The following is a 115343-nucleotide window of genomic DNA, read 5'->3' as shown; positions in this document are numbered from 1 at the left end:
ACGTCGAGCAGCTGTGGGCGCAATTGGGCGATGACTATTTCCTGCGCCACACCGCCGGCGACGTCGCCTGGCACAGCGATGCGATCCTGCAGCAACCGGTCGATGGCGGGCCTCTGGTGCTGATCAAGGAAACCACCCAGCGCGAGTTCGAAGGCGGCACGCAGATCTTCATTTATGCGCCGGACCAGCATGATTTCTTCGCCGTGACCGTGGCGGCGATGGACCAGCTCAACCTGAACATTCACGATGCCCGGGTCATCACCTCGAGCAGCCAGTTCACCCTCGACACCTACATCGTGCTCGACAACGAAGGCGAATCGATCGGCGACAACCCGGCGCGGATCAAGCAGATCCGCGAAGGCCTGACCGAAGCGCTGCGCAACCCGGACGACTACCCAACGATCATCCAGCGCCGTGTGCCGCGCCAGCTCAAACACTTCGCCTTCGCCCCGCAAGTAACGATCCACAACGACGCCCAACGTCCAGTGACCGTGCTGGAGCTGACCGCGCCTGACCGGCCGGGCCTGCTGGCGCGGGTCGGAGGGATTTTCCTCGAGTTCGACCTGTCGCTGCAGAACGCCAAGATTGCGACCCTGGGCGAGCGCGTGGAAGACGTGTTCTTCATCACCGACGCGCACAACCAGCCGCTGTCCGATCCGCTGCTGTGCAGCCGTCTGCAGGATGCGATCGTCGAACAACTGAGCGTCAATCAGGAACCGGATATCAAACTTTCGCGAATCAGTATCTGAATCACCCGTTTATCCCTGTGAATGCAGCCCATGCTTTCCTCCGGTACATACAATCCCCTGTGGCGAGGGGATTTATCCCCGTTCGGCTGCGAAGCAGTCGTAAAACCTGTGTATGCGGACATTCAGTTGAACCGCAGTGATGGTTTTGGGGCCGCTGCGCAGCCCAACGGGGATAAAGCCCCTCGCCGCAGAAAGCTCTTGAGCATTTAAAAGAGGCCCCAATGAACAACGCTCTGAACCAGCTCCAGCCGTACCCGTTCGAAAAGCTCCGCGCCCTGCTCGGCAGCGTTACGCCGAACCCGGACAAACGCCCGATCGCCCTGTCGATCGGCGAGCCGAAACACCGTTCGCCGAGTTTTGTCGCCGAAGCGCTGGCGAACAATCTGGATCAGATGGCGGTGTACCCGACTACCCTCGGCATTCCGGCCCTGCGCGAAGCCATCGCCGGCTGGTGCGAGCGTCGTTTTGGCGTGCCGAACGGCTGGATCGATCCGGCGCGCAACGTGCTGCCGGTCAACGGCACCCGTGAAGCGCTGTTCGCCTTCACCCAGACCGTGGTCAACCGTGGCGACGATGCGCTGGTGGTCAGCCCGAACCCGTTCTATCAGATCTACGAAGGCGCGGCGTTTCTCGCCGGGGCCAAGCCGCATTACCTGCCGTGCCTCGATGAAAACGGCTTCAACCCGGACTTCGACGCCGTTTCGCCAGACATCTGGCAGCGCTGCCAGATCCTGTTCCTGTGCTCGCCGGGCAACCCGACCGGCGCGCTGATTCCGGTTGAGACCCTGAAGAAGCTGATCGCCCTGGCTGATCAGTACGACTTCGTGATTGCCGCCGACGAGTGCTACAGCGAACTGTACTTCGATGAACAGACGCCGCCGCCGGGCCTGCTGAGTGCTTGCGTCGAACTCGGCCGCAATGACTTCAAGCGCTGCGTGGTCTTTCATAGCCTGTCCAAGCGCTCCAACCTGCCGGGCCTGCGTTCAGGCTTCGTTGCCGGCGATGCCGACATCCTCAAAGGCTTCCTGCTCTATCGCACTTACCACGGCTGCGCGATGCCGGTGCAGACTCAACTGGCCAGCGTTGCCGCGTGGAATGACGAAGTGCATGTGCGCGCAAACCGTGCGCTGTATCGCGAGAAGTTCGATGCGGTGCTGAACATCCTCAGCCCGGTGCTGGACGTACAGCGCCCGGACGGCAGCTTCTATCTGTGGCCGAATGTGCAGGGCGATGATGCGGCGTTCTGCCGCGATCTGTTCGAACAGGAACACGTGACCGTGGTGCCGGGCTCGTATCTGTCTCGCGATGTCGATGGCGTCAATCCTGGCGCCGGCCGTGTGCGTATGGCACTGGTTGCGCCACTGGCGGAATGCGTCGAAGCCGCCGAACGGATTCGTGACTTCATCACCCGCCAGAAGTGATCACGGAGCGCTTGCGGCAGTCCCCTGCTGCAAGCGCTCAAGCGGCTATTTGACCTGGCCCAGATTGGCCTCGCTCAAATCCAGTTCGCCGAGCACTTCTCGCAACACGTCATCACCGATCTGGTGCTGACGGCTCAGGCTGTAAAGCTCAAGACGCTGCGCGCGCAGCGCTTTCAAACGCAGGCGACGCTCAAGCAGATCCATCTGGAATGCCAGCGCCTGAGCCTCGGCAGAATCATTGAACACATCAAGTTGATGGCGATATTCGGACATGATCCGCGCCTTGAGCTCTGCCGCCAGCGCTGCTTGAGCGGCATCCTGTGGGACGACTTCTTCGGTTTCCAGCGAGTGAATCGCCGCTTCGGCCGTCTTGCGCCAGGCGTCGCGCACTTCCTGACGACGCTTGTCGTCGGGACTTTTGTCGATGCCGCGCAGCAGCAAGGGCAGCGCGATACAGGCCGAGACCAGCGACAGCAGAATCACCCCGGCTGCAATGAAGATCAGTAAGTCGCGTTCAGGAAAAGCCTCGGCGCCGATCAGCATCGGCACCGACATCACGCCTGCCAGCGTCACCGCCCCGCGCACACCGCCCACCGTCAGCAACCAGCATGAACGCGCCGTCGGCACTTGGGTCAGCTCGCCCTTGCCGCGCAGTCGGCGCAGCAACACCGACAAGCGCCAGATGCTCTGCACCCAGATGAACCGCAGCAGCACCAGCGCGACGAAAATCGCCAATACATCGAGGCAGCGATAGAACAACGTCGGCCACAGCGTCGGCTCATGGCTGACCACGGCCTTGATGATGTCTGGCAATTGCAGGCCAAGCAGCAGGAAGATCAAGCCATTGAACGCAAATTCGAGCAGCGCCCAGACGCTGCGATTAAGCAATCGCGTGCTGGTCTGGCGCGGCAGCAGGTCGAGCCAGCTTTGCATCATCCCCGCCGCCACCGCCGAGAGAATCCCTGAAGCGCCCAAACGTTCGGCCAGTACATAAGCGGCGAACGGCAGCAGCAACATGAACACCACATGAGTGGCCGGATCGTCCCAGCCACGGGCGATCATCCACGCGCGCAGGCGTCCGACCAGCCAGCTCAACGCCACGCCGACCGCCAGACCACCGAGCGCCACCGCGACGAAGGTCAGACTGGCATTGGTCAACGAGAACACGCCCGTGACCGCTGCAGCGAGGGCGAATTTGAAGGTCACCAGGCCTGAGGCGTCATTCATCAGCGCCTCGCCCTGGAGGATGTGCATCAGCGGCGTGGGGAGACGGTTCTGCGAAATCGCTGAAACCGCTACGGCGTCCGTCGGTGACAAAACCGCTGCAAGGGCGAAGGCCACCGGCAGCGGAATCGTCGGCAACAGCCAATGAATGAAATAGCCGGCACCGACCACGGTGAACAGAACAAGGCCGACGGCCAGGGTCAGGATCGGTCCGCGCAATTGCCAGAAGGCGCGTTTGGGCATGCGCCAGCCATCGGAAAACAGCAGCGGCGGCAGGAACAGAAACAGGAACAATTCCGGGTCGAGGGCGACGTGCAGCCCCAGGGTCGGCCAGGCGAGCAAGGCACCGGCGGCGATTTGCACCAGCGGCAATGGCAGCGGGATAACCCGCCCGACCAGTCGCGAGACGCTGACCAGCATCAGCAGGATCAGGACGGTGTAAGCAGTTTGCATAAAACGGAAATCTCAGGCGATCGACAGCGTTGAACTGCCATATTAGCGCCTTAGGCTGTGGCTGACCGTTGCACCTATGTCGCACGACCGCAAGCGACACCCTTGTGGGAGCGAGCCTGCTCGCGAAAGCGGTCGTTCAGCACACAGAGATATTGATTGATGTGGCCTCTTCGCGAGCAGGCTCGCTCCCACAGGTTTTACAGCGTTACGACAACCGTGGCCGACGAAACCGTCCGGTCATGGCATAATCCGTCACCATTTTTTTCCAGCACCTGTAAAGGGGGCGATTCCTTGGCCGTTTCAAGTAAAACGTTGCACCTTTTCGGCATCAAAGCCTGCGACACCATGAAAAAGGCGCGCACCTGGCTCGATGAACACGCTGTCAGTTATGACTTTCACGATTACAAGACCGCCGGCATTGACCGTGAGCACCTGACCCAATGGTGCGACGAGCACGGCTGGCAAACCGTGCTGAACCGCGCCGGCACGACCTTTCGCAAACTCGACGACGAACGCAAAGCCGATCTCGACCAAGCGAAAGCCATCGAACTGATGCTCGCACAACCCTCGATGATCAAGCGCCCGGTGCTCGATCTCGGTGACCGAACCCTGATTGGCTTCAAGCCAGATATCTACGCGGCCGCTCTGAAGTAAGCAGCCCGTCACTCTTTGTAGAGGTATTCACATGTCCAATTCCCTGTTCAGCATCGCCTTTGGTGTCGGCACCCAGAACCGTCAAGGCGCATGGCTGGAAGTGTTCTACGCACAACCACTGCTCAATCCTTCGGCCGAACTGGTCGCAGCGGTCGCGCCGATCCTCGGTTACACCGAAGGCAACCAGGCCATCACCTTCACCACCGCCCAGGCCGCGCAACTGGCTGAAGCCGTCAAAGGCATCGACGCTGTGCAAGGCAAGCTGCTGACTCGCCTGGCTGAAAGCCACAAGCCGTTGGTTGCCACGCTGCTGGCCGAAGACGCGCAACTGACCTCCACGCCTGAGGCCTACCTCAAGCTGCATCTGCTCTCGCACCGTCTGGTCAAGCCGCACGGCGTCAGCCTCGCCGGTATCTTCCCGCTGCTGCCGAACGTGGCGTGGACCAGCCAGGGCGCGATCGACCTGAGCGAACTGGCGGAAATGCAACTCGAAGCGCGTCTGCGCGGCGAACTGCTGGAAGTGTTCTCCGTGGACAAGTTCCCGAAGATGACCGACTACGTGGTACCGGCCGGCGTGCGTATCGCTGATGCCGCACGTCTGCGTCTGGGCGCCTACGTCGGCGAAGGCACCACCGTCATGCACGAAGGTTTCATCAACTTCAACGCCGGCACCGAAGGCCCGGGCATGATCGAAGGCCGCGTTTCCGCTGGCGTATTCGTCGGCAAGGGTTCGGACCTGGGCGGCGGTTGCTCGACCATGGGTACCCTGTCGGGCGGCGGCAACATCGTGATCAAGGTCGGTGAAGGCTGCCTGATCGGCGCCAACGCCGGTATCGGTATTCCGTTGGGCGACCGCAACACTGTGGAGTCGGGCCTGTACGTGACCGCTGGCACCAAGGTTGCGCTGCTCGACGAAAACAACAATCTGGTCAAGGTTGTGAAGGCGCGCGAGCTGGCTGGTCAGACTGATCTGCTGTTCCGTCGTAATTCGGAAACCGGTGCTGTGGAATGCAAGACCCACAAATCGGCGATCGAACTGAACGAAGCGCTGCACGCTCACAACTAAGCAGCACATCGACCTCCTGTGGGAGCGAGCCTGCTCGCGAAGCTTCTGGCGTCCTCAAGGACGCTGTCGCGAGCAGGCTCGCTCCCACAAGGTTTGGCGTACACCCCGCCCAATTTCACAGGGCTGAACCCATGATGATCCCCTCCCCGTGGCGCGCCGATTTCCCGGCCATCGCCGCGCTGCAACGGCAAGACCAGACCTATCTGGACAACGCCGCCACCACGCAAAAACCCCAGGCCCTGCTCGACGCACTGACGCATTACTACGCCAACGGCGCGGCCAATGTGCATCGTGCGCAACACCTTCCGGGTGCTCACGCGACACAAGCGTTCGAAGACAGCCGGCGCAAGGTTGGCCAGTGGCTGAATGCCGGTGACAGCGGGCAGATAATTTTCACGCACGGCGCCACCAGTGCCTTGAATCTGCTGGCTTACGGTCTTGAACATTTGTTCGAGCCGGGCGATGAGATTGTCATCAGCGCTCTGGAGCATCACGCCAACCTGTTGCCGTGGCAGCAACTGGCGCAACGCCGCAACCTGAAACTGGTGATCCTGCCGCTGGATGCCGACGGCCTGATCGACCTCGCCGCTGCCGTGCATCTGATCGGCCCGCGCACGCGCTTGCTGGCAGTCAGTCAGCTGTCCAACGTCCTTGGTGCCTGGCAACCGCTGACCGCTTTGCTCGGCATGGCCAAGGCGCAGAACGCGCTGACGGTAGTCGATGGCGCGCAAGGCGTGGTGCACGGCCGGCATGATGTGCAGGCGCTGGGTTGCGACTTCTATGTGTTTTCCAGCCACAAACTCTACGGCCCTGAGGGACTGGGCGTGCTGTTCGGACGCAACGCTGCGCTGGAGCAATTGCAGCCATGGCAGTTCGGCGGCGAGATGGTGCTGGACGCCAACTATCAGGATTCGCGCTTCCGCCCGGCGCCGTTGGGGTTCGAGGCGGGCACACCGCCAATCGCCAGTGTCATCGGCCTCGGAGCGACCCTCGACTACTTGGCCGGTTTGGATCAGGACGCCGTATCTGCCCATGAAGCGGCGCTGCACGACTATCTGTTGCGCGGCCTCGCCGCCCGCAATGGCATTCACTTGCTCGGCAAGCCGCAACTGGCGCTGGCCAGTTTTGTCGTCGAAGGCGTGCACAACGCTGATCTGGCGCATCTGCTCACCGAACAAGGCATTGCCGTACGCGCGGGGCATCACTGCGCCATGCCGCTGATGAAAAGCTTCGAACTGGCTGGCGCGATTCGCGTGTCGCTGGCGCTGTATAACGACTCGGAAGATCTGGAGCGCTTTTTCGAGGCGCTGGATCAGGCGCTGGAGTTGTTGCGATGAGCCTGCCGGTGGAAGCGGCCGAAGCCCTGCAGACGTTTCACAATGCGGCGGGCTGGGAACAGCGCGCGCGACTGCTGATGCAGTTTGGTGATCGTCTGCCGGCGCTGGATGACGCGCAAAAGTGCGAGGCCAATCGGGTGCACGGCTGTGAAAGTCAGGTGTGGCTGGTCGGGGATTTGCGCGACGGGCACTGGCAGTTCAAGGCGAGCAGCGATGCGCGGATGATTCGCGGGTTGGTGGCGTTGCTGCTGTTGCGGGTCAATGGCTTGTCGGCGGTGGAGTTGCAGCAGGTGGATTTGCCGGAGTGGTTCAATCAGCTGGGACTGTCGCGGCAGTTGTCGCCTTCGCGCAGCAATGGCCTGAATGCGGTGCTCCAGCGGATGAATGAGTTGGCGCGCTAATCGCCTTCGCGAGCAGGCTCGCTCCCACAGTGGAAATGCATTTCCTGTGGGAGCGAGCCTGCTCGCGAAGAGGCCCTCATTAATACCTTCAGGCTTGAGGCTTGACCCGGTCCGCCGGGCGCCGAACACCAGCGACAATCTTGTCCACAGCCTTGGTCGCCGCGACCATGCCAAATGTCGCGGTAACCATCATCACCGCGCCAAACCCGCCGGCGCAGTCGAGCTTCACGCCGTCGCCGACAAAACTTTTCTGCAGACAAATGCTGCCATCCGGTTTCGGGTAGCGCAGCTGTTCGGTGGAAAATACGCACGGCACGCTGTAGTGACGGGTCACGGTGCGGGAGAAGCCGTAGTCCCGGCGCAACGTCGAACGGACTTTCGAGGCCAGCGGATCGTTGAAGGTGCGGTTCAAGTCGCAAACCTGAATCAGCGTCGGGTCGATCTGCCCGCCCGCGCCGCCGGTGGTAATGATCTGGATCTTGCGGCGTTTGCACCAGGCGATCAGCGCCGCTTTGGCGTTCACCGCATCGATGCAGTCGATCACGCAGTCGATGTTCGGCGTGATGTATTCGGCCATGGTGTCGCGGGTGACGAAATCGGCCACGGCGTGCACCGTGCAATCGGGGTTGATCCCGCGCAGGCGCTCGGCCATCACCTCGACCTTGGGTTTGCCGACAGTGCTGTCCAAGGCGTGCAACTGACGGTTGGCATTACTGACGCAGACGTCATCAAGGTCGAACAGCGAGATCTCGCCCACCCCGCAACGGGCCATCGCTTCCGCCGCCCAGGAACCGACGCCACCAACGCCGACGATCGCCACATGGGCGGCGCGCAAGCGTTCCAGGCCCTCGATGCCATACAACCGGGCGATGCCTGCAAACCGCGGATCTTCTGTACTCATGACCATTACCCCAAAAACCGGCGCGCATTATAGGGCTACGCAGCGACAAGTTTTAAGCTGCAAGCGACAAGTGTAAGAACTTAAGTCAGAGACGGCTGCCCAATGTCAGGCATTTTCCCGTCAGTTGTACGACTGGTTAACCGCCGGTGTAGGATGCGCGCCCCTCGGGCGTCTATCCGACCGATCCTTCGTTCCACAGCCTTTGGAACCCGAAACAGCTATGTCATCGCGTAAATTTGGACTCAACCTGGTGGTGGTGCTGGCCATCGCTGCCTTGTTCACCGGTTTCTGGGCGCTGGTCAATCGCCCGGTCACGGCGCCGAACTGGCCGCAGCAAATCTCCGGCTTCTCGTATTCGCCATTCCAGCAAGGCCAATTCCCACAGAAGGATCAGTATCCGTCTGACGATGAAATGCGCCGTGACCTGGAAATCATGAGCAAGCTGACCGACAACATTCGTATCTATTCGGTCGACGGTTCGCTGGGAGACATCCCGAAACTGGCGGAGGAATTCGGCCTGCGTGTCACCCTCGGCATCTGGATCAGCCCGGACCAGGAACGCAACGAACGGGAAATCACCAAAGCCATCGAACTGGCCAACACCTCGCGCAGCGTCGTGCGCGTGGTGGTCGGCAACGAAGCGCTGTTTCGTGAAGAAATCACACCTGAGGCCTTGATCGTTCTGCTGGATCGGGTGCGCGCTGCCGTCAAAGTACCGGTGACTACTTCCGAGCAATGGCACATCTGGGAGAAATACCCGCAACTGGCCAAGCACGTGGATTTGATCGCCGCCCACGTCTTGCCCTACTGGGAATTCATTCCGGTGGACAAGGCCGGCCAGTTCGTCTTCGACCGCGCCCGCGATCTGAAAAAACTCTTTCCGAAAAAACCGCTGCTGCTGTCCGAGGTAGGCTGGCCGAGCAACGGTCGCATGCGCGGTGGCGCCGATGCATCGCCGGCAGATCAGGCAATTTATCTGCGCACGCTGGTCAACAAGCTCAATCGCCAAGGCTTCAACTACTTCGTGATCGAAGCGTTTGACCAACCGTGGAAGGCCAGCGACGAAGGTTCGGTCGGCGCCTACTGGGGCGTGTTCAACGCCGCGCGTCAGCAGAAATTCAATTTCGAAGGCCCGGTGGTGGCGATTCCACAATGGCGCGTACTGGCGATCGGCTCAGTGGTGCTGGCGCTGCTGTCGCTGACCCTGCTGATGATCGACGGCTCGGCCCTGCGCCAGCGCGGTCGCACGTTCCTGACGTTTATCGCGTTCCTCTGCGGTTCGGTGCTGGTGTACATCGGTTACGACTACAGCCAGCAATACAGCACGTGGTTCAGCCTCACGGTCGGATTCCTCCTGGCGCTCGGTGCGCTCGGGGTATTCATCGTCCTGCTCACCGAGGCCCATGAACTGGCCGAAGCGGTGTGGATTCACAAGCGCCGTCGGGAATTCCTGCCGGTGCTGGGCGATTCCGACTACCGGCCGAAAGTGTCGATCCACGTGCCGTGCTACAACGAGCCGCCAGAGATGGTCAAACAGACCCTCGATGCCCTGGCCGCGCTCGACTATCCGGATTTCGAAGTCCTGATCATCGACAACAACACCAAGGATCCGGCGGTGTGGGAACCGGTGCGCGATTACTGCGCAACCCTCGGCCCGCGCTTCAAGTTCTTCCACGTTTCGCCGCTGGCCGGTTTCAAGGGCGGCGCGCTGAATTATCTGATCCCGCACACCGCCAAGGACGCCGAAGTCATTGCCGTGATCGACTCCGATTACTGCGTGCACCCGAACTGGCTCAAGCACATGGTGCCGCACTTCGCCGACCCGAAAATCGCCGTGGTGCAGTCGCCGCAGGATTATCGCGACCAGAACGAAAGCACCTTCAAAAAGCTCTGCTACGCCGAATACAAAGGCTTCTTCCATATCGGCATGGTCACCCGCAACGACCGTGACGCGATCATTCAGCACGGCACCATGACCATGACCCGCCGCTCGGTGCTGGAAGAATTGGGCTGGGCTGACTGGTGCATCTGTGAAGACGCCGAACTCGGCCTGCGCGTATTCGAGAAAGGCCTGTCGGCGGCGTATTACCACGACAGCTACGGCAAGGGCCTGATGCCGGATACCTTCATCGACTTCAAGAAACAGCGTTTCCGCTGGGCCTATGGCGCGATCCAGATCATCAAGCGCCACACCCGCAGCCTGCTGCGCGGCAAGGACACCGAACTGACTCGCGGTCAGCGTTATCACTTCCTCGCCGGTTGGCTGCCGTGGGTTGCCGATGGCATGAACATCTTCTTCACCGTTGGCGCGCTGTTGTGGTCGGCGGCGATGATCATCGTGCCGCAACGGGTCGATCCACCGTTGCTGATTTTCGCAATCCCGCCGCTGGCGCTGTTCGTGTTCAAGGTCGGCAAGATCATCTTCCTCTACCGCCGCGCCGTCGGCGTGAATCTGAAGGATGCGTTCTGCGCGGCACTGGCCGGGCTGGCGTTGTCGCACACCATCGCCAAGGCGGTGCTGTACGGTTTCTTCACCAGCAGCATTCCGTTTTTCCGCACGCCGAAAAACGCTGACAACCACGGTTTCTGGGTGGCGATCAGCGAGGCTCGCGAGGAGCTGTTCATCATGCTGTTGCTGTGGGGTGCGGCGCTGGGGATTTTCCTGGTGCAGGGCATTCCGAGCAATGACATGCGCTTCTGGGTAACCATGTTGCTGGTGCAGTCGCTGCCGTATCTGGCGGCGCTGATCATGGCGTTCCTGTCGTCGCTGCCCAAACCTGTGGCCAAGGCTGAGCCGGCACCGGTCGTCTAAATCCGCAACGCAGCACTAAACGGCGGCCAATGGTCGCCGTTTTGCTTTAAGATAACCGCCATTTTGCGGGGCTTGGCGTGATAACCGGTCTGACTGACCACCCCTGTCCCTTGTGGGAGCGAGCCTGCTCGCGAAGGCGTTGTAACATTCAACCTTTAAGGTGCCTGGTAGACCGCTTTCGCGAGCAGGCTCGCTCCCACATTAGAAGCCCAAGCTCACACCCCATGATCCCGGAGTTTTCCATGACGGCCCACGCCGACCTATCGCCGACCCTTCAACTGGCCATCGACCTGATCCGCCGTCCTTCCGTGACCCCGGTCGATGCCGACTGCCAGAAGCAGATGATGCAGCGCCTGGGCAATGCCGGTTTCGCCCTGGAGCCGATGCGCATCGAAGATGTGGATAACTTCTGGGCCACTCACGGCAACAACGACGGCCCGGTGCTGTGCTTCGCCGGTCACACCGACGTGGTGCCGACCGGTCCGGTTACCGCATGGCAGATCGATCCGTTCAATGCCGTGATCGACGAACATGGCATGCTTTGCGGTCGTGGCGCGGCAGACATGAAAGGCAGCCTGGCATCGATGACCGTCGCCGCTGAACGCTTCGTCGCCGACTATCCGAATCACAAGGGCAAGGTCGCTTTCCTGATCACCAGCGACGAAGAAGGCCCGGCGCATCACGGCACCAAGGCTGTGGTCGAACGTCTGGTCGCGCGCAACGAGCGTCTGGACTGGTGCATCGTTGGCGAGCCGTCGAGCACCACCCTGGTCGGCGATGTGGTGAAAAACGGTCGTCGCGGTTCCCTCGGCGCCAAGCTGACGGTCAAAGGCGTGCAGGGCCACGTGGCCTACCCGCATCTGGCGAAGAACCCTATCCACCTCGCCGCTCCGGCGCTGGCAGAGCTGGCCGCCGAGCACTGGGACCACGGCAACGATTTCTTCCCGCCGACCAGTTTCCAGATTTCCAACCTCAATTCCGGCACCGGCGCGACCAACGTGATCCCGGGTGATCTGGTGGCGGTGTTCAACTTCCGTTTCTCCACCGAATCGACCGTAGAAGGCCTGCAGAAGCGTGTGGCCGATATTCTCGACAAGCATGGTCTGGACTGGCACATCGACTGGGCACTGTCCGGCCTGCCGTTCCTTACCGAACCGGGCGCGCTGCTCGATGCGGTATCGTCGAGCATCAAGGACATCACCGGTCGCGAGACCAAGGCGTCGACCAGCGGCGGCACCTCCGATGGCCGTTTCATCGCGACCATGGGCACACAAGTGGTTGAACTTGGCCCGGTCAACGCGACCATTCACCAGGTCAACGAGCGCGTGCTGGCGGCGGATCTCGATGTGCTGACGGAAATCTATTACCAGACCCTGATCAAGTTGCTCGCCTGATGCTCGCGTGCCCGATCTGCAATGAACCGCTCAACGCGGTCGACAACGGCGTGGTCTGCCCCGCCGGGCATCGGTTTGACCGTGCGCGTCAGGGTTATCTGAACCTGTTGCCGGTGCAGCACAAGAACAGCCGCGACCCCGGCGACAATCAGGCCATGGTCGAGGCGCGGCGTGATTTCCTCAACGCCGGGCATTACGCGCCGGTGGCCAAGCGTCTGGCTGAATTGGCGGCGACTTACGCGCCGGAGCGCTGGGTCGACATCGGTTGTGGCGAGGGTTACTACACCGCGCAAATCGCCGAAGCTTTGCCGAACGCTGATGGCTACGCGCTGGACATCTCCCGCGAAGCGGTCAAACGCGCCTGCAAGCGCAACCCGGCAATTACCTGGTTGATTGCCAGCATGGCCCGCGTGCCATTGGCTTCAGGCAGTTGCCAGTTTCTCGCCAGCGTCTTCAGTCCGCTGGATTGGGAGGAAGCCAAGCGTCTGCTCAGTGTTGGCGGCGGTCTGATGAAAGTCGGCCCGACCAGCGGCCATCTGATGGAATTGCGCGAACGCCTGTACGACGAAGTGCGCGAGTACACCGACGACAAGCACATGGCCCTGGTGCCGGAAGGCATGGCGCTGGCGCACAGCGAAACCCTGGAATTCAAGCTGACCCTGGACAAGCCCGAGGACCGCGCCAACCTGTTGGCGATGACGCCTCACGGCTGGCGTGCCAGTGCCGAGCGTCGTGCGGCGGTGATCGAACAGGCCGAGCCGTTCGAGACCACCGTGTCGATGCGCTACGATTATTTCGTTCTTCAATAACTTTTGGTCTCGGGCACAGGCCCGGGGCCGGCTAAATCCGCGAATGGATTTTTCAGACCCGCAGTGAGGACATCCATGCGCCAACCGGACATCGAGATTTACCTGAAAGACGCCGACGTCGACCACAAGGCCATCGCCGCCTGGCTCGGCCAAGCGCTTGGCCCGTGCAGCGACTGGGTGCAGAAAGGCCAGACGTACAAGTGCAAGGCCGGCAACGTGCCGGTGACCTGGCTGCCGAAAGCCGTGGGCAAGTGGAACAGCCTGTTCCTGGAAAGCGACCAGACCCCTTGGGACGACGACATCGCCTGCGCCCGCGCAGCCTTTGCCGCACTGAACGTCGAAGTGCGTTGTGCACCGGGGACGTGGGTCGAAGAAGAAGGTGAAGAAACCGCCGATCGCTGGATTCGCATCAGCGAAGACGGAGAAGAAGAGATCACCTGGAAGACCGTGTAATCAGGGCAACGTAGAGCCCATGTGGGAGCGAGCCTGCTCGCGAATGCGCAGTGTCAGTCGATATGAATGGTGACTGATACACCGCATTCGCGAGCAGGCTCGCTCCCACAGTGGTTTTGGCGTTCTGGAGGTTTGTGTTACAGACCTACAACATCCTCAGCCTGCAACCCCTTCTCGCCGGTGATCACCGCGTACTCGACCTGTTGACCTTCGGTCAGCGAGCGGTGCCCTTCGCCGCGTATCGCGCGGTAGTGCACGAACACGTCCACGCCGTCGTCGCGCTGGATAAAGCCGTAGCCTTTGGCGTCGTTGAACCACTTCACGTTGCCGGTTTCGCGTGTTGCCATCTGTTCATACTCCTTTTTTATTATTGAACGGGCTTTTCGCAGGAAAGCCTTAGAGGAACGTCAGCCTGCGTCCGACGTCCATGACAGGGCACCGGCAACAGAGCGCCGAGTATATGACAGGTGAAGAAACTCTCAACAGGAGATTACTTCGGCGCTTTTTTGCCGATTTTCGCCTAATACGGCAAACTGTCCGCCCCGAGCGCCTGCTCGGTTTTATTCACTCACGCAGAAGCCGTATGACCCGTTCCCCGTTCCGCCGTCTTGTGTTTGGCACCCTGCGCCGCCTGTTGTATCTCTGGGTTCGCTCCGAGACCATCAATCAGTCGTCGTTCACTCTTAACCTCGACCGCAGTCGTCCGGTGTTCTACGTCCTGCAAAACCCTTCGCTGACCGATCTGGCGGTGGTTGACACCGAGTGCACCAAGGCCGGTCTGCCACGCCCGGTGCTGGCGGTGTCGGTCGGTACGCTGATCGAACCTGCGGCGTTTTTTTATCTGACACCGGACCCGGACTGGCTCGGGCGCCAGGACAAGCGCGGCGCGCCGCCGACTCTCACCCGCCTGGTCAGCGCGCTGACACAGAATGCTGCCGAAGACGCGCAGATCATTCCGGTCAGCGTGTTCTGGGGCCAGTCGCCAGACAGCGAAAACAGTCCGTGGAAACTGTTGTTCGCCGACAGCTGGGCAGTCACCGGCCGTCTGCGCCGGCTGCTGAGCATCATCGTCCTCGGGCGTAAAACCCGCGTGCAATTTTCCGCGCCGATCCACCTGCGCGAACTGATCGATCACAACAAGGGCCACGAGCGCACCGTGCGCATGGCCCAGCGCATCCTGCGCGTGCACTTCCGCAACCTCAAAGCGGCGGTGATCGGCCCGGACATTTCCCACCGGCGCAATCTGGTCAAAGGCCTGCTCAATCAGCCGCTGGTCAAACAGGCGATCCTCGACGAAGCCGAGCGCGAAAAAATCTCGCCGGAAAAGGCCAAGGCCCAGGCCCTGCGCTACGGCAACGAGATTGCTTCGGACTACACCTACACCGCGATCCGTTTTCTCGAAGTGGTGCTGAGCTGGTTCTGGAACAAGATCTACGACGGCATCAAGGTCAATCACATCGAAGGTGTGCAGAACGTCGCGCAGGGTCACGAAGTGATTTACGTGCCGTGCCATCGCAGCCACATCGATTACCTGCTGCTTTCCTATCTGCTGTTCCGCAACGGCCTGACCCCACCGCACATCGCCGCCGGGATCAACCTGAACATGCCGGTGATCGGCAGCCTGCTGCGCCGTGGCGGCGCGTTTTTCATGCGCCGCACGTTCAAGGGTAATCCGATGTACACCTCGGTGTTCAATGAATACCTGCACACGCTGTTCACCAAAGGTTTCCCGGTGGAGTATTTCGTCGAGGGCGGGCGCTCGCGCACCGGGCGCATGCTGCAACCGAAAACCGGCATGCTCGCGATCACCCTGCGCAGTTTCCTGCGTTCGTCGCGGATGCCGATCGTGTTCGTGCCGGTGTACATCGGATACGAGCGCGTGCTCGAAGGCCGCACCTACCTCGGTGAGCTGCGCGGCGCGAGCAAAAAGAAAGAGTCGATCTTCGATATCTTCAAAGTGATCGGCGCGCTCAAGCAGCGCTTCGGTCAGGTCGCGGTCAACTTCGGCGAGCCGATCAAACTGGCGGAATTTCTCGACGCCGAGCAACCGGACTGGCGCCAGCAGGAACTCGGCCCGCAATTCAAACCGGCGTGGCTCAACGAAACCACCAACCGCCTCGGCGAGAAAGTCGCCCGACATCTCAATGAAGCGGCGGCGATCAACCCGGTCAATCTGGTAGCGCTGGCACTGCTGTCGACCACGCGCCTGGCCCTGGATGATCGGGCCATGGCGCGGGTGCTGGACCTGTATCTGGCGCTGCTGCGCAAGGTCCCGTATTCGCCACACACCACCTTGCCGGAAGGCGATGGCCGTGCGCTGATTGAGCATGTGAAAGACATGGATCTGCTCGCCGAGCAGAACGATGCGCTGGGCAAGATTCTGTATCTGGACGAGCAGAACGCGGTCCTGATGACTTACTACCGCAACAACGTCCTGCACATCTTCGCCCTGCCCTCGTTGCTCGCGAGTTTCTTCCAGAGCACCTCGCGCATGAGCCGCGAGCAGATCCTGCGCTACACCCGCGCGCTGTATCCGTACCTGCAATCGGAGTTGTTCATCCGCTGGAGCCTGGAGGAACTCGACGCGGTGATCGATCAGTGGCTGGAAGCGTTCGTCGAGCAGGGTTTGTTGCGGTTCGAAAAAGACCTGTACCTGCGCCCGGCACCGAGTTCGCGGCATTTCGTGCTGCTGACGCTGCTGTCGAAAAGCATCGCGCAGACCCTGCAGCGGTTCTACATGACCGTATCTTTGCTGCTCAACAGCGGCCAGAACAGCATCAGCGCCGAAGAGCTGGAAGACCTCTGCACAGTGATGGCCCAGCGTCTGTCGATCCTCCATGGCCTGAATGCGCCGGAGTTCTTCGACAAGAGTCTGTTCCGCCACTTCATCCAGACCCTGCTCGACCTCGACGTCCTGCGCCGCGACGAAGCCGGCAAGCTCAGCTACCACGAACTGCTCGGCGAGCTGGCCGAAGGCGCGGCCAAGCGCGTGTTGCCGGCGGAGATTCGCCTGTCGATCCGCCAGGTCGCGCTGCACCGCAGTGAAGATGCGGCGGATCAGATCACGCCACAGCCTGAGGCTTGAAGCCTTAGACCTGTGGGAGCGAGCCTTCTCGCGAAGACGGAGTGTCAGTCGCCATTTATTTTGACTGATCCAGCGCTTTCGCGAGCAGGCTCGCTCCCACATTGAAAGGAGATTCACCCATGAAAAAACTGTTGACCCTCGCCGCTGCCACCCTGCTCAGCGCCTGCCAATCAACCACACCCGCCGGCAAGGCCAGCCTCGACGGCGAAGTCTTCTACCTGCAACGCATCGCCCTGCCCCCGAGCGCGACCCTGAGCGTGAGCCTGCAAGACGTGTCGCTGGCCGATGCACCAGCCGTCGTCCTCGACCAACAGAAAGGCCCGATCAAAGGCCAGGTGCCGCTGCCGTTTCATTTGAGCTACGATCCGGCGCAGGTCAAACCCGGCCATCGTTATTCGATCAGCGCACGCATTGAAGTCAACGGCGAGCTGATGTTCATCACCACCGAAAACCACGCCGTGCAACTCGACGGCAACGACCCGCAGCCGCTGAAAATCCGCGTCGACGCCGTTCGTTAATCCACTCGCCAAAGGAAGACGCCATGCGCCGCCCTACCCTTCGCTTCGCCGCCGCCTGCGCCGGCTTGCTGATCTCCGCCAACGCTCTTGCCCTGTCGCTCAGCGACCTGTCCCAGCAAGACGCCACCGGCGGCCTCAAGGACGCCCTGACCCAAGGCGCCCAGATCGCCGTGAAACAACTCGGCACCCCGGGCGGCTTCAGCAACAACCCCGAAGTGAAAATCGAACTGCCGGGCAAACTCGGCAAAGCCGCGAGCAAGATGAAAGCCTTCGGCATGGGTGCCCAGGTCGAAGAACTGGAAAACGCGATGAACAAAGCCGCCGAATCCGCCGTGACCCAGGCCCAGCCAATCCTCGTCGATGCAGTGAAGAAAATGAGCGTGGCCGACGCCAAAGGCATCCTCAGCGGCGGCAATGATTCGGCCACCCAATACCTGAACAAATCCAGCCGCGAACAGATCCGCGCGAAATTCCTGCCCATCGTCAAGCAAGCCACCGACAAGGTCGGCGTCGCGCAGAAGTACAACTCGTTCGCCGGTCAGGCTGCTGCGTTTGGCGTTGTCGATGCGAAGAGCGCCAACGTTGAAAACTACGTCACCGAGCAAGCGCTGAATGGCCTGTTCGAGATGATCGGCAAACAGGAAGAAACCATCCGCCAGAACCCGGCCGCTGCGGCGACGAGTCTGGCGAAGAAGGTGTTTGGTACGCTTTAAGTCGTTACAACATGGGGGCGATTCAATTCGCTCCCATGCTTGCCTCCACGTAAAGAACTACGTAAAAAAAACACCCACTCCCGCCCCATTTTCCTTCTCTCAAAAAGCTGCAATTGGTCCAGCTCTTCCAGAATCGACGCCGCCTCGCTACCCGAGCAGGAAAAATTTTCCGCGACATTGCTCGCCGTAAACTCCTTCGCCTCCCCGCTTTTAGCCACCTGATAAACCGCGCGCTGCCGTTCCGTCAGTTGAGCAATTACGCCAGAGCTCGTCAGCCAGCGCTCAAAGTCCTGAGTGTCTGCCAGACTCTTGCGGTACACAGTTATAAAACCGACCACGGCTCGCAAAATCACCGCGCATTGAAACTCGATGAAATAAGTCAGATCCAGCTCATCTGCCTCGGTGTGCAGGTAGGAGCGTCCGTATTTCACCGGTGCATTGCGCAGCAGCAGACTGATCGCAATGTAGCGAAACGCCGCGAACTCATGTTTGAACATGAACCAGTAAAACAAGGCTCTCGCGACCCGTCCGTTACCGTCGCGAAATGGATGTTCATAACCCATGGCGAAATGCAGCGTCACGGCCTTGATCAGTGGATGCAGATAATTTTTGTCCAGAATCGAGGCAGCGGGCCGGTTGATCCAGGCGGACAGCCTCGCCAACCGCGCAACCAATCCTGCAGCAGGAGGTGGTCGGTGCACGGTGTTGCCTGAACCATCCTGAACAACCACCTCATCATTGGTCCGGAACAATCCTGGGGAATACTGCTCGCCATCGATCCCCTCCACACCCACTCGATGGATCTCTGCAATCAGCTCAATGCTCAGAGGTTCATAACGCTTTTCCCAAGCGAAATTCATCATTCGATAATTACCCATTACCATGCGCTCATCCGGCGTCCGCGGCTGGCGCTGATGCTTGAGCATGTCCTTGGCAACACGAGTAGTGGTCGCCGCGCCCTCCAACTGGCTACTGGCGATGGCTTCGTCTTCGATCAGGTCATTGAGCAGACAGGAGAAATGCGCCCGCTCGCCGATCTGACTGGTCATGTAATCCAGCGCGGCCGTACTGGCGTAACGATCCACCACAGCCAAGGTTTTCTGCGCCGACGGCGTTGGCACGTATTTGCCCCACTGCACCGGCTCGCCCAACGGCAACAAATGAATGTAATGGGCCGCCCGCGCCTTCTTCACCAACGCCCAACAAAGATTCGCGTCCAACCCAGCCGCCCAGCGATAGCGCAACGCCTCGAATGGCAGATAGCGCCCCTGATCATCGAGCGGCTTGAGCAGCGCCAGATAATCCGCAAGTCGTTGCTTGTGGGGAGAGCGGGCCAACAGGTCGAAAGCAGGATCCGTTCTGCCAGCTAATGTCGGTGGTTTCTTCATCAGACAGACTCAAGGACTCGGAAAAGCAGAACCCGGAGTACAGCATTGGACGGCCAGCGCCTCAAGATCGGAGGACTCTGAAAAAGCTGTAGGAAGGCAGCGTGAATTGGCGATTCGAAATGAATTGGCTGTCAGACCGCCTTCGCGAGCAGGCTCGCTCCCACAAAAGCAAAGCAGCGCAGCTGCCCGCGGCGAAGCCGCCCCACTCAACAATGAGCGCAAGCTGGAGTGCTCTTGATCTTGATCCACCGGCGACGTCGGAAGGCTGAGTGGAGGGATTGATCCGGGCGTGGGAGCGCAGCGACCGTTCGACGCAGTCGAACACAGCGGAAGGAGGTGCAGCGAAGCAAACCGGAGCCGCTGCGCCCGGATCGATCCCGCAGCGAAGGAACCCGAGCCTGCGAGGGCCGAACGCAGGAGCAAGCCTTTTGGGTTACCTTTTTGGCGTTTGAAAAAGGTGACCCGCCGTAAGGGCGGAACCCTAAGCAGCCGTTACCGCAGCAACGGATATACACCCAAAACCCCCAAATCATGGTCGGCCCGAAGGCCGCCACGACACAAAAACCTCAAGCCTCCTTACGCACCCGAAACCAGGCCGCATACAACGCCGGCAAAAACAACAGCGTCAGCGCCGTGGCCACAATCAGCCCGCCCATGATCGCCACCGCCATCGGCCCGAAAAACACACTGCGCGACAGCGGAATCATCGCCAGCACCGCCGCCAGCGCCGTCAACACAATCGGCCTGAAGCGCCGAACCGTAGCCTCGATAATCGCCTGCCAGGGCTTGAGCCCCGAAGCAATATCCTGCTCGATCTGATCCACCAGAATCACCGAATTGCGCATGATCATCCCGGACAACGCGATGGTCCCGAGCATCGCCACAAACCCGAACGGTTGCCTGAACACCATGAGAAACAACGTCACCCCGATCAGGCCCAGTGGCGCGGTGAGAAACACCATCGCCGTGCGCGAGAAACTGCGCAACTGCACCATCAGCAAGGTCAGCACCACGACAATGAACATCGGCACCCCGGCATTCACCGACTTCTGCCCGCGCTCGGAATCCTCCACAGTGCCGCCGACATCCAGCAGATAACCATCGGGCAATTCGGCGCGAATCGGGTCCAGCGTCGGCATGATCTGCTTGACCAGCGTCGCCGGCTGCTCCTTGCCATAAATGTCGGCGCGCACGGTCACGTTCGGCAGCCGATTGCGGTGCCAGATGATGCCTTCCTCAAACCCGTATTCCAGCGTGGCAATCTGCGACAACGCCACACTGCGACCGTTATCCGTCGGCACCGCCAGGCTCGGCAACAACGACAATTCAGTGCGCTCGTGCACGGTGCCGCGCAGCAGAATCTCGATCAATTCGTTGTCTTCGCGATACTGGCTGACCGTCGAGCCGACCAGCGAACTCTGCAGGAATTTCGCCAGATTGGCCGTGCTTACGCCGAGGGCGCGGGCGCGATCCTGGTCGATGTTCAGGTAGACGACTTTGCTCGGCTCCTCCCAGTCCAGATGCACGTTGACCACATGCGGATTCTCGCGAACCTTTGCCGCCACTTTGCGCGCCAACGCACGGACTTCTTCGATGTGCTCGCCAGTGACGCGGAACTGCACCGGATAGCCAACCGGCGGGCCGTTTTCCAAACGGGTGACCCGCGAACGCAGGGCCGGGAACTGTTCGTTGAGGGTTTCGATCAACCAGCTGCGCAGCGCTTCACGCTCTTCAATGGTTTTTGCCAACACCACGAACTGGGCAAAACTCGCCGCCGGCAGTTGCTGATCCAGCGGCAGGTAGAAGCGTGGCGAACCGGTGCCGACGTAGGCCACGTAATTGTCGATGCCGGCGTGCTCCTTGAGCAGCGCTTCGAGGCGTTTGACTTCGCTGGTGGTATTGGCCAGCGAAACACCTTCGGCCAGTTTCAGATCGACCATCAACTCCAGCCGGTTCGAAGCCGGGAAGAACTGCTGCGGGACGAAACGGAACAACATTACCGAGGCGATAAACAGGCCCACGGTGAGCACGATCACCGTCTTGCGATGGGCCACGCACCACTCCACCAGACGCCGGACGCGCTGATAAAACGGCGTAGCATACGGATCAGGCTGACCATCGCCAGTACCGTGTTTCGCCGCATGAATTTTCGCCAGATCCGGCAGGAGTTTTTCCCCCAGATACGGCACGAACATGACCGCCGCGACCCATGAGGCGAGCAAGGCAATGGTCACCACCTGGAAAATCGAACGGGTGTATTCGCCGGTGCCGGACTGCGCAGTGGCAATCGGCAGGAAGCCGGCGGCGGTGATCAACGTGCCGGTGAGCATCGGGAATGCGGTGCTGGTCCAGGCATAACTCGCCGCGCGAATGCGGTCGAAACCCTGCTCCATTTTGATCGCCATCATTTCCACAGCAATGATCGCGTCATCCACCAACAAGCCCAGCGCCAGCACCAGCGCACCGAGGGAAATCTTGTGCAGACCGATGCCGAGGTAATACATGCAAGCGAAGGTCATCGCCAGCACCAGCGGAATGGTCAGCGCGACGACCATGCCGGTGCGTACACCGAGAGAGAAGAAGCTCACCAGCAAGACGATCGCCAGTGCCTCGACCAGCACCTGAACGAACTCGCCGACGCCGGTTTTTACCGCTGCCGGCTGATCGGACACCTTGCGCAACTGCATGCCGGCCGGAAGGTTTTTCTGGATCCGCGAGAACTCGCCCTCCAGCGCCTTGCCCAGCACCAGAATGTCGCCGCCGTCCTTCATCGCCACGGCCAGACCGATCGCATCGTCGCCCATGAAACGCATGCGCGGCGCCGGTGGGTCGCTGAAACCGCGACGCACATCGGCGATATCGGAGATACGGAACGTACGATCGGCGACGCGGATCGGAAAGTTCTTTATCTCATCGACTGTCTGAAAATTCCCCGAGACGCGTAGCTGCAAGCGCTCGCTGCCGGTTTCGAAGAACCCCGCAGTGGACACCGCATTCTGTTCCTCCAGTGCCTGCTGCACCGCCGCCAGCGGCAAGCCAAGGGTGGCGAGTTTGACGTTGGACAGCTCGACCCAGATTTTCTCGTCCTGCAACCCAAGCAGTTCGACCTTGCCAACGTCCTTGACCCGTTGCAGTTGAATCTGGATGCGGTCGGCGTAATCCTTGAGCACGGCGTAGTCGAAACCGTCACCGGTCAACGCATAGATATTGCCGAAGGTGGTGCCGAACTCATCGTTGAAGAACGGCCCCTGAATTCCCGGCGGCAAGGTCTGGCGGATATCGCCGACCTTCTTGCGCAACTGATACCAGAGATCGGGGATTTGCTTGGAGTGCATCGAGTCGCGGGCGATGAAGGTCACCTGGGATTCACCGGGGCGGGAGAACGACATGATGCGTTCGTACTCGCCGGTTTCCATCAGTTTCTTTTCGATCCGTTCAGTAACCTGGCGCGAGACTTCCTGCGCGGTCGCACCGGGCCAGCGGGTCTGAATGACCATCGCCTTGAAAGTGAACGGCGGGTCTTCGCTCTGGCCGAGTTTGGTGTAGGACAACGCGCCGACAACGGCGAGCAAAAGCATCAGGAACAGCACGATCTGGCGATTACGCAACGCCCATTCTGAGAGGTTGAAGCGCATTGGGGCTTACTCCTTGTTCGCCAGATTGACCACACGGTTGGAGCGATCCACCGGCCGCACCTGCTGGCCGTCGAGGAGCACATGAACGCCGGCAGCCACTACCCAGTCGCTGGCATTGAGCCCCTCGAGCACCGCCACGCTTTTCTCGCCAAACGGACCGACCCGCACCGGGGTTTTCTTCAACGTGTTGTTGCCGTTGACCACCCAGACGTAGGTCGCGCCGTTTTCAGCGGTCAGCGCGGAAAGCGGTATCGACAGCGAGACACTGTCAGCCGATTGCACGAACACCCGGGCGCTCTGCCCCAGTTCAGCCGGCACTTTGCCGCTGGTGAACGAGATACGCGCGGCAAAAGTGCGCGAGCGCGGATCGGCGGACGGTGACAACTCGCGGATCTGCCCGGCGAAGCGTTGATTTTGCTGTGCCCACAATTCCACGGTAACCGGCTGACCAACCTTGAAGCGGCCGAAGCTTTGCTCCGGCAGGCTGATCAACACTTCGCGCTCACCATCGGTGGCGAGGGTGAACACGGTCTGCCCGGCAGCGACCACCTGACCGACTTCCACCGAACGCTTGGCCACCACGCCATCCTGTGGCGCACGCAGTACCGCGTAACTGGCCTGGTTGGTCGAAACGTTGAATTCAGCTTTGATTTGTTTAAGGCGGGCTTCGCCGGAGCGATATAGATTTTCGGCATTGTCGTAGGCCGAGCGGCTGACCATCTGCCGATCCATCAGGGTTTTATAGCGATCACGTTCCGCGCGGACCAGGTTCAGATTGGCCTCGGCGGCGGCGACCTGCGCGCGGGTAGCTTCCAGTTGCAGGCGCACATCCTGCGGATCGAGTTCGGCCAGAGGCTGATCGGCTTTGACGCGCTGGCCTTCGTCGACCAGTCGTCGGCTGACTTTGCCGCCGATGCGGAACGCCAGATCAGGCTCATAGCGGGCTCGCACCTCGCCCGGATAACTTTCCATCGCCTGCGCCGAAGGCTCGGGTTGCACCACCATGGCCGGGCGCACGGTGACTTTCGTCACCTCCTCCTGACCGCACGCCGATAACAGGAACGCCAGACTGACTGGCACGGCAAAGGACAACGCATGGCGGAACATGGTGACGGACCTTTCGCGAATGAGGCTTTGGAATATTTATACTGGCGGGTATGGTATTAATAGCAAACTCACCAGTCCAGTATTAAAAGCGAAGAATGTCGAACAATCTTTCAGCTCCAAACGGCCCGGGCCGCCCCAAGGATCTGGCCAAACGCCAGGCGATCCTGGATGCGGCGAAAACCCTGTTTCTCTGCCATGGCTACGCCAACACCAGCATGGACGCGGTTGCCAGCGAGGCGGGCGTGTCGAAGCTGACGGTCTACAGCCATTTCAACGACAAGGAGACGCTGTTCTCCGCTGCCGTCGTCGCGAAATGCGAGGAACAATTGCCGCCGCTGTTCTTCGAATTGCCGGACGGCATCGCGGTGGAAAATGTATTGCTGAACATTGCCCGGGGCTTTCACCAACTGATCAACAGCGATGAATCAGTGAACCTGCACCGCCTGATCATGGCGCTGGGCAGTCAGGATCCGAAGCTGTCGCTAATCTTCTTCGAGGCCGGCCCAGAGCGCGTGGTCAACGGCATGGAAGGTCTGCTGGCGAAAGTCCATGCAACCGGCGCGCTGAGCATCGACCAGCCACGCAACGCCGCCGAGCACTTCTTCTGCCTGATCAAAGGGGCGGGGAATTTTCGTTTGTTGTATGGCTGCGGCGAGCCGCTGACTGGAGAAGCAGCGGAGCGGCATGTGCGGGAGGTGGTGGGGTTGTTTATGAGGGCTTACAAACCCTGACAGTTTTGCGGTGCTTGTGCAGACCGCTTCGCGAGCAGGCTCGCTCCCACACTGGAATGCATTTCCTACTGTGGGAGCGAGCCTGCTCGCGAATGTGGCGACGCGGTCTCAGGGCTTCAGCGCTTTCTTCGGATAAATGTCATACCGGCTCGATTTGCCATCCAGCGCATGGCTCGGTTTCGGCCCTTCGATGCACGGCGCCTTGCGCGGGCGTTTGACTACCACCCGATGCGTGGCCAGGGCCAGCGCCGCTTCAAGCAGGGCCGGTGCATCCGGATCATCACCGACCAGCGGGCGGAACAGGCGCATTTCCTTTTTCACCAGCGCGGTTTTCTCGCGATGCGGGAACATCGGGTCGAGATAGATCACCTGCGGCGGCTCCCCTTCCCAACTGCGCATCACTTCGATGGAGTTGCCCTTGAGCAATTTCATCCGCGCCACGATCGGCGCCACGTCGAAATCTTCTGCCGCCCGCGCCAAGCCGTCCTCAAGCAGTGCGCCGATCAGCGGCTGACGCTCGATCAGGCTCATTTCACAACCGAGACTGGCCAGCACAAATGCATCCTTGCCCAAGCCCGCCGTGGCATCCAGCACGCGCGGGCGCACGCCTTGGGCGATGCCGACAGCCTTGGCAATCATCTGGCCGCTGCCGCCGCCATACAAACGACGATGCGCCGCGCCGCCTTCGACGAAGTCGACCCGCACCGGTCCAGGCGCATCCGGGCCAAGCTGCTGCAACTGCAAACCCTGCTCGCCGACCTGCAAGACGAACTCGCCGTCCGCCTCGCCGAGCGGCAGGCCGAGACGTTCGGCCCAGTGTGCGGCTTGTGCTTGAAACGTCGGGGCGAGGGCCTGGACATGGATGCGGCAGGCCGCAGGTGACTCGATCATGAAAAAACGCTCAAAAAAGTTAAGGATTGACAAAAACCGCCGATAAACCATTCAACGCGCATTTTGCCAGAGCTGAGCGTCAACCGAAAAAAATGTCAGGCATTCTTCCCACATCGATTGGCTACGTTTCGCCCCATGGCGACTTTAGCCGTCATAACACTCAAGCACTGAGCGGCGTCAGTCACCTGTGGCAGGATTTCTTTGCCCAGGCCCTGGCCGAACAGACGAGTGAAGTGGTGCCTGCCTGTGGCACGTTTCCACCGGTTGACCTGAACAGCCCGGAAGAACCGACCGTTGGCAGCGAGCTGCACGCGCACATCGTCAGCCAGCGTGAGTGCGACGTGGTTGAAACCCAGGTTCGCCCGCCGGAGCCACTGTTCCTGCCGATCGCCGAGTTCGAAATGGAGCTGCTGGACAAGCCGTTCCCACCGTTCCCGCCGGAAGAGCTCAAAGCCCAGCAAGAGCAACAGGATTTCGACAGCAGCTGGGTACGCCCGATTGTGATCAACAATGGCCAGCCAGTGCCGGAGCCAGGCCCTGCGCCGCAGAAACGTCCGCTGTACCTGCCGATTGCCGAGTTCGATCTGGACTTGCTTCAGAAGCCTTACCCGCCGTTCCCGCCGGAAGAAATCGTCGAGCAGCAGAAAGCTCTGGACTTCGATAACGGCTGGGCTCGCCCGATCGTTCTGCAGAACCTGCGCCTCGCCGCCTGATCCTCAGCGACACACGCTCCAGCGCCCGACATCGAAATGAAAGTGATTGCGATGGGCGGCGTTGTAGTCCGGACTCAACACCACACTGAATGACTCACAGGCGCCGTCGCGCAGTTGGCGGAGAAACTCTGCGTCCTGGTTTTGCTTGGGCCAATCCCTGAGCACGCTGATCGTGCGTCCGCCGGCCAGACGGAAACCGGCAATGTCCAGCGCGTCGGCACTGGCATGTCGACTGAGGGCACCGCTCTCACGGTTGTAGACATTGCGACAGGCAAAGCTGCCGAGGTGATCGACACGCGCAATCTTCTGGCCATAAGCCGATTGCGCGGCCGGTTGCAGGGTGTGGTGTTCGAACATCGCGTAGGCCACCGCCAGCGGGCAACTGGCAATGAAACTGCTGCTCAGCGCCACTCCACCGCCCTGCACCCGCAGAGCACCGACCAGCGGACACTTGGCGCCGGGGCTGTCGGCCTGGGGGCTGACGCGCAGATCCGAGCTGCTCAATGCCTGTGCGCAAAGCTCGGGATCACTGCGCAGGCGCATGAGTTTGTAACCGGTGAGCCAGTTGGGCGCGGCTTTTATGTCCAATGGCGCCCACGGGTTCCACTGCGGCGGCACCTCCAGCCAGCCGCGCCAGACACTCACCGCGCCACCAGCGATCGCGAGCAACACCCCCCAGAACAGCCAACGTCCCATGCTCAGTCCTTGAAGAATTGATTGGCCTTGGCATACGGCATCGACTGTGACGTGAAGCCAAAGGTGCCGGATTGCTGGATTTCCTCAGCCGCGCGGAAGAACTCGCCGAACGCCGCCAGCGCCAGTGCCGACCCGGTGCTGATCCGCCGGACGCCCAGTTCCTCGAGCTGTTGCACGGTCAGTTTCAAACCGCCAGACATCAACACATTGACCGGTTTCGGCGCCACCGCTTGCACCACTGCGCGCACTTCTTCGGCGCTGCGCAAACCCGGCGCATAGAGCACGTCGGCACCCGCTTCGGCGAATGCCTGCAAGCGGCGAATGGTGTCGTCAAGATCGGGGTTGCCGTGCAGGTAATTTTCCGCGCGAGCGGTGAGGACGAAAGGAAACGGCAGGGTGCGCACCGCCGCGACAGCGGCTTCAATCCGTGCAACGGCGTGTTCGAAGCAATAGATCGGCGCGTCCGGACGTCCCGAAGCGTCCTCGATCGACCCGCCCACCGCGCCCGCTTCGGCGGCGCGCAACAGACTCTGCGCAGACTCGACCGGATCATCGGCAAAGCCGTTTTCCAGATCCACCGCCACCGGCAGATCCGTCGCTGCGACAATCGCCCGGACATTGGCCAGGGTCTCGTCGAGATTCAACGCGCCATCAGGCTTGCCTTGGGAAAACGCGTAACCAGCGCTGGTGGTGGCCAAGGCCTGATAACCGAGACTGGCGAGCATCTTCGCCGAGCCGGCATCCCACGGATTAGGGATGACGAAGATCCCCTGGCGATCATGCAGCGCTTTGAAGGCTTGGGCTTTGAGGCGTTGCTGTTGACTGACTTGGACGTTCATCGACGGCCTCCCGGGCAGAAAAAACCCGCCTCAGAGCAAGCCAAGCTGCTCGGCGGCGGGTTCTCTGTATAGCTCAGGCAGCGCGGGCAAGCCAGGCAAACGTTGCATCAGTTGGGAGTGAAAACGCTGCGCCAGTTTCGCTGCCAACAGGTTATCGGCGGTATGCAGAAAGACGTAGGGCGTGCGCCCCTCTTCGATCCATTCAGCAATCTTCGCCACCCACGGCACGAGAAACGCATCGTTGGCCTCAAGCTCGGGATGGCCGATGAAGCGCACCTGCGGAAACTGCGTGAACGCCGCCGGACGGGTGGGCACTCGCGGCTTTTTCGACTGCGCGTGGATCACCGAGGACTCGGTCGACAAGCAGCTGAACAGCGCGCGCGGGTCGAGACAGATGCGCTCGACACCGCGATCCAGCAACAGACGATTGAGCAGACGCTCGCTCTCGCCCTTGGCGAAGAACTGTTCATTGCGCACCTCGACCGCAAGCGGGCAATCCAGTGCATCGATAAACGCCGCGAGCTCCGGCAGACGCTGCGGCGTGAAGCTTTTCGACAGTTGCAGCCACAGCGGCGAAACACGTTCGCCTAACGGCTTGAGTAATTGCAGGAAGGTTTCGGCAGCGGTCAGTTGCTCGCGCAAGTCGCCGCTGTGGCTGATGTCGCCGGGGAATTTGGCAGTGAAGCGAAAGTGCGCCGGCATGATCTCGGCCCAGCGTTGCACAGTGGCTGGCGACGGGCTGGCGTAGAAGGTGGTGTTGCCTTCGACGGCGTTGAACACCTGGCAGTAGAGAGCGAGAAAGTCGGAGGTTTTTGCGTCTACCGGATACAGATACTCGCGCCAGGCATTTTCGCTCCAGGACGGGCAACCGAGGTAGTAAGGCAGATCCATCAGATATACAGATCGAGGCCCAGCACGTCTGCGTCCCAATCGACAAAACCGGCGGTGCTCAGGTAGCTGGCCAGGGCCATGGCTACGCTTTTCTTCATCGCGCGGTGGTAGATCATGTCTTGCTGACGGGCAGGCAGGTTGCTCAGGCGTTGCGCGGTAGCTTGGGCAGCACGGGCGGCCAACTGCTCTTCGCTCGGGAATTCCAGCTCGCCGTCGATGATCTCGACGGACTCATCCAGCGCCGCATTGCCTTTACGCGGCTTGCGCTTGATGGGGTAGGACTGAGTGGAAACGCCGTCTATACGCATAATGTCATGCTCGGTATCAATGATGGCAATTTAGCGGCACTTGACCGACTTAGCAAACCGCCGAGTGATAACTAGAACACATAAAGCGCAAAAGGTTTTAAGCGAGGGGGCAGAAACTGACGATTGGCGATATTTGTATGTGACCGCGAACCTGTGGGAACGAGCCTGCTCGCGAAGGGTTCAGCACATTCAACACATGCATTGACTGACCAGAAGCCTTCGCGAGCAGGCTCGCTCCCACAGGAGAAAGTGTCGTATCAGCGGGCTTTGGGGGTGGCAACTTTATCGCGCAAGTAAACCGGCTGCGCGTCATCTGCCGGGATCGCCTCACCGCGCTCCCAGGCGAAACGCGCCAGGGTCAGCAGGTCTTCGGCGTGGGGCAGCATGCCGGCGTCGGAGCCGCTCAGATTGACCGCGATGCGCTCGCCGTAACCCCAACCGGTACCGGCACCGAACCAATCGCCACTGGCATCAGCGGGCAACGCGGCGACTTCCGGTGGTAACACGGCTTCGGCGCCAACCAGACGCATCTCCCCCGCCGTCTCGCGGTAGCAGCCCCAATACACCTCATCCATCCGCGCATCGATCGCAGCCGCGACCTGGCTTACACCATGCTCACGAAAGGCACGCTGGGCCAGCACGGCAAGGTTGGATACCGGCAACACCGGACGATCCAGAGCAAAGGCCAAACCCTGCACCACACCAATGGCAATGCGCACACCGGTAAACGCGCCCGGGCCACGGCCGAAAGCAATCGCGTCGACCGCTTGCAGCGTGGTGCCGGCATCCGCGAGCAATTGCTGAATCATCGGCAGCAGCTTCTGCGCATGCAGGCGCGGGATCACCTCGTAATGGCTCGTGACCTTGCCGTCATGCAGCAAGGCAACGGAGCAAGCTTCAGTCGCGGTGTCCAGGGCCAGCAAGGTGCTCATCGATGTTTCCAAAACAGGGGTGGGAAAAAGTGCGTCAGTATAAACAACAACGGCCCGCAAGCGGGCCGTGGATGATGCAGCCGATCAGACTTTTCAGCTCAGCGCGGCCAGCACCTTGGTGGTGATTGCATCAACCGAACCCACGCCTTCGATGTGGCTGTACTTTGGCTTGCCGCCGTTCTTGGCGGAAAGGTTCTGGTAGAACTCCACCAGCGGTTTGGTCTGCGAGTGGTAGACCGACAGGCGATGACGCACGGTCTCTTCGGTGTCGTCCTTGCGCTGCACCAGCTCTTCGCCGGTGATGTCGTCCTTGCCAGCCAGTTTCGGCGGGTTGTAGACGATGTGGTAAACGCGGCCGCTGGCTTCGTGAACACGGCGACCGGCGATGCGCTGAACGATTTCTTCGTCTTCTACAGCGATCTCGACCACGGCATCCAGCTCGACACCGGCAGTGACCAGCGCTTCAGCCTGCGGAATGGTGCGCGGGAAGCCGTCGAACAGGAAACCGTTGGCGCAATCAGGTTGAGCGATGCGGTCCTTGACCAGCGCGATGATCAGGTCATCCGACACCAGGCCGCCGGCATCCATGATGCTCTTGGCTTGCACGCCCAGTGGAGTGCCAGCCTTGACCGCAGCACGCAGCATGTCGCCGGTGGAGATTTGCGGAATGCCGAATTTCTCGGTGATGAACTTTGCCTGAGTACCTTTACCGGCCCCGGGAGCTCCCAGCAGAATGACGCGCATCGATGTGCTCCTCAATTTTTTATATAAAAGCTTTACAAAACAAAGGATTCGCTCGTAACCGGCGGATCCTGAAAATACGGGTCGTGGCCGCACAAACGGCCAAAGGCTGATCAAGATACACAGCAGGCTGCGCCCACACAAGACGCCAAAAGTCGGAGAAACCGACGCCCGCCGTGACCTTGCGACGCGGTAACCCAAGTCGCAACCCCATCAATAACTGTCGCCTCGCGGCACTTTCCTACGGCAGGAGAAGCGGCATCCGACCCTTGTCGCAAATGCCGCCAGAGGTGCTCAGCAACCTTAGCCGGTATTGCGCAATCCGGCGGCAATCCCCGCCACAGACACCAGCAGCGCCTGTTCCACCGGGCTGCCCTGCTCGACATCCTGCTGCCGCGAACGCGCCAACAGTTCCGCCTGCAATAGATGCAGCGGGTCGAGGTAGGTGTTGCGCAAGCGGATGAATTCGAGGGTGTCCGGGCTGTGCGCCAGCAGCTGCGACTGCCCGGTCAGACCGAGCACGACGGTGCATGCCTGCGACAATAGGTCGCGTAACTGCGCGCCCAACGGCAGCAGATCAGCTTCAACCAGACGCTCGTCGTAGGACTGCGCAATATCCGCATCAGCCTTGGCCAGAACCATTTCCAGCATATCGATGCGAGTGCGAAAGAACGGCCATTGTTCGCGCATCTGCCCCAGCAACTCACCTTCGCCGCGCTCCAGCGCCTTGCTCAACGCAGTCTCCCAACCCAGCCAGGCCGGCAACATCAATCGGGTTTGGGTCCAGCCGAAAATCCACGGGATCGCCCGCAGGCTTTCGATACCGCCGGCGCGACGCTTGGCCGGGCGACTGCCCAGAGGCAAACGTCCCAATTCCTGCTCCGGGGTCGACTGCCGGAAGTACTCGACGAATTGCGGATTTTCCCGCACCACCTGACGGTAAGCGCTGACACCGTCCGCCGCCAGTTCGTCCATCAGATGGCGCCATTCAGGCGTCGGCGGCGGCGGTGGCAGCAAGGTCGCTTCGAGCACGGCGGCCAGATACAGATTGAGGTTTTGCTCGGCGATGTCCGGCAGGCCGAATTTGAAACGAATCATTTCTCCCTGCTCGGTGGTGCGGAAACGCCCGGCCACCGAACCCGGTGGTTGCGACAGAATCGCCGCGTGCGCCGGACCGCCGCCACGGCCAACGGTGCCGCCGCGACCGTGGAACAGCAGCAGCTCGACTTGCTGCTCACGGCAGATTTCCACCAGTCGTTCCTGCGCCCGATATTGCGCCCACGCCGCAGCGGTGGTGCCGGCGTCCTTGGCCGAGTCGGAATAGCCGATCATCACTTCCTGCGGGCCGTGCAAACGCGCGCGATAGCCCGGCAACAGCAGCAGACGTTCCATCACCGGCCCGGCGTTGTCGAGGTCGGCGAGGGTCTCGAACAGCGGCACCACGCGCATCGGCCGCAGTACGCCGGATTCCTTGAGCAGCAGTTGCACCGCGAGCACATCGGAAGCGGCGCCGGCCATGGAGATCACATAGGAGCCCAGCGAAGCAGCAGGCGCGGCAGCGATTTCCTTGCAGGTGTTGAGCACTTCAGCGGTGTCCGTCGACGGTTTGAAATGCGCGGGCAGCAAAGGGCGACGGTTGCTCAATTCTTCGGTGAGGAAGTTGATGCGCTGTTCTTCGTCCCATTCCTCATAGCGGCCGAGGCCGAGGTAATCGGTGATTTCCGTCATCGCCGAGCTGTGCCGGGTCGAATCCTGACGCACATCGAGGCGCACCAGAAACAGGCCGAACGTCACCGCCCGACGCAGGCAATCGAGCAACGGCCCGTCGGCGATGACGCCCATGCCGCACTCGTGCAGCGAGTTGAAACACAACTGCAAAGGCTCGAGCAGATCGCGATTGTCGTGCAGCACATCGGCGGTTGCCGGGGTCGGCGCGGTCAACGCGGCATGCGCCCAGTTGCGTGTGGCGCGCAGGCGTTCGCGCAATTGCTTGAGCACCGCGCGATAGGGTTCGGCGCTGTCGCCGGCCTTGGCCTTCAGCGCATCGCTGGCCTGCTGCATCGACAGTTCGGCAGCGAGATGATCGACATCGCGCAGGTACAAATCAGCGGCCATCCAGCGCGCCAGCAGCAAGACTTCGCGAGTGACAGCGGCGGTGACATTGGGGTTGCCGTCACGGTCGCCGCCCATCCACGAAGCGAAGCGGATCGGCGCGGCTTCCAGCGGCAAGCGCAGACCCGTCGCGGCGAACAGCGCCTGATCGGCCTTGCGCATATGGTTGGGGATCGCTTGCCACAACGAATGCTCGATCACCGCGAAGCCCCACTTGGCTTCATCGACCGGGGTTGGTCGGGTGCGGCGGATTTCTTCGGTGTGCCAAGCTTCGGCGATCAGCCGTTGCAGTTTGCTCTGGATCTGCTCGCGCTCGGCGCTGGTCAGGTCGCGATGATCCTGAGCGGCCAGTTGCGCGGCGATCGCGTCGTACTTCTGGATCAACGTGCGTCGCGCCACTTCGGTCGGATGCGCGGTCAGCACCAGTTCGATTTCCAGCCGCGCCAGTTGCCGGGCCAGGGACTCGGCGCTGTGGCCTTCGCTGCGCAGGCGCGCGAGCAGTTCCGGCAACACCCTCGACTCGAACGGCGCCGGTTGCGACTCCTCGCGGCGATGGATCAGCTGGTACTGCTCGGCAATGTTCGCCAGGTTGAGAAACTGATTGAAGGCCCGCGCGACCGGGAGCAATTCGTCTTCGCTCAATTGATTGAGGCTGGCGCTCAGTTCAGCGTCCATCGAGCCGCGCCGGTCGGCCTTGGCGCCTTTGCGAATCTGCTCGATCTTGTCGAGGAACGCCTCGCCGTACTGGTCTCGAATGGTGTTGCCCAACAGCTCTCCGAGCAGGTGAACATCTTCGCGCAAGCGTGCATCAATATCGGTCATCAGCAGTTCTCCAGCGGTAATCGGGGACAGCGCAGAAACGAATGCTTTGCCAGAGAGTGCCGCTCTGCGCCGCTTCTTACAAGCAGGCGACGAATTGACTTTAAACCTTGCCGGCGAAAGCTAGTCTCAACAGTAAGCCGTACGACGGCCCGCCGCCGGCGCTGCCGGACACTCACCCAGGCCTGCCATCAGCAGGCGCTAAATGAGGTCATCATGAAAATTCGTGAACTCGCCCAGCATTGGGAAGAAAACGCCAAAGGTCGCCTGACCGACACCGGCTACACGATTCATCTGGACGTCGAAGCCGCCGCAAGGCTGGCGGCGATTGCCGAAATGTACCCCAAGCGTCACCCCGAGGAACTGCTCGGCGAGCTGATCGGCGCCGCGCTTGAGGAGTTCGAAGCGAGCCTGCCGTATGTGAAGGGTTCAACGGTGGTGGCGACCGATGAGGAAGGTGATCCGTTGTATGAAGATGTTGGCCCGACGCCGCGTTTTCTGGCGTTGTCGCGGCGGCATTTGCATGATTTGTCCTCGGCTGAGAACAAACAGAAGCACTGATTCGACACACATCAAAACCGTGGGAGCGAGCCTGCTCGCGAATGCGGATTTTCATTCAGCATTTGCGCTGACTGACACATCTCATTCGCGAGCAGGCTCGCTCCCACATAGGCTGTATTCCAGTTCGCAAATTGGTTTATCAACAGACAAAATACACCCGCGCGTACCGCTCCAAAGCCCCAAAGTTCCCGCCCCAGAGCCTTGTCCAAACGGTCAATTAAATTTTTGGCGATAGGCCATCTTTTCTGAACTTTTCAAAAATGCCGCCGGTCGGAACAGGTAACCACGCCTGGAACGAGCGTTTCAATTCGCGTCTACAAGCGATGCTTTCGCCTCCTCTGCCAGGATGGATTCAGTTGTATTTTCAGGAGATGCCTAATGGAGTTGAAGACCATGAAAACCCAAACCTCGTTTTCCCACCTGCGCGGTCTGAAACTGGCCGCTCTGGCCATCGGCACCAGCTTCGTACTGGCCGGTTGCGCCGGTAACCCACCGACCGAGCAGTACGCCGTGACCCAATCGGCTGTGAACAGCGCCGTCAGCGCTGGCGGTACCGAATTCGCTGCGGTGGAAATGAAGCAGGCTCAGGACAAACTGAAACAAGCTGAAATCGCCATGCACGACAAGAAGTATGACGAAGCCCGTCGCCTGTCCGAACAGGCTGAATGGGACGCTCGCGTCGCTGAACGCAAGGCTCAGGCCGCCAAGGCCGAACAGGCTGTGAAGGATTCCCAGAAAGGTGTTCAGGAACTGCGTCAGGAAAGCCAGCGCACTGTGCAGTAAGCGCGCATCCCGACCGCAAAGCTGAAACTCTTACCGATAGAAAGGACGAAAAATTATGCGTAAGCAACTGATGATTCCCGCTCTTCTGGCCGCAAGCGTTGCACTGGCTGCCTGCTCCACCCCGCCTAACCCGAACCTGGAACAGGCGCGCACCAACTACGCCGGCCTGCAGGCCAACCCACAGGCGAGCAAAGTCGCGGCACTGGAAACCAAAGACGCCAGCGATTACCTGGACAAGGCCGACAAGGCTTATCTGGACAAAGAAGATGCAGCCAAGGTTGACCAACTGGCTTACCTGACCAACCAGCGCGTGGAAGTGGCCAAGCAGACCATCGCTCTGCGCACCGCTGAAAACAACCTGAAAAACGCCGCAGCCCAACGTGCCCAGGCCCGTCTGGATGCCCGTGACCAGCAGATCAAACAGCTGCAGGACAGCCTCAACGCCAAGCAGACCGATCGCGGTACGCTGGTGACTTTCGGTGACGTGCTGTTCGCCACCAACAAGGCTGATCTGAAATCCAGCGGCTTGGTGAACATCAACAAACTGGCGCAATTCCTCCAGGAAAACCCGGATCGCAAAGTGATCGTCGAGGGTTACACCGACAGCACCGGCACCGCGAGCTACAACCAGTCGCTGTCCGAGCGTCGCGCGACTTCCGTGCAGATGGCCCTGATCAAGATGGGCGTCGACCCTTCGCGCATCGTCGCTCAGGGTTATGGCAAGGAATACCCGGTAGCGGATAACGGCAGCGTCTCGGGCCGTGCGATGAACCGTCGTGTGGAAGTGACCATCTCCAACGACAACCAGCCAGTAGCACCGCGTTCTTCGGTGAGCTCGAACTAAGCTCCACCCGGTAACGCAAAAGCCCCGCCTGAGTTGATCAGGCGGGGCTTTTTTGTGGGAGCAGACATCGTAGCCCCTCACCCCAGCCCTCTCCCAAGGGAGAGGGAGCCGATTTGTGTCGCTTTCAAAACTTGTGTTCGGCGCAATGGATCAGGTCGACTTAGCTTAAACAAACACCTCGGTCAGTCCCCTCTCCCTCAGGGAGAGGGTTAGGGTGAGGGCTGAACCTGCAGAATCACTCCTCCAGCTTCTGCGGGGTCTCTTCGCCCATACACCGCACGGCTTTTTTCTGCGCGTTGATCAACACCCCGGTCAGGCCTTTCTGTTCGGTATCGAACAGCACCAGCACGCCATCAATGCACTGCGCCACTTGCGGCGCAGGTGTCAGCGAGACTTTGTAGTCCTCGCCCGGCACGGTCTTGAGCATGGTGAATTCGTTTAGCAGCAACGCATCCTCCGGCTTGGCAAAGTGCAGGTAGCCGTAGTACCACAGCGCCCCGACGGTGCCGAGGATGCTGCAGATACCGGTGATGATCAGCGGGATGGCATTACGTTCTTCACTCATTGCGGGGTCTCATCTTCGGAATTCGGGGGCGGCGGATAGTTGGGGATTTCGCCGAGGCGGCGCAGGCCGTCGAAGTGCTCGGGATCGTCGAGATAGCGCAGCATGACCTGACGCCACACCGGGTCGCCGAACGTTTGCACGTGACCGCCACGGGTCAGCTGCAACACGCGCGGCGGCGGCGCGGACTGATACAGACGAATGCCGTTGGCCATCGGCACCAGCGGATCGTCGATGCTGTGGAAGATCAGCTTGGGCACGCCGGTCAGCTGCGCCATCGAGTTGATCGCGCTGTCGCCATCCGGCACCAGCCACGACAGCGGCACCTGCAACGGCCAGGTCAGCCACGAAGTGCTGAGGGCGAATTGGCCGACACTGCGATAACTGGCCGGCACGCCATCCAGCACCAGGGCCTTGAGTTGTTTTTGCCGTTCCGGGTGCTGCGCCAGCCAATGCACCGACATCGCGCCGCCGAGGCTCTGCCCGAGCAGCACCAGCGGTTTGCCTTTGACCTCGGGCGCTTTGTCGAGCCAGGCGAACGCGGCGTCGATGTCCTGATAGATCGCCGGCAGGCTCGGCTTGCCCTCGGACAAACCGTAACCGCGATAGTCGACCAGCAGTACCTGATAGCCATTCTTCGGCAACCACCAGCTGCCGCCCAGATGCATCGGCAGATTGCCGCCGTTGCCGTGCAGATGCAGGACCGTGCCTTTGACCTCGACGCCAGGTTTGGCCGGCAGCCACCAGGCGTTGAGCTTGAAGCCATCAGCGGTGATCAGAGTGACAGTGCGGTATTCGAGTTTGGCTTTGTCCGGGGTGAAGATCTGGCCCGGTTCAGGGTAGAACAGCAGCGAACTGCAACCGCCGAGGGTCAAGAGCAGGCAAAGAATGCCGAGGATTCTCATCCGGTGAAACCTCGCAAAGAAGAGAACTGAACACAAATCAAACCTGTGGGAGCGAGCCTGCTCGCGAAAGCGGTGTATCAGCCGACATCAATGTTGAAGGTGAAATCGCATTCGCGAGCAGGCTCGCTCCCACAAGGGGTTCGGTGGTGGGTCTAGAGGATATTGGAGTAATCCGCCTCAATCCGGTCCAGGCTCAAATGGTTGAGGAAGTTGGAGAAACACATCCACGCCGACAACGCATTCAAGTCACGGAACTGATCCGGTAGATATTTCGGCGGCACCACCAGCCCTTCATCCACCAGTTGCCGCAAGGTTCGCATGTCTTCCAGTGTGGTCTTGCCACAGAACAACAGCGGAATCTGCTCGAGCTTGCCCTTGCGCACGGCCAACTGAATGTAGTTGTAAACCATGATGAAGCCCTTGAGGTAGGACAAGTCTTTGGTGAATGGCAGACCGGTGGGCGTCGAGCCACGGAACACCCGGCTGGCATTGCCGTAGCTTTCGGCCATCTCGAAACCCTGCTCGCGGAAGAATTCGTAAATCTGCAAAAAGTCGGCGCCCTCCTCGACCATATGAATCGCACGGGTGCGGTTGGTCAGTTTGCGCAGGCGACTCGGGTAAGAAGCGAAGGTGATGATTTCCATCAGGATCGCCAGCCCTTCCTGGGTCACCGTTGACGAGGGCGGGCCTTTGGACAGGAACGTGCAGATCGGCTGGTTCAAGCCATTGAGCGTAGTGCCGACGTGCACCAGACCTTCGTGGACTTCCAGTGCGCGCACGTCGCGGTCGTTGAACAGCGCATCCGTGCGGATCTTGATGTAGTCGGCGCCCGCCGCGGCGTCGGCGACGATGCCGTCGGACTCGAACACGCGAATGGTTTCTTCGGCCTCACCGAATACCTTGTTCAGTCGGGTTTGCAGCAGGTGCACCGCGTCTTTGGCGGTAAGGATCTTCGGCTCGTCCTTCAGATCGCCGCGCCCGTCGATGTTGTTCAGGTAGTCGGACATCATCAGGCCGAGGTCGGCGAGGGTCGGGTCACCGGCGTGGAAGGCGTCGGACGCCGCGCCGTACAGCTCCTGCGAGATCAGGCCGAAATCCTCGGTGCCACGCGCCTCGAGCATGCGCACGACCATGCGGTATTCCTTGCACATGCGCCGCATGATCTGCCCGACCGGGTTGAACTGGCCGAGCTGGCGGGTGATGTCGCGCTCGATGTTCTGGAATTCCAGTTTGACCTGGCTCGAATCGAACGACAGCGGGCGGTTGAGGTAGTAGTCGCGATCCACCGCCGGCATTTCCTTGCCCTTGGCCTTGAGGAAGCCCTTGCGCACGTTGTCGTCCCACTTGACCGCATCGAGCACGCGGATCGGCGTCTGCGCCAGCACAATGCGATCGGACAACATGCGTATCGTCTGCTGGTAATCGTCCACCCGAAACTCCTGTAGAAAACGTGACGTGCTGAAACTCAGACTTTAAGCCTTTGCGGGAGCGGGCCTGCTCGCGAATGCACTGTGTCAGACAACGCAGATGTTGAATATCAGAGTGCTTTCGCGAGCAGGCTCGCTCCCACGGGGTGTAGCGTGAAACGCTAGACCGACGCCAGCACCAGGTGCATATACCGCGTCAGAATCCCGAGCATGTTCTCTTCGGCCAATGGCTCGGCGTCATTGAGCAGGCCCTGATATTCCATCCGGCCGATAATCGCCGTCAACACCTTGGCATCCTGCTGCGGTTCACGCGAGCCCAGTACCTGGAACAACTGGCAGGTGCCCTGCAACAGAATCTGCTGGTGCGAGCGCACCAGAATGGCCAGACGCGGGTTGAGCAGCGCTTCCTGGCGGAACGCCTGTTCGGCCATCAGATGCTCGCGGCGGTTGATCAGTTGCCGGTGCACGTAATCGGCCATCAACCGCGCGATGTCATCGGCCAATTGCGAGCGCGACTCCGGGCTGCCGTCGGCGCTGACCACCATTTCGCGCAGCAGACCTTCGTTATTGATCCACAACTTGGCCATGTATGCCGCGCTGCGTTCAACGTATTGGGCGAAGGTATCGGTGAGCAGGTCATCGATGTCCTTGAAGTAATACGTGGTCGCCGACAGCGGCACGCCGGCCTCTGCCGCGACCGCACGATGGCGCACGGCACGCACGCCGTCGCGCACGACAATGCGCATCGCGGCGTCGAGAATGTCCTGGCGACGCTGCTCACTGCCCTGTCGGCTGGCCTTGCGGCCCTGGTACTGAACACTTTCAGCGACCGCAGTGGCGATACCCGCTGCACCTTCTTGAGCTATTGCACCCATCACGACAGCACTTCCTCTGCTATTTGCAAATTAACCAATTGATACATTTGTACCAGACAGGCAATAAAAAGCCGCCTGTTTTAGGCGGCTTTTCAACTGAAACGTTTACGCTTGCGGTCGCATGTGCGGGAACAGGATCACATCGCGGATCGACGGCGAGTTGGTCAGCAACATCACCAGACGATCGATGCCGATACCTTCACCGGCGGTTGGCGGCATGCCGTACTCCAGCGCACGGACGAAGTCGGCGTCGTAGTGCATGGCTTCGTCGTCGCCGGCGTCCTTGTCGGCCACCTGCGCCATGAAGCGCTCGGCCTGGTCTTCCGCGTCGTTCAACTCGGAGTAGGCGTTGGCGATTTCACGACCACCGATGAACAGCTCGAAGCGGTCGGTGACGTTCGGGTTTTCGTCGTTACGACGGGCCAGCGGCGACACTTCGAACGGGTACTGAGTGATGAAGTGCGGCTGCTCCAGCTTGTGCTCGACCAGTTCTTCGAAAATCATCACCTGCAGTTTGCCCAGACCTTCGAAGCCCAACACCTTGGCGCCGGCCTTCTTGGCGATGGCGCGAGCCTTGTCGATGTCGTTCAGATCATCGGCGGTCAGCTCAGGGTTGTACTTGAGAATCGAGTCGAACACCGACAGCCGCACGAACGGCTCGCCGAAGTGGAACACCTTGTCGCCGTACGGCACGTCGGTGCTGCCCAGCACCAGCTGCGCCAGCTCGCGGAACAGTTCCTCGGTGAGATCCATGTTGTCTTCGTAATCGGCGTACGCCTGATAGAACTCCAACATGGTGAATTCAGGGTTGTGACGAGTCGAAACGCCTTCGTTACGGAAGTTGCGGTTGATCTCGAAGACTTTCTCGAAACCACCGACCACCAGACGCTTCAGATACAGCTCAGGAGCGATACGCAGGAACATTTCCATGTCCAGCGCGTTGTGGTGAGTTTCGAAGGGCTTGGCTGCGGCGCCGCCGGGAATGGTCTGCAGCATCGGCGTTTCGACTTCGAGGAAGTCGCGCTTCATCAGGAAGCTGCGGATGTGCGCGATCACTTGCGAACGCACGCGGAAGGTCTGGCGCACGTCTTCGTTGACGATCAGGTCGACGTAACGCTGGCGGTAGCGCTGCTCGGTGTCGGTCAGGCCGTGGTGCTTGTCCGGCAGCGGGCGCAGCGACTTGGTCAGCAGGCGCACGTTGGTCATTTCAACGTACAGGTCGCCCTTGCCGGAACGCGCCAGGGTGCCTTCGGCAGCAATGATGTCGCCCATGTCCCAGGTTTTCACCGCAGCCAGGGTTTCTTCGGACAGCGTCTTGCGGTTGACGTAGACCTGAATGCGTCCGGTCATGTCCTGGATCACCATGAACGAGCCACGGTTGAGCATGATGCGACCGGCAACCTTGACCGGGATTGCAGCCTCTGCCAGCTCTTCCTTGGTCTTGTCCGCGTACTGTTTCTGCAAGGCATCGCAGTAGTTGTCGCGGCGGAAGTCGTTCGGGAAGGCATTGCCCTTGGCGCGCTCGGCAGCAAGCTTTTCCTTGCGCAGGGCGATCAGGGAGTTTTCTTCCTGTTGCAGGGCTTGCGGGTCGAGTTGTAGGTCGCTCATGTCTTTAAGTATTCCATCAGGTTCGTTGCCCCCAGCCTTCGGCTGGGGATCGCGGGCGAGCCCGCTCCCACAGAGGGTGTTACAGGCCGGATTTCAGGCTCGCTTCCAGGTATTCGTCGATGTCGCCGTCGAGCACCTTGTCGCAATCGCTGCGTTCGATGTTGGTACGCAGATCCTTGATCCGCGAGGCATCGAGCACGTAAGAGCGAATCTGGTGACCCCAGCCGATATCGGACTTGGTGTCTTCCAGCGCCTGCGAGGCCGCATTGCGCTTCTGCATTTCCTGCTCGTACAACTTGGCCCGCAGCATTTTCATCGCGGTGTCCTTGTTGGCGTGCTGGGAACGCTCGTTCTGGCAGCTGACCACGGTGTTGGTCGGTACGTGGGTGATACGTACGGCCGAGTCGGTGGTGTTTACGTGCTGACCACCGGCACCGGAGGAACGATAGGTGTCGATCCGCAGGTCTGCCGGGTTGATTTCGATTTCCACCTTGTCATCGATCTCTGGCGAGACGAAAACAGCGGAGAACGAGGTATGGCGACGGTTGCCGGAGTCGAACGGGCTCTTACGCACCAGACGGTGCACGCCGATCTCGGTACGCAGCCAGCCAAAGGCGTATTCGCCCTTGATGTGCACGGTCGCGCCCTTGATCCCGGCGACTTCACCGGCGGACAGTTCCATGATGGTCGCGTCGAAACCGCGTTTGTCAGCCCAGCGCAGGTACATGCGCAACAGGATGTTGGCCCAGTCCTGCGCTTCGGTACCGCCGGAACCGGCCTGGATGTCCAGGTAGGCGTTGTTCGGGTCCATTTCATGGCTGAACATGCGGCGGAATTCCAGCTTGGCCAGATTTTCCTCGAGACGGGCCAGCTCGGCGACGACATCGCCCACTGCGCCTTCGTCGTTCTCTTCGACGGCCATGTCCAGCAGGTCGCGGCAATCGGCCAGACCGCCGTTCAGTTCGTCGAGCGTGTCGACGATCTGCGCCAGCGCGGCACGCTCGCGGCCCAGCTCCTGGGCGTATTCAGGTTTGTTCCAGACACTCGGATCTTCAAGCTCGCGATTGACCTCGGTCAGACGCTCATGCTTTTGATCGTAGTCAAAGATACCCCCGAATAGTTTCGGAGCGCTCGGACAGGTCCTTGATGGTGTTCAGGATCGGGTTGATTTCCATGACGGGCAGCACTCGTTGGCGAACTTTTGAAAGCCGGCGAGTATAACGTAAACAGGCTGTCGCGGCAGCCCGTCTGGCGGTGAATGGGCCGAGATTGCTGCCCTCACCCTAACCCTCTCCCGGAGGGAGAGGGGACCGATCGGGGGATATTTGAAACATACGCAGAATAGAATGGCTTCACCGAATCCGTGATCGCCAAGCCTGAAGATCCATAATCGCTGCGATCTCTCAGGTCGATGTCTGGCCCGAGACACCTCGGTCGGCCCCCTCTCCCTCCGGGAGAGGGCTGGGGTGAGGGCAACGGCCGTTACTCGATCCCGACCTGATTGCGCCCATTGTTCTTGGCCAGATACAAGCCGCGATCCGCCGCCGAAATCAGCAGCCGGCAATCACTGCCCGCCTGCGGCACCATGGTCGCCAGACCAATGCTGATGGTCAGACTGGAGCCCTCGGCCGGCGTGTTATGCGGAATTTTCAGCGCCGCCACGGTCTGGCGCAGTTTCTCGGCCAACAGCCGCGCGCCGCCCGGCGAAGTGTTCGGCAGCACCAGCACAAACTCCTCGCCGCCGTAACGCGCCGGCAGGTCCGATGGTCGCGCACTGGCCTCGCGGATCGCCGTGGCGACCTTGCGCAAGGCTTCGTCGCCTTCAACGTGGCCAAAACTGTCGTTGTACGACTTGAAGTAATCGACGTCGATCATCAGCAATGACAGCTGCGTCTGATCACGTAGCGAACGGCGCCACTCCAGTTCCAGGTACTCGTCGAAGTGGCGGCGATTGGACAGCCCGGTCAGGCCATCGGAGTTCATCAGCCGTTGCAGCACCAGATTGGTGTCGAGCAATTGCTGCTGGCTGACCCGCAACGCTCGGTACGCGGCGTCGCGTTGCAGCAATGTCATGTAGGACCGCGAGTGGTAGCGAATGCGCGCGACCAGTTCGATGGTGTCCGGCAGTTTCACCAGATAGTCGTTGGCGCCAGCGGAGAACGCCGCGCTTTTGATCAGCGGGTCTTCCTTGGTCGAGAGAACGATGATCGGGATGTCCTTGGTCGCCGGATGATTGCGGTATTCGCGCACCAGGCTCAGGCCATCGAGGCCGGGCATCACCAGGTCCTGGAGAATCACCGTCGGTTTGATCCGCACCGCCTGGGCGATGGCCTGCTGCGGGTCGGAGCAGAAGTGGAAGTCGATGTTTTCCTGATTCGACAGCCCACGGCGCACCGCTTCGCCGATCATCGCCTGATCATCCACCAACAACACCATGGCGGCGTTCTCGTCGGTTTTAATGTCGTCGATCTGTAAATCATTCATGAGCGGTCACCTGAGTACTGCGGGGGCCTGGATTGCCGATCAACCTGTTCATTTGGGGAAAATCTCCAGCAATCGTGGCGCTATCTTTTCCAGCGGGCGGATTTCCACCGCGGCATCGATTGCCGCGGCAGCCTTGGGCATGCCGTACACCGCACTGCTGTGCTGATCCTGGGCGATGGTCAAATAGCCCTGCTGGCGCATGAGCTTAAGCCCTTGCGCGCCATCGCGCCCCATCCCGGTCAATAAAACCCCGACCGCGTCACCGTTCCAGTAACTGGCAACGCTCTCGAAAAACACGTCGATCGAGGGGCGATAGATCTCGTTGACCGGTTCGGCGGTGTAGGCCAGCGTGCCGTTTTTCAACAGGCGAATATGGTGATTGGTCCCGGCCAGCAGCACCGCGCCACTTTGCGGCGGCTCGCCTTCACGGGCCAGACGCACATCGAGGCCGCTGGCGCTGGCCAGCCATTCGGCCATGCCGGCGGCGAACACCTGATCGACATGCTGCACCAGCACGATCGCGGCGGAAAAATCCTTCGGCAGGCCTTTGAGCAACACTTCCAGCGCCGCCGGCCCACCCGCAGACGAACCGATCGCCACCAGCCGCTGACGTGACGGCGAACTGCGCGGCGAACTCGGCGCCGGGCGCGAACGCGGCGCCTTGTCGCCGATCAGCCAGCCGATGTTGAGGATCTTGCGCAACAACGGCGCCGCCGCTTCCTGGGCATTGCCGGCGCCAATGGCCGGCGTGTCGACCACGTCCAGCGCGCCGTGGCCCATGGCCTCGAACACGCGGTGCACGTTCTGCTGGCGGTCGACGGTGACGATGACGATCGCGCATGGGGTCTCGGCCATGATCCGCCGCGTGGCTTCGACGCCGTCCATGATCGGCATGATCAAGTCCATCAAAATCAGGTCCGGCGTTTGTTCGGCGCAGCGTTGCACCGCCTCGGCGCCGTTGCTGGCGACCCAGATCACCTGATGCGCCGGCTCGAACGCCAGCGCTCGGCGCAGGGCCTCCACCGCCAGGGGCATGTCATTGACGATTGCGATCCTCATGCCCGCGCTCCCCCGATGAGCTCGACCACTGCATCGAGCAGGGCGTCGTCATGAAAACTGGCTTTGGCCAGATAATAGTCGGCGCCGGCGTCCAGTCCACGGCGGCGGTCTTCTTCGCGATCCTTGTACGACACGACCATCACCGGCAACGATTGCAAACGGTTGTCGCGGCGCAGCAGCGTGACCAGCTCGATGCCGTCCATGCGCGGCATGTCGATGTCGGTGATCAGCAGATCGAAGTTCTCCGAACGCAGCGCATTCCAGCCATCCATGCCGTCCACCGCCACCGCGACGTCATAGCCGCGATTGAGCAGCAGTTTGCGTTGCAGCTCGCGCACGGTCAGCGAATCGTCGACCACCAGCACCCGTTTGCGCGCCGCTTCGGCAGTTTGATTGCCGTGGCGGGCAATGCGCTCCAGGCGCCCGGTATTGAGCAGCTTGTCCACCGAACGCAGCATGTCTTCGACATCGACGATCAGCACCACCGAACCATCATCGAGCAAGGCCCCGGCGGAAATATCCTGAACCTTGCCCAGACGCTCGTCCAGCGGCAACACCACCAGCGTGCGCTCACCCACGAAGCGCTCGACAGCCACCCCATAAATCGCCTCGCGCTCGCGGATCACCACGACTTTCAGGGTAGCGCCATCGTTCTGACTGGCCGGGCGATTGAGCAACTGGCTGGCCGCAACCAGCCCGACATGCTGGCCTTCGTGCCAGAAATGCTGGCGTCCTTCGACCTGCACGATGTCTTCGGGGGCCAGATCGCACATGCGTTCGATGTGCGCCAAGGGGAATGCGTAAGCCTCTTCGCCGACTTCCACCACGAGGCTGCGCACCACCGAAAGCGTCAACGGCACCTCCAGATGGAAACGGCTGCCCTCGCCCGCCGTCTGCTCCAGCACCACGGCCCCGCGCAACTGGCGGACCATATGCTGAACAGCGTCGAGGCCGACGCCACGCCCGGACACCTCGGTGACCTTGTCGCGCAGGCTGAAGCCCGGCAGAAACAGGAACGTGAGCAGTTCCTCTTCGCTCAACTGCGCTGCGGTTTCGGCTGGGGATAACTGCCGTTCGACGATGCTGCGGCGGACTTTCTCCAGATCGACGCCACCGCCGTCATCGCTGAGTTCCAACACCAGCAAACCGGCTTGGTGGGAGGCGCGCAGGCGAATCAGGCCCTCTTCCGGCTTGCCCTTGAGCAGGCGTTGTTCCGGGGATTCGATGCCGTGATCGACAGCGTTGCGCAGCAAGTGAGTCAGCGGCGCTTCGAGCTTTTCCAGCACGTCGCGATCGACCTGGGTTTTCTCGCCTTCGATCTCCAGGCGCACTTGTTTGCCAAGACTGCGTCCGAGATCGCGAACCATGCGCGCCTGCCCGCTGAGCACGTCGGCGAACGGGCGCATACGACAGGCCAGCGCGGTGTCATAGAGCACTTGTGCACGCTGGCTGGCCTGCCAGGCGAACTCGTCGAGTTCGGCGTTCTTCTCGCTGAGCAATTGCTGCGACTCGGCGAGCAAACGTCGCGCATCTTCCAGCGACTCGAGCGCTTCCAGGCTCAGTGCATGCTCCTTCAGGTGCACATTGAGATTTTCCAGCGCGCGCAGGCCGTTGTTCTGCATGCGCTTGAGGCGCTGCATGGTCGCCAGATGCGGCTTGAGACGCTGGGTTTCCACCAGCGATTTGCTCGATAGATCGAGCAGGCTGTTCAGGCGTTCGGCAGTGACGCGCAAAACGCGCTCGCCGCCTTCGGTGGTGCGTTTGTTTTTGCGCGGAGTCGGCTCGGCGGGCTCGTCCATGATCGGCGCTGTCGCCGTTGGCGCAGGCTCGATCTGCAACTCGGCCATTGACGGCGTGGCAACCACAGCGGCTGGCGCCGAAGGATCGAGCAGACGCCCCATCAGCGTCACGTAGGCTTCAATGTCCGTGGGTTGCGGCGCATTGGCCGGCGTGGCGATGCGCATCAGCAGGTCGGTGCCCTGCAACAACGCGTCGATGTGTTCGGGACGCAGCAACAAACGCCCTTCCTGCGCGCTGACCAGGCAATCCTCCATGACGTGGGCGACGCTGACGCCGCTGTCGATGCCAACAATGCGCGCCGCACCTTTGAGCGAGTGCGCCGCACGCATGCACGACTCCAGCTGATCGGCCTGGGTCGGATTGCGCTCCAGCGCCAACAGCCCGGCGCTGAGCACTTGGGTCTGGGCTTCGGCTTCGAGACTGAACAGCTCGAGCAGAGAGGCGTCGCGCATTTGCTCGGGGGTCATGTCAGGCTCCGGGTCACGGCGGACAACAGCTGTTCTTCATCCAGCCAGCGCAGGCTGCGACCGCGATATTGCAGAACGCCACGGGTGTACTTGGCACTGTTCTGCGCACCGGACTGCGACGCGGCGTCGAGGATGCGCTCGTCGATGGCATGAATGCCGTCGACCTCGTCGACCGGCACCACCACCGGCCCGCCGTGCGCGGCGATGATCAGCATGCGCGGCATGATTCGCCCGCCGCTGACCGGCGCAACGCTGGCGCCGAGGTCGAGCAGTTCCACCAGCGACAGGCACGCGACCAGTGCGCCACGGACATTGGCCACGCCGAGCAAGGCCCGCGAGCGCTGGTGCGGCAGCGAATGTATCGCCTGCAACGGCGCAACTTCGACAAGCGTGCGCGTGGCCAGTCCGAGCCATTCCTCGCCGAGGCGGAACATCAGCAGCGAGCGGGTCTTGACGTCGGTTTCGACTTTGCTGACCACTGCTTCGCGCTGGTTCTGCTGCAACGAATAACGGTCGAGCAGGCGTGTGGCGGCGGCGGAATACACCGAGCAGTTGCGGCAATGAATGTGCTCTTCCAGCAACGGGCAGGACTTGTCGCCATGAATGCCGATGCGGTTCCAGCAATCGTCGATGGCGCGGGCGTCTTCGTGGGTAACGTTCAAGGTGTCGGACGCGCTCATCGTTTACGCTCACTGTCGGCGGTGCGCCCGCTGCGGGCGGCGCGTTCCTGCAATCGTCGGGCACCCGCCGTGTCGCCCTGAGCCTGCAGCAACGCGGCCAGGTGCATCAGCGCTTCGGGATGTTGCGGTTCGAGGTACAAGGCCTTGCGGTAATACCCCTGGGCTTCGAGGCTCAGCCCGGCGACATCGCTGAGCAGGCCCAGCCAATAGAACACCTGCGCCACGGGTTCATGGCTGCACAGATAGTGTTCGCACGCGGCGCGGGCCTCGGCGCTTTTGCCTTCGTTGGCCAGTGCAGCAATCTGCGCCAGCAGTGTTGCGGCGTCCGGGTCGGCAGTTTTTTTCGTCACCGGCAAAGCCGTCACGGCAGCGAACGGCCGATTGCGCACTGGCGCTGGCGGCGGCGCGCTGCGCAGTGGTTGGCTGACCGGCACGGCGACCGGTTTGGGCGTCGGCAGCGGTTCGGGGTGCGGCTCGCTATGGCGGCTGAAAGCGAACGACTGCGGGATGCCGATCGAGCGCATGCCCAAGCGCCCGAGCAGACTGCCCTCCGCCGGGCCGATAAACAGCACGCCGTCGACGTGGGTCAGGCGCTTGAGCACTTCGAACACCTGCTTTTGCGTCGGCTGGTCGAAATAGATCAGCAGGTTGCGGCAGAACACGAAATCGAAGGCTGGCTCGCTCGCCAACAGCGTCGGATCGAGGACATTGCCGACCTGCCAGCGCACTTGTTCGCGAACGTATTCGTTGACCCGGTGGCCGTCCTGCTCAGGCATGAAATGCCGGTCGCGAAACTGCAGATCCTGCCCGCGAAAGGAGTTCTTGCCGTAAACAGCGCGGCGCGCCTTGTCCACCGACAACGGGCTGATGTCCATGCCGTCGACCTTGAATTGATGCGGCTGCAATCCGGCATCAAGCAAGGCCATGGCAATCGAGTAGGGTTCTTCGCCGGTCGAGCACGGCAGGCTCAGAATTCGCAGCGCGCGCATATTATTGAGTTCTTTAAGCCGACCTCGCGCCAGTTTGCCCAGCGTCGCGAAAGATTCCGGATAACGGAAAAACCACGTTTCCGGAACGATCACCGCTTCGATCAGCGCCTGCTGCTCGTCCCGCGAGCCTTGCAACAGCTGCCAATATTCGTCGGCGTGGGCGGCCTGGGACAGGGTCGTGCGCTGGCGCACGGCACGCTCGATGATCGCCGCGCCCACCGACGCAACATCAAGGCCGATGCGTTCCTTGAGGAAATCGAAAAAGCGCTGCTCACTGCTCATGGCTGCGCCTCAAGCTGCGCCGGATCACGCGGCGGATCGGGGAACAGCAAACCGCGCACGGCATCATCGAGCAAGTCATTGACCCGCACCCATTGCAGCAATCCCTGCGCATCTTCGCGCACCGGGCCGAGGTACGGCGCCTCACGGTTGTCGAGGCCGTAGGGCTGGAAATCTTGCGGATGACAGCGCAGCGTGTCGGTGGCCTGCTCGAGAATCAGCCCGAGCCATTGCGCTGCTTGCGATTGATCCGGCTGATAATTGACCAGCACCAGCCGCGTGCTGGTGCGCGCCTCGGCGGGCTGACCGAAAGTGAGCGCGCTGAGGTCGATCACCGGCACCACCGCCCTGCGATAGGCGAACACCCCGGCCACCCAATGCGGTGCCCGGGCAATCGGTTTCAACGGCAGGCGCGGCAGCACTTCGGCCACTTCCGTGGCGCGCAGGGCATAGCGTTCGCTGCCGATGCGAAACAGCAGAAACAGCGCCTGCTTCGCCACTGGCGCTCCGCCACGTTTGGCGATGATCTCGCTCATCAGACTTTGAATCGCGAAACGCCGCTGCGCAGGCCGACGGCCACCTGACTCAGTTCGTCGATGGCGAAACTGGCCTGACGCAGCGATTCGACGGTCTGGCTGCTGGCATCGCCCAACTGCACCAGCGCATGGTTGATCTGCTCGGCGCCAGTGGCCTGGGCCTGCATGCCTTCGTTGACCATCAGCACGCGCGGCGCCAGCGCCTGCACCTGATGGATGATCTGCGACAGCTGCTCGCCGACCTGCTGCACTTCCGACATGCCGCGGCGCACTTCTTCGGAAAACTTGTCCATGCCCATCACCCCGGCCGACACCGCCGACTGGATCTCGCGAACCATCTGTTCGATGTCGTAGGTGGCCACGGCGGTCTGATCGGCCAGACGCCGGACTTCGGTGGCGACCACGGCAAAACCGCGACCGTACTCGCCGGCCTTCTCGGCTTCGATCGCTGCGTTGAGCGACAGCAGGTTGGTCTGGTCAGCCACTTTGACGATGGTCACCACCACCTGATTGATGTTGCCGGCCTTCTCGTTGAGGATCGCCAGTTTGGCGTTGACCAGATCCGCCGCGCCCATGACCGAGTGCATGGTGTCTTCCATGCGCGCCAGGCCTTGCTGGCCGGAGCCGGCGAGCACCGAGGCCTGATCGGCAGCGGTCGACACTTCGGTCATGGTGCGCACCAGATCCCGCGAAGTCGCGGCGATCTCACGGGAGGTTGCGCCGATTTCGGTGGTGGTCGCTGCGGTTTCGGTGGCGGTGGCCTGTTGCTGCTTGGAAGTGGCGGCGATCTCGGTCACCGAGGTGGTCACCTGCACCGAGGAGCGCTGGGCCTGGGACACCAGCGACGTCAGCTCGGTCATCATGTCGTTGAAGCCGGTTTCGACCGCGCCGAATTCGTCCTTGCGATCGAGGTTCAGGCGCGAGCTCAGATCACCGGTGCGCATGATGTCGAGGATGGTCACGATGCGGTTCATCGGCGCCATGATCGCGCGCATCAACAGCAGACCGCAGAGGCCGGCAACCAGTACCGCGACCAGCAGGGAAATGACCATGCTGACTTTGGCCGTTGCGACCGCATCGTCGATGTTGGCCATGGCGTTATCAGCGACGACTTTGTTTTCGCCAATGATGTCGTTGAGTTTCATACGCCCGGTGTACCACGCCGGGGTCAGTTTCTCGTTGAACAGCTTGATGGCATCGGCTTCCAGATTGCGCTTGTGCAGGTCCAGCACGGCATCCTGAATCTGCATGTAGGTATCGTGGTACTTCTCGAACAGGGCGAATTCGGAACGGTCTTCATCCGTGGCCATGGTCTTGCGATAGTTGGCCATCTGCTCTTGCAGACGCGCCTCGAATGCCTTGTAGTCCGCTGCGTCTTCGCTGGAAACGCCCTGGCCTTCCTTGAGGCCGAGCAGCTCCTGGGTCTGCAAATAACTGTCGACCCAAGCGCCGCGAATCATCGAGCTGTAATAGACGCCGGGAATGGCATCGTCGCGCACGCTGTTTTCACTGGCCTCGATTTTCAACAACCGCGAGTAGGACAGCACCACCATCAACAGCATGATGGCGATAATCACCGCAAAGCTCGCCAAAATGCGTTGGCGCAACGTCCAGTTCTTCACAGTGAATCCTCGTGCCTGATCGAAATGCGGGGAGTATAGCCGAGGGCGGTGTTTCATTTATAAGACGCTTTCGCTGGCAGCACTGTCCTTGTGGGAGCAAGCCTGCTCGCGAAGGCCACACCGCAGTCCCGGCAAATACCCAACTGCGCAAGAAGTTGCGCAGTTGGTCGTAATATTTCAGGGCCTAAATCCTCTGCAGCTCAAGCGGCGCAAGGCCTGCAGCCAAGTGCGCAAGAAGTTGCGCAGTACTGCGCAACTTCTTGCGCACTTTCTCCCGACTTTCCCGCTGAAAATCGCCCCGAATGATCACCGACTACCGTGGCGCCCCCGCCATCCGGGCACCGCGCAAAACCTGGCACGCTCCTTGATAACTCTCAGCCACCCACCGGGCGATTTCGCCTCCGGGCACCCTAACTTTATCCGCAAGGAGAGCACCCCATGGCAACACCAGCGTACATGTCGGTTACCGGCGAAAAACAAGGCCTGATCACTGCCGGCGCTTTCACCGCCGACTCCGTTGGCAACACCTACCAGGAAGGCCACGAAGACCAGGTCATGGTTCAGGCTTTCACCCACGACGTGATCATCCCGCGTGACCCGCAATCCGGTCAGCCAACCGGTCAGCGCGTACACAAGCCAGTTGTGATCACCAAGGTCTACGACAAGGCTTCGCCACTGCTGCAAGCAGCTCTGACTTCCGGCGAGCGCATGAGCGAAATCGTTATCCAGTGGTACCGCACTTCGGCTCAAGGCACCCAAGAGCACTACTACACCACCAAACTGGAAGACGCGATCATCGTCGCCATCAACAACAAAATGCACAACTGCCAGGATCCAGGCAACGCGCACTTCACCCACCTGGAAGAAGTGCAGTTCACCTACCGCAAAATCACCTGGACCCACGAAGTATCCGGTACTTCGGGTTCCGATGACTGGCGTGCTCCAGTCGTTTAATTACGGCTGACCGTTACACGCATCGGCCAGCTCTGCTGGTCGATGTTGTTTACGCCCCTCCAGAATTTCGCGTACGTTGAGCCGCTTTTTTGCGGCCGTCGACGAGCGCCGCTGTACAGCACGAGGAACAAGGGATGTTCGCGCCGGCCAATGAAACCCACTTTGCCCTGACCATCGAAGGGCTTTCCGCCGACTTTCAGGTGTTTACCCTCACCGGCCGGGAAGCCATCAGCCAGCCTTTTGTCTTTGAGGTGGAGCTGGTCAGTGAGCAGCCGTCGCTGGACCTCGAAACCCTGCTGCACAAACCGGCCTTCCTGCAGCTGTCGCCTGACGGCAGCGGCATCCATGGCCAGATCTACCGCGCCGCGCAAGGTGACTCGGGCAAACGCCTGACCCGTTATTCGGTGACGCTGCGTCCGCAACTGGCGTATCTGGCGCACCGCATCAACCAGCGCATCTTCCAGAACCTCAGCGTGCCGAAAATCATCGGCATGGTGCTGGAAGAGCACGGCATCCAGAGCAACGCCTACGAATTCAAGACCGGTTCGATCTATCCTGAACGCATCTACTGCGTGCAATACGACGAGTCGGATCTGCATTTCATCCAGCGCCTGTGCGAAGAAGAAGGCATTCACTTCCACTTCCAGCACAGCGCCAACGCGCACAAGCTCGTTTTCGGCGATGACCAGACGGTGTTTCCAAAACTCGCCCCCGTGCCCTATCAGCAAGACTCCGGCATGGTCGCCAGCAACCCGGTGATCAAGCGTTTCGACCTGCGCCTGGAAACCCGCACCAGCCGCACCACCCGCCGCGACTACGACTTCGAAAAACCGCGCCTGACCCTGGAAAGCGAAAACCGTGGCGACGCCCTGCCCGACCTTGAAGACTACGATTACCCGGGGCGCTTCATCGACCGCGAGCGCGGCAAACATTTGGCCAAACGCGCCCTCGAACGCCATCGCAGCGACTTCCAGCTCGCCGAAGGCAAGAGTGATCAGCCACTGCTGGTCAGCGGCCACTTTCTCGCCCTGACCGAACACCCGAAAGCCAAGTGGAACGACCTGTGGCTGCTCACCGAAGTGCTGCATGAAGGCAAGCAGCCGCAGGTGCTCGAAGAGTCGGTGACCAGCGACACCACGGCGCTGAAAGACGATTTCCACCAGGGCTACCGCAACCGCTTCCAGGCCACGCCGTGGGACGTGCCCAACCGCCCGCCGCTACGCCATCCGAAACCGCGCATCCTCGGCAGCCAGAGCGCCGTGGTCACCGGCCCGAAAGGTGAAGAAATCCACTGCGACGAGTACGGCCGGGTCAAAGTCCAGTTTCACTGGGACCGCGAAGGCCAGGCCGACGACAAGACCAGTTGCTGGCTGCGCGTCTCCAGCGCCTGGGCCGGCGCCCAGTATGGCGGCATCGCCATCCCGCGCATTGGCATGGAAGTGCTGGTCACGTTCCTTGAAGGTGACCCCGATCAACCGCTGATCAGCGGCTGCCTGTACCACAAGGAAAACACCGTCCCCTATCCACTGCCGGCGAACAAGACCCGCAGCACCTTCAAGACCCTGAGCTCCATGGGCGGTGGCGGCTACAACGAACTGCGCATCGAAGACAAAAAAGGCCAGGAACAAATCTACCTGCACGCCCAGCGCGACTGGGACGAAAACATCGAGCACGACCAGAAAATCCGCGTCGGCAACGAACGACACGACACCGTCGAAAAGAACAGCTACACCGAGCTCAAAGCCGAAGAACACCACACCGTCTACGCCGACCGCAAAGTCGAGGCGCGCGCTAACGATCATCTGACCGTGGGCGTCAATCAGCACATCAAGATCGGCACCGGCCAGTTCATCGACGCAGGCCAGGAAATCCACCTGAGCAGCGGCATGAAAGTGGTGATGGAAGCTGGTGCAGAGCTGACCTTGGTCGGCGGCGGCAGCTTTATCAAGATTGATGCTGGTGGCGTGACCATGAGCGGGCCGGTGATCAACATGAACTCCGGCGGCAGCCCGGGCGTTGGCACGGGCGCCGCGCCGTTGATGCCCGGCGTGCTGAAACAGGCGGATGCCGACAAGGCTGGCCAAGTCCTGACCCCGGCGCAGATCAACACCCTAAAACGTAACGCGCCGTTCTGTGAAGAATGCGAAAAATGCAAGGCAGGTGCCTGTGCCATCTGAACGAATCACCCCCAAAGACTGGCTGGCGCAACAGCCGCTGCAAAGCGGCGAGCGCTTGTATCTGGTCGTCAGCGCGGCCAGCGATGCCGACGCCCTGAAAACCCTGTACCTCACCGAACCCACCGCCCAGCTCATCCCGATCTGGGGCGGCACGCCCTACTCCACCTGGCAACCGGTGATGCCCTACCTCACCGAACTCAAAGCCAACTCCGCCTTCCTGCCATGGATCGCCGAAACCGACGCCCTCGACTGGGGCTGGCTGGCCGTATCGCGCTCAGAGCCAAACGAAGTGTTCGAACATCTGCGCAGCCTGACGCAGGTGAAAATGCCGGATGGCACCGAGGTGTTTTTCCGGTTTTGGGATGGCCGGCATATTTATCCGATTCTGCGGGGGCTTGGGGAGAAGGCTGGAGAAGTGCTGCCGGTGTTTGAGCGGTATCTGATCAATGGGCAGGCGCTGGAAGTCGGCACGCGGGTGGTGCCGAAGGTCAAGGACTGGCCGTGGTGGGAGGTGCCGAAGGGGTTGTTGGAAGGGTTGAGCAAGGACAATCCGGCGACGCTGGTCAGCAACCTGATGCAATGGCTGGAAGAAGACCGCCCGGACCTCTACACCGCATGGCCCGAGAACAATCTGAAGCTGAAAATCACCCGCTTCGTGCGCCGCCCGGATGCGCCGCAAAATCTTAAAGAAGCATTGATAAACCACCTGATTCTGGAGCAAGGCTGATGGATCGCGTTGCCTTTGTTGACAACCAACTGAACACCTTCAAGGACAGTCTGAAGCTGTATCAGGAACAAACCAAAACCTGGTATGCACAGGCCCTCGACAAGGGTAGCCGTGCCGCTGACATGCCGTCTTTGCTGGGTATGGAGCGTGTCATCAAGGTGGGCAACACCAGTAAAGCGGTGAGCATGACCGACGGTAACTTCACCTCGAACGTGGCTCAATGTCCGCTCAAGGGTCCGTTGCTGATCGAGAGCAAATTCGAATCGGTTTACGACATTCCCGTCGGCGATATCGAAGTCGAAATCGTGGCCGTGGACGGTGGTGCTGTCAGCAAGGTCAAACTCGACGCCCAAGGCAAAGCCGCATGGACCGGCGGTGTGCCCGGCAAGTTCTACACGATTCGCGTCCATAACGAAGTGACCCCGGCGCAGATCGACGCCCTCTTCAGTTCTTACAGCGGCGTGACTGCGGACCTTGAAGGTTTCCTGCGCAAGGAATGGGCCGGCTTCAAACCGCAATGGTCGAATCTTTCGACCTCCGGCACAGCCATGGCCATCGGCAACGGCATTCTTGAAGGTGGCTGGGAAGCGATCAAGGGCGTATGGGACGGCATCAGTCTCGTGCTCGACATCCTTCAGGACCCAGGAAAGTTTGCGAAGGATCTCGGCGCTGGCGCAGACGAGCTGATCAAAGTCGCCAAGAGCTCGCCGGACATCATGAAAAAGGCCATGTTGCTGGCCAGCGACGAGGCGGCTTTGTTTTTGCTGGTGCGCAGTGCGGTGATCTGGCTCGCGGGCTTGCCGCCGATGAAGATGGCGGGCGACGTAGCGAAGATGACCACGGCCATTGTCGTAGGCATTGCGATCGACATCGTGATCGGCGTGGTATTGACCATCGCGGCCGAAGGTACCGGCGTCATCTACCTTGCGGCCCGACTGAAGAAGTACGGAGAACTTGTCATCAAGGCTGTGATCGGCTTCGTGAAGTCGGTGTTCAAGATCATCAACGGTTTTATGGAGTATGTCGCCAAGTACACCGCTGTGGCGGCCCGAGGGATAACGGCAAAGGTCAGAAACGGGATTTCCGAGTTGCGTTTTGATGGCAAGAAAAACGCCAGACTTGCTGACGGTAAAGTCGCTGATGACGTATCGAACCAGGCGACGAATCCCGCCGAAAAGAGCGCAGAACCTGCTGCAAAGACTTGCACTAACGGGTGCCCTGTTTCGATGGTCACTGGCGAAGAGTTATTGACGTTAACTGACGGCCAACTCGACGGCCTGCTGCCATTCGAATGGACCCGCCTCTATCGCACCAGCGCTGTGGAAATCGACTGCGGTCTCGGCTATGGCTGGAGCCACGCGCTCGCCCACCGCATCGAGATCAATGGCGATGAAGTCATCTGGACCGATCAGGAAAACCGCTCCACCGTTTTCCCACTTCCGAGCGAGCAGCGTCCCGCCATCACCAACAGCCTATCGCACGCGGCCATTTTTCTAGGTGACGATCCATCCGAGCTGATTCTCGCGCAGGCTGGCAAGCGACCATCGTTCTATCACTTCCGCTTCGACAGCAAAGGCGCGACCCTGATCGCCATCAGCGATAGCTATGGCAACCGCTTGCACGTTACTCGCGACATCCATGGGCGCATCAAACGTCTCGACAACGGTGCCGGCCGCGCCCTGCTTCTGCGCTACGACCGCAAGCACATCATCGCCGTCGATTATCAGCAGTTTCTGCCCGCCGATAATCTGGAAGACGTCTGGAATACCGTGCAGACGTTGGTCACCTATAGCTACGACGCGCAACATCGCCTGATCGAGGCGAAAAACGCGGCGGGCGAAGCCGAGCGTTATCGCTACAACGAGCAGCACGTCATTCTCGAGCGGCAATTGGCAGGCGGCGCGGCGTTCTATTGGGAATGGGAAAACGAAGGCAAACTGTCTCGCTGCACTCGTCACTGGGCCAACTTTTCGCAGATGGAAGCGCAGTACGTCTGGGACGACAAAGGCAGCGTCACCGTAACCAACGCCGATGGCAGCGAAGAGGTCTATACCCACGACGATCAGGCCCGATTGATCAGCAAGATCGATCCGGATGGTGCCGAGCATCTCAAGGCCTACAACGACAAAGGCCAATTGATCGCCGAAAAGGATCCGCTGGGCGCAGTCACTGAATATCGCTATGACGATAATGGTTTGATGACCGCGGTCATCCCGCCGGAAGACGAAGCCACCACTTACGAGTACATCAATGGTTTCGTCAGCGACGTTCGTCGCGGCAAAGCCAGTTGGAAGTATCAACGCAACCGACAAGGTGATGTCACTGCGCAGATTGACCCGGACGGCAATGCCAGCCATTACAGCTATGACCCGCAGGGTCGTCTGTTGGAAATCCGTCACCCGGACGGCAGCCGTCATCAACTCGGTTGGAACAATCTCGGTCAACTGCTTGAAGAACGTCTTCCCGACGGCGGTCAGCGCAAGTACCGTTACGATGCACTAGGCAGGCAGATCACTCGCCAGGAAGAGTCCGGCGCGATCACTCATTACCAATGGGATGCTGCCAATCGCCTTGCCCAAGTTACGCTGCCCGGCGGCGCCACTCGCGCATTCAGCTACAACGCCTACGGCAATGTCACTGCTGAACGTGACGAACTTGGCCGTATCACCCGCTATGAATATGCCGACAATCTTCACCTCGTCAGCCGCCGAATCAATCCCGACGGCAGCCAACTGCGCTACCGCTACGACAACTCGCGTCTGTTGCTCACTGAAATTGAAAACGAGCGCGGCGAGCACTATCACCTTGATTACTACGCCAACGGCCTGATTCAACAGGAAACCGGCTTCGATGGTCGTCGGACTGGCTACGAGTACGACCTCAACGGCCAACTGCTGAAGAAAACCGAGTTCGGCGACGACGGCAGCGAACTGGTCACCGAATATCAGCGTGATGCCGCAGGCCGGTTGCTTGTAAAAACGCTGCCCGACGGCGAAGAGATTTACTACAGCTACGACGCGCTTGGCCGCCTCGTTAACGTTGACGACGGCCACTGGCCGCTCGCCTACAAATACGACCTGCAAGACCGACTCATCGAGGAGCACCAAGGCTGGGGCACTCTGCGCTACGAATACGATAGCGTCGGCCAGCTCAAGCACTGCCGCTTGCCCGATGGCAGCAAACTCGATTACCGCCACCAGCCTGGCGGGCAACTCACCAGCATCGACCTCAACGGTTCTCGCCTGACCTCTCATCAGTTCAACGCTGGTCGAGAGCAACAGCGCCAACAAGGTCTGCTGCTTAGCCAATACCAATACGATGAACAGGGACGTCTGCAAGCGCACAGCGTTAGCCAACGGGACAAGCACCTGTTCCAGCGTCGCTACAACTACGACGCCAACGGCAACCTCGCCGGAATCGACGACAGCCGCAAAGGCAACCGCAGCTATCACTACGATCCACTGGATCGCCTGATCAGCGTACGCGGCGCCATACCAGAGAGCTTCGCCCATGACCCGGCAGGCAACCTCCTCGGCCAGAATGACCTGCCCGCAGCCAACCTCGCCAACGTCAAAGGCAACCGCCTGCTGATACAAGGCGACCGCCATTACGATTACGACGCCTACGGCAACCTGATCCGCGAACGTCGCGGCACCGGCCAAAAGCTCGTCACCGAATACCGCTACGACTGCCAGCATCGCCTGATCGGCGTCAGCCTGCCGGGTGGCAGCACCGCAAGCTACAAATACGACGCTTTTGGCCGCCGCATCGAGAAAACCGTCGACAGCCATACCACTGAATTTCTATGGCAAGGCGAACGATTGATCGCCGAAAGCGCAGAAAACCGTTACCGCAGCTACATCTACGAACCGGGCAGCTTCCGCCCGTTGGCAATGCTCGACGGCGAAGGCCCGCTAAAAGCGGCCCCGTTCTACTACCAACTCGACCACCTCGGCACGCCGCAGGAACTGACCGACTACAGCGGCGAGATCATGTGGTCGGCGAAGTACCGCGCCTATGGCAACCTCGCCGCGCTGGACGTCAACGAAATCGATAACCCGCTGCGTTTTCAGGGTCAGTATTTCGACGCCGAGACAGGCTTACATTACAACCGCCACCGCTACTACAATCCGGGAACTGGACGGTTCTTGACGCCTGATCCGATCAAGCTTGCGGGTGGTTTGAATAGCTACCAATACGTGCCTAACCCTACGGGGTGGGTGGATCCTCTAGGATTGAATACATGTCCCGGAGCCGGAGATAAAGATTCATCAGGTAACCGAACTGACCAAGAAGAAAAAAAATCGAAAGTTGATGACGGCAGCCCCGAAGCGCCATATACCGGACCGATCCCCAAGGCAATGCAGAACAAAATACTGTATGGCACACGGAGCCCCGGCCATAACAAACCAGTAGGCGGTCATTCGGCGCAGGTTATGAACTCTCCAAAATATCAGTACGATATTGTCAGCACTAACAAGGACGGAACTACCAGCGTTAAAAATTTTAAAATGATTTTAGAGCGTAAGGATGGAACCATCGGCTGGTCTGCAGCAAAGTCTCCAAATAGACATACATTTGCGCCGAAATCTTGGAGTGACGCGAAAATCTTGAGAGTTACTGATGAGGTAGCAGCAGAGCCAGGCAGAGTGTTACGGAACGATCCAGGCGCGGTAGTGACCGAACACACCAAAATCGTGGACGGAGTTCAATGGCAGGTTATTAAAGAAAACGATGTCATCACTTCTTCATACCCTACGGGAGCAACACCATGACGACTGGCAATGAAGAAAATCTATATAAAAAGCTCTGCTCATGGATAGGTGAATCTGAAGATTCACCATGGACTGAATACAGCACCGAGCTAGTTGCTAAAACGGTACTCATAGACTTCAGTGATAAGGACTGGGAAGTCCTAAAAAAAGCAATACTCAAAATGCCGGAATTTTGGCAACAAAGATGCGCCGTTTCACTTGGAGAAAATCGTACCACCCAAGCCATAGAAATTTTAAAGACTCTACTTTCAAAATCGGGATATAAAGACGTTAAAATTATTTCTATTTACGAGCTCGACTGGGCCGAAGTACCGATTGAAAAAAAATACTCTCACCATGTAAAGCAGATAATAGATACCACACCAAAAAGTGAAATAGAACCAGAAATATATAGTTTACTTGCGAAAGCAGAATCATCAGAAATATAATAGCTAAGCCCACCAAATCTTGTATAAGCGAACTTTTAAAATATTACCGACAAACGCCCAACGCCACTTACCAAAAAGGCGCCAATAAAGAACCAACAATTAATTAAGACAGCCTATAATCAATCGGCAATCAAAAAAGCAAAATGAATATCTACATTGACATTACAGATATTTTGGTGCAATCGATTACGACAATGCAGGCGGAATTATATCCTACATGAATATCCCTCCCACTGAAAACATAAAGGAAAAATTCCAAGTAGAAATCTTCAATTTTGTTCTCAACCTATTAGATTAGCCAATAACGTCTTCAATAGAAAGCCAAGACTTAAACTTTCTAGAAAACATGGACGAGGATGGCTTCCTAATAATCAAAAAAGCAGCCGTTACATTTGAAAAAATAAAAGGTCACGAAAAACTGGTAAGAGTCTTAGATCAAGGGAAAGACTACTTATTACATGAAATTTACAGACCCAAACTGGAAAATAAAGACAAGATCTATGACATTGGAGGTAGATCATTCACATCACCTCAACTCCTAATCAATCTTGCGATTATTTCACCCCAAAAGATAACTCTTGACTTCTCCGCTTCCGATCATGTCTACATAGCAACATACCATAAACTTCGAAACGTGGCAGAAACTCTAAATTTACAGGCGAAACGCACGCAACCGCCAATTGAAGGAATATTCGAAGTGAATTACAGCAACATGCATACCATAAGCGTCTTTGATGCCGGCTATCGATTTTTCAAAACATAGGAAGTGTCGACACAAGATTTTCGATGCTTGCCCTTTCTCAGTGCAGCTTTTTTACAAATGAAACGCCGCGAGTCACCTGGCACATCTAATCTGCTCAGCGTACCACGCGCGCGTATACCAACAACTGACGATCGCGTAACTCCCGAATAGAGCGAACTCGGCAGTACTACCCGCTACGAATGCACCGACAACCTGGACGTGAACAGCAAAAATCACGACGAGCACAACTACTGGCCTGGAACAAATAATAGACATCGGATGGCATCTATTATTTAGCAAAAATGGCACTTTTAGAATTTCATTAATTGCAAATCAAGCTTGGAGAATTTCCAATATTCACCGACACCGCCAAAACTTGGAGCGGCCTTGAAAAAACTTTAGACCACACACTACATAAAGTTAAACAAATCTGATGCAGCCTTTACAAATCTGAAGTATACGGGGAAAGCAGTGGACCTGACATTGGCTAATACATAGGATGTGGCGGCGCCACTCTCTCAGCAAAAAAATGTTTAAGCAACACCCTAAGCTAAAGCAGTCTGCGTTCGATGCCGATGCCGATGCCGATGCCGATGCCGATGCCGATGCCGATGCGATTGTTTTGGGAAAGGCCTCAGACTTGTAGTGCAAGGGGAGTTTTCTTTCGGGTAAAAAAATCTCGACAACCAAACCTATAACAGCGAAAGCAAAACCATGATATTTAAGTGCTCGGGCAACGCAGTCAATCCAAATACCGTATCTTATAGAAGCTTGGGATTCGGAGAGGCGGTTACGATCAAGACTCAGCCCTACATACTGCAAATCAAACCCGGCGACTTTCCAAGAAAGTTTGAAATTATTGCAGATACGTTTATTTCGGAATGCAGGATTGACGATACCGTGCAAGGCTATGCGGACATCCCCGAGCTTGCGACAGTTGATTACCCGACTTTCAATGAACTTCTGAACACCCATCCAAACCTAGCAGCAAGTTTGATCGAAGATCATCTTTACTTCGAACTCTTCTATCATCTTTTTCAAAACCCAACCAACCCACAATTGGTTATCAACAACATCAACAGCGTATATACAGAGAAAGATTCAATAATAATCACGGGAGACACATACCCATTCAAATACTTCTAGCAGAAGGAAACTTGCTCGACGGCAGGCCCGCCGACTCAGACCTCAATGGTCGACTGTTAAATAACACTGATCTGGCGACGACGTCAGTGCGCTAATCACCGATTGCTAGTGATCTATTTGCCAGCTCTATTACCCGGTCAGTGCCAAAAGTATGTACAGAGCCAGCGGCATGCGCAGTGTCCGCTATCGGGACAAAGATCGATTCAACGCCGTTACGGAAACTACTGAAACGCAGGAAGTCTAGCTAACGTAAAAGGGCAACCGCCTGCTGATGCCGGGCGATCGCCACTACGATTACACGCTATCCGCCCCCACCAACCGCACCTGCCTCTCCAACTCCACCTTCAACCCCGGCTCCAGCTTCAACTGCCGTGCCAGTTCATCCAGATAGCTCTTCTCCATAAAATTCTCCTCATCCACCAGCATCACACTGGCGATGTACATCTCCGCCGCCATTTCCGGCGTGCTTGCCGCGCGGGCGACGTCGGTGGGGTCGAGGGGTTTGTTGAGTTCGGCGTGGAGCCAGTGTTGCAGCTCCTGGTCGTTGTCGAGTTTGGTGAATTCGCCTTCGATCAGTTCGCGCTCGCGCTCGTCGATGTGGCCGTCGGCCTTGGCGGCGGCGACCAGGGCTTTGAGGATGGCCTGGCTGTGTTCTTCGACTTGCGCGGGTGGCAGGCGGTCGAGGGTTTGTGGTTCGCGTTGGGGTGCGCTGCCTTTTTGGGCGTTGTAGTTGCCGTAGGCCTTGTAAGCCAGTACGCCCAGCGCGGCGAGGCCGCCGTAGATGGCGACTTTGCCGCCGACCTTGCGGACTTTTTTGTTGCCGAGCAGCAGGCCCATCGCGCCCGCGGCCAATGCGCCGCCGCCCGCGCCGGACAGCAGGCCGCCGAGGCCGCTGGAGCCAGACGAGCCACCGAGCAAACCGCCCAGTCCGCTGGCAGCCGACTTGTTGGAAGCGCCACCAGTCTTGTTCTGCAGCATTTCCTGCCCGGACTTGAGCAGTTGATCGAGCAATCCACGGGTGTTCATGTTCCGTCTCCAAACAAGGATTATCCGGATCTAAGGCCCTCAGCCTAGTTCGAAAGTGCCCGACCCCGACCTGCGAGTGTGCTTCGAGATGTTGCTCGCCACTCAGAAGGGCATGTTTCGAGCGTTACGCAAATGAAAAAGGGGCAGGCTTCTCGGCCGGCCCCCTTCTCCCCTCCCCCTTAGAATCGCGAAACACTCCGCATCGCATCCACCAGATAGCGCATGGCAATCCGGTCGCTTTCCGATAGTTCTCGATAACGCTCCACAAGTTTCAATTCTTCGGAATTGAGGCGGCGTCTTCTGCGCCCGCCGCCCAAGCAAGGGAAGATGCCCAACATTTCGGTGATGCTCTGTATTTTTGCCATGGACGATGTCCTTCTCTATTGAGTCAAGAAACTGCTGAACCTCACATCGCCCTGCCTCTTCGAGCAGCGTCGTGTGCCCCGCCGGCACGAAGGCTTGTATCCGGTCTTGCCCATAGAATAGGAATTATATCGGCGTTGAAAAGCGGTTTTTAGAGTAATTAATCGAAAAAAGCAGATATGCCCTCTAAATCAGAGAACCCTGTCAGAAAAATTACAGACATGTCTTGTTTCATTGCCAGGTGACGCAACGCAAACAAGCCTTTTTGCCCGACAATCGAACCGATTAAGCTAGCGGGCATCTGTTTATAGTCCGTTGCGTTTGGCCGAAGGCATGACCGAACCGTAATTTCCGATCCGACAGGTGCCAGGAACGGCGCTGGATTGCACACGACAGGTTGTATTTATGCACCGCAGGAATTTGCTCAAAGCGTCCATGGCCATTGCGGCCTATACCGGTCTTTCCGCGTCGGGCCTGTTGGCCGCCCGCGCTTGGGCAGCCAATGGCGGCGCCGCCGATGGCGAGGCCCAGGCCTTCGATTTCGAGGCGTTGAAGCGTCAGGCCAAGCAGCTCGCCGGCAGTGCCTATCAGGATACGAAACAGGTGTTGCCGCCAACCCTGGCGACCATGACTCCGCAAAATTTCAACGCGATCCGCTACGACGGCGAGCATTCCTTGTGGAAGGAAAACAAAGGTCAGCTGGACGTGCAGTTCTTCCACGTCGGCATGGGTTTCCGTCAACCGGTGCGCATGTACAGCGTTGATCCGAAGACGCGCATGGCGCGCGAGGTGCATTTCCGTCCGGCGCTGTTCAATTACGAGAACACTTCGGTCGACACCCAGCAGCTCAAGGGCGACCTGGGTTTTGCCGGCTTCAAACTGTTCAAGGCGCCGGAGCTGGATCGGCATGACGTGGTGTCGTTTCTGGGCGCCAGCTATTTCCGTGCGGTCGATGCCACTGGCCAATATGGCCTTTCCGCGCGCGGCCTGGCCATCGACACTTACGCGAAGAAACGCGAAGAGTTTCCCGACTTCACCAAGTTCTGGTTCGAGACGCCTGACAAGAACGCCACGCGTTTTGTGGTCTACGCCCTGCTCGACTCGCCGAGCGCGACCGGCGCCTATCGCTTCGACATCGATTGCCAGGCCGAGCGCGTGGTCATGGAAATCGACGCGCACATCAATGCTCGTACCACCATCGAACAACTCGGCGTGGCGCCAATGACGAGCATGTTCAGCTGCGGCACCCACGAACGGCGCATGTGCGACACCATTCATCCGCAGATTCACGACTCCGATCGCCTGGCAATGTGGCGCGGCAATGGCGAGTGGATCTGCCGGCCGTTGAACAACCCGGCGACGCTGCAATTCAATGCATTTGCCGACAAGGACCCGAAGGGTTTCGGCCTGGTGCAGACCGACCACGAATTCGCCAACTATCAGGACACCGTCGACTGGTACAGCAAGCGCCCGAGCCTGTGGGTAGAACCTACAACCGCCTGGGGCGAAGGCTCTATCGATCTGCTGGAAATTCCTACGACCGGCGAGACGCTGGATAACATCGTCGCGTTCTGGACGCCGAACAAACCCGTGGCTGCCGGTGATTCGCTGAACTACGGGTACAAGCTCTACTGGAGCGCCCTGCCACCGGTCGGCACGCCACTGGCGCGGGTGCACGCGACGCGTTCGGGCATGGGCGGCTTCACCGAGGGCTGGGCGCCGGGTGAACATTACCCGCCAGTGTGGGCGCGGCGCTTTGCCGTAGACTTCACCGGTGGCGGCCTCGAGCGCCTGCCACAGGGCACCGGGATCGAGCCGGTGATTACCTGTTCCAACGGCAAGGTGCAGGACTTCAGCGTGCTGGTGCTGGATGACATCAAAGGTTACCGGATCCTGTTCGACTGGTACCCGACCAATGACAGTGTCGAGCCAGTGGAACTGCGCCTGTTCATTCGCACCAATGACCGCACGTTGAGCGAGACCTGGCTGTACCAGTATTTCCCGCCGGCGCCGGACAAGCGTAAATACCCTTGAGGTTCTAAGGCGGCTGTTCTGGCGTCATTCGCGAGCAGGCTCGCTCCCACAGGGGTCCGCATTCCTATTGTGGGAGCGAGCCTGCTCGCGAAGAGGCCCGCCTGACAACGCAAAATTGTGCCGAATAGAAAAGCCCCGACCCTCACCGGCTCGGGGCTTTTGCTTTCCAGCCTTCAATCAATCGCGCAAATCCGACTCATGAATCGGCTGGTCGCGATGGGTCGCGCGCTGATACTGCGCCGGCCACACTGCTTTGCGCCCGCCCAGATCATCGTCGGCATGCAGCGGCCAGTACGGATCGCGCAGCAGTTCGCGCGCGAGGAAAATGATATCGGCCTGACAGGTACGCAGAATGTGCTCGGCCTGGGCCGGCTCGGTGATCATTCCGACAGTACCGGTGGCGATGCCTGACTCTTTGCGTACACGCTCGGCGAAGCGCGTCTGATATCCGGGTCCAACCGGGATTTCCGCGTTTGCAGCAGTCCCTCCTGAAGACACGTCAATGAGATCGGCGCCCAGCGTATGAAGGCGACGCGCAAGCTCGACGGTCTCATCCGGATTCCAGCCATCTTCGACCCAATCGGTCGCCGAGACGCGGACAAACACCGGCAACTCCTCCGGCCATACCGCCCTCACCGCTTCAGTGACTTGCAGCACCAGACGGATACGATTCTCGAACGAACCACCGTACTGATCGCGGCGTTGATTGCTCAGCGGCGAGAGAAACTGATGCAGCAGATAGCCATGCGCGGCATGCACCTCGACCACGCTGAACCCCGCCGTCAGCGCGCGTTTGGCCGCGTCGACAAAGGCCTGAATCACCTCGGCGATCTGCCCTTCATCGAGCTGTTTCGGCTGGGTGTGCTGCGGATCGAAAGCAATCGGCGATGGCCCGACCGGGGTCCAGCCGCCGTCCTCGGGCTTGACACTGCCATGCTTGCCGATCCACGGCCGGTGGGTGCTGGCCTTGCGCCCGGCGTGGGCCAGTTGAATACCGGCGACCGCGCCCTGGGCGGTGATGAAGCGAGTGATGCGTTGCAGCGGTTCGATCTGTTCGTCGTTCCACAGGCCAAGGTCTTCGGCGGTGATGCGTCCGTCGGCGGTAACCGCCGTGGCTTCGGTAAAAACCAGACCGGCACCGCCCACCGCGCGGCTACCCAGGTGCACCAGGTGCCAGTCGTTGGCCAGGCCGTCGACGCTGGAGTACTGGCACATCGGCGACACGGCGATGCGGTTGGGCAGGGTCAGTTGGCGAAGAGTAAAGGGTTCAAGCAGCAGACTCATGGGGCACCTCTCGAATCAGTGGGCAGGCTCCAGGGTTCTGTTTGAAAAGTCGACGAGTGACAGAAAAAGGGTGCAGCACCCGCCCCCGCGGGCAAAAATTCGACAAGACGTCACAAGGCCAATCAAGCAGTGCTTAGAGCCTAGTCGACAACGGGGGATCTTGGGGGGTTCCAGAAAAGATCGCAGCCTTCGGCAGCTCCAACAGAGGAATGCGATCCCCTGTAGGAGCTGCCGAAGGCCGCGATCTTTTGATCTTCAGCGCGGTTCGATATGAGCAATCATCAGCTGCACAGTCTCGTTGCCACGAAACTCGTTAACGTCGAGCTTGTAAGCCAGTTCAACCCATTGAATCGTCGGGTTCGGCCACACATCGCGATCAATGCCAAACGCGATGCCATCGAGCTTCACCGAACCGCATTCGCTTTTCAGCACCACTTTCAAATGCCGTTCGCCGACCACGCGCTGCTCGACCAGTTGAAACACACCGTGAAACAGCGGCTCGGGAAAATGCTGCCCCCACGGCCCGGCGTGGCGCAAGGCGCGAGCCAGTTCGAGATGAAACTCTTCAACGGCCAGCGTGCCATCTGAAAGCATCCGCCCAGTGAGGTCTTCTTCGCGAAGTTGCCTACGCACTTCAGCGTCGAAAGCCTCGGCGAACAGCGGAAAATTCTCCTGCGGCAAGGTCAGACCAGCGGCCATCGCGTGGCCACCATATTTGGCGATCAGGTTCGGATGCTGCGCCGCGACCACACTCAGCGCATCGCGAATATGGAAGCCCTGCACCGAGCGACCGGAGCCCTTGAGCAGACCATCACCGGCATCGGCGAAGGCAATGGTCGGGCGGAAATAGCGCTCTTTCATGCGCGAGGCGAGGATGCCGATCACGCCCTGATGCCACTCCGGATCGAACAGGCACAGACCAAACGGCATCGACTCGACCGGCAGATCCTTGAGCTGCGCCAGCGCTTCACGCTGCATGCCCTGCTCGATGGATTTGCGATCCTGGTTCATGCCGTCCAGTTGCGCAGCCATTTCCCGCGCCAGATTGGCGTCGGCCGTGAGCAGGCATTCGATGCCCAGGCTCATGTCGTCCAGACGTCCGGCGGCGTTCAGGCGCGGGCCGACGATGAAACCCAGGTCGGTGGAAGTGATCCGCGCAGCCTCTCGCTTGGCGACTTCGAGAATCGCCTTGATCCCCGGCCGTGCCCGGCCGGCGCGAATCCGCTCCAGCCCTTGATGCACGAGAATGCGGTTGTTGGCATCCAGCGGCACCACGTCGGCGACGCTGCCCAGCGCCACCAGATCGAGCAGTTCGCCGATGTTCGGTTGTGGCTTGCTCTCGTACCAGCCGAGGCTGCGCAGACGCGCGCGCAATGCCATGAGTACGTAAAAGATCACCCCGACGCCGGCCAGCGCTTTGCTCGGAAATTCGCAGCCCGGCTGATTCGGATTGACCAGCGCATCAGCCTGCGGCAGTTCATCGCCGGGCAAGTGGTGGTCGGTGATCAACACCTTCAGTCCGGCGCGCTTGGCCGCCGCGACGCCTTCGACACTGGAAATACCATTGTCGACGGTGATCAATAATTGCGGTTCACGGGTCAGCGCGACTTCGACGATTTCCGGCGTCAGGCCGTAGCCGTATTCGAAGCGGTTCGGCACCAGGTAATCGACATGCGCCGCGCCCAACAGGCGCAGACCGAGGACACCGACAGTGCTGGCGGTGGCGCCGTCCGCGTCGAAGTCGCCGACGATCAGAATGCGCTGGCGTTGCTCCAATGCCGTCACCAGCAGGTCAACCGCCGCATCGATGCCTTTGAGCTGCTGGAACGGGATCAAGCGCGCCAGACTCTTGTCCAGCTCCGCCTCCGACTGCACGCCCCGCGCCGCGTACAGGCGGGTCAGCAGTGGCGGCAGATCACCGAGGAAAGGCAGCGTGGCAGGCAATTCACGAGGTTCGATACGCATGGGGCGACGGAGGCTTCTCTTTGATTCGTGGGAAATATCAGCGGTGTCGCGACCTCAGCCGCGCTCACCTTGCAGCCATTGCAACTGGACTTCGTGCTGACCGCGATCGTCGGTGACGAAGATCGTGCCTTCGCTGATCATCACGTCCCACTTGATGACGCGGGGCATGTCCTTGGCCAGGGTCTCCAGCACTTCTTGCGGGACGGCGGCGATGTTGACGTTTTTCAGGTTCTTGATCGCCGGGATCACCTTGGTTTCCCACACACGCAGGCTGCCGTAGGCCAGCAGGCTGGTGCGTTCGGTGCGGCGCGAGCACCAGGTCAGGCGATCGGCATCCGGCTGGCCGACTTCGATCCAGTGCAGGACACGGTCGTCCAGGCTCTTTTCCCACAAGGCCGGTTCATCCACGTCTGACAGACCACGGCCGAACGACAGCTGCTCGTTGTACCAGAGCGCGTAGGCCAGCAGCCGCACAGTCATGCGTTCTTCGGTCTCCGAAGGATGACGGGCGATGGTCTGCTTGACGCTTTCGTAGACGCTGCGGTCGAGGTCGGTGAGGTTCAGTTCGAATTTGTAGGTAGTGGACGGCTGGGCCATGAACGGGCTTCTTGATACGAGGAAAGTCGGCAAGTCTAACCGATGCCACAGGCAATCATCGAATTGATGGCAATCAAGCTGCGGCGTCTGACAGTCGGCTATGTTAAAACCCTGTATCCGCTCAGCCTTGTCCTACAGGATTTCGCATGCCGTTCACCAGCAAACCGCTCTCGGGTCTGAAAGTCATTGAATTGGGTACGTTGATTGCCGGGCCGTTTGCCTCGCGCATTTGCGGAGAATTCGGCGCCGAAGTGATCAAGATCGAATCGCCTGACGGCGGCGATCCCCTGCGCAAATGGCGCAAGTTGTAGGAAGGCACCTCGTTGTGGTGGTTTGTCCAGGCGCGCAACAAGAAGTCGCTGACCCTCAATCTGAAACACCCCGACGGCTTGGCGATCCTGAAACAGCTGCTTAGCGAAGCCGACATCCTCATCGAGAATTTTCGCCCCGGCGTACTGGAAAAACTCGGTCTGAGCTGGGAAACCCTGCACGCCCTGAACCCGAAACTGGTGATGGTGCGCCTGTCCGGTTTCGGTCAGACCGGGCCGATGAAAGATCAGCCCGGCTTCGGCGCGGTCGGCGAATCCATGGGCGGCCTGCGGTACATCACCGGTTTCGAAGACCGGCCACCGGTGCGTACCGGGATTTCCATCGGCGATTCGATTGCCGCGCTGTGGGGCGTGATCGGTGCACTGATGGCGCTGCGTCATCGCGAGGTCAATGGCGGACTGGGCCAAGTGGTCGACGTTGCGCTGTACGAAGCTATCTTCGCGATGATGGAAAGCATGGTGCCGGAGTTCGACGTGTTCGGTTTCATCCGCGAGCGCAGCGGTAACATCATGCCGGGCATCACGCCCTCTTCGATCCACACCAGTGCCGACGGCAAACATGTGCAGATCGGCGCCAATGGTGATGCGATCTTCAAACGCTTCATGCTCGTGATTGGCCGCGCAGATCTTGCCAACGACCCGGTGCTGGCCAGTAACGACGGACGTGACAGTCGCCGGGACGAGTTGTATGGCGTGATTGATCGCTGGGTCAATTCCTTACCGCTGCAGACCGTTCTCGACTTGCTCAATCAGGCCGACGTACCGGTCAGCCGGATCTTCAGCGCCGAGGACATGTTCAACGATCCGCAATACCTGGCGCGGGAGATGTTCCTGCATGCCAAGCTGCCGGACGGCAAGGACTTCAAGATGCCCGGCATCGTGCCGAAGCTGTCGGAAACGCCGGGCTCGTCCGAATGGGTCGGACCGCAGCTTGGCGAACACAATGCGCAGGTGCTTGGCGATCTGGGCTACGACGCGGCGCAAATCGCTCGGCTGCGCGAAGACGGGGCCATTTGAGCAACGCTGGAGGTTTGGTTTTCGAGCAAAAAGCTGTGCACAGGGCAAACGCCGGGCAAAAGAAACCCCGAGAAGTGGGGAGACGACTCGGGGTTAAACAGGGTCTGCTTCGAGACCCGTAGCAGCAAGCGACAAGCACCGGAGCACAATGCTTGATCCTGCTGTTATGGGGTCTGACTGACAGGGATGCGGGAAGGTTCCCACAAAAAATGTTTCATCTTTACAGGGCCGGACGCTTGTCCAGAGCTGCATTGCGCAACGCCGCAATGACGCAGGGTTCCAGCCGCCCTTCGGCGATCATCACGTCACGGTGCAGGCCGTCCACCACGTCGGTCAGCAAGCGCTTGTCGCTCAACTGGGCCTGATTGAATTCGCGTTCCACCACAATGGCGCCGCTGCTGTTCTTCAGCGTCACCAGACATTCACCATGGCTGCCGCGAGGGGTCAGCGTCACCTGATACGGGCTCAGAGCCTCACCGAGCAATAGACTGATACTTTCCATCTCGATCTCCACTCAATAGTCCGAAAACACAGTGCCTGGGGCGTGTTCACATTAAATGACCACCGGCCCGAGAAGAAAGTTCTGCCTGTCACGTTCCGACCTTGCAGGACCGTGTCTGACAGAGCATGCATGGCGAAGATGACAGAAAAATATTCGCCGGTATCAGGCCTCGATGAGTGCCTGCGCAGTGATCAGATAACTGTCCAGCAGACCTCGCATCAACACCGCCGAAACCGGTGTCTGCAGACGCCCCAGCAGGCGCAGGCGTTGTTGACGAAGCACCGGCTCCAGATCACTCAACAAACTCTGCGCGACCGAGCCCAGCAGAATCAGGGCACGCGCCTCATGGTGCGCCGCCAGGTGATGAATCAATGCCAACCCATCGCCACCTTTGAGCTGCGGATCGCAAATGGCGATATCGACCGCACCGCGATGCCCCAGTGAAGACAAGGCTGACGCCAGCGAAGGCGCGGTCAATACGTCGTAGATGCCGATGGCATTGAGCATTTGATGCAATGCCATCAGCTGGAACGGGTTGGGTTCAAGAATCAGGACTTTAAGCGAGCGCATGGGCGACCTCTGGAGCGATCATCGCGGACTCTCACCGCAGGTGTCGTTCACTCTAGGGCAGGCGTCTTAAGCCTCCCATCAGAAAAGTAGCCGCGTCTTGCAGGACATTTCCCTTCTTTACTGCAGACAGCGGCACCCGCTCTCGGTCCGACGCTGGGTGATGTCGGTCCAGCCGCCCAACAAGCCGCGCAATTTGCCGTCGCCGCTGTAAAACGGCACGGTCCACTGATAAACCTCGCGAGGCCCGCCCTTGAACAGCAGTTGGCGTTTGCTGAAGCGCGACTTGCGGGTTTGCAACTGGGCGATGAATTCGTCGTGGAGCATCCGCGCGGTGGTTTCCGGAAACGCATCGACTTCGATCAGCAAGCGTCCCTGCATCTGGTCCTGGCGCACCGACAGCGCTTCCTCGTAACTGCGATTGCAGATGATCAAACGCCCGTGCAGATCACGGACAAACACCGGATCCGGCATCGAATCGATCAGGGCGTGCTGAAAGGCCAGTTGATCGCCCAACTCCTTTTCCGCCGCGCAGCGCAGCTTGATCACGGCCGCCAGGCGCCGGTTCCACACCAGCGACAGCATTCCGAAAACGCCGATTCCCCCCATCGCCCAGCATGCCCACTCGACCAGGCGCTTCCACACGGAGGGCACGGGCGGCGGCGAAACGCCTGCCAGCCACTTGAGACGAATCGCCCGCAACTCCGCAGCAGGGAAAGCTTCCAGCGCCTTGTTAAGAATACTCAGTAGTTGCGGCATGCCTTTTCGTACAGCCAGATGATCGGCTTCCCACTTGCCCTCTACCAGAGCACCGACCTTGAGCATGCCCAACGGATAGAGCTGCGCGCCGATTTCGTTTTCGATGGTTGCGTAGGCTTCCCCACTCTCGACCAGCGCCCGCGCTTCGGCGTAGGTTTTCACCGAGCGTATTTCAATCGACGGATAATCGCGCCGAATCGCATCCTCCAGGGCATGACGGGCGGGCAGCACCAGAACGCGCTTCGCCAGTTGCTCGAAAGACTCCACCCTCGGGGCATTGGCATGTCCGACAAACACCCAGCCAGCCCCTCCGAAAGCATGACTGAAATCGAGAAACGCCTTGCGTTCGTCGCTCATGGCCAACGTCGTACTGATGTCCGCGACCCCGCTTTGCAGGCGATCGAGCATATGGTCGGTAGAGAACGATTCCTGGTGCTCGAATTGCAGTCCGGTCATAGCGCTGACCCGCTTGAGCACATCGTTGTTCAGACCGCTCCACTGGCCGTGTTCGTCCTGAAACAGGTACAGCGGATATTGCACCGATGCCACCGTTACTCTGGGGTTGTCACGGATCCATTGCCGCTCGTGCGCATCCAGTTCGACAACCGGCACAGTGCCCGACGCATTCGCCTGATCGAGTGCCATCTGCGCTGCCACGCCGCTGTGCATCCATCCCAGCACCGCCAACAAAAACAACCAGCCCAGTGCCGGTTTCAAACCTCTGTAAAACAGCATTGCCATTTCCTTCGTGATCGACTCACCCGTCCTTCGTGGGTGAAAACCCGAGCAGTGTGGCAGCAGAAACAAAAAAGCCCGTCAGGAGACGGGCTTCAAAATGTGACAGCTTTTACTGGCTTAGAGTGGCTTGCCGCGGTTGCCATGCTGGCTGACAAAGGCTTGCACGGCTTTCAGGTCGTTTGGCAGAACCGTGCAACGCTCGTTTCGCTCAAACAAATCAGAAAGATGTGCAGGTAGTTCGAGCGCTTTTCCTACACCCGCTTTCTCCACTGCCTCAGGAAACTTGACCGGATGGGCAGTGCCCAGAATCACCATCGGGATATCCAGACTGCGACGGCATTCGCGCGCAGCTTTCACACCGATGGCAGTGTGCGGGTCGAGGACTTCACCGGTTTGCTCGTAGACGTCGGCGATGGTTTCGCAGGTCTGCGCATCGTCCACCGCCAGCGAATCGAACAGCTTGCGTGCTTCGGTCCAGCGTTCTTGTTCGACGCTGAAACTGCCGTCCTTTTTGAACGAGTCCATCAGGCCGGCAATCGCCGCACCGTTTCGACCGTGCAGGTCGAACAGCAGGCGCTCGAAGTTCGACGAAACCATGATGTCCATCGACGGCGACAGCGTTGCGTGCAGGGTTTCCTTGACGTACTGGTTGCCGCTCATGAAGCGGTGCAGGATGTCGTTGCGGTTGGTCGCCACGATCAACTGATTGATCGGCAGGCCCATGTTGCGCGCCAGGTAGCCGGCGAAGATGTCGCCGAAGTTGCCGGTCGGTACCGAGAACGACACCGAACGCGCCGGACCGCCCAACTGCAGGGACGCATGGAAGTAGTAAACGATCTGGGCCATGATCCGCGCCCAGTTGATCGAGTTCACCGCCACCAGACGCGTGCCTTTGAGGAAGCTCTGGTCGGCGAAGCTGTTCTTGACCATTTCCTGGCAGTCATCGAAGTTGCCTTCGATGGCGATGTTGTGGATGTTCTCGCCGAAGATCGTCGTCATCTGCCGACGCTGCACTTCCGATACACGCTGATGCGGGTGCAGGATGAAGATGTCGACGTTTTCGCAGTGCTTGCAGCCTTCGATGGCCGCCGAACCGGTGTCACCAGAGGTGGCACCGACAATCACCACGCGCTCGCCGCGCTTTTCCAGCACGTAATCGAGCAGACGACCGAGCAGTTGCAGGGCGAAGTCCTTGAACGCCAGGGTCGGGCCATGGAACAGCTCCAGCACCCATTCATTACCGTTCAACTGACGCAGTGGCGCAACGGCGCTGTGGGCGAACACACCGTAGGTTTCTTCGAGGATCTTCTTGAAATCGGCATCCGGGATGCTGCCGGTGACAAACGGGCGCATCACCCGGAAGGCCAGTTCGTGATACGGCAGGCCAGCCCAGGAAGCGATCTCTTCCTGAGTAAAACGTGGCAGGTTTTCCGGGACGTACAGACCGCCATCGGTCGCCAGACCGGCCAGCAGGACCTCTTCGAAATTCAGGGCCGGGGCCTGGCCGCGAGTACTGATATATCGCATTTTTTTCAAACCTTCGGTTTGAGCTGCAAGCTGCAAGCTGCAAGTCGCAAGTAAAAGCCAGACTGCTTCTCTCTTGCCGCTTGCAGCTCGAAGCTTGCCGCTGCTTTTAGTTCAAATGTTCGACACGGATCCGTACAACCGGGCCGTCGACGCCAGCCAGTGCTTCCAGCGCGGTGATCGCATCGTTGATGCGCTGCTCGACCACGCGGTGGGTCAGCAGGATCATCGGCACCAGGCCGTCATGCTCTTCGACTTCCTTCTGCATGATCGATTCGATATTGATGCCGCGCTCCGACAGGATGCTCGCCACCTGAGCCAGTACGCCCGGGTGGTCCTTGGCGTGAATGCGCAGGTAGTAAGCGCTTTCGCAGGCTTCGATCGGCAGGATCGGATGCGCCGACAGCGAGTCCGGCTGGAAGGCCAGGTGCGGTACACGGTTTTCCGGGTCGGAAGTCATCGCGCGAACCACGTCGACCAGATCGGCGATCACCGACGAAGCGGTCGGCTCCATGCCAGCGCCGGCGCCATAGAACAGCGTCGAACCGGCGGCGTCACCGTTGACCATGACGGCGTTCATCACGCCGTTGACGTTGGCGATCAGGCGATCGGCCGGAATCAGCGTCGGGTGCACGCGCAACTCGATGCCGGCGTCAGTGCTGCGCGCCACACCCAAGTGCTTGATGCGATAGCCCAGCGCTTCGGCGTAGTTGACGTCGGCAGTGGTCAGTTTGGTGATGCCTTCGGTGTACGCCTTGTCGAATTGCAGCGGAATACCGAAGGCGATAGACGCCAGAATGGTCAGCTTGTGCGCGGCATCGATGCCTTCGACGTCGAAGGTCGGATCGGCTTCGGCGTAACCCAGCGCTTGCGCTTCGGCGAGCACGTCTTCGAACGTACGACCTTTTTCGCGCATTTCGGTGAGGATAAAGTTGCCGGTGCCGTTGATGATCCCGGCAACCCAGTTGATGCGGTTGGCGGACAGGCCTTCGCGGATCGCCTTGATCACCGGAATGCCACCGGCCACCGCCGCTTCGAATGCCACGATCACGCCTTTCTCGCGTGCCTTGGCGAAAATCTCATTACCGTGAACGGCTATCAGCGCCTTGTTCGCGGTGACCACATGCTTGCCATTCTCGATGGCCTTGAGTACCAGCTCGCGGGCAACGGTGTAGCCGCCCATCAGCTCTATGACGATGTCGATCTCAGGGTTCGTGGCCACTTCGAAGACATCGTTGGTAATCGCAATACCGGTCGTCTGGAACTGAGGCTTTGGCGTGCGCGTGGCAATTTGCGCCACTTCGATTCCACGCCCGGCACGACGAGCAATTTCCTCGGCGTTGCGCTGAAGTACGTTGAAGGTACCGCCACCGACGGTCCCTAACCCACAGATGCCTACTTTGACCGGATTCACTGTGAACTCCCCATGAAACGGCCGACACAGGGTCGGCCGGAAAACAACCGCGTGCTCGCGGCTCTCTGTTGATGGCCCGGCGCTGCTGCTGCCGGACCACGATCGTCAACGGTTACCCGTGACGATGCGAATTACTTCGCGCCCAGCGCCAGTTTGGCGACTTGTGGCGCCGGCTGGTAGCCCGGAATGACCTGGCCGTCGGCCAAAACGATGGCCGGTGTACCGTTCACGCCGATCGACTGACCGAGCGCGAACTGTTTGGAAACCGGGTTATCGCACTTGGCGGCTTTGATTTCCTTGCCATCGACCATTTTGTCCATGGCGGCTTTCTTGTCTTTCGAACACCACACTGCTTGCAGCTGCTCGTCACCCGGCGAATTCAGGCCCTGGCGCGGGAACGCCACGTAGCGCACTTCGATGCCGCGCTTGTTCAGCTCGGGCACTTCGGCATGCAGTTTGTGGCAGTACGGACAGGTGGTGTCGGTGAACACGGTGATGTGCGATTTGGTCTCGCCCACGGCCGGGTAGACCACGGTTTCGGCCACCGGGATGGCATTGATCAGTTTGGAAATGCCCAGGCGTTCGGTCTTCTCGGTCAGGTTGACCGGTTTGCCATTCGCGAGCTGGTACAGGTTGCCCTGCACGATGTACTGGCCATCGGCACTGGCGTACAGCACGCGGCTGCCTTTGAGTTTGACTTCGTACATGCCAGGCAACGGGCTGGCATTGATGCTTTCGACCGGAACCTCGAGTTCGAGTTTTTCCAGGCTTTGACGAATGGCTTTGTCGGCCGCGTCGTCGGCGACGGCAAAGGTGCTCACCAGCGCAATAGCGGCGGCGGCGAAAATCTGGGTCAGACGCATGAGTACTCCTGAGGGCGGGCCAATGAAACGATCAGAACGCCCGTGCGAAACACCGGGTCATAACCGTCCATCGTGCAAACCGGCAAAGCCTAACACATAAGGCCGCGAGGGCCGAATGCGCCTGTCGCCACACACTCATGTGCAACTGACACACCTTCATGCTTGTACAACTGACCCACAACCACATGTGGCTGACGCACATCATTGTGGCGAGGGGATTCATCCCCGCCGGGTTGCGAAGCAGCCCTAAACCATCCACCGCGATCTTTCAGTCAAAATCGAGCCAGCCGGGTTTGCGACTGCTGCGCAGCCGAACGGGGATAAATCCCCTCGCCACAGGTCAGTATTTCAACATTATGGGATGTGTCAGCCGCGTGGGTGGTGTTTGGCGTGAAGATCCTGCAATCGGGCGCGGGCGACATGGGTATAGATCTGCGTCGTAGAGAGGTCGCTGTGCCCGAGCAGCATCTGCACCACGCGCAAGTCCGCGCCATGGTTGAGCAGGTGCGTGGCAAATGCGTGGCGCAAGGTATGCGGCGACAGCGACTTGCTGATCCCGGCGACCTTGGCCTGATGCTTGATCCGATGCCAGAACGTCTGCCGGGTCATCTGCTCGCCGCGCTGGCTGGGGAACAGCACATCGCTGGGGCGGCCACCGAGTAATTCTTGACGGCCATCACGCATATAGCGCTCGACCCAGACAATCGCCTCCTCGCCCATCGGCACCAGACGCTCCTTGCTGCCCTTGCCCATCACCCGCAATACGCCCTGGCGCAGGTTGACCTGCTCCAGTGTCAGGCTGATCAGTTCGGTCACGCGCAGGCCACAGGCATACAGCACTTCCAGCATCGCGCGGTCACGCTGGCCGATGGCGTCACTCAGGTCCGGAGCCTTGAGCAGTGCTTCGACATCGGCTTCCGACAGCGATTTGGGCAACGGCCGGCCCAGTTGCGGCATGTCGACGCGCAACGTCGGGTCGACGCTGATCAGCTTTTCCCGCAGCAGATAGCGATAAAAGCCACGCACCCCGGAGAGAAATCTCGCGGTGGAGCGCGGCTTGTAGTTTTGCTCCAGCCGCCACGCCAGGTGATCGAGGATCAATTCGCGACCGGCATTGATCAGCTCGAGATTTTTCTCCTGCAACCAGCCGTTGAACAGCGCGAGGTCGCTGCGATAGGCGTCGCGGGTGTTGTCGGACAGGCCTTTCTCCAGCCATAAAGCGTCGAGGAATTGATCAATCAGCGGATGGTCGATGGCAGGCATGGGTGCTCGGGGCAGGCAGTTTTTAACACTGCGCGCAAATAGACAGTGAACGACGGGAATGGCCGCTAGTCTTTCATAGCCAGCCAGATCAAGGAACAGGGAGCATCAATGAACGAGCAGCAAATTCTCTTGGCATTTGGCGGGATCGGCGCGGCGGCGCTGGGTTGTCAGTGGCTGGCATGGCGCCTGAAGCTGCCGGCCATTCTGTTTCTGCTGCTGACCGGCATTCTGGCCGGCCCGGTGCTGGGTTGGCTCGACCCGCAGGAAATGTTCGGCCCGCTACTGATGCCACTGGTGTCGCTGGCAGTGGCGCTGATCCTGTTCGAAGGCAGCCTGACCCTGCATCTGTCGGAATGGAAAGAGATCGGCAGCGTCGTTCATCGACTGGTGACCCTCGGTGCGATTTCGACCTGGATCGTCATCGCGGTGGCCACGCACTTTCTGCTGGGCTTCGACTGGATGCTGGCGATTCTGTTTGGCAGCCTGACGCTGGTCACCGGTCCGACCGTAATCGTGCCGATGCTGCGGGTGGTGCGGCCAAAAGCCTCGATCGCCAACATCCTGCGCTGGGAAGGCATCGTCATCGATCCGATCGGCGCTCTGCTCGCCGTCGTGGTGTACAGCTTCATCATCGCCAGCGCTGAAGGGCATGGCCTCAAGCAAAGTCTTCTCACCTTCGGCGGGGTGATCCTCTGCGGCGCCGTGTTTGGTGTCGTCGGTGGCTGGCTGCTGGGGACGGTGATCCGGCGTCAGTGGCTGCCGGAATACTTGCATAACCTGGCCTCGCTGGCAGCGGTGCTGGCAATCTTCATCGGTGCCAACCAAGTGATGCATGAGTCCGGCCTGCTGGCGGTGACGCTGATGGGCATGTGGCTGGCCAACATGAAAGGCGTGGACGTGCGGCACATCTTGCACTTCAAGGAAAACCTCAGCGTGTTGCTGATTTCCGGACTGTTCATCCTGCTCGCGGCGCGCCTGGACCTGAACGCGTTGATCGGTCTGGGACCGCTGGTGTTGATTCTGCTGCTGGTGATCCAGTTGATCGCTCGCCCATTGAATGTTTTGCTCAGCACCGCCGGTTCCAGTCTCAGCTGGCGTGAACGGGCGTTGCTGTGCTGGATCGCGCCACGCGGGATCGTCGCAGCGGCTGTCTCGGCGATTTTCGCGATCCGCCTGGATGAATCCGGACATGAAGGCGCCCTGCTGCTGGTGCCGCTGACCTTTGCGGTGATCATCGGTACCGTGGTTTTGCAAAGCGCAACGGCGCGACCGCTGGCACGGCTGTTAAAGGTCGCCGAACCGGCGCCGAGCGGTTTTCTGATCGTTGGAGCCAATAGCCCGGCCCGCGCATTGGGCAAGTCGCTGCAGCAACTGGGCAGTCGCGTACTGCTGACCGATTCGAGCTGGGAGAATATCCGCGCGGCACGCATGGAAGGCTTGCCGACTTATTTCGGCAACCCGGCGTCGCAGCATGCTGACGCGCATCTGGACCTGGTGGGGTTGGGGCATTTGCTGGCGCTGTCACCGTCGGGCGAGCTGAACACATTGGCGGCGATGCGCTTTCGTCATGACTTCGGTCATCAGCGCCTGTTCGGTCTGGCCAGCGGCCATGAAAGCCGCCGCAGCGATAAACATCGGGCGAGCCTGGAACACCGGGGCAATCAGTTGGGCAGTGAGGCACTGACCTATTCGAAACTGGCCGGCCAGATGGGCCAGGGTGCCGAGCTGTACAGCACAACCCTGACGGATGGGTTTGGCTGGGATGATTACCGGGCGCTGCACGGCAATCGCGCAACGTTGCTGTTCATGCGTGATGACAGCGGCTGGGTGCATGTGGTGACGCCGGAAACGGCGCTGAAGCCTGGGGCTGGATGGACGTTGCTGGCGTTGATTCAACCAGAAGGTTCCAGCGCCTGACGGATCGATTCGCGAGCAGGCTCGCTCCCACTCTATTCCTGTGGGAGCGAGCCTGCTCGCGAAGGCCGCGACTGGGTCACGGACAGACTGAAGATCTTGGCAGCACAAATCCCGGGCAACAAAAAAGCAGCCCGTAGGCTGCTTTTTTCTGCATCGGAAGCTGGGCTTAAGCCAGTTTTTCCTTGATGCGTGCTGCTTTACCCGACAGGTCGCGCAGGTAGTACAGCTTGGCTTTACGTACGTCACCGCGACGTTTAACAGCCATGCTGTCGATCTGCGGGGAGTAGGTCTGGAAAGTACGTTCTACGCCAACACCGTTGGAGATTTTACGAACGGTGAACGCACTGTTCACGCCGCGGTTACGCTTGGCGATTACAACGCCTTCGAACGCTTGCAGACGGGAACGATCGCCTTCCTTCACTTTCACCTGAACGACAATAGTGTCGCCTGGGGCGAAGGTAGGGATTTCTTTGCTCATCTGCTCTGCTTCGAGTGCAAGGATGATTTTGTTGGTCATGCTGTGCTCCTAAGGTAAATCGTTCGATCTACCATCGATACGTTGTTAACTATCGTCCCGCTCGCGGATGTATTCCTCGAGCAGCTTCTTCTCTTCTCCAGAAAGCGAGCGGCTTTCCAGAAGATCGGCGCGTCGTTCATAGGTCCGACCAAGGGACTGCTGTAAACGCCAACGCCGGATATGCGCGTGATTGCCACTCAGCAACACGTCGGGAACACGCTGATCCGCATACACCTCCGGTCGGGTGTAATGCGGGCAATCCAGCAGACCATCCGTAAAGGAATCTTCCTCAGCGGAATCCGCATGCCCTAAAGCTCCAGGCAGCAGTCGTGTAACCGCATCGATCAGGACCATGGCCGGCAGCTCGCCGCCAGACAGTACATAGTCGCCAATCGACCACTCTTCATCGACATGAGCCTCAATAAAGCGCTCGTCAATGCCTTCGTAGCGGCCGGCAATCAGGATCAATGCATCCGATTGTGCCAGCTCGCGTACCGCCGACTGAGTCAGTTGACGGCCTTGGGGGGACAGGTAAATCACCTTCGCCGCCTCCCCGGCTGCTGCCTTGGCCTGAGCCAGCGCATCTTCCAGGGGCTTGATCTTCATCACCATGCCCGGACCACCGCCAAACGGGCGATCGTCCACAGTGTGATGCCGATCCGTCGTGTAATCTCGCGGATTCCAACAGGTCAGCTGCAAGAGCCCCTGTTTGACCGCACGACTGGTGATGCCGTAATCGCCAATGGCGGAAAACATCTCGGGAAACAAACTGATCACTTCTACGCGCAAGTTAGCCACGTTCAGAAGTCCGCGTCCCAATCCACCTTCATCTCGCCCGCTTCCAGGTCGACAGCCAACACGCATTGCTCCGTATAGGGCAACAGGCGTTCGCGATCATCCAGGCTGCCAGCGCAAGGCTTGACGACCATTACATCATTGGCGCCGGTTTCCAGAAGATGATCGATTTTCCCGAGCAGTTGCCCAAGGGTGTCGATGACCTTCAGACCTTCCAGCTGGTACCAGTAGTACTCGCCTTCGGTCAATTCAGCGAACAGGTTGCGCGGCACGCAGATCTCATAACCGGCCAGAAGACGAGCTTCTTCACGATCATCGAGACCCTTGAGCTTGGCGACCAGGAACTTGTCGCTCCCGCGTCCACTGACCAGCTCGACCTGTTTGACATTGCCTTCGCGCTTGAGCGTCCAGGTTTTGTACTGCAACAGGTTTTCAGTCGGATCAGTAAAGGAATAAACCTTCACTTCGCCGCGAACGCCATGAACAGAATAAATTTTGCCAATAACGATCAAATCATCGGCAGGGGCTGGCGTCGCGTTCATATTGCTCAGGCCGCAGCCTTGGCAGATTCCTTCAACAACTGAGCAACGCGCTCAGAAGGTTGTGCACCAACGCTCAGCCAGTAGGCAACGCGCTCTTGGTTCACGGACAGACGGATTTCCTGACCACGGGCAACAGGGTTGAAGAAACCAACCTGTTCTTTGTGGGAGCCGTCACGCGGGTTACGCGAGTCGGTTACGGTCAGGTGGTAAAACGGGCGCTTTTTGGAGCCGCCAAGGGCAAGACGGATTGTTAGCATGTGAACATCGTTCCTGTAGTCGGTGCTGCAAATCTAAATGCACAGCGGGCATGGGTGCCCGAAAGGCCGCATATTCTAAGGAATATCCGGACTTTTGCAAATGACTTTTTCCGGCGCCCATGGCATGCCGTGCAGATTTGCATAGAGAGCCGTCGATAAAAACGGCCAGTCAGCTCCCGCCGAGTGCGGGTTTGCTGTTGATCCTGCGTCCTTGCAGGGTCTGCGCCGGTGCGACGACCGGCGAAGTCTTTACATTTTCGGCATGCCGCCGCCGGGCAACATACCGCCCATGCCGCGCATCATTTTTGCCATACCGCCCTTGGCGGTGAATTTCTTCATCATCTTCTGCATCTGCTTGTGTTGCTTGATCAAGCGGCCGATGTCCTGCACCTGCGTGCCGGAACCCATGGCGATCCGACGCTTGCGCGAACCGCTGATCAGCTCAGGGTCGCGGCGCTCGGCCGGGGTCATGGAATTGATGATGGCTTCCATCTGTTTGAATTGTTTCTCTGCGGCATTCTGGGCGTTGCCCATCTGCGACAGGTTGACGCCGCCGATGCTCGGCAGTTTGTCCATGAGGCCGCCGAGGCCGCCCATGTTCTTCATCTGTTGCAGCTGATCGCGGAAGTCTTCGAGGTCGAAGCCCTTGCCCTTTTTCAGCTTCTTGGCCAGCTTGTCGGCCTTGTCCTTGTCCAGCGTCGCTTCAGCCTGCTCGATCAGGCTGAGCACGTCGCCCATGCCAAGGATCCGCGAGGCGATACGCTCAGGGTGGAACGGATCGAGGGCTTCGCTCTTCTCGCCCATACCGATGAACTTGATCGGCTTGCCGGTGATGGCGCGCACCGACAGCGCGGCACCGCCACGGGCGTCGCCGTCGACCTTGGTCAGGATTACGCCGGTCAGCGGCAGCGCATCGCCGAACGCCTTGGCGGTGTTGGCGGCGTCCTGACCGGTCATGGCATCGACCACGAACAGGGTTTCGACCGGGTTGATCGCGGCGTGCAGCGCCTTGATCTCACCCATCATCTCTTCGTCGATGTGCAGACGGCCGGCGGTGTCGACGATGACCACGTCGATGAATTTCAGTTTGGCTTCTTTAATAGCCGCATTGGCGATGTCGACCGGCTTCTGGCTCAGATCGGACGGGAAGAATGTCACGCCAATGTCGTTGGCCAGGGTTTCCAGTTGCTTGATCGCGGCCGGACGGTAAATGTCCGCAGACACGACCATGACCGACTTCTTCTTGCGCTCTTTAAGGAAGCGCGCCAGCTTACCGGCAGTGGTGGTTTTACCCGCGCCCTGCAGACCGGCCATCAGAATCACGGCTGGCGGAACGGCACTCAGGTTGAGGTCTTCGTTGGCCGCGCCCATCAGGCTTTCGAGTTCGGCCTGGACGATCTTCACGAACGCCTGGCCCGGCGTCAGGCTGCGCGACACCTCGGTGCCAACAGCGCGCTCCTTGACCGAATTGACGAAGTCCTTGACCACCGGCAGTGCGACGTCAGCTTCGAGCAACGCCATGCGCACTTCACGCAGGGTGTCTTTGATATTGTCCTCGGTCAGCTTGGCCTTGCCGGTGACATGGCGCAGCGTCTGCGAGAGACGGTCGGTTAAGTTTTCAAACATTGCGCGATCCTTTCAGGCCCTGTACGAACCGGGATAATGGCGGCCCAGACCGGAATCAACATGTGCTCGGCGAGCCTGCGGCGTGGGCAGGTCGCGGATTATAGCGAAGACTGCGGCCGGCGGACACCTCGCTGTCAGCTTGCGGAGTCTTTCGTGCCGTGCCGGTTCTATGCCAAACTCAGCGCCTTTCGGGCTCGCCTAACAGGATTTATGCTCCCCTTGTCACCCAGTTTGCTGACCACCCTCGCCGCCGCCCTGCTCTATGCCGCTGCGACCGTCTATCAAAGTACCCGCCTGGCCACCGGCGCCAAGGCGAACAAGCGCCTGCTGGTCAGCCTCGGCGTATTTGCCGTGCTCGCCCACGGCGCCAGCCTGCTTACTCATCTATTGACCCCGATCGGCCTCGGCCTGGACTTCTTCAGCGCGTCCAGCCTGATTGCCGCTGCGGTGATTGCCCTGACTCTGCTGGCCTGTTCGCGGATCCCGGTGGAAAACCTGCTGGTGCTGCTGTTCCCGCTCGGTGCGATCACGGTATTGCTGGCGCAGTTCGCGCCGACCGGCACAGTGCAGATCATCGACGAAGAGCCGGGCATTCTCGCGCACATTCTATTGTCGATCCTCGCCTACGGCATGTTCACCATCGCCGTGTTCCAGGCGTTGCTGCTGCTGGTTCAGGACCATCAGCTCAAGCACAAGCACCCGTCCGGACTGATCAAGAACTTTCCGCCCCTGCAAACCATGGAAAGCCTGCTGTTCGGCTTTCTCTGGGCCGGCTGGACGCTGCTGTCGCTGTCGCTGATTTCCGGTTGGCTGTTCGTTGAGAATCTGTTCGCCCAGCATCTGGTGCACAAGACCCTGCTGGCCTGTCTGGCATGGATCGTCTTCAGCGTGCTGTTGTGGGGTCGCAACCGTCTGGGCTGGCGCGGCCACAAAGCGATTCGCTGGACCCTCGCCGGTTTCTGCCTGCTGATGCTGGCGTACTTCGGCAGCAAACTGGTTCGTGAATACATACTGCACATCTGACGGGCGGCATAAATGGACGGTTTGCCCATAGGGCCGATGCTCGCGGTATTTGTCCTGCTGATCTTATGGTCAGGGCTGTTTACCGCCGTCGAAATCGCGCAGCAGCACCTGCTCGCGCAACGTATCGCCTCGCGCGCCAGCGACAAGCCGCTGGCGAAGCTGAGCTTCCCGCTCGACAGCCTTATCCTCTGCAACACCCTGTGCCGCGCCCTCGCCGTGATCCTCGCGACGCTGCTGGCGATTTTTCTCTGCGAAGAAAATGGCCCGTGGGCGGCCTGCCTTGGCGCCGGTGCCATCCTGCTGGTGTTCGCCGATTATTTCCCGCGCACTTTGGCCCGGCGCTATCCCGACGCCGTGCTGGCGTTCGGCAATGCCCTGCTGGCCGTACCGATGAAAATCGTCTACCCGTTCGCGTGGCTGTTCAGCCGGGTCAGCGCTTTGCTGCTGACCCCGTTCACGCGCAAGGCTCAGGTGGTGCAACAGAGCGAGGACGAGTTGCCGGCCGATCACGATGATGATCCCGAACATCCGGTCCGCGCCCACCCGGTGTCGGGCATTCATGCGCTGGACAACATCACGGTCAACGACATTCTGGTGCCGCGCAGTGACGTCGACGGCATCAACCTCGACGATCCGATCGAAGAGATCATCGAGCAACTGCGCGAGAACAAGCGCACGCGTCTGCCGGTGTTTCACAGTGACATCAATCAGGTCGAAGCGGTGCTCAACACTCGCCAGATCGGCCATTTGCTGAGCAACGGTGGATTGACCCGCGAGGCACTGCTGGCCGCCAGCTACGAGCCCTACTTCGTCCCGGAAAGCACGCCGCTGCAACTGCAACTGCTGAACTTCCACAAGCAGCAACGCCGTCTCGGCATGGTCGTGGACGAGTACGGTGAAGTGCTGGGCATCGTCACCCTTGAAGACATTCTTGAAGAAATCGTCGGCGAATTCGAAAGCGAGCACAGCCTCGACAACCCGCACATTCATCCCCAGGCCGACGGTCGCATGGTGATCGATGGCGCCGCGTCGATCCGCGACCTGAACAAGTGCCTGGGCTGGCACCTGCCGAGCGACGGGCCGAAGACGCTCAATGGCTTGGTCACCGAAGCGCTGGAAACCATTCCGGAAAGCGCGGTGTGCCTGAAGATCGGGCGTTATCGACTGGAAATCCTCGAGACCGAGGAGAACCGGGTGAGCAAGGTGCTGATCTGGCTGACCTCATCGGTGCCTGCTCGATAGAAGATCAAAAGATCGCAGCCTTCGGCAGCTCCTACCCTGCGATCTTTTGCGCTTGTTTGATCGTTAGCCCCCTTCCTATAATCGAGGCGCTTACCCAAGCGCCGTCGATCCCTGTGCCTACCCGACACTGCCCGGATCCTGACTGTTTCCGCTGCAAACCGACGACTGTTCCTACTCGAAACAGCGCTCGCGCCCTACCCCACATCCCTGGGTGTTCGACCATAATAATTCGCTCCACTGGAGCTCATGACTGTCAGGGATCACCGCATGACGACCCATACCGCTTACAGCGAAACCGCGCCTGCCCAGCCGACCAATTCCGCCACCCGCGTGGCCACGGCAAGCTTTATCGGCACTGCTATCGAGTTCTACGACTTCTACGTTTACGCCACTGCTGCGGCGCTGGTGATCGGGCCGGTGTTCTTTCCGCAGACCTCCGGCACGGCGCAGATGCTTTCGGCGTTTCTCACTTTCGGCATTGCCTTCCTCGCCCGACCACTGGGTTCGGCACTGTTTGGCCACTTCGGCGACCGCATCGGGCGCAAGTCGACGCTGGTCGCCTCGCTGCTGTTGATGGGCGTGTGCACCACCTTGATTGGCGTGCTACCGGGCTACGACAGCATTGGTGCCTGGGCGCCGATTCTGCTGTGCGTGCTGCGTTTCGGTCAGGGCCTGGGCCTTGGCGGCGAATGGGGCGGTGCGGCGCTGCTGGCTACGGAGAACGCGCCGAAGGGCAAACGCGCGTGGTTCGGCATGTTCCCGCAGCTCGGGCCATCGATTGGCTTTCTTGCGGCCAACGGCCTGTTCCTGACCCTGGCGATGACCCTGGATGATGAACAGTTCCGCAGCTGGGGCTGGCGCATTCCGTTTCTGCTCAGCGCGGCGCTGGTGATGGTCGGCCTGTATGTGCGCCTCAAATTGCATGAAACGCCAGTGTTCACCAATGCGATCGCCCGTCAGGAGCGAGTGAAAGTGCCGCTGGTCGAGTTGTTCAGCCAATACTGGGCGCCGACCCTGCTCGGTGCGGCGGCAATGGTCGTCTGCTATGCGCTGTTCTATATCTCGACGGTGTTTTCCCTGAGCTACGGCGTATCGACGCTGGGTTACAGCCGCGAAACGTTCCTCGGCCTGCTGTGCTTTGCCGTGTTGTTCATGGCCGCCGCGACGCCATTGTCAGCCTGGGCCAGCGACCGTTACGGGCGCAAACCGGTGCTGATCATCGGTGGCGTGCTGGCGATTCTGTCCGGGTTCCTGATGGAACCGTTGCTGACGCAGGGCTCGACCTGGGGCGTGGCGCTGTTTCTGTGCATCGAGTTGTTTTTGATGGGCGTGACATTCGCACCGATGGGCGCGCTGTTGCCTGAGCTGTTTCCGACCCACGTGCGTTATACCGGCGCATCAGCGGCGTACAACCTGGGCGGCATCGTCGGGGCCTCGGCGGCGCCGTTCTTTGCGCAGAAACTGGTGGCGATGGGCGGGTTGAGCTATGTCGGCGGGTATGTGTCGGCGGCGGCGGTGTTGAGCCTGATCGCGGTGTTGTGTTTGAAGGAGACGCGCAATAACGATCTGAATCAGGTTGCCTGACAGAAGATCAAGAGCTTCGCGAGCAGGCTCGCTCCCACAGGGAAATGCATTCCAAATGTGGGAGCGAGCCTGCTCGCGAATAGCTGCCGCGACCCGGTTTACAGCTCTACAACAACCGCCTGCGACGCACGAGTCGCCTTGGCGCGAGCAGCCTCGATCGACTCATCCCGCGCCAGCGCCACGCCCATGCGGCGCTGACCGTTCACTTCCGGCTTGCCGAACAGACGCAGCGCGGTATCCGGCTCGCTCAACGCAGCGCCCAGATTGGCGAATGCGGTCTGGGTCGACTGGCCTTCCACCAGAATCACTGCCGACGCCGACGGGCCAAACTGACGGATCAGCGGTACCGGCAGGCCGAGAATGGCGCGGGCATGCAGGGCAAACTGCGACAGGTCCTGAGAGATCAGCGTCACCAGCCCGGTGTCATGCGGACGTGGCGAAACTTCGCTGAACCACACCTGATCACCTTTGATGAACAGCTCGACACCGAACAGACCACGGCCACCCAGCGCTTCCGTCACAGCTTTGGCAACACGCTCGGATTCAGCCAGAGCAATCGGGCTCATGGCCTGCGGCTGCCAGGATTCCTGATAGTCGCCCTTCTCCTGACGGTGACCGACCGGTGCGCAGAACGTGGTGCCGCCAATGTGGCGCACGGTCAGCAGGGTGATTTCGTAATCGAAATCGATGAAGCCTTCGATGATCACCCGACCTTTGCCGGCGCGACCGCCCTCTTGCGCGTAATCCCAGGCTTTTTGCACATCATCGGCGCTGCGCAGCAGGCTCTGACCCTTGCCCGACGAACTCATTACCGGCTTGACCACGCAGGGGAAACCCAGGTCCTGAACGGCTTTGCTGTAGTCCTCGAAGGTGTCGGCAAAGTGGTACGGCGAAGTCGGCAGATCCAACTCTTCGGCAGCCAGACGACGGATGCCTTCGCGGTTCATGGTCAGTTGCGCCGCACGCGCGGTCGGAATTACGGTGAAGCCTTCGGCTTCCAGCTCGACCAGCGTGGCGGTGGCGATGGCTTCGATTTCCGGCACGATGAAGTGCGGCTTCTCGGCTTCGATGACTGCACGCAGGGCGGCGCCGTCGAGCATGTTGATCACGTGGCTGCGATGGGCGACTTGCATGGCCGGCGCGTTGGCGTAGCGGTCGACGGCAATCACTTCAACGCCCAGGCGCTGCAGTTCGATTACCACTTCCTTGCCCAACTCACCACAGCCACACAGCAATACGCGGGTCGCGGTTGGCGACAATGGAGTTCCGATACGGGTCATCTCAGGTCCTCAAAGGAAGCGGATCATCGAGGAAAGCCACGCAAGTGCGCTTTCCATGGGGAGAAAGCGCGGCATTTTACATGAACCCGAGGGTTTGGCTTCAGCTGGCGACAGCCTGTTTGCGATCGCGCCAGGCCATGATCAGCCAGACGGCGGTGACGCCGGCGAACTTCGAGGCCAGCGCGGTGATGATCACCGGCGGCGTCAAGGCGTCGATCATGCCGAAAAAGATGAAGGTATCCAGCGGAATGCTCAGCGCCGAACTGATCCATAGACGGTCGCGCAATGGCCGCTTGGTGATGCTGAACACCAGCCAGTCGATGCACTCGGAGACCGCGAACGCCGTGGCGCTGGCGAGCGCGATGGAAGGGTCGGAGGTAATGTAGGAAAGCACCAGCGCCGCCAGCATCGCCACGATCGCGCCGTGACCGAAGCGCGTTTGCACCATGTCGCGCAGCACGAACACCAGCCCGCCCCAGGCCGACCAGATGATGTCCAGGTGCGGTGCGGTGGAAAAGGCGAAGTTGATCAGCACGACGCTGCTGATGTAGGCGATGAGAAAGATCATGGGGGCGGCCTGTCGATTTGGCGCACAGGTTACTTGAGCGCTGGTATTGCGCCAATAGGTGCGGTGACAGGACCGACGTCTTCGCGAGCAAGCTCGCTCCCACATTTGAATGCATTTCAAAGTGGGAGCAAGCCTGCTCGCGAAAGCGGTGGTTCAGACGCCTGACTTCGCGGGAATCATCCAGACCAATCCACTCGCCTTCGCCCGTTCATGACACAACCCCAGCACCACGCGGCGCTCGTCATTGTTCATGCGGCCCCAGCGGGTGATCTCCGCGACCGTGCGCTGGCACCCGGTGCAAACATCTTCTTCGTCCAGCGCGCAGATATTCACACACGGCGAGGCAACGGGTCGTTCAACAGTCGTCATTGTTCCTGCTCGACCAGATCGCGGGCGTAACGCTGCGAGTTATGCACATAGTGCGCGGCGCTGGCTTCGAGCATCTTTTTCTGCGCCTCGGTCAGTTCACGCACTACCTTGCCCGGCGAGCCCATCACCAGCGAACCGTCGGGAATTTCCTTGCCTTCGCCGATCAGGGAATTGGCGCCGATGATGCAGTTCTTGCCGATCTTCGCGCCATTGAGAATCACCGCGTTGATGCCGATCAGACTGTAATCGCCGACCGTGCAGCCGTGGAGCATCGCGTTGTGGCCGATGGTCACGCCGGTACCGATGGTCAGTGGATAGCCCATGTCGGTGTGCATCACCGTGCCATCCTGCACGTTGCTGTTCTTGCCGATGAGGATCAGTTCGTTGTCGCCGCGCAATACGGCGTTGAACCAGACGTTGGCGCCCTCTTCCAGGCGGACCTTGCCCACCAGTACGGCATTGGGCGCGACCCAGCTCTGTGGATGGGTTTCGACACGGGCGTCGCCCAGGCGGTATTTCATTTTGTTTTCCTCGGGCTCACGGCCGTTCGAACGACGGTTCAGGTATCGATAAAACTTTTCGGCGGTCGGTGCAGGCTGATTTTGGCGTCATAGAGCAGGTTGATCAACTCGACGATCATGATCGCCGTCAGGCCCCAGATCTTGTACTCGCCGTATCGATAGCTCGGCACGTACCAGCTGCGGCCCTGATAGTCGATGCGATGGGTATGCTCGCGCGGGTCCTTGCGGAAGAATTCCAGCGGTACGCTGAAGACGGCGGCGATCTCGGCATCGTTGGGCTGGTATTCGACAAAGTCGGGAATCACCCCGACATACGGCGTTACCTTGATGCCGTGCAGGGAAATCAGCGGACTCAGCGGGCCGATGACTTCGACCAGACCCGGCGGCAGGCCGATTTCTTCTTCGGCTTCACGCAGCGCGGTGAAGATCAGGTCGGGGTCTTCCGGGTCGCGGCGTCCACCAGGGAAGGCGACCTCGCCGCCGTGGGTCGAAAGCCCGCTGGCGCGCAGGGTCAGGACCAGTTCCGGTTCGTCACTGCGGGTGATCGGCACCAGCACGGCGGCTTCGGGAAAACGTGCGTCGGTCTCCAGCGTGCGCGGTGTGTGGTTGCTTACCCTATGCAGTAGCTCGTCCAGCATGAGTGTTCTCGATCGGTGCCTTGCTCCGCATCATGCACCAATCAAAGCGAGCGCCCAAGCCCCCGAAACCCGTCGTGTCGCGAAACGACAACTTGCCGACCGGCCCCGCTGCACGCCAAGATAGGCGCAGCATTCAGGAACCCGAGCATGAAATTTTGCAGCCACTGCGGTAACCCGGTCACCCAGCGCATTCCCGAAGGCGACTCGCGGCTGCGATTTGTCTGCGACAGCTGTCAGACCATTCACTACCAGAATCCCAATATCGTCGCCGGTTGCGTGCCGACCTGGGGGACGAAAGTGCTGCTCTGCCGCCGCGCCATCGAGCCGCGTCTCGGTTACTGGACGCTACCTGCCGGCTTCATGGAAAACGGCGAGACCATCGAGCAGGCCGCCATCCGCGAAACGGCTGAAGAAGCCTGCGCCCGGGTGCGCAACCTGAGCATTTACACGCTGATCGACGTGCCGCACATCAGCCAGGTGCATGTGTTCTTTCGCGCCGAACTGGCCGATCTGCAATACGCGGCCGGGCCGGAAAGCCTTGAAGTGCAGCTGTTCGAAGAAGCCGACATTCCCTGGGACGAGCTGGCTTTCCGCACGGTCGGGCGTACCTTAGAATGCTTCTTCGCTGATCGGCGCGTCGAGAAGTATCCGGTTCGTTCGGAATCGATTCCGCCATTGGTTCAGCCGGTGATTGTTGGCTAGAAGATCAAAAGATCGCAGCCTTCGGCAGCTCCTACCTAAAACCTGATTGCGTCACTCCCTGGGGAATCGTTTCAATGCGCTGGTTGCTTGCCCTGCTGTGCCTGTCGTTCGTCAGCGTTTCACAAGCGTCATTCGTGACCACCGTGACGCCCTCGAACACTCCACTGATCGAAAAAGTCCTGGTACTCAAATCAGCCCATCAACTGCAGCTGATTGCCGACGGCAAGCCGCTGAAGACCTATCGCATTTCCTTGGGCAAGGGCGCGAAGAAAGGCCCGAAACTGATCGAGGGTGACAAACGCACACCCGAAGGTTTCTATTGGATCGACTGGCGCAAGACCAGCGACAAATTCAACCTGTCGATGCACATCTCCTACCCGAACATCAGCGATGCCGCCCGCGCGCGTCGTGAAGGCGTCGAGCCTGGCGGGATGATCATGATCCACGGCACCCCGGACTCGGCAGACAACCCGGAGCAGTTGTTCCATACCCTCGACTGGACCGACGGCTGCATCGCCATGCGCAACGTCGATATGCGTGAAGTGTGGAATCTGGTACCGGACGGCACGATGATCGAGATTCGCCCTTAATCCCTGACCACTGGTCACCCGCAAAAAAATAAATCAAAAGATCGCAGCCTGCGACGGCGACTACAGGGGTGATACCACTCTCAACTGTAGAAGCTGTCGCAGGCTGCGATCTTTTGCTTGTTATAGGCCATCACTAATACCACTTTAAACACTGCCCCCTGAAAACCGCCAACCCATTGGGTCATACGCCGGTTCATCGCGTTGACATGGTATTCAAGTGGTATTAGCTTCCGTCGCACAAGCGAGCCACAACAATCCTATACTCGCGACGGAAACGACCTACATGAACGACCTCCAGCCCCTACGTCCCGACGATTCCCAGCCGACGCCGCTGTACTTGCAACTGGCGCGCAATCTGGAAGCGGCGATTCATGCCGGGCAGTGGAAGGCCGAACAGGCGATGCCGTCCGAGCGCAACCTCAGCGACCAGCTCGGCATTTCCCGGGTCACCGCACGCAAGGCGCTGGAAGTCTTGCTTGAGCAAGGCCTGATCCGCCGCCTGCAAGGCTCCGGCACCTTCATCACCCCACGCCTGGAACAACCACTGTCGCGTCTGTCCGGCTTCAGCGAAATGCTGCGCCTGAAAGGTTTCGTGCCGAGTTCGAAATGGCTGGAGCGGGAGATCACCCTCCCAACCCACGAAGAACTGATCCGCCTCAGCCTGTCGCCGAATGACAAGGTGGCGCGCATGAAGCGCCTGCGCAAAGCCGATGACACGGTCATGGCGATCGAGATGAGCACCCTGCCCGCGTCGATCATGCCCAGGCCGCAAGCGGTGGGCGATTCGCTGTACGAATACCTCGACGGCATCGGCAAACCGATCGTCCGCGCCCTTCAGCACATCCAGGCAATCAACGCCTCTGACGAATTCGCCGCACTGGTCGGCATCGCCCCCGGCACCGCCATGCTGCTGATGACCCGGGTCGGCTATCTGGAAGACAACACGCCGATCGAAGTCACCGACACCTATTGCCGCAACGACTACTACGACTTTGTTGCAGAGCTGCGCCGCTGAGCGCGGCCCCAAGCGAGAACGAAAATGTCCGAAGACAACATCCTCACCGCCAGCGGCTGGGTTCGCGGCCGGCTGATTCACGAACACGGCAAGATCGTGTCGATCGAAGGCGTGCCCTGCGATCCGGCGGCTAACGATCTGCCCTATCTGCTGCCGGGTTTCATCGACCTGCATGTGCATGGCGGCGGTGGCAAAGACATCATGGAAGGCGCCGAAGCCTTCGAAACCATCAGCAGAACCCACGTGCGTTTCGGCACCACTTCGCTGTTGGCCACGACAATGACTGCGCCGAGTGCGGAGATCTCAAATGTCCTGAAAGAGGTAGGAGAGTTCTGCGAACAGCGTCCGACAGGCGCCGCGCGAGTGCTTGGCGTACACCTTGAAGGCCCTTACATCAACCCGGGAAAACTCGGCGCTCAACCGAACTTCGCCCACACCGCGTTGATGGCAGAAGTCGAAGAATATCTGGCGCTGGCACCGATCCGCGTCATCACCATTGCCCCGGAAATCGCCGGCCACGATGCATTGATTCGTGAGCTGAGCAGCCGTGGCATCCGCATGCAGATCGGCCACACCCTCGGCAGCTACGAGGAAGGCGTCGCCGCGCTGGCTGCCGGTGCCAGCAGTTTCACCCACCTCTACAACGCCATGAGCCCGCTGCATCACCGCGAGCCGGGCATCGTCGGCGCAGCACTGGCGCACGCCAAATACGCCGAGCTGATTCCCGATCTGCTGCACGTACACCCCGGCGCCATTCGCGTGGCCCTGCGTTCGATCCCGTGCCTGTATTGCGTCACCGATTCGACCGCCGCCGCCGGCATGCCCGACGGTGAATACAAGCTCGGCAGCCACACCGTGACCAAATGCCTGGGCGGCGTGCGTCTGCCCGACGGCACGCTGGCCGGCAGCACCCTGACCATGGATCAGGCCCTGCGCAATCTGGTGAAGATCGGTTTGCCGATCGCCGAAGCCTCGCAGCGTCTGTCGCAATTTCCCGCCGACTATCTCGGCATCACCGAACGCGGGCGCCTTGCCCCCGGCGCCTGGGCCGACTGCGTGCGGCTTGATCGTTCACTCACACTGACCGCCGTCATGGTCGAAGGAGAAGACATTGACTTCAAAAATGCTTGAAGAGGCGCTGTCCTCGTTCGAGGCCGTGCAAGCCCAACTGCAACAACTCGACGCGCCGATGATCGAGATCGCCGGGCGCCTGCGCCGGCAGCCGCCGCAAGTGGCGATGACCGTCGCCCGTGGCAGCTCCGACCACGCGGCGAGCTACTTCGCCTACCTGACCATGCAGCAACTGGGCGTGCCGGTGGCCTCGTTGCCGATGTCGGTGGTGACCATGCAGCAGGCGCCACTGAAAGTCAGCGGTCAGGTCGCGTTCGCGTTTTCGCAGTCGGGGCAGAGCCCGGATCTGGTCAACAGCCTGCGCCTGTTGCGCAAGCGTGGCGCGCTGAGCGTGTCGATGGTCAATGCCGCCGATTCGCCCCTGGAGGCAGCTTGTGAATTCAGCCTGCCGCTGCTTGCCGGGACTGAAAGCAGCGTCGCCGCGACCAAGAGTTTTATCGCCACCCTCAGCGCCAGCGCGCGTTTGATCGCGCACTGGAAAGAGGACAGCGAATTGCTGCAAGCCCACGATGCGCTGCCAGAAGGCCTGCGCGAAGCGGCTAAACAGGACTGGAGCGTGGCCATCGAAGCCCTGCGCGATTGCGAGCGCCTGATGGTGATCGGCCGTGGCGCCGGTTTCGCGATTGCTCAGGAAGCCGCGCTGAAGTTCAAGGAAACCTCAGCGATTCAGGCCGAAGCGTTCAGCAGTGCCGAAGTCCGTCACGGCCCGATGGCACTGATCGACGAACACTATCCGCTGCTGGTTTTCGCCCCGCGCGGTGCCGAGCAGGCCGGCCTGCTGAGCCTCGCGGCAGAGATGCGTCAACGCGGCGCCCGGGTCTTGCTCGCCGCGCCAGATGACGTCAACGAACGCGACCTGACCCTGACCCGCGCCGAACACCCGGCCCTCGACCCGATTCTGGCGATCCAGAGTTTCTACGTGATGGCCGCAGGCCTGGCCGTGGCGCGGGGCATGGACCCGGATCAGCCGCGCCATTTGAGCAAAGTGACCCGCACGCACTGATAGCCGTTGACGGATGTACTCCCTGTAGGAGCTGCCGAAGGCTGCGATCTTTTGTTTTTTTCACGTAGCGAAAAAACAAGATCAAAAGATCGCAGCCTTCGGCAGCTCCTACAGGGGACATCGAACCGAGATTCAACTGATGAGACCCAGCCATGCCCGACAACAATAAAGAGCTGACCCTCAGCGCCCCGCTCAGCGGCCCGGTACTGACGCTCGCCAACGTCCCGGACGCGGTGTTCGCCAGTGGCGCGATGGGCGACGGCATCGCCATCGACCCGCTCAACGACACGCTGTATTCGCCCTGCGCCGGCGAGGTCATTCACGTCGCGCGCAGCAGCCATGCGGTGACCGTGCGCGCCGACAACGGCGCGGAAATCCTCCTGCATCTGGGCCTCGATACCGTTGAGCTGAACGGCGAAGGTTTCGCCATGCTGGTCAAGGAAAGCGATCGCGTCAGCCTCGGTCAGCCGCTGCTGCGCTATGACCTGGACAAGGTCGGCCAGCACTGCAAAAGCCTGGTCAGCCTGTTGATCCTGACCAACAGCGCGGATTTTCAGGTGCGGCCGATCACCCTCAAAGCGGTGAAAGTCGGCGAGCCGCTGCTGCACATCATCGCGCGCAATGTTGTCGCGGCGAATACCGATATAAGCGCTGGGCCAGAGGTTCGTGGTCAAGTGCAGGTCGCTCATCGCGGCGGCTTGCATGCGCGCCCGGCTGCACTGATCCGCCAGACCGCCCAGGGTTTCAGCAGCCATTCACAGCTGCACTTCAACGGTAAGTCGGCGCCGTGCAACAGCCTGATCGGTTTGATGGGCCTGGCGATCGGTGAGCAGGATGAAGTGCACGTCAGTTGTCAGGGGCCGGACGCCGATGCCGCGCTGCACGCCCTGCTTGGCGCATTGGCCACGGCGCTGCCAGACGATCATCACGCGCAAGCGCCGGTCAGCACTGCGGCGCCGAAACGCCCGGCCGAGGCAGGTGTGCTGCACGGTGTCTGCGCGGCGCCGGGGCTGGTCGCCGGGCCGTTGTTTCGCTTGAACGCGATCACCTTGCCGGCGGATACGGGCCATCACGATCCAGAGCAACAGCAGCAGACGCTTGAAACGGCATTGAACGCGGTGCGCAGCGAAATCGCCGCCACCCTCGCCCAGGCGAAAAAGCACAAGAACGCCGACGAAGAAGCGATCTTCGCCGCACACATGGCGCTGCTCGAAGACCCGGCCTTGCTCGACGCCGCGCAGCAATTCATCGCGCAAGGCACCGCAGCGACGCACGCCTGGAGTCAGTCGATCGACACCCAGTGCGACATGCTCCAAGGCACCGGCAGTCCGCTGCTGGCCGAACGTGCCAACGATTTGCGCGACCTCAAGCAACGCGTGCTGCGCGCCCTGCTTGGCGAGGCCTGGCATTACCAGGTTCCGGCCGGCGCCATCGTTGCCGCCCATGAACTGACGCCGTCGGATCTGCTGCAACTCAGCGCGCAAGGTGTCGCCGGGTTGTGCATGGCCGAGGGCGGCGCGACCTCCCACGTAGCGATTCTGGCGCGCGGCAAAGGTCTGCCGTGCCTCGTCGCTTTGGGCGCGCAATTGCTTGAGCAGCCGCAAGATCAAGCCGTGGTGCTCGACGCTGACGACGGGCGCCTCGAATTGACCCCAAACGCCGAGCGCCTGAGCGAAGTGCAACAGGCGCAGATCGAGCGCCGGCAGCGTCGCGAAAGCCAACAGGCCAAAGCCCATTTACCCGCTGAAACGCGCAATGGCGTGCACATCGAAGTGGTCGCCAACGTCGCCTCAAGCAGCGAAGCGGCAGACGCATTTGCCAACGGTGCTGATGGTGTAGGCCTGTTGCGCACCGAGTTTCTCTTCGTCGATCGCCAGACGGCACCCGACGTCGAAGAACAGCGCAGCGCCTATCAAGCGGTGATCGATGCCATGAGCGACAAGTCGGTGATCATCCGCACCATCGACGTCGGTGGCGACAAGCAACTCGACTACCTGCCACTGCCCGCCGAGGCCAACCCGGTGCTCGGATTGCGCGGCATTCGTCTGGCGCAGGCGCGCCCGGAAATTCTCGATCAGCAACTGCGCGCGCTGTTGCAGGTCAAGCCGTTGCCGCGTTGCCGGATTCTGTTGCCGATGGTCACCGAGGTCGACGAGCTGCTGCACATCCGCCAGCGCGTCGATGCCTTGTGTCTTGAGCTGGGGATTACCGAGCGCCCGGAAATCGGCGTGATGATCGAAGTCCCCGCCGCCGCGCTGCAAGCCGAACAACTGGCCGAACACGCCGACTTCCTCTCGATCGGCACCAACGATCTGTCGCAATACACCCTGGCCATGGACCGCGACCACGCCGGGCTGGCGGCGCGGGTCGATGCCCTGCACCCGGCGTTGCTGCGCCTGATCGCCATGACCTGCGAGGGTGCGGCGGTACACAAGCGCTGGGTTGGTGTCTGCGGCGCCCTCGCCTCCGACCCGTTGGCCACGCCGGTGCTGATCGGCCTGGGCGTCACTGAACTGTCGGTGAGCCCGGTGCAGATCGGTGAAATCAAGGAACGCGTGCGTCAGCTGCATGAAGCCGAATGTCAGCGCCTGAGCCGCGACTTGCTCAAGCTGTCCAGCGCCGCCGCCGTTCGCCACGCCTGTCATCAACATTGGCCTCTGCGCTAACAAAAACAAAAAGGACAAACGCCATGTACCAACTCTTCATCGAAGGCCTGCAACGCCTCGGCCGCGCGCTGATGCTGCCGATCGCGATCCTGCCGATTGCCGGCCTGCTGCTGCGCCTGGGCGACACGGACCTGTTGAACATCGCGATCATTCACGATGCCGGGCAAGTGATCTTCGCCAACCTGGCGATGATCTTTGCCATCGGCATCGCCGTCGGTTTCGCCAAAGACAACAACGGCACCGCCGGCCTGGCCGGGGTGATCGGTTATCTGGTGATGATCTCCACGCTCAAGGTGCTCGATGCGAGCATCAACATGGGCATGCTCGCCGGGATCGTCAGCGGCCTGATGGCCGGTGCGCTGTACAACCGTTTCAAGGACATCAAGCTGCCGGAGTACCTGGCGTTCTTCGGTGGCCGGCGTTTCGTGCCGATTGTCACCGGTTTTGCAGCGGTGGGGCTGGGCGTGCTGTTCGGCTATATCTGGCCGCCGATCCAGCAGGGCATCAATGCGTTCGGCGCGCTGATGATGGAAAGCGGCAGCATCGGCGCCTTCGTCTTCGGCGTGTTCAACCGCCTGCTGATCGTCACCGGCCTGCACCACATCCTCAACAACATGGCGTGGTTCGTCTTCGGTAACTTCACCGACCCGACCACTGGGGCATTGGTGACCGGCGATCTGTCGCGTTATTTCGCCGGCGATCCGAAGGGCGGCCAGTTCATGACCGGCATGTTCCCGATGATGATCTTCGGCCTGCCCGCCGCGTGCCTGGCGATGTACCGCAACGCTTTGCCGGAGCGGCGCAAGGTGATGGGCGGGATCTTCCTGTCGATGGCGCTGACCTCGTTTCTGACCGGTGTGACCGAGCCGATCGAATTCGCCTTCATGTTTCTCGCGCCGTTGCTGTTCCTCCTGCACGCGCTGCTGACCGGGCTGTCGATGGCGATCACCAACGGCTTGAACATTCATCTGGGCTTCACCTTTTCCGGAGGCTTCATCGACATGATTCTCGGCTGGGGCAAGTCGACCAATGGCTGGCTGGTGGTGCCGGTCGGGCTGGCTTATGCGGTCATCTATTACCTGGTTTTCGACTTCTGTATTCGCCGCTTCAACCTGAAGACGCCGGGGCGCGAAGACGTGGCCACGGCAGAAAAAGCCGTGCTTTCGGAAACCGAACGCGCCAGCGCGTATATCAAAGCCTTGGGCGGCGCCGAGAATCTGCTCACCGTCGGCGCCTGCACGACCCGACTGCGCCTGGAGATGGTCGATCGCAACAAGGCCTCGGATGCCGAGCTGAAAGCACTGGGCGCGATGGCGGTGGTGCGCCCGGGCAAGGGCGGCAGTTTGCAGGTCGTGGTCGGGCCGTTGGCTGACAGCATTGCCGATGAGATTCGCTTGGCCATGCCTGCGCTGGGCCGAACAGCTTTGGTGGACACCGCAGTGGTTGCCGATGAGCCGAAGACCGTTGCGCTTACCCGCAACGAGGCACAGCAATGGCTGAATGCACTGGGCGGTCGCGACAATGTGCTGCAGCTCGATTGCATCGCCATGACCCGTATTCGCCTGCAACTGGCCGATGCCAAGGCGCTGTCCGAAGCGCAGCTCAAAGCGCTCGGCTGCCTGGGTGTCAGCCAGTTGGACGGTGGCGTCTGGCATTTGCTGGTGGGGGAAAAGGCCGCGAGTTTGAGCGGGGCGATCGAGGCGTTGCTGAGTCGCGGGGAGGTCAGCGCACAGGTTTGATCTGCGCGGATAACGGGAGGGCTGGAGCGGGCGGGGGAAATCCGGCACGCGCACGATACATGAATACCACCCTCCTCCACGCCGCGCTCGCCATGCTGGCCCTTCATCCCCAGCATGGAAATCGTGCCCATGAGCACCCCCAACGCCCCCACACCCGACGAGATCAAAAACGATCTGAACCAGATCGGCCGTCTGCTCTTCAACACCGAAACCCCGCTGTTGCCCGAGCACAAACCGAGCACCGAGCAGGCTCATCTCAAACGCCTCGAAGAGCAGCTGAAAACCTATCGCGACGGCTACCTGCAACGCAGTCGCGCGCTCTATCAGGCGCTGGCAACCACCGACCTGCAGAGCGAGGCAGGCAAGCAACTGATCGCCACGCTGAAGGTGCGCCTCAACACGCAACTGATCAACATGGATCTGCGTGACGAGATCAACGGCAAAGCGGCAAAAACCTTCCTCAAATACGACGCCGGTTTCACTGCGCTTGAGTACGAGGCGAAACAGGCCGTCACCGATCGCCTGCTGCATCCGCAGGCTGGTGAGCTGATGCAGAAACTGGCGCTCGGCCCGCTCTTGCGCCCGGCCATGTATGCGTTGCAGTTCACTTATCAGCAAACCACTGTCGAGCTCGCCGGGGCCTTTGTTGTTACGCAAAACGACACCCCGAAAGTCAGTGATCTGCTGACCGACCAGAGCGCTGGCTTCGTCGTGTTGTTCACACCGGCCAGGGGCCTGGAGCTGTTCAATTCCCTGGCTGATCTCGATGCCCATCTGCTCCAGACCATGAAGCACAGCATCAGCCGTGGCGAGTTGATGCAACTGCTGCCCAGCCGCTACCACGATGTCGGTACAGCAGGAATCTGGCCATTGCAGCTGGCGCCCATCGACAGCAAATCGCTGTTCGAACACATCTACGATGCCTTGATCGAAAAGCGCACCCTGGATATCGAACATGCATTGAGTTTTGCCGCCAACCCGCAGCAGGATGGCGCTGTACTGATCGCCGAGCTGGAGCGCGCCATCGACACTGCGCTGCCGGATCTCACCCCGCGCCTGGCGCTTCAGGCACAAACCCTGTTCGAGCGGCATTTGCGCAACAGCGCGCCGGACTGGTACCGCAGCGCCGACGCGGCCAAGCGGGCCGAGCTGGCGTTGCACCTGGGCAACTACAATCAGGCCCGGCAAAACCTGCTTGACCTGATGGGCCCGGCGGTCAGCCTGATGGCCGTGGCCCGCCACCAATGGCTGGAACGGCTGAGTGATGATCTGCAAATCGACGACCTGGAACCGGCCAAGCTGCAGATCATTACGGATCGGCAGGTCCCCGGATTCGGCGCTTATGTGCACAAGAGCAATTTGCTCGAGCTGACCTTGCGCGGCCCGCACACCGGCGATGAGTTACCAGGCTCGGCGTTTCTCAGCCACACCCGGCTGACTTACAACGACCTGCCGTTATCCGACGAGTACGCGGACGTAACGCCCGCCTGGGTGATCAAGCAGGCACTGGAGCTGGAACCGCGCGTCGACTTCGCACGCTTGCAAACGCAGATGCAGGCGAGATCCGCGATCAAACCTGCGATCGAGCAGATGCTCGATCAGCGCATCGTCGCGCTCGCCCATGCCGCAGCGCTGCAAGGGCATCTGCTCGACAGCGATCTGCAAATGCTCCAGCGCCTGCGTAACGGCAGCGATCCACAGCTGCGCGCCGCCACCCTGTCTTTGCACGGCGCCCAGCTGCAGGATCTGTGGGTGCTGCGTCAGACCGACGAATCCGGCGCGGTCCGCCGCCTGCTGCTCTGCACACCGCAGGCGCCCCGTGAACGCCAGTTCGAGGCGTTCGACAGCGAGCGCCAATTGCAGACCCATCTCTTGGGTTGGGCCAAGCAGAATGACGCCGCCGAAAGCATGGCCGGCTATCTGATCAGCCGCGCGCCGATGCGCTTTCGTTCGACCCTGCGCAAGGTGTTGTCGGGGCTGAGCCTGAAGCCGGAAGCAGCAGAGCACCAGAAAGTCACGTTCGACCACCTGGGCAACCATCTCGATTGCCTCAAAGCGATGGCTGAACACATGCTCGCCACACGCATCGACGACTACGATTTCAGCACCCCGGTGTGGTATCGCTCGACCACTGCGGCCAATCGCCGAAAACTCTCGACCCTGAGCGACGACGCCGAGGGGGCTTTGCGCGCGTTCAATCAGCATCCGCTGTCGGGCGGACGTTTTCAGGCGTTTGACGATTTCGTGCATGCGCAAGCGAAGATCAGCCTGAACCGCTTGCTCAAACGCCCTGCCAATGACGTCGATCCGGACACCGTCTGGGCCTATTCGCCAAAGTCGATCGTGCCCTCATGGACGCCGAAACCGCTGACCTATACCCGGCTGTATCGCGACGGCTATGCCGACGGCGTCGGTTTTCTCGACCAGAAATTCTCACGCTCGGCGCGCTTCAAAGGTCCGCAAGGCGTCGATATCAGTAGCCTGACCGCGCAGAACGTAGCCCGCTCGGTCACGGGGGTCTGGATCGGCAAACGCTATACCGACAAAGTCAAAAACGAGCTGCAGGATTCGAAAAGCGAAGGCTACGCGTTCCGACGCAACGCGACACTGGCCATCACTCAGCGCCAGATGCAGAGCGCCGCGCTGGAATGCCAGCTGCAAGGACATATCGCCAGCAGCGACCTGCAATGGCTGCAGCAAAGCATCAGCAGCATGGATCAAACGTCGGGGCAGACCCGGACGAAATACCCGATCCACCGGTTGATGATCGACGGCGAATGGGTGATCGATGCCTGGTTGTTCAGCCATGGCGGCGATCCGGTCCTGCTGTATACGCCGGACGCACCGGACGGCGTGCGTTTTCGCGAAGCACGCCTGTTCAATTACCTGCTGCTGCAGTCCGGCATGATCGAATACCTGACCCAGCGGGTGGGTGTCAGTGCCCAGACCCGGGTGCGCACGTACCTGGAAAACATCCGCAAGAAACTGCCCAAAGACCTCAACAGAACCAGCCCCAGCCCCGCCCGTTATGACTCGATGCGCCCGGCCGACGCCGTCAGCGACCTGCGTACCGCGCTCTACGACATGAAGTTGCAACGGCGGATCGACAACGTCCATGCCACGACCACCAGTCGCGCCGAAATGATTGCCGGCCTGATCTGGACGAGCGTCGAATGGGTCGCTGCCATCGCCACCGCGCCGTTCCCGCTGTTGAGTCTGAGCACCGGCCTGTTGCTGGCCTTCAAGGACGCGATGCTCGCCCTGCATGCCTATCGTCAGGGAAATAACAACGAAGCGTTCCGGCACTTGCTCGGCTATCTGTTCAACAGTGCTGGCGCGGTGCTGACGGATCTGCGTCCGGCGCTGCGTTCACTCAAGCCCGTCCGGCGCCCGTTGCGTCGGGCTGTCACCACCGTTGGCGACGAGCAAGAGGATCTTCTGCCATTGATCGATCAAATGGCGACCGAACCGGTCCGGGACGATATGCATGCCGTCGTTTTCAGAGGGCAGTCGTATTACGCCAGCACGACCCCGGACGCACTCGGCCGTTATTTGCTCTACCGCCCGGATCCGAATGGCTCCGGACTGCTTTCGACCGGCATTCTGACCGTGCGCAACTCCGACGGAGTGATGGTGCGCAGCGGCCTGTCCGGCGGTGCACCAAAATACGAAGCCGTGCCCGAGACACCCGGCCCGCATAAAGATTATGGAGTGGCGATCAAGTACCGGGATCTCGTTGAAGAGTTGCTGGACCCGCAATCGCGACGACGAATGCTCCAGGAGGGCGAGCATTACATGGGCTTCTCACCCCAGGTCATCCTGGTCAACGTGGTCGACAAAATGGCCAGCATGCGCCAAGCCTATCTGCAACAGGTGGAAAAACTCACCACGGACGCCACGCGCCATTTTGCCCAACTCGCACCGCTGCCCGCTCGCGCCGAAGTGCCGGCGGTTGCCGCCAACACCTCATTCGCACAGTTGATTGCCAGCGATGCATTCGCCGCAAAGAATCTGGTCATCGGTGCACAGCCCGGCTCCATCGCCAGCAAACAGGCACTGATCGAAAATCTCGACGTGCTTTTGGAGAACGGCTACAAGCACCTCTTCCTCGAATACCTGCCGGGAGACGTATTTCATCTCAAACTGGAAAAATTCAACAAGGGAGAATCCTGGCGCCATATCAAGAAACATCTGAAAGCGCTCGATAAAGCCATGGGCCATGAGCCAGACGCGCCTTTCTCTTACCTGGCGCTGGTGCGCAAGGCACGGGAAAAAGGCATGAGCATTCATGCGCTGGACGGCTCGACCAGTTATCAACTCGAAGGGATCATGGTGATGTCCAGGCTCTCGCCTTTGACCCCGCGAAACAACCGCATCAGAAACTTTTATTCGCACAAGGCGCTTGCCACCGATATGGCCGAGATCGGCGAAGAGCGCTGGATTGCCCTGACCGAGCAGTCGCGCATGACCACGTTCGACAACACCCCGGGCCTGGCCGACCTCCACGAGGCCGTTGCCGTGCGTATTGAAGACATCGACTTGTACCAACCCGCACGCATAAGCAGGGACGCGCCCGGTGCCATCGCGGGAGACGCGACAGCGCAAGGTGATTACCTCCTACAGATGCCGAGTGCCTACAAGGCACCTCTACCTGTCTCCAAGCCGCCCGCCGCAGCTAGCGCCGTTGAACATTTCAGCGAGTTCGATATTGCTTCGCCACTGCGCGACGATATTGCTGAAATGTTGCATAAGCCCTACTCCATGGATTCCCATTACACCCCGACAGTAGCCAGTGAAAGAACGGCCTACGAGGCTTTCCTTGCCCAACGCAAACGTCTGGAAAAAACCGCCAGGGACGCTTTTACCGACTACGTCCCACCCGATGCGCCGATCCTGCCGGTGCTCGCCTCCGACTGCACATTCGAAGCTTTTTTACGGCAATTGACCGACGGACGTCTGAATCTGCTGATCGGCGAAGCCCACGTCGATGTAGCGAGCAAAGCGCTGCTGAAAAAGCACATGAAAGCCCTTAAGCAAGCCGGTTATGACACGTTGTACGTCGAGCACCTGCTCACCGACCTGCACCAGGCCGATCTCGACACTTTTCTGCGTACCCAGCGCATGCCCGACAGGCTCAAGGCTTATCTGCATCGTCAGGATCAAGGGCAGATGCCGAATTACACAGGGAACGATACGTACACGGCGGTCTGTCAGGCGGCGGCCAAATACAACATTCGCATCAGAGCCCTAGATTGCACGGCGTCCTATCACCTCAAGGGCGTGTATGACGAACACGCCTCGCGAAACGAGATGTTCAGCTATTTTGCAACCCAAGTGATCGAGGCTGATCAATTGGCCAACGGGCCGCATAAATGGGTGGCCTTCATCGGCAGTGCGCATACCAATTACAACCTCGGTGTGCCAGGTCTGGCCGATACACTGTCCGCCGTCAGCCTGCACGTGCGCGACACAGCCCCTGAACTGGCCCGGGATATTCACCGTGGGTCGTGGGAATTTGTCAGCGGCAAGCACGAGGCCAACGTCAGGGCTTTGAGCAGCGATTTTGTGATGGAGGTGGCCGTCCCCGGAACGAAAAAGCCTGCTGCGACGCCTTCTGTCAGTCGCAGCAAACTGACCGAACCCGGAAACTTCCTTATAGAAAATGCAGACACCCGCAACGCCAGCGTGGTGCATAAATCCAGGTCCGGCGAGATCGTTGAGACGCCGATTCAGATCAATGACAAGGGTCTGTTCTTCGTTGATCGCTGGGAGAAAAAAGATCAGACCTTCACCTACCTGCGCACGTTGATCGACATGCTCGTTACAGACGTGAAGCTGACACAGGTGACGTGACGCCCGGGCGATTGCACGTTGTGGAAAACCACTGGGCTTGACGGCCCAGTGGTTTTTTCATGCCTGAGGATCCACCCGATCCAGCGCACGGTTCACCGCCAGCTCAGCGAGCATGATGATCTGCTGAATCGCCAGCGCCGTATTGCGCTGCGGTCGCCCCAACTGATCAGCGAAATCACTGGCCAGAGTGTTGGCTGAAGCGAGCGATTCACAGGCATGGGCGAGCAGGGTTTCGGTGTCGATTTCCGGCTGGATGAGAAACATGGTGCTGGGCGGGTGCGCCTTGCCAGGTTGCGGGCACAGGTAAAAATCCAGAGCCCGCTTGATCGCTTCGCGGTTTTTCGCGAGGTCGTCGGCGCGGATGGTTTGTTCGAGGGGGGAGGGTTCGTATGGTGGATCAGGCACAGGTTTTGACATTGATACGTTCCTAATCAATAGCCAATCACTTGCCGTTTCTCACGCGGCGGAGTGGTGGCAGCAGTGTGCGGGGTGAGAAACCGGTAGGAACAAGCCCGGCCGGACCGAAGTCCGCCCGCACACAGCCGCCATAACAATGCAGACAGCAGGAATGCCGGCGGCGATTATGGTGGTACTGATTGTGGATTAACAGTTCCTAAGGGTTCTCACACCCGATCGCCGAAGTTTCGGCGACACCAAAAGACTAGAGATCGCGCGTCCGACGGACAACCTGAAAACCTTGTGGGAAGGTTCTGCGAACTCAGATACCGCTTTAAACACACTCCAGATCGCCACCCTCACCCTAGCCCTCTCCCAGAGGGAGAGGGGACTGACCGAGTTGTTCAGGCGAGGTACGCCGACGTGAAAGTCCGAGTTGAACTCAGGATTTGCAAACCACACAAAATCGGCCCCCTCTCCCTCGGGAGAGGGCTGGGGTGAGGGGCAAATCCACAACAAAAATAACGCCGAACACCCGCTCTTCACCACTCAATAGGCCGAGTGTCAGCTCGCCTGCTCTTGATCTTGATCCACCGGCGACGTCGGAAGGCTGAGTGGAGGGATTGATCCGGGCGTGGGAGCGCAGCGACCGTTCGACGAAGTCGAACACAGCGGAAGGAGGTACAGCGAAGCAAACCGGAGCCGCTGCGCCCGGATCAGTCCCGGAGCGAAGGAACCCGAGCCTGCGAGGGCCGAACGCAGGAGCAAGCCTTTTGGGTTACCTTTTTGGCGTTTGAAAAAGGTGACTCGCCGTAAGGGCGAAACCGCCAGCCGCCACACCCGAAGCAACGGATATTCACCCAAATCAAAACAAAACCAAGGCCAACAAAAAACCCGCAGACAATCACTCATCTGCGGGTCTCCCGTTCCAGCAGCAAAGAAGATCAGAAATCCTCCAGCCGCCACACCTCATAAGCCGGCGTCTCATACGGATGACTGAGTTTCAACGCCGCCACAACAGCCACAATCAACTCATCCGCAACGACAAGCTCAACCTTCCATTCCTCAACCCGCTCAACCTGCCCCGCCTGACCGACAAACGGCTGACTGCCGTCCAACGGTCGAAACTGACCAGAGCCAAGCACCTGCCACGCACAGTGGTCATAGTCACCGATCCGCCCACCACCGGCAGCGAACACAGCCCCTTTGACCACCTCGACATGACTGTCAGGAACAAAAAACGCCAGCTTGTACACAGGCCTTAGTTCACCCAGACGCGCGCATTACGGAACATGCGCATCCAAGGAGCATCCTCGGTCCAGTCTTCCGAACGCCACGAGTTCTGCACCGCGCGGAACACACGCTCCGGGTGCGGCATCATGATCGTCACGCGACCGTCACGGCTGGTCAGACCGGTGATCCCGCGCGGCGAGCCGTTCGGGTTGGCCGGGTAGGCTTCGGTGACCTTGCCGTGGTTGTCGACAAAACGCATCGCCACGCAACCGGACAGATCGGCTTCCAGCAGTGCTTCTTCGCTGGCGAACTCGGCATGCCCTTCACCGTGGGCGATGGCGATCGGCATGCGCGAACCGGCCATGCCCTGCAGGAAGATCGAATTCGATTCCTGGATCTGCACCATCGCTACCCGCGCTTCGAACTGCTCGGAGCGGTTGCGCACGAAGTGCGGCCAGAACTCGCTGCCCGGGATCAGCTCGTGCAGGTTGGACATCATCTGGCAACCGTTGCACACGCCCAGCGTGAAGCTGTCGTTACGTTCGAAGAAGCCCTGGAACGCATCGCGGGCGCGGCTGTTGAACAGCGCCGACTTGGCCCAGCCTTCACCGGCGCCGAGCACGTCGCCGTAGGAGAAACCGCCGCAGGCCACCAGGCCTTTGAACTCGTTGAGGTCGACACGACCGGCGAGGATATCGCTCATGTGCACGTCGATCGCGCTGAAACCGGCGCGGTCGAATGCGGCGGCCATTTCCACCTGACCGTTGACGCCCTGCTCACGCAGCACGGCAACCTGTGGGCGGATGCCTTTCTTGATGTAAGGCGCGGCGATGTCCTGATTGACGTCGTAGCTGAGCTTGACGCTCAGGCCCGGGTTGTCTTCTTCCAGCAGCGCGTCGAATTCCTGCTCGGCGCAGTCGGCGTTGTCGCGCAGTCGCTGGATCTGGTAGCTGGTTTCGGCCCACTGACGTTGCAGCAGACGACGCTGGCCTTCGAACACGGTGTCACCGTTGAAGGTGATGTTGATCTGGCCATTGTTGATCGGCTGACCGATCACCGACACGCAGTCGCCCAGACCGGCGGCGCTGAACTGCGCGAGGATGTCCGGGGTGGCGTCCTGGCGAACCTGGATCACTGCGCCGAGTTCTTCGTTGAACAGGATCGCGGCGATTTCCGAAGCGGATTCGGCAACGCTGTCCAGGTTCAGGCTCAGACCGCAGTGGCCGGCGAAGGCCATTTCCACCACGGAGGTCAGCAGACCACCGTCGGAACGGTCGTGGTAGGCCAGCAGGTGACCGTCGGCATTGAGGCCCTGGATCACTGCGAAGAAGGCTTTCAGGTCTTCAGCGTCATCGACGTCCGGCGCATGCTTGCCGAGTTTGCCGTGGACCTGCGCGAGGATCGATGCACCCATGCGGTTCTGGCCGCGACCGAGGTCGATCAGGATCAGGTCGGTGGTGCCCTTGTCCATGCGCAGTTCCGGGGTCAGGGTCTGACGGATGTCAGCCACTGGCGCGAAACCGGTGACGATCAGCGACATCGGCGAAGTGACGGTCTTGTCTTCGCCATTGTCATTCCAGCGCGTGGCCATGGACATCGAGTCCTTGCCCACCGGAATGGTGATGCCCAGCTCAGGGCACAGCTCCATGCCGACCGCTTTCACGGTGTCATACAAACGCGCGTCTTCGCCCGGGTGACCGGCCGCCGACATCCAGTTCGCCGACAGTTTGATGTCGGAGAGCTTGTTGATCCGCGAGGCAGCAATGTTGGTGATGGTTTCGCCGATGGCCATGCGGCCCGATGCCGGCGCGTCCAGCAGAGCCAGCGGAGTACGCTCGCCCATCGCCATGGCTTCACCGGTGTAGACGTCGAAACTGGTGGCGGTGACAGCAACGTCGGCCACCGGCACTTGCCATGGGCCAACCATCTGGTCACGGGCGACGAGGCCGGTGATGGTGCGGTCGCCGATGGTGATCAGGAAGCTTTTGCTGGCCACGGCCGGATGATGCAGAACGCGTTCGATGGACTCGCTGATGTCGAGGTTCGACGGATCGAAGTCATCGCCCAGCTCGGCTTCACGAACCACCGAACGGTGCATGCGCGGCGCCTTGCCCAGCAACACTTCCAGCGGCATGTCCACCGGGTTGTTGCCGAAGTGGCTATCCGTGACAGTAAGCTGCGGTTCGGCAGTGGCTTCCCCGACCACGGCAAACGGGCAACGCTCGCGTTCGCAGATCGCCTGGAAGCGCTCGAAGTCTTCCGGGCCGACCGCCAGCACGTAACGTTCCTGGGATTCGTTGGACCAGATTTCGTGCGGGGCCATACCCGGCTCGTCGTTTGGAATGTTGCGCAGTTCGAAACGGCCACCGCGATCGCCGTCGTTGACCAGTTCCGGGAAAGCGTTGGACAGACCGCCCGCGCCAACGTCATGGATGAAGCTGATCGGGTTCTTGTCGCCGAGCTGCCAGCAACGGTCGATGACTTCCTGGCAGCGACGCTCCATTTCAGGGTTTTCACGCTGCACGGAAGCGAAATCCAGATCCGCCGAACTGGTGCCGGTGGCCATCGACGAAGCCGCGCCGCCACCGAGACCGATCAACATCGCCGGGCCGCCGAGCACGATCAGCTTGGAGCCGACCACGATCTCGCCTTTCTTGACGTGCTCTTCACGGATGTTGCCCATGCCGCCAGCCAGCATGATCGGCTTGTGGTAACCGCGAACTTCGTCACCGTGCGGGGTGGTGATCGATTGTTCGAAGGTACGGAAATAGCCGGTCAGGGCCGGACGGCCGAATTCGTTGTTGAACGCAGCGCCGCCGAGCGGGCCTTCGATCATGATGTCCAGCGCGGTGACGATGCGCTCAGGCTTGCCGTACGGCACTTCCCACGGCTGTTCGAAGCCCGGGATCTGCAGGTTCGATACGGTGAAACCGGTGAGGCCGGCCTTGGGCTTGGCGCCGCGACCGGTTGCACCTTCGTCACGGATCTCGCCACCGGAACCGGTGGATGCGCCCGGGAACGGGGCAATCGCGGTCGGGTGGTTATGGGTTTCAACCTTCATCAGGATGTGCACCGGCTCCTGCACCGCGCCGTACTGGCGGGTTTCAGGGTTCGGGAAGAAGCGGCCGGCAACGTTGCCGACAATCACCGAAGCGTTGTCCTTGTAAGCGGACAGCACGCCTTCGCTGTGCATCTGATAGGTGTTCTTGATCATGCCGAACAGGCTTTTTTCCTGGCTCTGGCCGTCAATGTCCCAACTGGCGTTGAAGATCTTGTGGCGGCAGTGCTCGGAGTTGGCCTGGGCGAACATCATCAGTTCGATGTCGTGCGGGTTGCGCTTCAGACCGTTGAAGGCGTTGACCAGATAGTCGATCTCGTCTTCGGCCAGGGCCAGGCCCAGCTCGGTGTTGGCCTTTTCCAGCGCGGCGCGGCCGCCACCGAGGATGTCGATGGCGGTCAGCGGCTTCGGCTCGGCGTGGCTGAACAGACCGGCGGCCTGCTCGAGGTTGGCCAGCACGATCTGGGTCATGCGGTCATGCAGCGCGTCCGAAATCAGCTGGGCTTCGGCTTCGCTGAACTGCCCTGCAACATAGAAGGCGATACCGCGTTCCAGGCGCTGGATCTTGCTCAGGCCGCAGTTGCGGGCGATGTCGCTGGCCTTGCTCGACCACGGCGAGATGGTGCCGAAACGCGGCAACACCAGAAACAGACGGCCGGTCGGCTCTTGAACCGGAACACTTGGGCCGTACTTCAGAAGGCGCGCTAGCACCTGCTGTTCGTCGCCGGTCAGGACGCCGGTGACTTCGGCGAAGTGAGCGAATTCAGCATACAGGCCACTGACAGCTGGAACCTTCTGGCTCAGTTGCTCAAGGAGTTTGCTGTGGCGAAAGGCAGAAAGGGCAGGAGCGCCGCGCAGGATCAACATCTTCGGGACAGCCTCGGGAAGGGGTGTGCTTTGAGGCCGTGCATTCTAGCCTAAACCGACCTCAACATCACCCGAAACGCTACGCACGGTTGCACTCGGGTAGCAATCTGTGTTTCTGCCTTCGGGGTCAGGTAAATCGAGCGTTTCAGCATGGCTTATTTTTACTGTAACAAAATGCCCTGAAGGCCCGTATTCAAGGGATTTCGCTCGGATTTGTGATCGCTAGCAGACTAGTCCTACGCTGTCGAGATATGGCGCTCGTGGCCGTTTGCGTATACTGCGCAGATGTTTTTCCCAACGGCTTTGCGTCCGCGATACGCCAAATGGCTGATCGCAACCGGACTCTTCCTGATGCTCGGTGGCTGTGTTGATAAACCCAACACACTCGAGCGCGTAAAGGAGGATGGTGTGCTGCGCGTGGTTACCCGCAACAGCCCCGCCACCTACTTTCAGGATCGCAGCGGTGAAACCGGCTTCGAATACGAGCTGGTGAAGCGCTTCGCCGACGATTTGGGCGTCGAGCTGAAGATCGAGACGGCCGACAATCTCGATGACCTGTTCAACCAGGTCGGCAAGCCGAACGGCCCGGTACTCGCGGCCGCCGGTCTGGTCAGCAGCGATGAACGCAAGAAGCAGGTGCGGTTCTCCCACTCCTACCTCGAAGTCACCCCGCAGATCATCTACCGCAACGGCCAGTCGCGCCCTACAGATCCGGCGGATCTGGTCGGCAAGAAGATCACCGTGCTCAAGGGCAGCACCCACGCCGAACAACTGGCCGCGCTGAAACAGAAATATCCCGGCATCGAATACGATGAATCCGACGCCGTTGAAGTGGTCGATCTGCTGCGCATGGTCGATGAAGGCCAGATTGACCTGACCCTGGTCGACTCCAACGAAGTGGCGATGAATCAGGTGTACTTCACCAACATCCGCGTGGCCTTCGACCTCGGCGACGCGCGCAGCCAGAGCTGGGCGGTGGGCCCGGGCGAAGACAACAGCCTGCTCAATGAAATCAACGCCTATCTGGACAAGGTGCAGAAGAACGGCACCCTGCAACGCCTGAAAGACCGCTACTACGGCCATGTCGATGTGCTTGGCTACATGGGCGCCACCACCTTCGCCCAGCACTTGCAGCAGCGCCTGCCGAAATACGAACAGCACTTCAAGAATTACGCGAAGAAAGAGAAAGTCGACTGGCGCCTGCTGGCCGCCATCGGCTATCAGGAATCCCTGTGGCAGCCGACGGTGACCTCGAAAACCGGCGTGCGCGGTCTGATGATGCTGACCCAGAACACCGCGCAGGCGATGGGCGTGTCGAACCGCCTCGATCCCAAGCAGAGCATCATGGGCGGTGCCAAGTACCTGGCTTATATGAAAGATCAGCTCGACGATTCGATCCAGGAACCGGATCGCACCTGGTTCGCCCTGGCGGCGTACAACGTCGGCAGCGGTCACCTGGATGACGCGCGCAAACTGGCGGCGAAGGAAGGCTTGAATCCGGACAAGTGGCTGGACGTGAAAAAGATCCTGCCGCGCCTCTCGCAGAAGCAGTGGTACAGCAAGACCCGCTACGGTTACGCCCGCGGTGGCGAACCGGTGCACTTCGTGGCGAACATCCGTCGCTACTACGACATCCTGACCTGGGTGACCCAGCCGCAGCTTGAGGGCGATCAGGTGGCCGAGGGCAACCTGCATGTGCCGGCGATCGACAAGTCGAAACCGGCGCAAGAGCCCGCCCCTCTTTAAAGCAAAAGATCGCAGCCTTCGGCAGCTCCTACAGGGTTATGTGTACACCTGTAGGAGCTGCCGAAGGCTGCGATCTTTTGATCTTAGCCCTTTAGAGCAGCAGCCAGGATCAGCGCTTTCATTTCCGACACAGCAGATTTGAAGCCCACGAACAACGCATGCGCCACCAGCGCGTGGCCGATGTTCAGTTCGTTGATGCCTTTGATCGCCGCCACGGCCTCGACGTTGTGGTAATGCAGGCCGTGCCCGGCATTGACGATCAGGCCCTGCGCCAGTCCAAACGCCACGCCATCAGCGACGCGTTTGAGCTCTTCAGCCACTTCGGTGGGAGTTTCGGCATCGGCGTAGCGCCCGGTGTGCAGCTCGATGGCCGGTGCACCGATGCGCTTGGAGGCGGCGATCTGGCGCTCGTCGGCGTCGATGAACAGCGACACTTCGCTGCCGATTTTCGACAAGCGCTCGACCGCAGCCCTGATTCGCTCCTCCTGCCCCGCTACATCCAGGCCACCCTCGGTGGTCAGTTCCTGACGGGTTTCCGGGACCAGGCAAATGTGCGCCGGGCGAATGCGCTCGGCGAAAGCCATCATTTCTTCGGTGACGCCCATTTCGAAGTTCATGCGGGTTTGCAGCACATCCTTGAGCAGAAGTACGTCGCGCTCCTGGATGTGCCGACGGTCTTCACGCAGGTGCACGGTGATGCCATCGGCGCCCGCCTCTTCTGCATCCAGCGCCGCCTTGACCGGATCCGGGTAGCGCGTGCCACGGGCCTGACGCAAGGTGGCGACGTGGTCGATGTTCACGCCGAGAAGAATGCGATTGCTGCTGGTCACGGATGCGCTCCTGAATTGAGAGATTCGGCGCACAGCATATCAGGGCTTGCGAAACAGCTCGCGACTGACAAGCGGACGCCCGCCCAAATGCACCGCCAGCGCCTGGCGCATCAGACGCTTGGCCGCCGACAGCGCACCGGGCGCCGACCAGTCGGCTTCGGCCATGGCCAGCAGCTCGGCACCGTTGAACAGGCCTGGCTGCAGCAGATACACCCTTTCGAGCCCGGCATCGACTTGCAGGCGATAGAGACCGTCAGCAGCGACGGGCTCACCGTGGATGTCAGTGTTCATCGAGAAGCCGTAGCCGAGATCATCCAGCAATCGCCATTCGAAGGAGCGCAGCAACGGTTCCAGTGGTCGACCTTCGGCCAGCGCCAGCAAGGTCGCGGCGTAATGATCGAACACCGCCGGATGCGGATCTTCGGCAGGCAACAGCCGAATCAACAGCTCGTTGAGATAGAGGCCGCTGAACAGCGCCTCGCCGTTGAGCCACGCAGAGGTGCCAGAACTCTCCATGCGCCCGACATTCTTCAGCTCGCCCTTGCCACGAAACTCGACCTCCAGCGCCACGAACGGCCGCGCCAGCGTCCCGGCCTTGCCCCGCGCACTGCGCAACACCGCCCGCAGCCGACCTTGCGGCGTGAGGAAATCGACCAGTGCGCTGGTTTCGCGATAGGCGCGCGAATGCAGGACATAGGCGGGTTGGGCGGGAGGCGGGTTTTGCGACATTGAGTTCTCGATGAAGAAACGCGGTTTTACATACAACCCAAAACCACTGTGGGAGCGAGCCTGCTCGCGAAAGCGGAGTGACAGTCAACATCAATGCTGAATGTTACATCCTCTTCGCGAGCAGGCTCGCTCCCACAGTGAGTATCGGTGTTCTCGAGATCGCTACTTACAGATCGCCATAACCCAGCGAACGCAGCGCGCGCTCGTCATCGGACCAGCCGCCCTTCACCTTGACCCACAGGTTGAGCATGATCTTGGAGTCGAACAGCAGCTCCATGTCCTTGCGCGCTTCGGTGCCGATGCGCTTGATGCGCTCGCCCTTGTCGCCAATGATGATTTTCTTCTGGCCGTCACGCTCGACGAGAATCAGCGCGTGGATGTGCAGGGTCTTGCCCTGCTGCTTGAATTCTTCGATTTCGACGGTGATCTGGTACGGCA

The 115343-nt window shown here is 60.2% G+C and carries 93 protein-coding genes and 1 pseudogene (2 of these 94 only partly in view); 39 read left to right on the top strand and 55 right to left on the bottom strand.

Translation table 11 applies throughout. From position 1 onward, the window contains the following. Together NF676_RS05995 and dapC are read left to right on the top strand one after the other, a co-directional pair. Positions 1 to 749: the 3' end of a [protein-PII] uridylyltransferase gene (locus NF676_RS05995; RefSeq protein ID WP_016771478.1), read on the top strand. Its footprint begins 1954 nt before the window's first position; only the last 749 of its 2703 coding nucleotides appear in the window; its start codon lies beyond the left edge, outside the window; it ends in the stop codon at positions 747 to 749. A 221-nt stretch (positions 750 to 970) separates the two neighbouring features. After that, the gene (gene dapC / locus NF676_RS05990) at positions 971 to 2170 is read left to right on the top strand and encodes a succinyldiaminopimelate transaminase (RefSeq protein ID WP_252868871.1); all 1200 of its coding nucleotides are present in this window, start codon (positions 971 to 973) and stop codon (positions 2168 to 2170) included. Between the two features lie 45 nt (positions 2171 to 2215). Here dapC and NF676_RS05985 read toward each other — a convergent pair whose 3' ends face one another. After that, positions 2216 to 3847, bottom strand: coding sequence for a Na+/H+ antiporter (locus NF676_RS05985; RefSeq protein WP_041478133.1), 1632 nt, complete (start codon positions 3845 to 3847; stop codon positions 2216 to 2218). Between the two features lie 345 nt (positions 3848 to 4192). Between NF676_RS05985 and NF676_RS05980 the strand changes: the two genes are divergently transcribed. From NF676_RS05980 to NF676_RS05965, 4 genes are all read left to right on the top strand, one after another. Further along, on the top strand, positions 4193 to 4501 hold the full coding sequence (locus NF676_RS05980; RefSeq protein WP_050977860.1) for an arsenate reductase: 309 nt from the start codon (positions 4193 to 4195) through the stop codon (positions 4499 to 4501). A gap of 31 nt (positions 4502 to 4532) precedes the next feature. Further along, on the top strand, positions 4533 to 5567 hold the full coding sequence (gene dapD, locus NF676_RS05975) for a 2,3,4,5-tetrahydropyridine-2,6-dicarboxylate N-succinyltransferase (RefSeq protein WP_041478134.1): 1035 nt from the start codon (positions 4533 to 4535) through the stop codon (positions 5565 to 5567). 131 nt (positions 5568 to 5698) lie between these two features. After that, complete coding sequence (locus NF676_RS05970) at positions 5699 to 6904, top strand: aminotransferase class V-fold PLP-dependent enzyme (protein ID WP_252887392.1); 1206 nt, start codon at positions 5699 to 5701, stop codon at positions 6902 to 6904. Next, positions 6901 to 7305: a SufE family protein gene (locus NF676_RS05965; RefSeq protein ID WP_252877519.1), complete on the top strand. Its 405-nt coding sequence runs from the start codon at positions 6901 to 6903 to the stop codon at positions 7303 to 7305. Before NF676_RS05970 ends, NF676_RS05965 begins: the two co-directional genes overlap by 4 nt. 88 nt (positions 7306 to 7393) lie before the next feature. Here the strand turns inward: NF676_RS05965 and tcdA are convergent, their stop codons facing one another. Then, positions 7394 to 8212 (bottom strand): tRNA cyclic N6-threonylcarbamoyladenosine(37) synthase TcdA, encoded by an 819-nt coding sequence (gene tcdA, locus NF676_RS05960; protein ID WP_039762445.1) that lies wholly within the window; start codon positions 8210 to 8212, stop codon positions 7394 to 7396. A gap of 214 nt (positions 8213 to 8426) precedes the next feature. Here tcdA and NF676_RS05955 point away from each other — a divergent pair, with 214 nt between their 5' ends. The 4 genes from NF676_RS05955 to NF676_RS05940 all read left to right on the top strand — a co-directional run bounded on the left by NF676_RS05955 (position 8427) and on the right by NF676_RS05940 (position 13674). Beyond that, complete coding sequence (locus NF676_RS05955; RefSeq protein ID WP_056783195.1) at positions 8427 to 11018, top strand: glycosyltransferase; 2592 nt, start codon at positions 8427 to 8429, stop codon at positions 11016 to 11018. Between the two features lie 242 nt (positions 11019 to 11260). Further along, positions 11261 to 12412 carry a succinyl-diaminopimelate desuccinylase gene (dapE, locus tag NF676_RS05950; RefSeq protein WP_056783193.1) on the top strand — a complete coding sequence of 384 codons (1152 nt, stop codon included), beginning with the start codon at positions 11261 to 11263 and terminating at the stop codon, positions 12410 to 12412. Then, positions 12412 to 13221 carry a putative RNA methyltransferase gene (locus tag NF676_RS05945; RefSeq protein ID WP_252887391.1) on the top strand — a complete coding sequence of 270 codons (810 nt, stop codon included), beginning with the start codon at positions 12412 to 12414 and terminating at the stop codon, positions 13219 to 13221. Before dapE ends, NF676_RS05945 begins: the two co-directional genes overlap by 1 nt. A gap of 75 nt (positions 13222 to 13296) precedes the next feature. Beyond that, entirely contained in the window at positions 13297 to 13674 is a 378-nt protein-coding gene (locus NF676_RS05940) for a hypothetical protein (protein WP_056783189.1), read from the top strand. Between the two features lie 137 nt (positions 13675 to 13811). Here NF676_RS05940 and NF676_RS05935 read toward each other — a convergent pair whose 3' ends face one another. Then, the gene (locus tag NF676_RS05935; protein ID WP_016771489.1) at positions 13812 to 14021 is read right to left on the bottom strand and encodes a cold-shock protein; all 210 of its coding nucleotides are present in this window, start codon (positions 14019 to 14021) and stop codon (positions 13812 to 13814) included. Between the two features lie 236 nt (positions 14022 to 14257). Between NF676_RS05935 and plsB the strand changes: the two genes are divergently transcribed. The 3 genes from plsB (at position 14258) to NF676_RS05920 (ending at position 17990) form a co-directional block, all read left to right on the top strand. Next, a complete protein-coding gene (gene plsB, locus NF676_RS05930) occupies positions 14258 to 16759 on the top strand; it encodes a glycerol-3-phosphate 1-O-acyltransferase PlsB (RefSeq protein WP_252887390.1) in 2502 nt (833 codons plus the stop codon). Positions 16760 to 16878: 119 nt separating this feature from the next. Further along, positions 16879 to 17277 carry a YbaY family lipoprotein gene (locus NF676_RS05925; RefSeq protein WP_056783186.1) on the top strand — a complete coding sequence of 133 codons (399 nt, stop codon included), beginning with the start codon at positions 16879 to 16881 and terminating at the stop codon, positions 17275 to 17277. 23 nt (positions 17278 to 17300) lie between these two features. Continuing rightward, positions 17301 to 17990 (top strand): DUF4197 domain-containing protein, encoded by a 690-nt coding sequence (locus tag NF676_RS05920; protein WP_236168071.1) that lies wholly within the window; start codon positions 17301 to 17303, stop codon positions 17988 to 17990. Here NF676_RS05920 and NF676_RS05915 read toward each other — a convergent pair. The 3 genes from NF676_RS05915 to NF676_RS05905 form a co-directional block, all read right to left on the bottom strand. After that, the gene (locus NF676_RS05915; RefSeq protein WP_252887389.1) at positions 17987 to 19378 is read right to left on the bottom strand and encodes a Fic family protein; all 1392 of its coding nucleotides are present in this window, start codon (positions 19376 to 19378) and stop codon (positions 17987 to 17989) included. The two genes, NF676_RS05920 and NF676_RS05915, sit on opposite strands and share 4 nt — an antisense overlap. Before the next feature lie 566 nt (positions 19379 to 19944). Then, on the bottom strand, positions 19945 to 23013 hold the full coding sequence (locus NF676_RS05910; RefSeq protein ID WP_041478146.1) for an efflux RND transporter permease subunit: 3069 nt from the start codon (positions 23011 to 23013) through the stop codon (positions 19945 to 19947). A 6-nt stretch (positions 23014 to 23019) separates the two neighbouring features. Beyond that, complete coding sequence (locus tag NF676_RS05905) at positions 23020 to 24120, bottom strand: efflux RND transporter periplasmic adaptor subunit (RefSeq protein WP_041478148.1); 1101 nt, start codon at positions 24118 to 24120, stop codon at positions 23020 to 23022. 95 nt (positions 24121 to 24215) lie between these two features. On the opposite strand from NF676_RS05905, the gene NF676_RS05900 reads away from it, so the two are divergent. Beyond that, entirely contained in the window at positions 24216 to 24851 is a 636-nt protein-coding gene (locus NF676_RS05900) for a TetR/AcrR family transcriptional regulator (RefSeq protein WP_252887388.1), read from the top strand. Positions 24852 to 24959: 108 nt separating this feature from the next. Here the strand turns inward: NF676_RS05900 and NF676_RS05895 are convergent, their stop codons facing one another. Further along, on the bottom strand, positions 24960 to 25742 hold the full coding sequence (locus NF676_RS05895; RefSeq protein WP_041478224.1) for a class I SAM-dependent methyltransferase: 783 nt from the start codon (positions 25740 to 25742) through the stop codon (positions 24960 to 24962). A gap of 92 nt (positions 25743 to 25834) precedes the next feature. Here NF676_RS05895 and NF676_RS05890 point away from each other — a divergent pair, with 92 nt between their 5' ends. Further along, positions 25835 to 26455: a hypothetical protein gene (locus tag NF676_RS05890; protein ID WP_056783179.1), complete on the top strand. Its 621-nt coding sequence runs from the start codon at positions 25835 to 25837 to the stop codon at positions 26453 to 26455. A 3-nt stretch (positions 26456 to 26458) separates the two neighbouring features. Here NF676_RS05890 and NF676_RS05885 read toward each other — a convergent pair whose 3' ends face one another. From NF676_RS05885 to ppc, 7 genes are all read right to left on the bottom strand, one after another. Further along, entirely contained in the window at positions 26459 to 27151 is a 693-nt protein-coding gene (locus NF676_RS05885; protein ID WP_252887387.1) for an extensin-like domain-containing protein, read from the bottom strand. A gap of 2 nt (positions 27152 to 27153) precedes the next feature. Further along, positions 27154 to 27990, bottom strand: coding sequence for an isocitrate lyase/PEP mutase family protein (locus NF676_RS05880; protein WP_252887386.1), 837 nt, complete (start codon positions 27988 to 27990; stop codon positions 27154 to 27156). A 30-nt stretch (positions 27991 to 28020) separates the two neighbouring features. Next, on the bottom strand, positions 28021 to 28881 hold the full coding sequence (locus NF676_RS05875) for a DUF72 domain-containing protein (RefSeq protein ID WP_236168075.1): 861 nt from the start codon (positions 28879 to 28881) through the stop codon (positions 28021 to 28023). Then, entirely contained in the window at positions 28881 to 29189 is a 309-nt protein-coding gene (locus tag NF676_RS05870; RefSeq protein WP_016771497.1) for a hypothetical protein, read from the bottom strand. Before NF676_RS05870 ends, NF676_RS05875 begins: the two co-directional genes overlap by 1 nt. Positions 29190 to 29446: 257 nt before the next feature. After that, the gene (gene tsaB / locus NF676_RS05865; RefSeq protein ID WP_095180471.1) at positions 29447 to 30121 is read right to left on the bottom strand and encodes a tRNA (adenosine(37)-N6)-threonylcarbamoyltransferase complex dimerization subunit type 1 TsaB; all 675 of its coding nucleotides are present in this window, start codon (positions 30119 to 30121) and stop codon (positions 29447 to 29449) included. Positions 30122 to 30214: 93 nt separating this feature from the next. Beyond that, positions 30215 to 30865 (bottom strand): adenylate kinase, encoded by a 651-nt coding sequence (adk, locus tag NF676_RS05860; RefSeq protein WP_056783171.1) that lies wholly within the window; start codon positions 30863 to 30865, stop codon positions 30215 to 30217. A 300-nt stretch (positions 30866 to 31165) separates the two neighbouring features. Continuing rightward, positions 31166 to 33796 (bottom strand): phosphoenolpyruvate carboxylase, encoded by a 2631-nt coding sequence (ppc, locus tag NF676_RS05855; protein ID WP_252887385.1) that lies wholly within the window; start codon positions 33794 to 33796, stop codon positions 31166 to 31168. A gap of 213 nt (positions 33797 to 34009) precedes the next feature. On the opposite strand from ppc, the gene NF676_RS05850 reads away from it, so the two are divergent. The 3 genes from NF676_RS05850 to lptF all read left to right on the top strand — a co-directional run bounded on the left by NF676_RS05850 (position 34010) and on the right by lptF (position 35981). Further along, positions 34010 to 34354 carry a hypothetical protein gene (locus tag NF676_RS05850; RefSeq protein WP_016771500.1) on the top strand — a complete coding sequence of 115 codons (345 nt, stop codon included), beginning with the start codon at positions 34010 to 34012 and terminating at the stop codon, positions 34352 to 34354. A 378-nt stretch (positions 34355 to 34732) separates the two neighbouring features. Then, positions 34733 to 35137 carry a DUF4398 domain-containing protein gene (locus tag NF676_RS05845; protein ID WP_024011747.1) on the top strand — a complete coding sequence of 135 codons (405 nt, stop codon included), beginning with the start codon at positions 34733 to 34735 and terminating at the stop codon, positions 35135 to 35137. Positions 35138 to 35192: 55 nt separating this feature from the next. Beyond that, the gene (gene lptF / locus NF676_RS05840; protein WP_024011746.1) at positions 35193 to 35981 is read left to right on the top strand and encodes a lipotoxin F family OmpA-related lipoprotein LptF; all 789 of its coding nucleotides are present in this window, start codon (positions 35193 to 35195) and stop codon (positions 35979 to 35981) included. 235 nt (positions 35982 to 36216) lie between these two features. On the opposite strand, the gene NF676_RS05835 is transcribed toward lptF, so the two are convergent. The 13 genes from NF676_RS05835 to NF676_RS05775 all read right to left on the bottom strand — a co-directional run bounded on the left by NF676_RS05835 (position 36217) and on the right by NF676_RS05775 (position 51274). Beyond that, the gene (locus tag NF676_RS05835) at positions 36217 to 36546 is read right to left on the bottom strand and encodes a PA3694 family proteiin (protein WP_122600872.1); all 330 of its coding nucleotides are present in this window, start codon (positions 36544 to 36546) and stop codon (positions 36217 to 36219) included. Continuing rightward, complete coding sequence (locus NF676_RS05830; protein ID WP_252887384.1) at positions 36543 to 37448, bottom strand: alpha/beta hydrolase; 906 nt, start codon at positions 37446 to 37448, stop codon at positions 36543 to 36545. Before NF676_RS05830 ends, NF676_RS05835 begins: the two co-directional genes overlap by 4 nt. 152 nt (positions 37449 to 37600) lie before the next feature. Then, positions 37601 to 38851: a flavohemoglobin expression-modulating QEGLA motif protein gene (locus tag NF676_RS05825; RefSeq protein ID WP_166554750.1), complete on the bottom strand. Its 1251-nt coding sequence runs from the start codon at positions 38849 to 38851 to the stop codon at positions 37601 to 37603. Positions 38852 to 39036: 185 nt separating this feature from the next. Continuing rightward, positions 39037 to 39750 (bottom strand): TetR/AcrR family transcriptional regulator, encoded by a 714-nt coding sequence (locus tag NF676_RS05820; RefSeq protein ID WP_252885431.1) that lies wholly within the window; start codon positions 39748 to 39750, stop codon positions 39037 to 39039. Between the two features lie 105 nt (positions 39751 to 39855). Continuing rightward, positions 39856 to 41358 carry a lysine--tRNA ligase gene (lysS, locus tag NF676_RS05815; RefSeq protein WP_024011743.1) on the bottom strand — a complete coding sequence of 501 codons (1503 nt, stop codon included), beginning with the start codon at positions 41356 to 41358 and terminating at the stop codon, positions 39856 to 39858. Positions 41359 to 41437: 79 nt separating this feature from the next. Next, positions 41438 to 42533, bottom strand: a protein-coding gene (gene prfB, locus NF676_RS05810) for a peptide chain release factor 2 (RefSeq protein WP_099758102.1) whose coding sequence is annotated in 2 segments (ribosomal slippage) — positions 41438 to 42460 and positions 42462 to 42533 — 1095 coding nt in all. Because the reading frame shifts where the segments join, the coding sequence is not laid out codon by codon here. Between the two features lie 307 nt (positions 42534 to 42840). After that, the gene (locus NF676_RS05805; RefSeq protein WP_041478162.1) at positions 42841 to 43842 is read right to left on the bottom strand and encodes a response regulator; all 1002 of its coding nucleotides are present in this window, start codon (positions 43840 to 43842) and stop codon (positions 42841 to 42843) included. A gap of 48 nt (positions 43843 to 43890) precedes the next feature. After that, positions 43891 to 44901: a chemotaxis response regulator protein-glutamate methylesterase gene (locus NF676_RS05800; RefSeq protein ID WP_150636279.1), complete on the bottom strand. Its 1011-nt coding sequence runs from the start codon at positions 44899 to 44901 to the stop codon at positions 43891 to 43893. Continuing rightward, on the bottom strand, positions 44898 to 47168 hold the full coding sequence (locus tag NF676_RS05795; RefSeq protein ID WP_252887383.1) for a hybrid sensor histidine kinase/response regulator: 2271 nt from the start codon (positions 47166 to 47168) through the stop codon (positions 44898 to 44900). Before NF676_RS05795 ends, NF676_RS05800 begins: the two co-directional genes overlap by 4 nt. Then, positions 47165 to 47848, bottom strand: a complete 684-nt coding sequence (locus tag NF676_RS05790) for a chemotaxis protein CheW (protein WP_252877506.1) — start codon at positions 47846 to 47848, stop codon at positions 47165 to 47167. Before NF676_RS05790 ends, NF676_RS05795 begins: the two co-directional genes overlap by 4 nt. Continuing rightward, a complete protein-coding gene (locus NF676_RS05785; RefSeq protein ID WP_252887382.1) occupies positions 47845 to 49119 on the bottom strand; it encodes a CheR family methyltransferase in 1275 nt (424 codons plus the stop codon). The genes NF676_RS05790 and NF676_RS05785 overlap by 4 nt, the downstream gene beginning before the upstream one ends. Then, a complete protein-coding gene (locus tag NF676_RS05780; protein ID WP_252887381.1) occupies positions 49116 to 49652 on the bottom strand; it encodes a chemotaxis protein CheW in 537 nt (178 codons plus the stop codon). Before NF676_RS05780 ends, NF676_RS05785 begins: the two co-directional genes overlap by 4 nt. Then, complete coding sequence (locus tag NF676_RS05775) at positions 49652 to 51274, bottom strand: methyl-accepting chemotaxis protein (protein ID WP_252887380.1); 1623 nt, start codon at positions 51272 to 51274, stop codon at positions 49652 to 49654. Before NF676_RS05775 ends, NF676_RS05780 begins: the two co-directional genes overlap by 1 nt. 438 nt (positions 51275 to 51712) lie before the next feature. On the opposite strand from NF676_RS05775, the gene NF676_RS05770 reads away from it, so the two are divergent. The 6 genes from NF676_RS05770 (at position 51713) to NF676_RS05745 (ending at position 62223) form a co-directional block, all read left to right on the top strand. Further along, positions 51713 to 52228, top strand: coding sequence for an Hcp family type VI secretion system effector (locus NF676_RS05770; RefSeq protein WP_007949952.1), 516 nt, complete (start codon positions 51713 to 51715; stop codon positions 52226 to 52228). A gap of 134 nt (positions 52229 to 52362) precedes the next feature. Then, positions 52363 to 54405, top strand: a complete 2043-nt coding sequence (locus NF676_RS05765) for a type VI secretion system Vgr family protein (protein WP_252887379.1) — start codon at positions 52363 to 52365, stop codon at positions 54403 to 54405. Then, on the top strand, positions 54395 to 55132 hold the full coding sequence (locus NF676_RS05760; protein WP_056783139.1) for a DUF4123 domain-containing protein: 738 nt from the start codon (positions 54395 to 54397) through the stop codon (positions 55130 to 55132). Before NF676_RS05765 ends, NF676_RS05760 begins: the two co-directional genes overlap by 11 nt. Further along, a complete protein-coding gene (locus tag NF676_RS05755) occupies positions 55132 to 59907 on the top strand; it encodes an RHS repeat-associated core domain-containing protein (protein ID WP_252887378.1) in 4776 nt (1591 codons plus the stop codon). The genes NF676_RS05760 and NF676_RS05755 overlap by 1 nt, the downstream gene beginning before the upstream one ends. Continuing rightward, positions 59904 to 60335, top strand: coding sequence for a HEAT repeat domain-containing protein (locus tag NF676_RS05750; protein WP_252887377.1), 432 nt, complete (start codon positions 59904 to 59906; stop codon positions 60333 to 60335). Before NF676_RS05755 ends, NF676_RS05750 begins: the two co-directional genes overlap by 4 nt. Before the next feature lie 1456 nt (positions 60336 to 61791). Further along, entirely contained in the window at positions 61792 to 62223 is a 432-nt protein-coding gene (locus tag NF676_RS05745; RefSeq protein WP_056783135.1) for a hypothetical protein, read from the top strand. Between the two features lie 294 nt (positions 62224 to 62517). Here the strand turns inward: NF676_RS05745 and NF676_RS05740 are convergent, their stop codons facing one another. Both NF676_RS05740 and NF676_RS05735 read right to left on the bottom strand, forming a co-directional pair. After that, complete coding sequence (locus NF676_RS05740) at positions 62518 to 63249, bottom strand: tellurite resistance TerB family protein (RefSeq protein ID WP_039759087.1); 732 nt, start codon at positions 63247 to 63249, stop codon at positions 62518 to 62520. A gap of 179 nt (positions 63250 to 63428) precedes the next feature. Continuing rightward, positions 63429 to 63614, bottom strand: coding sequence for a hypothetical protein (locus tag NF676_RS05735; RefSeq protein WP_041478186.1), 186 nt, complete (start codon positions 63612 to 63614; stop codon positions 63429 to 63431). Positions 63615 to 64017: 403 nt separating this feature from the next. Here NF676_RS05735 and NF676_RS05730 point away from each other — a divergent pair, with 403 nt between their 5' ends. Further along, positions 64018 to 65646, top strand: a complete 1629-nt coding sequence (locus NF676_RS05730; RefSeq protein ID WP_252887376.1) for a glucan biosynthesis protein D — start codon at positions 64018 to 64020, stop codon at positions 65644 to 65646. A gap of 177 nt (positions 65647 to 65823) precedes the next feature. Here NF676_RS05730 and NF676_RS05725 read toward each other — a convergent pair whose 3' ends face one another. The 3 genes from NF676_RS05725 to NF676_RS05715 all read right to left on the bottom strand — a co-directional run bounded on the left by NF676_RS05725 (position 65824) and on the right by NF676_RS05715 (position 69492). Continuing rightward, a complete protein-coding gene (locus NF676_RS05725) occupies positions 65824 to 66930 on the bottom strand; it encodes an NADH:flavin oxidoreductase/NADH oxidase (protein WP_039759093.1) in 1107 nt (368 codons plus the stop codon). Positions 66931 to 67185: 255 nt separating this feature from the next. Then, positions 67186 to 68895 (bottom strand): single-stranded-DNA-specific exonuclease RecJ, encoded by a 1710-nt coding sequence (gene recJ, locus NF676_RS05720; protein WP_056783131.1) that lies wholly within the window; start codon positions 68893 to 68895, stop codon positions 67186 to 67188. Positions 68896 to 68949: 54 nt separating this feature from the next. Further along, positions 68950 to 69492, bottom strand: coding sequence for a YaeQ family protein (locus NF676_RS05715; RefSeq protein WP_007908961.1), 543 nt, complete (start codon positions 69490 to 69492; stop codon positions 68950 to 68952). A gap of 146 nt (positions 69493 to 69638) precedes the next feature. Between NF676_RS05715 and NF676_RS05710 the strand changes: the two are divergent. Next, positions 69639 to 70838, top strand: a pseudogene (locus NF676_RS05710) (CaiB/BaiF CoA transferase family protein). Between the two features lie 220 nt (positions 70839 to 71058). On the opposite strand, the gene NF676_RS05705 reads toward NF676_RS05710, so the two are convergent. The 7 genes from NF676_RS05705 to xerD all read right to left on the bottom strand — a co-directional run bounded on the left by NF676_RS05705 (position 71059) and on the right by xerD (position 78468). Further along, positions 71059 to 71340: a DUF3509 domain-containing protein gene (locus NF676_RS05705; protein WP_016771530.1), complete on the bottom strand. Its 282-nt coding sequence runs from the start codon at positions 71338 to 71340 to the stop codon at positions 71059 to 71061. Positions 71341 to 71502: 162 nt separating this feature from the next. Then, complete coding sequence (locus NF676_RS05700; protein ID WP_041478191.1) at positions 71503 to 71910, bottom strand: response regulator; 408 nt, start codon at positions 71908 to 71910, stop codon at positions 71503 to 71505. A gap of 117 nt (positions 71911 to 72027) precedes the next feature. Continuing rightward, the gene (locus NF676_RS05695; protein WP_056783127.1) at positions 72028 to 73401 is read right to left on the bottom strand and encodes a transporter substrate-binding domain-containing protein; all 1374 of its coding nucleotides are present in this window, start codon (positions 73399 to 73401) and stop codon (positions 72028 to 72030) included. A gap of 120 nt (positions 73402 to 73521) precedes the next feature. Continuing rightward, a complete protein-coding gene (thrC, locus tag NF676_RS05690) occupies positions 73522 to 74931 on the bottom strand; it encodes a threonine synthase (protein WP_024011723.1) in 1410 nt (469 codons plus the stop codon). 106 nt (positions 74932 to 75037) lie between these two features. Then, entirely contained in the window at positions 75038 to 76342 is a 1305-nt protein-coding gene (locus NF676_RS05685) for a homoserine dehydrogenase (RefSeq protein ID WP_024011722.1), read from the bottom strand. A 131-nt stretch (positions 76343 to 76473) separates the two neighbouring features. Beyond that, positions 76474 to 77205, bottom strand: a complete 732-nt coding sequence (gene dsbC, locus NF676_RS05680; RefSeq protein ID WP_041478193.1) for a bifunctional protein-disulfide isomerase/oxidoreductase DsbC — start codon at positions 77203 to 77205, stop codon at positions 76474 to 76476. Positions 77206 to 77571: 366 nt separating this feature from the next. Next, positions 77572 to 78468, bottom strand: coding sequence for a site-specific tyrosine recombinase XerD (gene xerD, locus NF676_RS05675; RefSeq protein WP_150636241.1), 897 nt, complete (start codon positions 78466 to 78468; stop codon positions 77572 to 77574). Between the two features lie 108 nt (positions 78469 to 78576). Here xerD and NF676_RS05670 point away from each other — a divergent pair, with 108 nt between their 5' ends. Then, the gene (locus NF676_RS05670; RefSeq protein WP_252868846.1) at positions 78577 to 80385 is read left to right on the top strand and encodes a cation:proton antiporter; all 1809 of its coding nucleotides are present in this window, start codon (positions 78577 to 78579) and stop codon (positions 80383 to 80385) included. A gap of 166 nt (positions 80386 to 80551) precedes the next feature. On the opposite strand, the gene rplS is transcribed toward NF676_RS05670, so the two are convergent. The 5 genes from rplS to ffh form a co-directional block, all read right to left on the bottom strand. After that, complete coding sequence (gene rplS, locus NF676_RS05665; RefSeq protein ID WP_041478196.1) at positions 80552 to 80902, bottom strand: 50S ribosomal protein L19; 351 nt, start codon at positions 80900 to 80902, stop codon at positions 80552 to 80554. A gap of 45 nt (positions 80903 to 80947) precedes the next feature. Next, entirely contained in the window at positions 80948 to 81658 is a 711-nt protein-coding gene (trmD, locus tag NF676_RS05660; RefSeq protein ID WP_231507574.1) for a tRNA (guanosine(37)-N1)-methyltransferase TrmD, read from the bottom strand. A gap of 44 nt (positions 81659 to 81702) precedes the next feature. Next, positions 81703 to 82239 (bottom strand): ribosome maturation factor RimM, encoded by a 537-nt coding sequence (rimM, locus tag NF676_RS05655; RefSeq protein ID WP_016771538.1) that lies wholly within the window; start codon positions 82237 to 82239, stop codon positions 81703 to 81705. A gap of 5 nt (positions 82240 to 82244) precedes the next feature. Continuing rightward, positions 82245 to 82496, bottom strand: a complete 252-nt coding sequence (rpsP, locus tag NF676_RS05650) for a 30S ribosomal protein S16 (RefSeq protein ID WP_003185073.1) — start codon at positions 82494 to 82496, stop codon at positions 82245 to 82247. A 249-nt stretch (positions 82497 to 82745) separates the two neighbouring features. Beyond that, positions 82746 to 84122, bottom strand: a complete 1377-nt coding sequence (gene ffh, locus NF676_RS05645; protein WP_007967791.1) for a signal recognition particle protein — start codon at positions 84120 to 84122, stop codon at positions 82746 to 82748. 210 nt (positions 84123 to 84332) lie between these two features. Between ffh and NF676_RS05640 the strand changes: the two genes are divergently transcribed. The 3 genes from NF676_RS05640 to NF676_RS05630 all read left to right on the top strand — a co-directional run bounded on the left by NF676_RS05640 (position 84333) and on the right by NF676_RS05630 (position 87971). Beyond that, positions 84333 to 85145 (top strand): cytochrome C assembly family protein, encoded by an 813-nt coding sequence (locus NF676_RS05640; RefSeq protein WP_016771539.1) that lies wholly within the window; start codon positions 84333 to 84335, stop codon positions 85143 to 85145. 12 nt (positions 85146 to 85157) lie between these two features. Further along, entirely contained in the window at positions 85158 to 86387 is a 1230-nt protein-coding gene (locus tag NF676_RS05635) for a CNNM domain-containing protein (protein WP_252887375.1), read from the top strand. Between the two features lie 267 nt (positions 86388 to 86654). After that, a complete protein-coding gene (locus NF676_RS05630) occupies positions 86655 to 87971 on the top strand; it encodes an MFS transporter (protein WP_252887374.1) in 1317 nt (438 codons plus the stop codon). Between the two features lie 98 nt (positions 87972 to 88069). Here NF676_RS05630 and purT read toward each other — a convergent pair whose 3' ends face one another. From purT to NF676_RS05605, 5 genes are all read right to left on the bottom strand, one after another. Beyond that, positions 88070 to 89251 (bottom strand): formate-dependent phosphoribosylglycinamide formyltransferase, encoded by a 1182-nt coding sequence (gene purT / locus NF676_RS05625; RefSeq protein ID WP_024011715.1) that lies wholly within the window; start codon positions 89249 to 89251, stop codon positions 88070 to 88072. Between the two features lie 100 nt (positions 89252 to 89351). Beyond that, positions 89352 to 89819 (bottom strand): VUT family protein, encoded by a 468-nt coding sequence (locus NF676_RS05620; protein WP_016771544.1) that lies wholly within the window; start codon positions 89817 to 89819, stop codon positions 89352 to 89354. Positions 89820 to 89972: 153 nt separating this feature from the next. Further along, complete coding sequence (locus NF676_RS05615; RefSeq protein ID WP_056783118.1) at positions 89973 to 90188, bottom strand: DUF1289 domain-containing protein; 216 nt, start codon at positions 90186 to 90188, stop codon at positions 89973 to 89975. Continuing rightward, complete coding sequence (locus tag NF676_RS05610) at positions 90185 to 90709, bottom strand: gamma carbonic anhydrase family protein (protein WP_016771546.1); 525 nt, start codon at positions 90707 to 90709, stop codon at positions 90185 to 90187. Before NF676_RS05610 ends, NF676_RS05615 begins: the two co-directional genes overlap by 4 nt. A 38-nt stretch (positions 90710 to 90747) precedes the next feature. Then, positions 90748 to 91347, bottom strand: coding sequence for a CoA pyrophosphatase (locus NF676_RS05605; protein WP_122610740.1), 600 nt, complete (start codon positions 91345 to 91347; stop codon positions 90748 to 90750). 147 nt (positions 91348 to 91494) lie between these two features. Here NF676_RS05605 and NF676_RS05600 point away from each other — a divergent pair, with 147 nt between their 5' ends. The 8 genes from NF676_RS05600 (at position 91495) to NF676_RS05565 (ending at position 106046) form a co-directional block, all read left to right on the top strand. Next, positions 91495 to 92049 (top strand): NUDIX hydrolase, encoded by a 555-nt coding sequence (locus NF676_RS05600; protein WP_056783116.1) that lies wholly within the window; start codon positions 91495 to 91497, stop codon positions 92047 to 92049. 74 nt (positions 92050 to 92123) lie between these two features. After that, a complete protein-coding gene (locus NF676_RS05595) occupies positions 92124 to 92639 on the top strand; it encodes a L,D-transpeptidase family protein (RefSeq protein ID WP_024011712.1) in 516 nt (171 codons plus the stop codon). A gap of 283 nt (positions 92640 to 92922) precedes the next feature. Then, positions 92923 to 93654, top strand: coding sequence for a GntR family transcriptional regulator (locus NF676_RS05590; RefSeq protein WP_056783114.1), 732 nt, complete (start codon positions 92923 to 92925; stop codon positions 93652 to 93654). A 24-nt stretch (positions 93655 to 93678) separates the two neighbouring features. After that, positions 93679 to 94785: an N-acetylglucosamine-6-phosphate deacetylase gene (gene nagA, locus NF676_RS05585; protein WP_252887373.1), complete on the top strand. Its 1107-nt coding sequence runs from the start codon at positions 93679 to 93681 to the stop codon at positions 94783 to 94785. After that, positions 94766 to 95788 carry an SIS domain-containing protein gene (locus NF676_RS05580; protein ID WP_095180442.1) on the top strand — a complete coding sequence of 341 codons (1023 nt, stop codon included), beginning with the start codon at positions 94766 to 94768 and terminating at the stop codon, positions 95786 to 95788. The genes nagA and NF676_RS05580 overlap by 20 nt, the downstream gene beginning before the upstream one ends. 152 nt (positions 95789 to 95940) lie before the next feature. Further along, on the top strand, positions 95941 to 98454 hold the full coding sequence (gene ptsP, locus NF676_RS05575; protein ID WP_252887372.1) for a phosphoenolpyruvate--protein phosphotransferase: 2514 nt from the start codon (positions 95941 to 95943) through the stop codon (positions 98452 to 98454). Between the two features lie 23 nt (positions 98455 to 98477). Then, entirely contained in the window at positions 98478 to 100193 is a 1716-nt protein-coding gene (gene nagE, locus NF676_RS05570) for an N-acetylglucosamine-specific PTS transporter subunit IIBC (protein ID WP_252887371.1), read from the top strand. 129 nt (positions 100194 to 100322) lie between these two features. After that, positions 100323 to 106046 (top strand): membrane-targeted effector domain-containing toxin, encoded by a 5724-nt coding sequence (locus tag NF676_RS05565; RefSeq protein ID WP_252887370.1) that lies wholly within the window; start codon positions 100323 to 100325, stop codon positions 106044 to 106046. Positions 106047 to 106103: 57 nt separating this feature from the next. On the opposite strand, the gene NF676_RS05560 is transcribed toward NF676_RS05565, so the two are convergent. From NF676_RS05560 to purL, 3 genes are all read right to left on the bottom strand, one after another. After that, positions 106104 to 106463 (bottom strand): DUF6124 family protein, encoded by a 360-nt coding sequence (locus tag NF676_RS05560; RefSeq protein WP_056783103.1) that lies wholly within the window; start codon positions 106461 to 106463, stop codon positions 106104 to 106106. A gap of 923 nt (positions 106464 to 107386) precedes the next feature. Further along, positions 107387 to 107698 (bottom strand): YqfO family protein, encoded by a 312-nt coding sequence (locus tag NF676_RS05555; RefSeq protein WP_041479517.1) that lies wholly within the window; start codon positions 107696 to 107698, stop codon positions 107387 to 107389. Positions 107699 to 107703: 5 nt separating this feature from the next. Beyond that, positions 107704 to 111600, bottom strand: a complete 3897-nt coding sequence (gene purL / locus NF676_RS05550) for a phosphoribosylformylglycinamidine synthase (protein ID WP_095180438.1) — start codon at positions 111598 to 111600, stop codon at positions 107704 to 107706. A 285-nt stretch (positions 111601 to 111885) separates the two neighbouring features. Here purL and mltF point away from each other — a divergent pair, with 285 nt between their 5' ends. Next, the gene (gene mltF / locus NF676_RS05545) at positions 111886 to 113346 is read left to right on the top strand and encodes a membrane-bound lytic murein transglycosylase MltF (protein WP_150742849.1); all 1461 of its coding nucleotides are present in this window, start codon (positions 111886 to 111888) and stop codon (positions 113344 to 113346) included. A gap of 83 nt (positions 113347 to 113429) precedes the next feature. Here the strand turns inward: mltF and pdxJ are convergent, their stop codons facing one another. From pdxJ to era, 3 genes are all read right to left on the bottom strand, one after another. After that, entirely contained in the window at positions 113430 to 114176 is a 747-nt protein-coding gene (gene pdxJ / locus NF676_RS05540; RefSeq protein ID WP_095180437.1) for a pyridoxine 5'-phosphate synthase, read from the bottom strand. A gap of 39 nt (positions 114177 to 114215) precedes the next feature. Then, positions 114216 to 114905 (bottom strand): DNA repair protein RecO, encoded by a 690-nt coding sequence (gene recO / locus NF676_RS05535; protein ID WP_150636220.1) that lies wholly within the window; start codon positions 114903 to 114905, stop codon positions 114216 to 114218. A 166-nt stretch (positions 114906 to 115071) separates the two neighbouring features. After that, positions 115072 to 115343, bottom strand: partial view of a GTPase Era gene (era, locus tag NF676_RS05530; RefSeq protein WP_016771562.1) — the final stretch only. It continues 631 nt past the right edge of the window; 272 of the gene's 903 nt are visible here — the last part of the coding sequence; its start codon lies off the right edge, out of view; the stop codon is at positions 115072 to 115074.

The organism is Pseudomonas siliginis, from assembly GCF_024072275.1.
Taxonomy (GTDB): Bacteria; Pseudomonadota; Gammaproteobacteria; order Pseudomonadales; family Pseudomonadaceae; genus Aquipseudomonas; species Aquipseudomonas siliginis.
This window is presented reverse-complemented; position numbering and strand designations above follow the sequence as displayed.

Excerpts from the sequence above, each read along its gene's own strand:
- dapC (WP_252868871.1), top strand. The coding sequence starts at position 971 with ATGAACAACGCTCTGAACCAGCTCCAGCCGTACCCGTTCGAAAAGCTC.
- NF676_RS05985 (WP_041478133.1), bottom strand. The coding sequence starts at position 3,847 with ATGCAAACTGCTTACACCGTCCTGATCCTGCTGATGCTGGTCAGCGTC.
- NF676_RS05980 (WP_050977860.1), top strand. The coding sequence starts at position 4,193 with ATGAAAAAGGCGCGCACCTGGCTCGATGAACACGCTGTCAGTTATGAC.
- dapD (WP_041478134.1), top strand. The coding sequence starts at position 4,533 with ATGTCCAATTCCCTGTTCAGCATCGCCTTTGGTGTCGGCACCCAGAAC.
- NF676_RS05970 (WP_252887392.1), top strand. The coding sequence starts at position 5,699 with ATGATGATCCCCTCCCCGTGGCGCGCCGATTTCCCGGCCATCGCCGCG.
- NF676_RS05965 (WP_252877519.1), top strand. The coding sequence starts at position 6,901 with ATGAGCCTGCCGGTGGAAGCGGCCGAAGCCCTGCAGACGTTTCACAAT.
- tcdA (WP_039762445.1), bottom strand. The coding sequence starts at position 8,212 with ATGGTCATGAGTACAGAAGATCCGCGGTTTGCAGGCATCGCCCGGTTG.
- NF676_RS05955 (WP_056783195.1), top strand. The coding sequence starts at position 8,427 with ATGTCATCGCGTAAATTTGGACTCAACCTGGTGGTGGTGCTGGCCATC.
- dapE (WP_056783193.1), top strand. The coding sequence starts at position 11,261 with ATGACGGCCCACGCCGACCTATCGCCGACCCTTCAACTGGCCATCGAC.
- NF676_RS05945 (WP_252887391.1), top strand. The coding sequence starts at position 12,412 with ATGCTCGCGTGCCCGATCTGCAATGAACCGCTCAACGCGGTCGACAAC.
- NF676_RS05940 (WP_056783189.1), top strand. The coding sequence starts at position 13,297 with ATGCGCCAACCGGACATCGAGATTTACCTGAAAGACGCCGACGTCGAC.
- NF676_RS05935 (WP_016771489.1), bottom strand. The coding sequence starts at position 14,021 with ATGGCAACACGCGAAACCGGCAACGTGAAGTGGTTCAACGACGCCAAA.
- plsB (WP_252887390.1), top strand. The coding sequence starts at position 14,258 with ATGACCCGTTCCCCGTTCCGCCGTCTTGTGTTTGGCACCCTGCGCCGC.
- NF676_RS05925 (WP_056783186.1), top strand. The coding sequence starts at position 16,879 with ATGAAAAAACTGTTGACCCTCGCCGCTGCCACCCTGCTCAGCGCCTGC.
- NF676_RS05920 (WP_236168071.1), top strand. The coding sequence starts at position 17,301 with ATGCGCCGCCCTACCCTTCGCTTCGCCGCCGCCTGCGCCGGCTTGCTG.
- NF676_RS05915 (WP_252887389.1), bottom strand. The coding sequence starts at position 19,378 with ATGAAGAAACCACCGACATTAGCTGGCAGAACGGATCCTGCTTTCGAC.
- NF676_RS05910 (WP_041478146.1), bottom strand. The coding sequence starts at position 23,013 with ATGCGCTTCAACCTCTCAGAATGGGCGTTGCGTAATCGCCAGATCGTG.
- NF676_RS05905 (WP_041478148.1), bottom strand. The coding sequence starts at position 24,120 with ATGTTCCGCCATGCGTTGTCCTTTGCCGTGCCAGTCAGTCTGGCGTTC.
- NF676_RS05900 (WP_252887388.1), top strand. The coding sequence starts at position 24,216 with ATGTCGAACAATCTTTCAGCTCCAAACGGCCCGGGCCGCCCCAAGGAT.
- NF676_RS05895 (WP_041478224.1), bottom strand. The coding sequence starts at position 25,742 with ATGATCGAGTCACCTGCGGCCTGCCGCATCCATGTCCAGGCCCTCGCC.
- NF676_RS05890 (WP_056783179.1), top strand. The coding sequence starts at position 25,835 with ATGTCAGGCATTCTTCCCACATCGATTGGCTACGTTTCGCCCCATGGC.
- NF676_RS05885 (WP_252887387.1), bottom strand. The coding sequence starts at position 27,151 with ATGGGACGTTGGCTGTTCTGGGGGGTGTTGCTCGCGATCGCTGGTGGC.
- NF676_RS05880 (WP_252887386.1), bottom strand. The coding sequence starts at position 27,990 with ATGAACGTCCAAGTCAGTCAACAGCAACGCCTCAAAGCCCAAGCCTTC.
- NF676_RS05875 (WP_236168075.1), bottom strand. The coding sequence starts at position 28,881 with ATGGATCTGCCTTACTACCTCGGTTGCCCGTCCTGGAGCGAAAATGCC.
- NF676_RS05870 (WP_016771497.1), bottom strand. The coding sequence starts at position 29,189 with ATGCGTATAGACGGCGTTTCCACTCAGTCCTACCCCATCAAGCGCAAG.
- tsaB (WP_095180471.1), bottom strand. The coding sequence starts at position 30,121 with ATGAGCACCTTGCTGGCCCTGGACACCGCGACTGAAGCTTGCTCCGTT.
- adk (WP_056783171.1), bottom strand. The coding sequence starts at position 30,865 with ATGCGCGTCATTCTGCTGGGAGCTCCCGGGGCCGGTAAAGGTACTCAG.
- ppc (WP_252887385.1), bottom strand. The coding sequence starts at position 33,796 with ATGACCGATATTGATGCACGCTTGCGCGAAGATGTTCACCTGCTCGGA.
- NF676_RS05850 (WP_016771500.1), top strand. The coding sequence starts at position 34,010 with ATGAAAATTCGTGAACTCGCCCAGCATTGGGAAGAAAACGCCAAAGGT.
- NF676_RS05845 (WP_024011747.1), top strand. The coding sequence starts at position 34,733 with ATGGAGTTGAAGACCATGAAAACCCAAACCTCGTTTTCCCACCTGCGC.
- lptF (WP_024011746.1), top strand. The coding sequence starts at position 35,193 with ATGCGTAAGCAACTGATGATTCCCGCTCTTCTGGCCGCAAGCGTTGCA.
- NF676_RS05835 (WP_122600872.1), bottom strand. The coding sequence starts at position 36,546 with ATGAGTGAAGAACGTAATGCCATCCCGCTGATCATCACCGGTATCTGC.
- NF676_RS05830 (WP_252887384.1), bottom strand. The coding sequence starts at position 37,448 with ATGAGAATCCTCGGCATTCTTTGCCTGCTCTTGACCCTCGGCGGTTGC.
- NF676_RS05825 (WP_166554750.1), bottom strand. The coding sequence starts at position 38,851 with ATGTTGTCCGATCGCATTGTGCTGGCGCAGACGCCGATCCGCGTGCTC.
- NF676_RS05820 (WP_252885431.1), bottom strand. The coding sequence starts at position 39,750 with ATGGGTGCAATAGCTCAAGAAGGTGCAGCGGGTATCGCCACTGCGGTC.
- lysS (WP_024011743.1), bottom strand. The coding sequence starts at position 41,358 with ATGAGCGACCTACAACTCGACCCGCAAGCCCTGCAACAGGAAGAAAAC.
- NF676_RS05805 (WP_041478162.1), bottom strand. The coding sequence starts at position 43,842 with ATGAATGATTTACAGATCGACGACATTAAAACCGACGAGAACGCCGCC.
- NF676_RS05800 (WP_150636279.1), bottom strand. The coding sequence starts at position 44,901 with ATGAGGATCGCAATCGTCAATGACATGCCCCTGGCGGTGGAGGCCCTG.
- NF676_RS05795 (WP_252887383.1), bottom strand. The coding sequence starts at position 47,168 with ATGACCCCCGAGCAAATGCGCGACGCCTCTCTGCTCGAGCTGTTCAGT.
- NF676_RS05790 (WP_252877506.1), bottom strand. The coding sequence starts at position 47,848 with ATGAGCGCGTCCGACACCTTGAACGTTACCCACGAAGACGCCCGCGCC.
- NF676_RS05785 (WP_252887382.1), bottom strand. The coding sequence starts at position 49,119 with ATGAGCAGTGAGCAGCGCTTTTTCGATTTCCTCAAGGAACGCATCGGC.
- NF676_RS05780 (WP_252887381.1), bottom strand. The coding sequence starts at position 49,652 with ATGAGCGAGATCATCGCCAAACGTGGCGGAGCGCCAGTGGCGAAGCAG.
- NF676_RS05770 (WP_007949952.1), top strand. The coding sequence starts at position 51,713 with ATGGCAACACCAGCGTACATGTCGGTTACCGGCGAAAAACAAGGCCTG.
- NF676_RS05765 (WP_252887379.1), top strand. The coding sequence starts at position 52,363 with ATGTTCGCGCCGGCCAATGAAACCCACTTTGCCCTGACCATCGAAGGG.
- NF676_RS05755 (WP_252887378.1), top strand. The coding sequence starts at position 55,132 with ATGGATCGCGTTGCCTTTGTTGACAACCAACTGAACACCTTCAAGGAC.
- NF676_RS05750 (WP_252887377.1), top strand. The coding sequence starts at position 59,904 with ATGACGACTGGCAATGAAGAAAATCTATATAAAAAGCTCTGCTCATGG.
- NF676_RS05745 (WP_056783135.1), top strand. The coding sequence starts at position 61,792 with ATGATATTTAAGTGCTCGGGCAACGCAGTCAATCCAAATACCGTATCT.
- NF676_RS05740 (WP_039759087.1), bottom strand. The coding sequence starts at position 63,249 with ATGAACACCCGTGGATTGCTCGATCAACTGCTCAAGTCCGGGCAGGAA.
- NF676_RS05735 (WP_041478186.1), bottom strand. The coding sequence starts at position 63,614 with ATGGCAAAAATACAGAGCATCACCGAAATGTTGGGCATCTTCCCTTGC.
- NF676_RS05730 (WP_252887376.1), top strand. The coding sequence starts at position 64,018 with ATGCACCGCAGGAATTTGCTCAAAGCGTCCATGGCCATTGCGGCCTAT.
- NF676_RS05725 (WP_039759093.1), bottom strand. The coding sequence starts at position 66,930 with ATGAGTCTGCTGCTTGAACCCTTTACTCTTCGCCAACTGACCCTGCCC.
- recJ (WP_056783131.1), bottom strand. The coding sequence starts at position 68,895 with ATGCGTATCGAACCTCGTGAATTGCCTGCCACGCTGCCTTTCCTCGGT.
- NF676_RS05715 (WP_007908961.1), bottom strand. The coding sequence starts at position 69,492 with ATGGCCCAGCCGTCCACTACCTACAAATTCGAACTGAACCTCACCGAC.
- NF676_RS05705 (WP_016771530.1), bottom strand. The coding sequence starts at position 71,340 with ATGGAAAGTATCAGTCTATTGCTCGGTGAGGCTCTGAGCCCGTATCAG.
- NF676_RS05700 (WP_041478191.1), bottom strand. The coding sequence starts at position 71,910 with ATGCGCTCGCTTAAAGTCCTGATTCTTGAACCCAACCCGTTCCAGCTG.
- NF676_RS05695 (WP_056783127.1), bottom strand. The coding sequence starts at position 73,401 with ATGCTGTTTTACAGAGGTTTGAAACCGGCACTGGGCTGGTTGTTTTTG.
- thrC (WP_024011723.1), bottom strand. The coding sequence starts at position 74,931 with ATGCGATATATCAGTACTCGCGGCCAGGCCCCGGCCCTGAATTTCGAA.
- dsbC (WP_041478193.1), bottom strand. The coding sequence starts at position 77,205 with ATGCGTCTGACCCAGATTTTCGCCGCCGCCGCTATTGCGCTGGTGAGC.
- xerD (WP_150636241.1), bottom strand. The coding sequence starts at position 78,468 with ATGCCTGCCATCGACCATCCGCTGATTGATCAATTCCTCGACGCTTTA.
- NF676_RS05670 (WP_252868846.1), top strand. The coding sequence starts at position 78,577 with ATGAACGAGCAGCAAATTCTCTTGGCATTTGGCGGGATCGGCGCGGCG.
- rplS (WP_041478196.1), bottom strand. The coding sequence starts at position 80,902 with ATGACCAACAAAATCATCCTTGCACTCGAAGCAGAGCAGATGAGCAAA.
- trmD (WP_231507574.1), bottom strand. The coding sequence starts at position 81,658 with ATGTTTTCCGCCATTGGCGATTACGGCATCACCAGTCGTGCGGTCAAA.
- rimM (WP_016771538.1), bottom strand. The coding sequence starts at position 82,239 with ATGAACGCGACGCCAGCCCCTGCCGATGATTTGATCGTTATTGGCAAA.
- rpsP (WP_003185073.1), bottom strand. The coding sequence starts at position 82,496 with ATGCTAACAATCCGTCTTGCCCTTGGCGGCTCCAAAAAGCGCCCGTTT.
- ffh (WP_007967791.1), bottom strand. The coding sequence starts at position 84,122 with ATGTTTGAAAACTTAACCGACCGTCTCTCGCAGACGCTGCGCCATGTC.
- NF676_RS05640 (WP_016771539.1), top strand. The coding sequence starts at position 84,333 with ATGCTCCCCTTGTCACCCAGTTTGCTGACCACCCTCGCCGCCGCCCTG.
- NF676_RS05635 (WP_252887375.1), top strand. The coding sequence starts at position 85,158 with ATGGACGGTTTGCCCATAGGGCCGATGCTCGCGGTATTTGTCCTGCTG.
- NF676_RS05630 (WP_252887374.1), top strand. The coding sequence starts at position 86,655 with ATGACGACCCATACCGCTTACAGCGAAACCGCGCCTGCCCAGCCGACC.
- purT (WP_024011715.1), bottom strand. The coding sequence starts at position 89,251 with ATGACCCGTATCGGAACTCCATTGTCGCCAACCGCGACCCGCGTATTG.
- NF676_RS05620 (WP_016771544.1), bottom strand. The coding sequence starts at position 89,819 with ATGATCTTTCTCATCGCCTACATCAGCAGCGTCGTGCTGATCAACTTC.
- NF676_RS05615 (WP_056783118.1), bottom strand. The coding sequence starts at position 90,188 with ATGACGACTGTTGAACGACCCGTTGCCTCGCCGTGTGTGAATATCTGC.
- NF676_RS05610 (WP_016771546.1), bottom strand. The coding sequence starts at position 90,709 with ATGAAATACCGCCTGGGCGACGCCCGTGTCGAAACCCATCCACAGAGC.
- NF676_RS05605 (WP_122610740.1), bottom strand. The coding sequence starts at position 91,347 with ATGCTGGACGAGCTACTGCATAGGGTAAGCAACCACACACCGCGCACG.
- NF676_RS05600 (WP_056783116.1), top strand. The coding sequence starts at position 91,495 with ATGAAATTTTGCAGCCACTGCGGTAACCCGGTCACCCAGCGCATTCCC.
- NF676_RS05595 (WP_024011712.1), top strand. The coding sequence starts at position 92,124 with ATGCGCTGGTTGCTTGCCCTGCTGTGCCTGTCGTTCGTCAGCGTTTCA.
- NF676_RS05590 (WP_056783114.1), top strand. The coding sequence starts at position 92,923 with ATGAACGACCTCCAGCCCCTACGTCCCGACGATTCCCAGCCGACGCCG.
- nagA (WP_252887373.1), top strand. The coding sequence starts at position 93,679 with ATGTCCGAAGACAACATCCTCACCGCCAGCGGCTGGGTTCGCGGCCGG.
- ptsP (WP_252887372.1), top strand. The coding sequence starts at position 95,941 with ATGCCCGACAACAATAAAGAGCTGACCCTCAGCGCCCCGCTCAGCGGC.
- nagE (WP_252887371.1), top strand. The coding sequence starts at position 98,478 with ATGTACCAACTCTTCATCGAAGGCCTGCAACGCCTCGGCCGCGCGCTG.
- NF676_RS05565 (WP_252887370.1), top strand. The coding sequence starts at position 100,323 with ATGAGCACCCCCAACGCCCCCACACCCGACGAGATCAAAAACGATCTG.
- NF676_RS05560 (WP_056783103.1), bottom strand. The coding sequence starts at position 106,463 with ATGTCAAAACCTGTGCCTGATCCACCATACGAACCCTCCCCCCTCGAA.
- purL (WP_095180438.1), bottom strand. The coding sequence starts at position 111,600 with ATGTTGATCCTGCGCGGCGCTCCTGCCCTTTCTGCCTTTCGCCACAGC.
- mltF (WP_150742849.1), top strand. The coding sequence starts at position 111,886 with ATGTTTTTCCCAACGGCTTTGCGTCCGCGATACGCCAAATGGCTGATC.
- recO (WP_150636220.1), bottom strand. The coding sequence starts at position 114,905 with ATGTCGCAAAACCCGCCTCCCGCCCAACCCGCCTATGTCCTGCATTCG.